Source organism: Bacillus sp. RCC_6_1, from assembly GCF_041360755.1.
Taxonomy (GTDB): Bacteria; Bacillota; Bacilli; order Bacillales; family Bacillaceae_G; genus Bacillus_A; species Bacillus_A cereus.
The window spans coordinates 57,672-173,014 of sequence record NZ_JBFUPV010000009.1 but is presented as its reverse complement, the minus strand read 5'-3'; the positions used below and the strand labels follow the sequence as shown (position 1 = coordinate 173,014).

The following is a 115,343-nucleotide window of genomic DNA, read 5'->3' as shown; positions in this document are numbered from 1 at the left end:
GCTATCTGGTACGGGAGACCGTCCAACATTAGAACCACTTGCTGATTTAGTGTTAGATTCTGTTGGAGAGTTTATTTCTCAATCGGGTGAGTTTTTCTGGGAGAAAGAAAAGTCTAATGTGTAAGGAAAATAAGTCTATAAAGACTCTTAATGAGTCTTTATAGACTTATTTTTTATGCCTGGATACAAAGAATATAGGATAAATGCTAGAAAAGAAAGTTGGCATACATTTTGCAATAAAAAGAGAAAACAATGTAAAGAAAAGGATGGGGTACGCAATGAACACAAAAAAATTTGCTAAAGTAAATGAACAAATTCCAGGACCGAAAGCGGCATCTTTATTAGAACGCCGTCAAAATATAGTACCAAAAGGAGTAAGTAACGGCATCCCAACGTTTGTACAATCTGCAAATGGTGCTCTTGTAACAGATGTTGATGGTAATCAGTACATTGATTTTGCAGGAGCAATCGGGACAATTAACGTAGGGCATTGTCATCCAGCGGTTAAAGAAGCGCTCCATAAACAAGTCGATCAATACATTCATACTGGATTTAATGTCATGATGTATGAGCCATATATTGAATTAGCGGAAAAGCTTGCGGCATTGGCACCAGGAAGTTTCGATAAGCAAGTCCTCTTTTTAAATAGTGGTGCAGAAGCAGTTGAGAACGCGGTGAAGATCGCTCGTAAATATACGAAGAGACCTGGTATTATCGCATTTTCTAAAGGTTTCCACGGGCGTACATTAATGACAATGACGATGACAAGTAAAGTGAAGCCATATAAATTTGGGTTTGGTCCCTTTGCTCCAGAAGTATATAAAGCACCATTTCCATACGAATACCGTCGCCCAGAGGGATTAACGGAAGAGCAGTATGATGATTTTATTATTGAAGAGTTTAAGAACTTCTTCATATCGGAAGTAGCACCAGAAACAATTGCAGCTGTTGTAATGGAACCTGTTCAAGGGGAAGGTGGATTTATCGTCCCAAGTAAGAAATTTGTTCAAGAAGTACGCCGCATTTGTTCAGAGAACGGCATCTTATTTGTAGCGGATGAAATACAAACAGGCTTTAGTCGTACAGGAAAATATTTTGCAATTGATCACTATGATGTCGTTCCAGATTTAATTACAGTGTCTAAATCGTTAGGTGCTGGTGTACCGATAAGTGGTGTCATTGGACGTAAAGAAATTATGAATGAGTCTGCACCAGGTGAACTTGGTGGAACGTATGCAGGAAGTCCACTAGGATGTGCGGCTGCATTAGCTGTTCTCGATGTAATAGAAAATGAGAAATTAAATGATAGAGCGATAGAATTAGGAAAAGTCGTAATGAACCGATTCGAAGAGATGAAAAATAAATATCATTGCATCGGCGATGTGCGTGGGTTAGGTGCAATGTGTGCATTTGAGGTCGTTCAAGATTGTAAGACGAAAGCACCTGACAAAACGTTAACGGCTAATCTATGTGCAGAAGCAAATAAGCGTGGGTTACTGTTATTATCAGCAGGAACATATGGAAATGTTATCCGTGTGTTAATGCCTTTAGTTATTACAGATGAGCAACTTGAAGAAGGATTAACAATAATTGAAGAATCATTGCAAGCTTGTTATGAGCAAACAAACATCGCTCGCGTTTAAAAAATGAAGTATAAATAGCAAACATTCTAGCTGACTCTATATTAAATGCAGAAAATTCACTTTATAATAAAGGTAGTGAAGTGGATCGATGGATTTGAAGTTAGGGGTGGCTAGGATGGTTGCAGAAAAGGAACGAGTGTTAATGGATTTAAAAGATGTATTTGAATATGCGTTTGACGAAATTTTTGTTACAGATGAGCAAGGGATCGTTGTGCGTGTAAATAGTACATGTGAAAGGCACTACCAACTAGCTGCCGAAGAGTTAGTTGGTAAGCATGTAAAAGAACTACAAAAGGATGGAATCTTTTATCCATCAGCGACATTAGAAGTGATTGAAAGAAAGAGGCCAATTGAACTCGTTCAAACTACAAAATCAGGAGAGTATTTACACGTTCGTACAAGGCCTGTTTTTGATGATGAGGGAAATTTAAGAAGAGTGATTAGTTATTCTCGGGACCTTACTGAACTCTATCAATTACGTCAAAAGGTAGAGGAAATGGATAATCAGCTAAAAACATATAAAAAAGAATTAAGAGAAACATATGAGCATGAAGGACTTATTTTTAAAAGTCTAGCTATGCAAAAAATAGTCGATACAATCAAAAAAGTATCTGTAGTGGATAGTACTGTTCTCGTTTTAGGCGAGACTGGAGTTGGGAAAAGTCGATTAGTACGCCATTTACATGAAGTGAGTCACCGTAAGAATGAAAGTTTCTATGAAATTAATTGTGCGGCATTGCCAACTAATTTAATTGAATCAGAGCTTTTTGGATATTCAGGTGGATCTTTTACAGGTGCGAATCGTGAAGGGAAAAAGGGACTATTAGAATCCGCGCATAAAGGAACTCTTTTTTTAGATGAAATCGGTGAAATGCCGCTTGAAATTCAAGCGAAGCTTTTGCAAGTATTGCAAGAAAAAACATTTCGTCCTATAGGCGGAAGAGAATTAAAAAAAGTGGATGTCCGAATTGTGGCGGCAACAAATAGAGATTTAAGTATGATGGTGAAACAAGGAACATTTCGGAAAGATTTATACTATCGTTTGAATGTCATTCCAATTGCAATTCCCCCGCTTAGGGAAAGAACAGAAGATATTTTGCCGCTTATTTATCATTACTTGCAGCAATTTAATAAAAAGTACGGACGTGATGTGAAACTAGCGCCGAGTACGTTACAAATGTTTGTTGGATATCCGTGGGAAGGAAACAATAGAGAAATAGAGAATGTAATTGAGAGAATTGTTATTACTGTCGATGATGTTGTAACGGTAGAGGATTTGCCACTCTCTATGCAAGAGGCTGCAGTTGAACAATCGGGGCAAAGCCTTTATAAAATGCTGGAAGAGGTAGAGAGAAATATTATTCTTAAAGCGTATAAAACGTATGGATCAAGTTATAAAGTAGCTGAGTTTTTGCAAATTAGTCAATCTGCTGCTACTAGGAAAATTAAGAAGTTCATAGAGGAGGAAGAAAACATTGGATAAAAAGGCGACGTTTGTAAATGTAGAGAAAAAGGCGATGTATATAAATGGTGAGTGGATTACATTGCAAGAACAAATCGAAGTAAATAATCCAGCAACGAAGGAAATATTTGCGACGGTACCAAAGGGCGGAGTAACAGAGGCAAAGCAAGCTGTTGATGCGGCCCATGAAGCTTTTAAATCATGGTCTAAGTTAACAGCAGCAGACCGTGCAGTGAAGTTGAAAAAATGGTTCACACTTATTGATGAAAATAAAGAAGAGATTGCAGCAATCATGACGAGAGAACAAGGAAAGCCATTTGCAGAAGCACTTGGTGAAGTGAATTATGCAAATAGCTTTGTTGAATGGTATGCAGAAGAAGGAAAACGCGTATACGGTGAAATGATTCCTGCTTCTCATCCGAATAAACGTATTTTAGTTATGAAGCAACCAGTTGGCGTTATGGCAGCTATTACACCTTGGAACTTCCCAGCTGCTATGATTACGAGAAAGGTAGCCCCAGCGCTTGCAGCAGGCTGTACAGCCGTTGTGAAACCGGCAAGTCAAACGCCGCTAACTGCATTGAAATTAGCGGAATTAGCCCATGAAGCAGATATTCCAAAGGGCGTAATCAATATCGTAACAGGTAGTGCAAAAGCAATTGCTGATACATGGATGGAAGATAGTCGCGTTCGAAAAGTGTCCTTTACAGGGTCAACGGAAATTGGGAAAGAGTTAATGGTTAGTGCGGCGCAAACGATGAAAAAAGTTTCACTTGAGTTAGGTGGTCACGCTCCGTTTATCGTAATGAATGATGCAGATTTAGATAAAGCAGTAGAAGCGGTGATTGGTTCGAAATTCCGTAACGCAGGACAAACGTGTATATGTACAAACCGAGTATTCGTTCAAGAAGAAGTATACGAAGTATTTGTAGAGAAGTTCCAAAAGGCAGTAGGGCAGTTGAAAGTAGGAGACGGTTTCGGTGACGGAACGACTGTTGGGCCACTTATTGATGAGAATGCAGTTTCAAAAGTACAAGAACATATTGAAGATGCTATTCAAAAAGGTGGAACAGTTTTATATGGTGGTCAAAAGGTCGCAGAGTTAGAGGGACATTTCATTCAACCGACTGTAATTGGGTTGGCAAATGATACGATGCTTTGTATGAATGAAGAAACATTTGGGCCAGTGGCACCAGTTGCGAAATTCAAAACAGTTGATGAAGTAATCGAACGTGCAAATAATACACCATACGGTTTAGCTGCGTATATTTTCACGAAAGACATTAGCCAAGCATTCCAAATTAGTGAAGCGTTAGAGTACGGTATTATCGGTCTAAACGACGGTCTTCCATCAGTTGCACAAGCACCATTCGGTGGATTTAAAGAAAGTGGTATCGGCCGTGAAGGAGGCCATTTCGGCATCGAGGAATATTTAGAAATTAAATATATTTCATTGGGACTATAAGTAGTATACTAGAATCTCTATAAGGTAACAGAGAAGGAGATTCTAGTATGGTATATTGGCTATTATTACTTGTTACAATTATTTTTGAAGTAGCTGGAACAATTGCGATGAAACTATCAAATGGTTTAACAAAGCTCGTTCCAAGTGTACTGATTTTCGTGTTTTATGGAATTTGTTTCAGCGTGTTCGCCATCGTTGTGAAAAAGATTCATTTAAGTATTGCTTATGCTATTTGGTCTGGCGTTGGAACATTACTTATTACAATCATTAGTGTGTACTTTTTTAAAGAGCATATTAGTTTATTTCAAGCATTTTGTATTCTTTTTATTGTTTTGGGTGTCATTGGGCTTAAGGTTTCATCGGCATCATGAAAGCTATCTTTTGTAGAAGATAGCTTTTTTCTATTTGTGCAGTTAGCAATTAATACGACAAAATATGACAAGAAAGCGTAAAGTATTTTGTTATGATACATATGAAATATTGTCTTATGTGGGGGAAAGAGTATGTTAAAAAAGGTGAGTCAAATTGTTTTAATTTTTGGCATAGCTTTTAGTTTAAGTGCTTGCACTGAGACTAAAGATAGTAATGAAAGTAAACAAGAAGATGTTCAAGATAAAGTGTATAAAATAGGGGAGACAGTAGACGTAGATGGTTTGCAAGTAACTATCGATTCAGTTAAATTAGGATATCCGGATTATGATGAGGATAAAAAGAAAGAGGAGATTTTGGGGATTATTTTCAAAGTAGAAAATAATAGTAAAAAGGAAATACCTTTTGCATTTTATGAATTTGAGATTACCGATAAGAAAGGTACAAGATTTAAAGAATATAATAACCCTGATAGCTTTATTAGTAAAAAGTTAGCACCAGAAGAAAAAATTCAAGATATCATGCTATTTGACGTAGCGAAAGAAAATACGTATATCGCTACGTATAGACCAGAGTTTACGCGTGAAAATAGAACAATAAAATTTGAATTGAAACCAAATAAATAAAGAAACACATTGGATTATCCAATGTGTTTCTTTATGGTAATAAATTTAAAACGCCCAGTTACCTTTACGGAAGATAGGTTCATGTCTGCCATCAGCAGTAATACCGTCAATATCAAGCTCAGCTGATCCAATCATGAAGTCGTTGTGTGTAATACTAGCGTTTGCGCCGTTTTCAGCAAGTTCTTCTTTAGACATTGTTTTTCCGCCAACTAAGTTAAATGCGTAAGCATTTCCAATCGCAAGGTGGCAAGATGCATTTTCGTCAAATAGTGTATTGTAGAATAAAACATTTGTGTTTGAAATTGGTGAGTCATGAGGTACTAAAGCTACTTCCCCTAAGAAGTGAGAACCTTCATCTGTTTCTACTAAATGTTTTAAAGCTTCTTCACCAGCTTCAGCTTTATAGTCTACGATACGTCCGTTTTCAAATGTTAACGTGAAATTATCGATAATATTACCTGCAAATACTAACGGTTTTGTACTAGAAACTTGGCCATTTACACCTGTTTTAAGTGGCATTGTAAATACTTCTTCAGTTGGAATATTAGCCATAAATGGTACGTTCTTTTCATTTAAGCTACCAGCACCAGCCCATACATGTTTTTCTGGAAGTTCGATTGTTAAATCTGTTCCAGGACCTGTATAGTGAAGAGCTTTATAATGCTTTTCGTTTAGGTAATCCACTTTTGTATGTAATGTTTCATCATGTTCTTTCCATGCTTCTACAGGATTTTCTAAATCAGCACGAGTAGCTTTGAAAATAGCATCCCATAACTTTGCTTCTTGTTCTTCTGGCGCTACGTCAGGGAATACTTTCGCAGCCCATTCTTTCGTAGGAACAGAAATGACACACCAGCTTACTTTATCTGCTTGTACGTAATCACGGTATACTTTCATTGCTTCTCCAGCTACTTTATGAGCTGTTGCGATACGCGATGGTTCTACACCTTTTAATAAATCAGGGTTTTCCGCATAGATAGACATAAATGCAGCGCCTTCTTTTGCTAATTCTTCACGAGCATGTGCTTTCCAAGATGGAAATTCAGCGAAAGCTTCTTCAGGAGCTAGATCGAATTTTAAGCGTGTTAACGTCTCATCATTCCAATCTACATATACGTGTTTTGCACCAGATTTATATGCTTTTTCTGTAACGAGGCGTACAAATTGTACAGCTTCAAGAGGTGCACTAATTGATAAAGTTTGTCCAGGTTGAATATTAACACCAACATTAACTGCAAGAGCAGCATATTTCTCTAACGTTTGTTCAAATGACATATGTATAATCTCCTTTAATTTGAAAGATTTCTTACTATATATAATACAAGAAAATTCTAAAAATATATATAAATATAAAGTAAAAAGAGAGCTCAAAATGTATTGAGCCCTTATATTTACTTAATTGAAGAAGCAAACTGCTCTACAGTCGTTGTATGGTGTATACGAACGCGCTTCATCTTTAACAATTCATCAGGTTCACCCTTCGTAATGAATTGCCCAGGCTTTGTCGTCGTCGCAAATTGATAATACTTCTTCGTTTCTGCAACAACCTTATCATCTACATGACCGAATGGATAAGCAATCGCGATAACAGGCTTACCTGTTATTTTTTCTAGCTTTTCTTTTGAACCTTTTAACTCTTCCTCATAGTTTGTAATTTTCGGTAAGTCTGCATGTGTTGCAGTATGAGATTGCACCGAGAAAATGCCGGAATCAACCATTTCTTTTATTTCAGAAGTAGACAATGCTCCTTCTACATCAACGTTATCAACAATCATATATTCTGTTGCTGCCGGTTTAAAAGTATCATCTTTTAGCTTTTGTAAAATGCGAAATGCATTCATATTATTTTTCATACCGTCATCAAATGTAACGAAAATCGGTTTATTTACTGTATTTATATCGCCCCAGCGTTCAAACGTTAAAAGCGTATAACCATTGTCCTTTAAATGTTTCATTTGTGCTTCAAAGTTAGCTGGTGATACGAATAAATCTTTAATGCCTTGACCATGATAATCATCAATTGCGTGATACATAAGAACAGGAACCTTTTGTTCGAAAGTAATAGTAGATTTCGTAAGCGGGATTGTTTTCCCATCTTCTTTCATTCCTGTTGCTTCAATTTGGAACTCACCGCGTTTTCCTTCAAATTCCTTTATATCAAAAGGAAGTGTGAATTGTTTCTCTTTTTCTTTAGAAGAAAAAGATTTAGCACTTTCCTTGCCATCAGCTGTGCGCCAAATTTTATATTGTACTTCATTTAAAGAATCTTTTATGTCTGTAATATGAATACTTGTGTTTGTAGATTCGTGTGTAACTGAATTATGTGAGATTTTACCTTGTTCTTGCACAGTCTCTTCTTGTTTCTTAATCCCTTGAGCCGTTTTCTCTTTTTTAGGTTCTGGACTTACATTGTTAGTATTACAGCCTGCTAGAATGGCAGACGTACATAAAGCAATTGCTGCGTATTTTCTCATAAAAATCACCTTCTATTGTGTAGTATGTTGCATATTTACATTAAAATCCCCACCGCTATAAGAGTGGTGGGGATATACCCTTGTTCATCATATCATTTGAAGAAAATGAGGGGAATATGATTTTTAGGAGGTTATTAATGTAATAGATTAGTGACTTTGAATAGATGTATTTTTTTGTTTCTTATTAGAATTAATAATAATATAACCGACTACAAAGATAAGAGGAATAATGAAGACATAGATAGGCATTCCCCATACATAATAGCTTTTCAGCGTTAAGACTAGTAAATGTAAGAAATCGAAAATTGCGTGAGCTTTCATAATATCCTCCAATGGTTTTTTTTTTTTTGAAAATTATAACATTTTAAACTTGTTATTTGTATAATTTGGAAAGTTATTTAAGCTAATTTTAAAGTAAGAAGAATACATATTAATATGCAATTTTGCATAAGGATATGTATTTTTATTAAAATATAAAGATTTTATACTATAATGAAAACCGCTATAAAACTAAGTAAGAATAATGTATGGAGTGGAGAATAGAAATGAAATATAAAAAAATAATATATATCTTTTTCATATCGCTATTTATAGTTGGTTGTCAAAGTGAAGTGAGTAAAGCGAATAGCGTGGAAGAGTATATTCCATCGCATCTTATGAATGCGGAAGTGACGGCGGATATTATGACACTTGAATTTCCTTATGAGATAAAAGAGAAATTAGAGAAAATCGGAAATAAAATGAGCGATAGTATTACAAATAATTTAGATTGGTATTTGAAGTATGCCGAAGAAGAAATTATACCGAAAAAAACGTTTCCTTATCATCAAAACTTAGGTATTACAAAAGAAGAATATGATTTTATGATAGATAAAATGGATAATGCAGAATATATAAATACCAAAGACGGAAAACTCTTTTTTAAAAAGAAAGATCATGAAATTCAAATTCTCTCTGATGAAAATTTGAATCTAATTAAAAATATTCGAATTGATACAGAGAAGAATACAATTAAAACTCCTTTGGGAGAATGCGAATATGAAGGTGAAATCAAGGCGTCGGATGAACAAAAAGCTACTGGTCCATGTAGTGGGAAGATGTGGACTTTAAAAAGTAATGGATTGCTTTATCATTTTTCATTAGGAAAGTTAAAAAACATAAACAAATCTATCATTTACATTTCAATAAAGGGTATATATAAAGATAGGATTATCAATACAGAAGAAGCAGTTGAATTTCACTCGGTTTCATAAAGAATCAAAAAAATCACCTTACTCGTTAAAGTAAGGTGATTTTTTATTAAATAAACAATCCAGCGATTGTCGCAGATAAAATAGAAGCAAGTGTTGATGCAAATAGCATTTTCCAACCAAATTTAGAAACAACGCTTCCTTGTTTTTCAGAAAGGGCACGGATTGTACCAACGATTGCACCAATTTGGCTAATACTTGCGAAGCTAATTAAGAATACTGTAACGATTCCAACTGTACGTGGAGCTAATGTTGTAGCTGTGTCTTTTAAATCAAGGATTGCTACAAACTCATTTAAAACAATCTTCGTACCCATAATACCACCAGCTGGGATAATATCTTGAGTTGGAATACCCATTAAGAATGCGAATGGAGAAAGTACGTAACCGAAGATTTGTTGTAAAGTAATGGCATGTCCCATTGCGCCTGAAGCTGCACTAATTACGTAGTTTACAACTTCCATCACACCGATAAAGGCGATCATTAATGCGGCAACGATACCAGCTACTTTTAAACCATCAAGCGCACCGTTAATCATTGCACCGATAAAGCTGTCCCCGAATAGAGTTCTATTAAATTTTTGAATCACTTCATCTTCTTTCTTCGTATCAACTGGTGTTAATAACGAACAAACGATTAAGCTTGAGAATAAATTTAGCGGAAGAGCTGCTAGTACGTATTTTGCATCTAACATCATTACGTATGATGCTGTAACAGAAGCAGAAACGGAGCTCATCGCAGAACAACAAATGATAAACATACGGTTTTTATTGAAATGCTGTAAATCGTTTTTAATAACGATTAACGCTTCACTTGAACCGAAGAATACAGAGTTTACTGCATGGAATGACTCAACGCGTGGTAAACCAGTAATTTTTGAAATTGCACCGCCGACAACGCGAACGATGAATGGTAAAACACCTAAATAACTAAAGATTGAAAGTAGTGCTGAGAAAAATACGATAATTAATAATACGTTTAAGAAAAAGACAAAATCTCTTTGAATTCCATTAAAGAGAAAATCGACACCTGTCGTACCAAGTTTAATTAGTTTGTTGAAAACCTTACTAATGAAAATAATGATTTGTTGACCAATCTTTGTAGCAAACATAAACCAACCGATTAAAATTTGGAAACCAATCATAATTGCAATTGCACGGAAGTTGATTTTACTTTTGTTGTTTGACAAAGCAAAACATAAACCTAACACGGCAAAAATACCGATAATGCTCATTACATATTGCATGTAGTTGCCCCTTTCAGAAGTTCGTATAAAGTTTGTACATAAAACGCTCGTTATATTACTAAAAATAAAGGAATGAGGTTTTATGTCATACGTAAGATGTCTGACCTTTTAGAAAAATAAAAATAAAAAAAGACCCATATGGATTCACTTTCATCTATGAGAGAAAGCTAATCAATATGAGTCCTTTTTTGCGCATAGGCTAATATTCATTAGTTTTCCCCATAGTCCAGCAATTTAAGGTTGCCGGGTAGAAACTCTCGATCCATATTATCAAGTATATATGAGGTAACATCGTCCGTATTAAATTAGTAGTAGCGTAACATTAACAGAGAACTATCGTCAATAGCTTTTTTTCTTCCAATAGAAAAAGACCATATAAGTATGATAAAATGTAACGCAGTGTTATGAAAAAGAGAGGTCGGAAAATGAGTACTAAAATGACGCCACCAGTTGAGAAAAACGAGTTTATAGATGTAGTATTTGAAGATTTAACACATGATGGTGCCGGTGTTGCGAAAGTAAAGGGCTATCCTATTTTCGTTAAAAACGGATTACCAGGTGAAGAAGCGCAAATTAAAATTATTAAAGTGAAGAAAAACTTCGCATTTGGTCGTTTAATGAAGCTTCATACAGAAAGTCCATATCGTAAAGATGCTGAATGTCCAGTATATAATCAGTGCGGCGGTTGTCAGCTTCAGCACTTAACTTATGAAGGACAATTACAAGCGAAAGAAAAACAAGTACGTGACGTTATGCAACGTATCGGAGGACTAGGTGATGTTCCTGTTCATCCTGTACTTGGCATGGAAAATCCGTGGGTATATCGCAATAAAGCACAAGTACCAATCGGAGAACGTGAAGGCGGACTTGTAGCTGGTTTCTATCGCCAAGGAACGCATGACATCATTAATATGGAATCATGCTTAATTCAGGCAGAAGAAAACGATACATTAATTCAAGAAGTAAAACGTATTTGTGAAAAGCACGGTATCACTGCGTACAACGAAGAGCGTAACAAAGGAACACTTCGTCACGTAATGGCTCGTTACGGACAAGTAACAGGGGAAATTATGCTTGTCTTCATTACACGTACAGCAGAATTACCGAACAAAAAAGCAATCATTGAAGAAATTGCAGCGAAATTCCCAGAAGTAAAATCAATCGTTCAAAACGTAAATACGAAGCGTACGAATGTAATCTTCGGAGATAAAACGACAGTACTGTACGGATCAGAATATATTTATGACTTTATCGGTGACATTAAATTTGCGATTTCAGCACGTTCATTCTATCAAGTAAACCCAGAGCAAACGAAAGTGCTTTACGATAAAACGTTAGAATACGCAAAATTAAATGGTAACGAAACAGTAATCGATGCCTATTGTGGAATCGGATCAATCTCGTTATTCCTAGCGCAAAAAGCGAAAAAAGTGTACGGCGTTGAAATCGTCCCAGAAGCAATTGAAGACGCAAACCGAAACGCAGCACTAAACAACATGACAAACGCTGAATTTGGCGTAGGAGAAGCTGAAGTAGTTATTCCAAAATGGTACAAAGAAGGCGTAATCGCCGACACAATGGTCGTAGACCCACCGCGTAAAGGCTGTGACGAAGCATTACTAAATACAATCATCGACATGAAGCCAAACCGCGTCGTATACGTATCGTGTAACCCAGCAACATTAGCACGTGATTTAAAAGTACTAGAAGAAGGCGGATATAAAACACAGGAAGTACAACCTGTTGATATGTTCCCGCATACGACGCATGTGGAGTGTGTGGCTTGGCTTAAGTTGGTATAATAGGAAAGCAGTTGATATAGGGGAAATCTATACCATCTGCTTTTTGGTTTACAAAAATACCATTCATAAGCGATTTTAGTTAAAATAAATATTGCTGATTTTCACAAATTATAAATTTAGATTTTGAAATTGTATTCATAGTGAGAGGATTTGAATTTGAAATGATAGATAATTTTTGGCGTGAATTACCACGACCATTTTTCGTACTTGCACCAATGGAAGATGTGACAGACGTTGTTTTCCGTCACGTAGTAAGTGAAGCTGGTCGTCCAGACGTATTCTTCACAGAGTTTACAAACTCGGATAGCTATTGTCATCCAGAAGGTATGAAAAGTGTACGTGGCCGTTTAATTTTTACAGAAGACGAACAGCCGATGGTAGCACATATTTGGGGAGACAATCCCGAATACTTCCGTCAAATGAGTATCGGTATGGCAGAACTAGGATTTAAAGGCATCGATATTAATATGGGTTGCCCAGTACCGAATGTAGCATCAAGAGGGAAAGGTAGTGGCCTTATTCTACGTCCAGACGTTGCAGCAGAACTTATTCAAGCAGCAAAAGCGGGCGGACTACCTGTCAGCGTAAAAACAAGACTTGGCTTTAAAGAGTTAAGCGAGTGGGAAGATTGGTTAACGCACATTTTCAAACAAGATATTGCAAACCTTTCTATTCATTTACGCACAAGAGAAGAAATGAGCCAAGTAGATGCGCATTGGGAACTAATTCCGGAAATCAAAAAATTACGTGACCGCATTGCACCAAATACGTTAATAACAATCAATGGAGACATCCTTGATCGTAAAATGGGGCTGGAACTTGCTGAAAAATACGGCATTGATGGCGTAATGATTGGACGAGGCATCTTCAAAAACCCATTTGCTTTTGAAAAAGAGCCAAGAGAACATAGCAGTAAAGAACATCTAGATCTTTTAAGACTACAACTTGATTTACAAGATCAATATGCAGAAGTACTGCCACGCTCAATCACAGGGCTTCACCGCTTCTTCAAAATTTATGTGAAGGGCTTCCCAGGAGCTGCGGAATTGAGAAATCAATTGATGAGTACGAAGTCGACGGATGAGGTGCGTGCTTTGTTGGATAAGTTTGAGGATAGTGTTGGTGAGGCTCAGGATAGTGAGACGGTTTAACTTTTAAGCACTTAAATCATTTCATATGTAGTGCATGACATGAGTGAGTTGAAAATAAGTGCAGAGCTGGAAAAGAACAGTGTATTTGAGAAATCAAAACACTGTTTTTTTCTTTTAGTTAATGTTAAGAGAGAAATCTTTTTATAGGCATATAAAAAACATGTAAGAGCTCTGTAGATACAATGATAGAGAAAAGTTCGGGTAAGACTATAAAACATATCTTTAAAATGTTAAAGTATTAATTTAGTGGACAATAACTAAAAGGCTAGATTAAACATGATAATTTAAAGCAGGTTATAGCATAAACTTTAACCGCTGAATAAATAATCAACATTTCAGGAGGAAACCCAATGGCAATGAGCAACAACGATATATTAAAAAGAGTACGATACGCTTTAGATATAAAAGATATAGATATGGTAGAAATCTTTAAACTTGGCGGGATGGAAGTAACGAAAGAAGACGTAGTTGATATGCTTACAAAAATAAAGAGAGCTCCTCAGCACGAAGCTGAAAATGATGAGGTAGCTGAAGATGAGTACGTAAAAACATGCGATATGATGATGTTAGAGGCATTTTTAAATGGATTTATTACTTTAAAAAGAGGAAAGCAAGATCCGAAACCAGGGCAGCCTGCACCTGTACAGAGCAAGGAGAGTGCCAATAACCTTCTTCTAAAGAAAATGAAAATCGCACTATCTTTAACGAGTGAGGATGTACTTGATATATTAGATAGCGTGGGCGTTACGGTAACAAAAGGAGAGTTAGGCGCTCTATTAAGAAAAAAAGGTCATAAAAATTACAAAGAGTGCGGCGATAGATACGCAAGGAATTTCATTAAGGGATTAGGTGTAAAGTATAGAGGATAATGAGTTCGTTAAAGCAGTAAATGATATAATAGGTAGAGTAGGACGTTCGTATCCTACTCTTTTTTATTTGTAAAAATACTATGCTAGGTGATGAAATGGTACATACATATTTAGGTGAGACAATTAATTTTCATATAACTTATAAGAAGAAAAAGTCCGTGCGTCTTTTTGTAGATTCGTATGGAAATGTAGAAATACAGGCTCCGAAAGGGACACCTGTTGAATACTTAGTCCAGTTGCTAGAAGAGAAGTGGGGTTGGATTCAGACAACACGTAAAGAAATGCAGGAGCGAGCGCATGGACCACAGGAAAAGGATTATGATCAAGGAGAAGGCTTTTTGTATTTAGGGAATACGTATCCGATACAGATTTCCCAAGATGCAAGCATTGAGCAAGACAACGCAGTATTTAAAGGGGATAAGTTACATATTTATGTGAAAGAGCTTAAGGATGAGAAAATACAACAAGCTTTAAAACGATTTTACTATAAGCAGTGTAAATCTTTAGTAGAGAAGAGTATTAAAGCGCATCAAAGTAATTTCAAAACAAAACCACGTTCTATTCGTATTACAGATAGTAGTCGTACTTGGGGTACTTGCGATTCGAATTTACAACTAACATTCAATTGGAAGCTAGCAATGGCACCACAGCGAGTAATTGACTATGTAGTTGTTCATGAAATGTGTCATATGGTTCATTTAAATCATGATCGATCGTTTTGGCGTCTTGTCGGGAAAATCATGCCCGATTATAAGGAAATGGAGAACTGGTTAGCTTTATCTAGTTGGAAGATGACGGTTTAATGTTGCGCTTTGTATAGGTTGCAATTATTGTCAATCTTTGTCGGTAAGTCGATATATTTCGAAAATCGCTGATATATTTGAAGTTGCGCCGATATATTTCGAAAATCGCTGATATATTTGGAGTTGCGCCGATATATTTCGAAAACCGCCGATATATTTGGAGTTGCAATCGATATGTTCAATGAAGAGAAAGTAAAAGGAGATGTCACAGCAGACATCTCCTCTTTTCGAGTATATAGATTATCGCCCAAACTTCACAACAAAATCTTCATCAACTTTCCCCATCTCATACCCACGATACCCCTCCGAAAGCAAAGCCTGCTGTCCACTAGCATCACTCATTAGAATACTTTGAACATCCGTCCAATCTCTTTTCTTGTCTTCACGCAATTCCTTCACAAAAACATACCGCAGACTACCACCATACTTTTCCTTCAGCGCAGCAATCTCCATCCCTTGCGCAAACTTATCCTTCAAACTCGGAATGTTAAAAGGAGCAACGGTGCAGCATACGTAATCATATTTGCTGTCTTCTTTTTGCAATTCTTCCATAATGACTTTCGCTAATATTTTTTGCATCCCATTTCCTCGGCAGTTCGGATGAACGTTTGAGATTTCTTGATAGATGACGCGGTGCAGTTCACTTTCTGATAGACCAATATCAAGCCCTAAATGTTCATCGTCGATAGGAGGGACGAGTAGAGCGCGAAATGCGATGAGTTTGTTTTCGATAAAAGCACCGATCATCATGCCGTTTCCTTTTAGAATGTATTGAAATTCTTCTTGTGAGAGTGGTTGTAAACGACTTTTATCTTCTAGTGCTTCAACTACGATGTTTTGTAGTGATAAAATTTGTTCGATGTGCTCTAGTGATAGTAATGTAACGTGAAATGGATTGTTATTTTGTTTTAATGTTCCTTTGTATAGAACTGTCATGCGTTAGTCCTCCTTTAGCGTACAATGTCCTGAAAGACGGTGAGTTCTTGTAGTGCATCTTCGTTTATTTCAATGCCGAGTCCAGGCTTTTCGTTTAAGCGAATGAATGGTACGTCGTAATGTAAGTTTCCGATGTCTTTTGTGAATTTTAATGGCCCTGTTAGCTCTACGCTCGTAATGATTTTCTTTGAGAAAGCGACATGGAATCCTGCGGAAGAGGCAACAGATGATTCGACCATTGATCCCACTTGGCATTCAATGCCTGCCATTTCTGCTTGATGAGCGAGCTTTACAGCTGGATATATGCCGCCGCATTTCATTAGTTTTATATTTACTTTATCAGCAGCTTCTAATTTAATAATTTGGCGCATTTCACGAGAACTTTTTAATCCTTCATCAATCATAAGCGGGAGGTTTGTTTTAGAACGAATATGAGCCATGGCATCAATATCGTCCGCGATAACAGGTTGTTCAATCCAGTCAATGTTTAAATGTCCTAATGAACGCAGTGCTGTTAATGTGTTCGCGCTATTTTTCCAGCCTTGGTTTACATCAACGCGAATCGCGATGTCATTTCCTACACGTTCACGTACAGCTTCAATACGTTTCACATCTTCTTTTACATTCGTACCAACTTTCATTTTGAAAGATTGGTAACCTTTTTGAATCATAGAAGCAGCTTCTTCAGCCATGTCTTCTGGATTGGCAATACTTAAAACGTGAGTGATAGGGAATTCTTCATGGTAGCGCCCGCCAATTAATTGATATACAGGTTGATTTAGTTTTTTGCCCATTATATCAAAACAAGCAATATCAATTGCGGCTTTCGCTGTTGGAACACCGTAAATTGTATTGTCCATCATGTCGTGTATTTTTTCGATATTCATTGGATTTTTCCCGATTAGAGCAGGGGTTAGCGTATGTTTTAAAGTATGGAAAGTACTTTCCCATGATTCACCTGTGACGTGATCATCAGCAACGCCTTCACCGTAACCGATAATACCTTCATCTGTTTCCATTTTGACGATAATAGAGGGCATATCAGAATAAGAGCCATAACTAATAACAAACGGATTGCGAAGCGGTAAACGAATTGCGTAAAGATGAATAGCTGTAATTTTCATTGAATAGAAACCCCTTCCTGTTTACAATAGTTTTGTACATTTGATATAGTTGACGTTAAATAGTCGTTAATTAATGATAAGGAGTTAGAGAAAATGATGATAAAAATTGCAGTTGTCGGTTCAAAGGAGTTTATGGAGAACCTTTTTCCTATTGCTCAAAAATTAGAAGGAATAGAAATTGATCCATATATTTACCTTCATCCGGCGGAATCTTCTGAATTATTAAAGTGTCTAAAGCCTTGTGATGTCATCTTTTTCTCAGGTGCTTTACCTTATTATATGGCAAAAGAAATAAGAGAACAATTACGAATTCCAAGTACATACTTACAGCAAGACGAGACAACTGTCGCATCTTCAATTCTTTCTATCATGTATCATCAAAGTATTCAACCACATAACATTTCCATCGATTTAGTAGACCGCTCGTTTATTACAAATGTGTTCCATGATATTGGTATAAAAGAAAGCCCGCAAGTGTTGGATTATGAAAATATGCTGTGGAGTAAAGATGAAATAAATAGAGTTATCGATTTTCATGTAGCTAAATATCAATCTGGAGAGGCTCATTTAGCTTTAACTAGTATTCACGCTGTTTACGATGAGCTTCAAAAAATAGGTGTTCCTTCAGAGCGTATGATTGATCCAACACAGTCCATTATACATGGGCTAAAAGATGCAAAAATAAAAGCTGAGTTAGCAAAAAGCTATTCAGCTACTGTTGGTACTTGTATTATTTCTTCCCTAGAATTACGGACGAATTTGCTTGAAAAACTAGATGTCATTTCAAAAGAACTACGTGGTTCATTTAAACAAGTGGATGAAATGACATGCATTCTGTATACAACTCGTGGTGATATCGAATCGATTATTAAAACAAATGCGATAGATAACTTGTTTGCGAGCGTAGAAGGAACGATAGCTATTGGATTTGGTTATGGGAAAACCGTGAAAGAGGCGGAGCAAAATGCAAAAATTGCTCAAAGTTTTGCAAAGAATAATCCAATAGATCGTTGTTTTTATATACTAACAAGTGATAAAGATTTGTTTGGTCCGTTCCCGAAAGAACAGAGAGTACAAAGTTTGAAAAATGATAATCCGGAACTAATGAAAATAGCGAAGGAAACGAAGCTTAGTCCGGCCAACTTGTCAAAAATCATTCAATTTAGTCAATCGCATCCGTCATTGAAGTTTACAGCAGCTGATCTTTCTGAGTACTTACAAGTGACTCGAAGATCGACAGAAAGGTTGTTAAAGAAATTAGTTGATTACGGGTATGCTCATATTTGCGGCGAGGAAATGCCCTATCAACAAGGGCGACCTCGCGCACTATATGAACTGAATTTACCGCTATTTTTAAGCTTCTAGTTGAGCTTTTTGTTTCTTTAGTAGTTCTGCTTTTTCAATGTCTGATAGTTTTACAATTGTGAAGCCTGTTATACCATAAATGATTGAGATAATAGGTACGATGAAATTCAAAATAGCATAAGGGGCATATTCAAATGCACCTACGCCAAGTGTAGCGAGAATAAATACACCGCACGTATTCCAAGGAACGAAGACAGAAGTTAATGTTCCGCCATCTTCTAATGCTCTGGATAAGTTTTTTGAATGTAGTCCTTTTTCTGTGTATGCATTTGCGTACATTCTTGAAGGGACAACAATTGAAATATATTGTTCAGAGCAAGTAAGGTTTGTTGCAAAACAAGATGCGATAGTAGAAGCGATAAGCCCTTTTGCTGATTTCGCTAACTTTAAAATTTGATTTACAATTGAGCGAAGAATACCTGTATGTTCTAATACTCCTCCGAAAGTCATAGCGACAATTGTCATAGAGACTGTATTCATCATCGAATCTAAGCCACCGCGGTTAAATAGTTCGTCTACTAGCTTGTTTCCAGTGTCTATAACAAATCCAGCTTGGAGTGCACCGACAGATGCTGAGACAGAACCACCTTGAATAAAGACTTGTGATAAAAATCCTAAAATAATACCGACGAGAATCGCTGGTATAGCAGGAACTTTTTTTGCGACCAATACCATAACGACTACGGGTATAATGAGTAGGAAAGGTGAGATAACAAAGTTTTGTTGCAATACTTGTAACGTTTGATCGATGCTCTTCGCATCAATATTGTTAGCGCCGAAGCTTCTTCCTAAGAGCGCGTAAACGATAAGAGTAATAATTAAACCTGGAACTGTAGTAAATAACATATGACGAATGTGTGCGAATAAATCTGTATTTGTTAATCCTGCGGCTAGGTTAGTTGTATCTGAAAGCGGTGACATTTTATCGCCAAAATAAGAGCCTGAAATAATGGCACCAGCAACCATTGGAGCTGGGATTCCCATACTTAGGCCAATTCCCATTCCAGCAACACCAATTGTCCCCATTGTAGACCAAGAGCTACCAATTGCTAATGCAACGATAGAACAAATGACGGTAATGGAAACTAAAAATAGTGATGGAGTTAAAAGTTTTAAACCGTAATAAATCATCGTTGCGACGATTCCACCGCCAATCCAAGCACCAATTGTTAAGCCAACAAGAATAATAATGACGATAGCAGGTAATGCAAGACGAATCCCTTTATACATTGCTTCTTCAAGATCATTCCATTTGTAACCGTAACGCCAAGCGACAATAGAAGCAACGGTTGTACCGATAATAAGTGGAACGTGAGGGGTTTGTTTTAATACAACAATTGTAACCATCATAACTGCAACGGTAATGATAATAGGGATAATCGCTATTCCAAAAGGTATTTCTTTTTTCATAAAGTTCCTCCTTGTTACGTATGTTTGTTTGTATTTTTAGAATTGTCGTAAAATAGACGTTTATTAGGTTATGATAACTAAAAGTTTATGTAAGCGTCAACATAAAAAACAGAAAATAAGGAATGTTCTAGTTGTTTGTTTAGTTTGTAATATAAGTGCAGAGTAAGGTTTTTAAGTATTTAAAAATAAACAATTGACTTTTTTCTTAAAATTCAATATGTTCATAAAAACATCTGTTTTTCATAAGTATAATTAACCCGAATCGTTTGTAATGTGGGAAGGAGACTGGAACGTTGAAAACATTAGAACTACAAGAGCGCTTAACGGAGATTTTTCAGCATTTACACGAAAACCCTGAAGTAAGTTGGAAAGAATATGAAACGACAGCGTATATTACTGACTTTTTAAAAGAAGAAGGAATTTCATATAGAACATTTGATGATTGTCCAGGTGTAATTGCTGAGATTGGAGGCGGGAATCCAGTTATTGCGATTCGTGCTGATATGGATGCACTTTGGCAAGAAGTAAATGGAGAATTTAAAGCGAACCATTCATGTGGCCATGATGCTCATATGACCATTGTAATGGGACTTATTTTACAATTGAAAAATATGAGATGGAAAAGTGGTATGGTTAGATTTATTTTTCAGCCGGCAGAAGAGAAGGGGAATGGTGCTTTGAAGATGGTGGAGAAAGGTGCTGTAGATGATGCTGATTTCTTATTTGGCATCCATCTAAGACCAATTGAAGAACTATCTTTGAAACAAGCAGCCCCATCTATTCGCCATGGAGCAGCAGGGTTTTTAGAGGGTATGATTCATGGGGAGGATGCACACGGGGCAAGACCACACCAAGGTGTGAATGCAATTGATGTCATTTCCATGATTAATATCGGTTTGAAAAATATTTGGCTGCCACCGCAAAGTTCTTATTCAGTAAAAATGACGAGATGCCAAGCAGGTGGTGATAATTTAAATATCATTCCAGGAAATGGTCATTTCAGTTTAGATGTAAGAGCTGAGAGTAATATACTATTAGAAGAATTAAAGAAAAAGATTGAGCATGTAATAGAATCAGCTGCATCGATGGGGTCGAAAACTTCATACGAATGGATGGATCTTGCACCAGGAGCAGAGGTTTCCGAAGAAGCAGAGCGCTTTATGCGTAAAGGTATTCTCGAAGTGTATGGGGAAGAGAGATGCACAGGGCCTCTCTATACGACAGGAAGCGATGATTTCCATTACTATACAGTGAAAAGACCACATTTAAAAGCTGTCATGCTTGGACTAGGAGCAGACCTACAACCTGGATTACACCATCCGTATATGAGGTTTGATCATAGTTGTATTATGGATGGGGTAGAAATATTGAAACAAACTGTATTGAAAGTGTTAGAAGACAGGGGCTAAAGAGCTCCTGTTTTTTTGTCGTGAATTGTCGGTAAATCGATATATTGAGAAAATCGTTGATATATTTGAAGTTATGATAGATATATTGAGAAAATCGTTGATATATTTGAAGTTACGATAGATATATTAAGAAAATCGTTAATATAATTTCACGTACCTATTAATTTGATGAAAAATGAGCCTCCAGTACATGGTGTATAATAATAAGTACCATTTTTTAATAGGAGAAAACGAATGAACGAACAATATTACGATGCAGTTTTACATATAAAAACAGTCGGTGAGCAAAAAGGGTTTAACAAATCTATGCATTATCACCGTTATGAACCGACGCCGTATAGCGGATTAGATGAGTTACTGAATCAATATGAAATAAAAAGTAGTGACCGAATTGTAGACTTTGGGTGCGGAAAAGGGCGATTAAACTTTTATATGCATCATAAATGTGGGGCTTCAGCAGTTGGAATTGAAATGAATGAAGAGTTTTATAAAGAAGCGATTGATAATCAAGATCGTTATGCACGAAAGGCAAGAAACAGTAAGGAGAAAATTCAATTCCAATGTTGTTTAGCGCAGGAATATAAGATTGATCCACATGATAATAGGTTTTATTTCTTTAATCCGTTTTCTGTGCAAGTGTTTATGAATGTAGTAAATAACATTTTGCTTTCAGTAGAAAATACGGGGAGAGAAGTGGATATTATTTTATATTATCCTTCTGAGGACTATATTTTCTTCTTAGAAAATCAGACTGCGTTTGAGCTGAAGAAAGAAGTTAGATTGCCAGGTGCTTATGAGAAGAATGGGAATGAGAGGTTTTTAGTTTATACATTAGGGTAATAAAAAAACAGGTGCCAAGGCACCTGTTTTTTATTAGTTACGGATTAAGTAATCAAATGCACCTAAAGCTGCGTTTGCACCTGAACCCATAGAGATGATGATTTGTTTGTACGGATTATTTGTACAGTCACCTGCAGCAAACACTCCTGGTACGTTTGTAGCGCCGTGCTTGTCTGTTACGATTTCACCGCGAACGCGTTCAACTGTTTCGCCTAACCAGTCTGTGTTTGGCACAAGACCGATTTGTACGAATACACCTTGTAATTCAACGTGATGAACTTCTTCAGTTTCACGATCGATGTAAGAAATACCGTTTACTTTATCAGTACCAGTGATTTCTTTCGTTTGAACGTTTTTCAGAACAGTTACGTTTGGTAAGCTGTTAAGACGCTCTTGTAATACAGCATCAGCTTTTAATTCTGGCATGAATTCAAGAACAGTTACGTGCTTAACGATACCTGCTAAGTCGATAGCTGCTTCAATACCAGAGTTACCTCCGCCGATAACTGCTACGTCTTTTCCAGTGAATAATGGACCGTCACAGTGTGGGCAATATGCTACACCTTTATTTTTGAACTCAGCTTCACCTGGTACGCCAACATTACGCCAGCGAGCACCTGTAGAAACGATTACGCTCTTACTTTTCAGAATAGCGCCGTTTTCAAGTTCCACTTCAATAAGTTCTTTTTTCTCTAAACGTTTCGCACGTTGTAGATTCATTACATCGATGTCGTATTCTTTTACGTGTTCTTCAAGGCTTGCTACTAGCTTAGGACCTTCAGTCTTTTTTACGCTGATGAAGTTCTCAATGCCCATAGTATCCATTACTTGACCACCGAAGCGCTCAGCAACGATACCAGTGCGGATGCCTTTACGTGCTGCGTAAATTGCTGCACTTGCACCAGCAGGGCCGCCACCAACAACAAGAACATCGTATGGATCTTTATCAGAAAGCTCTGATGCATCTGGACCGTTACCCATTTTAGCTAAAATTTCTTCAAGTGTCATACGACCGCTTCCGAAAGATTCGCCGTTTAGGTAAACAGTTGGTACTGCCATGATGTCTTTGCTTTCTACTTCCTCTTTGAATGCAGCGCCATCAATCATAGTATGTGTAATACCAGGGTTAAGAACGCTCATTACGTTAAGAGCTTGTACAACATCAGGACAGTTATGACAACTTAGGCTGATATAAGATTCAAAATGATATTCGCCTTGAATGTTTTTAATTTGATCGATTAATTTTTGTTCAACTTTTGGAGCGCGTCCACTTACTTGTAGTAAAGCTAACACTAATGATGTAAATTCGTGTCCTAATGGAATACCAGCGAATACGACACCAGTGTCTTCACCAGGGCGGTTTACGCTAAAGCTTGGTGTTCTCTCTAATTCAACTTTTTCTACTGTAATCTTAGATGACATAGTAGCTAATTCGTCTACTAGAGCTAACATATCTTTAGATACGTTATCGTCTCCTGCGCTTACCTTAAGTAAAATATCGTTCTCCATTAATTGAAGGTATTGGGATAGTTGTGTTTTTATATCTGCATCTAGTATCATTTTGATCGAACTCCTTAGATTTTGCCTACAAGGTCAAGGCTTGGTTTAAGTGTTGCAGAACCCTCTTGCCATTTAGCTGGGCAAACTTCACCTGGGTTGTTACGTACGTATTGAGCAGCTTTAATTTTGTTAACAAGAATGCTTGCGTCACGGCCGATACCGTCAGCATTGATTTCCATAGATTGGATAACGCCGTCTGGATCGATGATGAATGTACCACGAGCAGCAAGACCTTCTTCTTCCATTAAAACGTTGAAGTTTGTAGTGATTGTGCGAGTTGGGTCACCAATCATGATGTACTCGATTTTGCCGATAGTTTCTGAGCTATCATGCCATGCTTTGTGAGTGAAGTGAGTGTCTGTAGATACAGAGTATACTTCAACGCCTAAGTCTTTTAGAGTTGCGTATTGGTTTTGTAAGTCTTCAAGTTCAGTTGGGCAAACGAATGTGAAGTCAGCTGGGTAGAAACAAACTACACTCCATTTTCCTTTTAAACTTTCGTCAGTAACTTGGATAAATTCTCCATTATGGTAAGCATTAGCTTTAAACGGTTTTACTTCTGTGCCGATTAATAACATATTAAAATTCCTCCTAAATGTTGGTTTTGAGCATCAAAAAATAGTGTGCTCATAAAATATATTTTTTAATTAACTATAATAATTCTAATTCGATATTAATTATCATATAGAAGTGGTTATTTTGTCAAGAGAATAAACCAACTTTATACCGATTTAATTAATATTTATTCTCAATTAAGGCTAACAGGGAATGGAAAGGTAACTTTAAGTTTATAAATTTTCAATGATTGTTTGAAAGAGTAGTGTGTATGTTAGAGATATGGTGTAAGTGTAAATTCTTAGGAAGGAAATATTTCTTAGAAGTTATGTATTTGAAAAGGAACTGCTTATTTCTATTTTACAAAGAATTGTGCGATAAATAAAATAAAATGAATCGAAATCTTTTTGAACAATTTTTGTCATCTCAAATATATAATTAGGAAGTATATTACGCTGATAGTTAGAAATATTGACTCAAAGTGCTAACGAGATATAATAAAACCTAGATATACCTTTCAAAAAGAAGAATACATATTTATAGGATGAAAAAATTCAACCTATTATTTTTTATAGCTTTTAGAAAACGCTTACAATTGGTGTGGAGGGGAAACCATGTCTAAGTTCACAAAGTATTTTTTAATGGAAGCTAAAGATGTGATTGCATATGTGAAAGAGAAATTATCTAAGTTTGAACATGCAAAGGGGCTAAAGTGTAAAGAAATAGGTGATGGCAATTTAAATTATGTGTTCCGCGTTTGGGATGAAAAAGAGAACATCTCTGTCATCGTAAAGCAAGCTGGGGATACAGCTCGCATTTCAGATGAGTTTAAGTTGTCGACGAATCGTATTCGCATAGAATCAGATGTTTTGCAGTTAGAGGATGAGTTAGCACCTGGACTTGTTCCTAAGGTGTATTTATTTGATAGTGTGATGAACTGTTGCGTAATGGAAGATTTATCGGATCACACAATATTACGTACAGCACTTATAAATCATCAAATATTTCCGCAGCTTGCTGACGACTTAACTACTTTTATGGTAAATACACTTTTATTAACATCTGATGTTGTAATGAATCATAAAGAGAAGAAGGAACTTGTGAAGAATTATATAAATCCTGAATTATGTGAGATTACAGAGGACCTCGTATATTCAGAACCATTTACAAATCATAATAAGCGTAATGAGTTATTTCCTTTAAATGAGGGATGGATTAGGGAGCATATTTATAGTGATAAAGAGCTTCGTATGGAAGTAGCGAAACGTAAATTTTCTTTTATGACGAATGCACAGGCATTGCTTCATGGTGATTTACATACTGGTTCTGTTTTTGTAAGAGATGATTCTACAAAGGTTATTGATCCTGAGTTTGCTTTTTATGGACCTATGGGATATGACGTTGGGAATGTAATGGCGAATTTAATGTTTGCTTGGGTGAATGCAGATGCAACGATGCCACCTGGAGCTGAGAAAGATACGTATATGGATTGGTTACAAACTACGATGGTAGAGGTAATTGATTTATTTAAGAAGAAGTTTTTAGATGCTTGGGATATTCATGTGACCGAGATTATGGCGAAGGAAGAAGGCTTTAACGAAGTATATTTACAATCTGTATTAGAGGATACAGCTGCAGTGACAGGTCTTGAATTAATCCGCCGTATTGTTGGATTAGCGAAAGTAAAAGATATTACTTGTATTGAGAATGAGGAAGCACGTGCTAGAGCGGAGCGAATTTGTCTTAAAGTAGCGAAGAGTTTTATTTTACGAGCGAATCAATATAGAACAGGTACAAGTTTTGTAGAAACGTTAAAAGAACAGTCAATGCACTACGCGGAGTAAGGGGAGAATATGATGGAAGAGCAATTAATACCAATTCAGTGGAAAGATGATGCTTTAGTTTTGTTAGATCAAACGTTATTACCGAATGAAATTGTCTATGAATCATTTAAAACAGCTGAAAGTGTGTGGGATGCCATTCAAGTAATGAAAGTACGAGGTGCACCAGCGATTGGTGTTTCAGCAGCTTATGGAGTGTATTTAGGGGTAAAGGAATTTGCTGAAAGTACGGAAGAAGGATTTATGGATGAAGTAAGAAAGGTATGTACATACTTGGCGACATCAAGACCGACTGCAGTAAATTTATTTTGGGCACTTGAAAGAATGGAAAGTGTAGCGGCAGATAATATTCATTTATCAATCTTACAGTTGAAAGATAGATTACTAGAAGAGGCAAAAGAAATTCATAGAGAAGATGAAGAAATTAACCGTCAAATTGGAGAACATGCATTAACATTATTCCGTGATGGAATGGGAGTATTAACACATTGTAATGCTGGTGCGTTAGCGACGACTAAGTATGGTACTGCGACGGCTCCAATGTACTTAGCAAAAGAAAAAGGATGGGACTTAAAAATCTTTTCGGATGAAACACGTCCAAGATTACAAGGGTCAACGTTAACGGCATTAGAACTACAGCGAGCGGGAATTGATGTTACTGTCATTACGGATAATATGGCGGCTATGGTCATGTCACAAGGGAAGATTGACGCTGTAATTGTTGGATGCGACCGTGTGGCAGCGAACGGTGATATAGCAAATAAAATTGGAACATTAGGCGTATCTATTTTAGCGAAATACTACAACATTCCGTTTTATGTAGCAGCGCCAACGCCGACAATCGACTTGAAAACACCGACAGGAAAAGAAATTCCCATCGAGGAAAGAGATGCTTCTGAAGTGATTAATCGCTTCGGACAATATTCTGCTCCGAAAGAAAGTAAAGTATATAATCCAGCATTTGATGTTACTCCACATGAAAATGTAACAGCGATTATTACAGAAAAAGGGATTGTAAAGGCACCGTTTACGGAGAATTTAAAAAAGCTATTTCAATAAATAGATAAATATAAAAGTCAGTCATCATAAGCTTCATACTTAGGGGGATGTATATGTTATTACAAAAAGAAAGAGAAGAAATTGTAGCGTATGGAAAGAAAATGATTTCTAGTGGTTTAACAAAGGGGACGGGTGGTAATATTAGTATCTTTAATCGTGAACAAGGTCTTGTTGCGATTAGCCCAAGTGGTTTAGAGTATTATGAAACAAAGCCTGAAGATGTAGTTATATTAAACTTAGATGGTGAAGTAGTAGAAGGAGAGAGAAAACCATCAAGTGAATTAGATATGCACCTTATTTACTATAGGAAGCGTGAAGATATAAATGCGCTTGTGCATACACATTCTCCTTACGCGAAGACGATTGCGTCATTAGGATGGGAGCTTCCGGCTGTGTCATATTTAATTGCTTTTGCAGGTCCGAATGTCCGCTGTGCGCCGTATGAAACATTTGGTACGAAGCAATTAGCAGAGGCTGCTTTTGAAGGCATGATTGATCGTCGTGCTGTGCTACTTGCAAATCACGGTTTAATTGCTGGTGCAAATAATATAAAAATGGCATTTACTGTTGCAGAAGAGATTGAGTTTTGTGCGCAAATTTATTATCAAACGAAAAGCATTGGGGAACCAAAGCTATTGCCAGAAGATGAGATGGAGAATTTGGCGAAGAAGTTTGAAGGGTATGGGCAGCAGTAGAATGAAATAAAAACACCCTCAAGAAAAAATCTTGAGGGTGTTTCTTACGCCTTTTTAAGCAATAAATACATAAAGTAAGGAGCACCAATTAAAGCAACGACAATACCAGCTGGAATACCGTTAGGATCGACGATATTACGTCCGATTGTGTCTGCTAATAACAATAGCCATCCGCCGATTAAAAGGGCGATAGGCATGAAAATTTGATGTCTTGGACCTACTAAAGATTTTGCAATATGAGGAGCCATTAGTCCGATAAAGCTAATTCCTCCTGTTACGGAAACAGCTGCAGCTGCAAGTGCAACAGCTGCAACTAATAAGTACCTACGTTCTTTTTCAATTTCAATTCCAACACCGATTGCGACTGGTTCGTTTAATGCTAAAATGTTTAATCGATTTGCTTTATAGAAAACAAACGGAATTAATACGATTAGCCATGGGAGCATTGCTAAAACGAATATCCAGTCATCTCCCCAAATATTTCCGGCAATCCATTTTGAAATAAAGTCTACTTTCATACGATCCGCGGATGAAATAAGGACAATCATCGTTCCAGATAGTGCAAATGCAAAACCGATACCGGTTAATGTTAATCGGATTGGTTGAAGTCCAGTTGATTTACTATATGAAAATACGTAAATTAGAACAGCTGTCAGAAATGCTCCGATAAATCCAACTACAGGTAGTAAGTAGAGAAATGAACCTACATCTATTGGAAAGTATAAAAAGAAAATAGCAACAGCAACACCGGCCCCAGAGTTAATACCAAGAATACCAGGTTCAGCTAAATCATTTCGAGTAATTCCTTGAAGAATAGCTCCTGATAAAGCGAGAGCCATACCAGCTAATAATGTAATGACAATTCTAGGTAGCCTTAAAGAGTATAAAACAAACTCCTCTTTAAAAGTCCCTTGCCCCATTAATGTTGGGAGTAGTCGATCATAAGATAAAGATGCTGAACCAAGTCCCATTCCAACTACAATGGTTGTGATGATTACTATAAGTAAAGTGAGTATAATGAGACGCTGTTTTCTTAAAATAGATTGCATCATGAGAATGTTTTTCCTCCTTTACGTACAATGAATAGGAAGAATGGTAACCCTACAATCGCGACAATTGCTGCAACTGGTGTTTCGTATGGAGCGTTAATAGTACGTCCGACTGTATCTGCAAGTAGCATAAAGGAAGCTCCAGCAATTGCTGACATCGGTATAACAAATCGGTAATCTGGACCGACAATTGGGCGTACCATGTGAGGTACCATTAAGCCGATAAATGCCATATTTCCAACAAGCGCTACAGATGCACCTGCAAGTAAGATAATAATGATAAATAAAATAGTTTTAATAACAATAATTTTTTGACCTAGTCCAATAGCCACTTCCTCACTGAAACTAAGAACTGTCAATTTTTTTGCTAGTAAGATAGCGATAAAGATACTAATTGAAATGACTGGAATAATAATTTTTAATTGGTTCCAAGTTGTTCCAATTACGCCACCAGCAGTCCAAAGTGATACATCTTGTGAAATTTTAAAGTAAATGCCAATTCCTTCTGAAATTGCGAGTAGAAATGCTGAAACTGCAGCACCCGCTAATACAATTCGAAGAGGAGAAAGGCCGCCTTTTTTCACCATACCAATTCCAAATACCATAATTGCGCCAATTGCAGCACCGATAAAGCAAGCTAATGTTAAGTAAAGATAGCTGATGGAAGGGTTGAAAGCAAGTGTCAGTGCAAGCGCAGCATTTGCTCCACCAGATAGCCCTAATAATCCAGGATCCGCAAGTGGATTTCGTGTTAATCCTTGCATAATTGCTCCAGAAACGGCTAATCCAGCTCCTACAAAAATAGCAGCAACTTCACGTGGTAAACGTATTTCTCGAATAATAGATATTTTGTCTCCTTTAGCGGAGGAAGTGAGTGCTGACCATACATCTTTTATCGAAGTATCGGCAGCACCTAATACCATTGCAACCATAAAAATAAGAAAGAATGCAATTAAGCTTAAAATTAGTTTGTATGTAAAAGCTATAGAACGTGGATTGTCATGATCTTTTGTCATTCGTTTCACATCTTTTCTGTTCATAGAATAAAGGAAGAGGAATTCTTAAATTAAGAATTCCTCATGTTTGTATTATTTACCAAGAAAGCTCTTCTTGAAGAAGTCTAGTTGGAAATCTAATGTAAGTGGATCATTGAAATAGAATTCCATCATGTTTGCTTCATATACGCGATTATTTTTTACTGCTGGGATGTTTTTATATGATTCTGTCTCTTGGAATGAGTTATCAGTATCTTTATTTTTACTTACAATTAAGTAATCACCAGCAAATTCAGGTAATACCTCAGTAGATAATGCGTAGTAACCTTCTTTTAATGCTTTTTCTTTTACTTTTTCAGGCATTTTTAATTTCATTTCTTGGTACAGAATTTCTGTTCCACGGCCCCAGTTCTCGCCGTATACATAAAGCTGTTTGTTGAAGTTTTCTACAACAGAAACTGTAGCATCTTCACCGATTTTTGCTTTAATTTCTTTACCAGCTTCTTGTGCACGTTTCTTGAAGTCATCAACCCAAGTTTTTGCTTCTTTTTCTTTGTTTAATAACTTACCGATTTCTAAATGCTGTGTTAAGTAATCAACTTTTCCGTAAGTGTATGTTACAGTAGGCGCGATTTTCTTTAACTTATCGACATTTTTAATATTTGATAAACCGATGATTAAATCTGGATTTAGTTCAGCGATTTTTTCAACATTTTCATCTGATACTTCAGCAACATCTTTAAGTTTGCTATCAAAACGTGGGTTTTGTTTAGACCATGAATCTACCCCAACAAGATTTACACCTAATGACATTACGTTACCAGCGAATGATGATAATACAACAACGCGTTTTGGATTTGCAGGAACTTCTACTTTACCATTTTCAGATTGGTATGTAATTGTTTCTGATTTGCTACCTTTTGCATCGTCCTTTTTGTCTGTAGAGCTATTGCTACAAGCGCTCATAACAAGAACGAAAAGGACTGTTAGTGAAATAAATAACTTTTTCATCGTCTTTCTCCTTTAACATAGATGATATGTGTATACAATAATTTGTTTAACTGTAATCTTTTTGAAATAGTAGTGGTAATGCAAAATAATTTATTAAAAATCTTGAATATGAGATTTTATAATATAGTAATAACCATATTAATGAAAGAAGATGTAATCTCAAATTTGCTAATTATTAACAAAATGATAATGATTATCACTATTGATTCTTTAAATAATATAATTTTATATAGGTGTATTGTCAATAGTAATTTTGATTGTAAATTTTGCGGAAACAGGTTATATTTTATTGAGAATGATAATCAATGATTAGTAGCTGAGGAGTGAGCACGAATGAATCGAGAAGAATTGTTTGATGTAACCGTGATAGGCGGAGGACCTGCAGGGCTTTATTCAGCTTTTTATAGTGGACTCAGAGAAATGAAAACGAAAATAATAGAATTTCAACCACATTTAGGTGGAAAAATACATGTGTATCCGGAAAAAATGATTTGGGATGTAGGAGGACTATTACCAGTTACAGGTGATAAGTTAATTGAACAACTTGTACAGCAAGGGTTAACATTTAAGCCAGAAGTTGTATTAGATACAAAAGTGGAATCAATTATTCGTAATCAAGATGGTACTTTTACATTAAAAACAAGTACTGGGGAAGAACACTTTTCAAAAACAGTTATCGTCGCAACAGGAAGTGGTATATTGAAACCGCAAAAGTTATCTATTGAGGGTGCTGAGCGATTTGAAGTATCAAATTTAAATTATACAGTTAAATCTTTAAAGCGTTTTAAAGGTAAAACAGTTATTATTTCCGGTGGAGGCAATTCTGCTGTTGATTGGGCAAATGAATTAGAACCAATTGCGAAAAAAGTGTATGTAACCTATAGAAAAGAAGAATTATCTGGTCATGAAGCACAAGTAAAACAACTTATGAACAGCTCAGCGGAGTGTTTCTTTAATACATCGATTACAAAATTAATTGCTGGTGATAATCATGAAGTGATCGAATATGTAGAATTAACAAATCATGAAACAGGTGAGGTTTCTCATTTTCCTATTGATGAAGTTATTATTAATCATGGATATGAACGCGACATTACATTATTAGAAAATAGTGAGTTAGACGTTGCAATTATAGATAATTATTATATTGCAGGTAATGCAAATAGTGAGTCTTCAGTAGATGGATTATATGCTGCTGGAGATATTTTAAAGCACGAAGGGAAACTACACTTAATTGCAGGTGCATTCCAAGATGCTGGAAATGCTGTGAATAAAGCAAAACAATTTATCCAACCAGATGCAAGTGAGTATGGAATGGTTTCTTCTCATAATGAAGTATTTAAGAAGAGAAATCGCGAACTGATTAAGCAGATGATGAAATAATAAGGAACAAGTATACCCCCACGTATTTCTCTATTCCAATGGATGAGAGATGTACGTGGGGGTTTTCCTGTTTACTATATTTTCTATCATTATAATGACACCGGTTTCATCAGTTCATATGATATGAACATTTTATTGGTAAAGCATCCTAGAAAACAATTTAGCTATGTTTTGCTTACGCAGAACATGGCTAAATTACGCTGTCCCTTTAGCGCGTTCATTAGGAAATGGCATATTTAGTATAGAAGCAATATACTGTTTTCCATGCATTCGAGCTAATGATTCTAATATTTGGCGAACACGTTTTGTAAGATGACCTTGTTTTTTGATGGCTTCACAATATGCGTCATAGAAGGCATATTTAGCCCAAAGGAAATCATCTTGTTGGAATAAGAAATGATTTTTGTACCATTCACCAATTGTATGATAACAATTGTTTTCATGTATTGCTGTGCTTTGAGAAAGAAAACGATCAGATAAAGATACATTTAAATGAGAAATTGTGTTTTCTGTTTCAACTTGTAGTGTTTTTTCTAACATTGTAATGATGTGACGAGTAGCCATATGTTAACTCTCCTTTGTGTAAATGGGTAATACCATTCTATATTTAAAAAATTCTTACTATATAATACTATACAATATATGGAATGCATCTACCTGCTTTTTGAACTGCATTTACAAAATCTTTTTTATTTGTTTACAAAAATAAAGTAAAGTAAGATACAGTATAGATGAAAAAATAATAAAGGAATGAACGCATTGTATATAACAGTAGAAGAGACTGCGGAGTATTTGAATTTACCAAAATCGTATATTGAAGAGTTAATTCAGCAAAAGAAAATTCGTGCGCTATTCGATGGAGAGCAATATTTAGTAAATAAAGAACAATTTAATACACATTTAGAACAAATGGAGAAATATAAGCAATTAGTGGAAGAAATATTGAACGAACCAATTCCAGAAGATATGGATGTTAAAGACGAAGATTAAACTATGGAAAATCCCTTATGAAGATATGCAGAAATGTATATTCATAAGGGATTTTTTGTTTGAAGATATCAAAAACATAAGGAGTTCTTAGCCTTTCTTCAAATTTTGATAGGTAGTAGTCTACCATGTTAAAAGCATATTTTTTTCTAGCTAGGACAAACATAGAGAACGTAACCTGTACAGATACATATACTATCAGTGCAAAAGCTTATAAATTAATGGAAGGGGTTTTCTCGTGAGTTTATTTCATTGTGATTTTCTGAAAGACTTAATTGGATCTTTTGTGAGAGTAAACAGGGGTGGTCCAGAATCTCAAAAAGGGACAATAGTCGCTGTATGTTCGGATTACTTTGTATTAAAGAATGAAAAAGGAGAGCTCTATTACTATCAGATTCGTCATCTGAAAAGTATTACAAAAAATGCGAAAGATTGTAAAGCAGATGATTGCAGATGGTTGGAATGTGAATGTGAAGATGACTTTGAAAAGTTACTTCAAAGCTTCAAATATTGCTGGGTGAAAATTAATCGTGGTGGCCCAGAGAAAGTTGAAGGTATTTTACAAGATGTTTCTTGTGAATTTGTGACACTAATTGTAAAAGAAGAAGTTATATTAGTTGCAGTATCTCATATTAAGAGTGTAACAGTACCTTGTAGAGAGAGCGAAGAAAGCGAAAGTGAAAGCGAAAGTGAAAGTAATAATTCAGGTCGAGCTCGCGCACAAAGACAGTCAAGAAGAGGAAGATAATAAGAAAGGAGGATATAAATTTGGAAAGTATATTATGCTGTGAACAAATTAAAGGCTTAGTCGGTGAGACTGTAAAAGTAAATCTTCGTGGACCAGAGAGTCGAGTGGGGGTACTTGTATCGTTAGGAAGAGATTACCTTACATTACAACTTCCTCTTGGTGAATTAGTATATTACCAATTGAAACATGTGAAAAGTCTAGTTAAGAAAGTGAAAGAAAGTAAATGTGGCGATGGCTATGTTTCATGTTTCTGCTCTGATGATGATACTTTTGTCGATGTATTACGTGACTTGAAGTATAAGTGGGTAAAGATTAATCGTGGCGGCCCAGAGTGTGTAGAAGGCTTATTAAGTGAAGTGCATGAAGAATGTATTACGCTAGTAAACGGTGATGAAGTTATTTATATCATTAATTATCATATTAAGAGTGTGAGTCAAGTAGTGAAATGTAAAAAGAATGAAGATGAATAATGTTTAATAAATAAGAGGGGCATTATGAGGGAAAGAGAAGAACAATTTCTTATTTCGATAGTATGAAAAGGAATTACTTACTATTAAGACAGAACATTGCCCTGATTATTTTTTTGAAATGGAAGATAGTAAAGCTGAAATTCATAGGAAGGAGGATATAGATGAATGAGTTAAACAAAAGTATTGGGGAAAATATATATGTTAAATTAATCGGTGAAAAAAGGTTTAAAGGTATATTAATAGACGTAGGAAATGACATTATTGTTCTTTACAATGGACAAGACTATGTATATATATCTTTATATCATGTACAATACTATAAATTTTTAAGAGCACATGACGAAGACATACTAAAACCAGATGTTGATTCTGTAATTAAGAGGGAATCCCCTTCAATTTCTTTGAGAAAAGTATTAAGTACTTCTAAAGGGATTTTTACAGAAGTTTATGTAGCAGGAAATGCTCCAATACATGGTTATGTTACAAGTGTGATGAACGACTATATTGTTTTTTATAGTCCGGTTTATAAAACGGTATATATATCTTTAAAGCATTTAAAATGGTTAATTCCGTATAAAGAAAACCAAGTACCGTATGCCCTCAATAAAAATGAACTCCCCGTAAATCCGTTAAATATTACATTAGCTAGAACATTTGAAGAACAGCTTATTAAAATGACTGGGAGAATTATGGTGTTTGATTTAGGTGAGGAGTCCAATAAAATTGGAAAAATGGCGAAAATTGATGAAGGTCATATTGAGATATCAAAAGCACGTGATGCAAAAATGTATGTGAATATTCAACATGTAAAATCCGTCCATTGTCCGTAGATTAGTTGGAAGGGCTGACTTTTTCTTTTATATGCAGAAGAAAAGGTCGAGCCTATTTGTTTTAGTTTAATTTGAAGATGAGGGGAAAAATGAATTGAATATAAACATAGTATAGTGTGATTTTTTAAAAGGTAACTTTGCACTAACTTATAAAAATTGTGTACGAGCTATCTTTTTATGTATTCAATTTATTTTTTGAGGAGGAGCTGCTCAACTAATTTATTAAAGGGGTTTTGTTTGTGGAGCAGTTTCCGAATTCGTTATCAATTACATTGCTTGGTAGTGCTGGTGGAGCAGCAAAAGCAGTTTTAGCAATTTTAAATCAAGCGATAGCAAATGAAAAAGATCCAATTTATGAAGTATTAAAGAATGCTAAATTTCATTTGGTGGATATAAAACAAAAAGATAGGAATTATTACGATGAGTTGTTTTCGAATTTGAAAGATCAATTATATTTATATGAGATAAACCTTCAAAATGTAGTGGAATTTAAACAACATTTAAAAGAAAAAAGTACGAGTGTTGTGATTGATGTTTCAGGGGCAGATACAGTTAGAGTATTAAGCTGCTGTAATGAATTAGGAATTTGTTATATTAATTCAGCCTTGGAAAATGAAGCAGTAGATCAGGACGACAGCTTAATCGGCTTTCAGCTTACGGAAAGATATACAAGGTTTGAGAAGGAGAAAGAGAAATTTACAAATACAAAAGCGATTATAGGTTCAGGTATGAATCCAGGTGTTGTTCAATGGATGGTTGTTGAGCTTATGAAGGAACGACCAAATGAAAGGCCAAGAGCATGTTATATTGTAGAACATGACACGTCGTTTTTGCATGATACAGCACTTATAAAGCCACATACACTTTATGCTTCATGGGCAGTAGAGCGATTTTTAGATGAAGCAATCTGGAGTTATCCGATGTATATGAGTCATCATCGGCCTCTTTACTTTTATGAAGATGTATATGCTTCAGAGTATAAAGTGAAGTTAGGAGAAAAAGAATTCTATGGTTGTTTAATGCCACATGAGGAAGTATTAATTTTAGGGAAAAACTTCAATATGGAAGTTGGTTTTCTTTACCGAATTAATGAGTATACAACAAATATAATTAGACAGAACTTAGATCAAGTAGAAGATTTATGGAACTGGAATCGTAAAGTGTTTAATCCAGCGGAAGAAGAGGTTGCTGGAGAGGACTTGGTCGGTGTGTTACTCGTTTATGAAAATAGTGAGACATATATGTATAATGTAATGAATAGTAGCCAAGTTTTTCGTAAATATAAAACGAATGCAACGTATTTTCAGGTAGGGTGCGGAATTTATGCGGGCTTGTCTAGTTTACTTTTAGATCAATTTGAACAAGGTGCTTATTACGTCGAGGAGTTGTTATTAAATACAGAAAGTAAGTACGGTGAGTATTTAAATTTATATATGAAGGATTTTGTAATAGGGCATAATAATTTTACTGATGGATTGTTACATGATAGGGTAAGGTGGATATAAGTTGTTACTAAAAGGAAGGAGAGATCTCCTTCCTTTTAGTATTATAAGGTTAAATATTGCCCTGAAAGCAATTTCATACTTATACTTTAAGGAGATAACAATGAAAGTTTTTTGTATCGATCAAGGGGAGTTTTTATATGAACAAATACAAGAGCTTGATTTATGAAGAAAGAAGAGCCTTAAAGGTATTTATATTATTATTTTATATTATATTCTTTTTATATGACGCTATATATTATTTTGTATATCCTGCTATGAATATTAGTGGAACAGCGGTAGGGTGGCCAGAAGGTAGTCTTGGGATAGGTGTGCCTATATTTGTAATAGCATTATTTCCTATTTCTATATATCTTCAAAAAAGAGGGTATGTATATTCTGTAAAATATTTATTTTTATTTGGATACATGTTTATCAATCTTGTTAATAATTTAATGATTTATTTGCGAACGGATAGACCTTTTGAACATGGTAGTATGGTAGAAATGTTGTTAATTTTATTTGCCCCAGTTTTCGTGAATAGAAAATACTTTTATTTAGTTTCCTTTAGTGTAATTGGAAAGTACGTATTTTTCACATTGCTATTACAAGATTTAAAAGTGATAATTCCACTTGTTTTATGTGTATTTTATTTCATTATTTCACATTCTTTATTAAAACGATTTCAATCTTATGTAAGAACAGTGGTTGAAATGATGAACAATATGAAAGAGACGGAAAATTTAGCTGTGATTGGGACTATGTCTACAACAATTGCCCATGAAATTCGAAATCCACTAACAGCGTTAAAAGGGTTTACGCAAATGCAAAAAGAAAGAAATCCAACTGATACGATGAGCTACGACATTATGCTACAAGAAATTGAAAGGGTTAATGGATTTGTTAGTGAATTGATGTTGTTAGGGAAACCAAAGCCAACAAATTATGAAAGGTGTAATATACGAGACACCCTTCTATATGTTGTGCATCTAATGGAAAGTTATGCAACGCAATATAGAGTTAAATGTAATTTACAAGTAGATGGAAATTTACCGGCTATAAACGGTGATGATAAGCAATTAAAACAAGTGCTATTAAATATCATTAAAAATGGAATAGAATCAATGCCAGAGGGTGGAGAAATTCATATCTGTGCATATCAAAAAACGCAAGGACATTTGTGTATTTCTGTTGAAGACCAAGGATGTGGTATAGAGAATGAGAAGTTAGAAAAAATCGGTAAGGCGTTTTACACAACAAAGGAGAATGGTACAGGACTTGGATTAATGATTACATATAAAATTATTAAGGAACATCAAGGGAGTATCACGATCCAAAGTAGTCTAGGAGTAGGAACGAAAGTAGAAATTTTTCTGCCGACCGTTTAATGTATTTGAGAAAAGATTTTTCAGAAAAGTGTTCTTGTTGTGTAAATATAAACATTTTATAAAATGTTTCAAGAAGGGTTTTTTTTATAAAATACTTCGTTTATAATGGAGGAAAATATCGACATGAGATTGATTGCTCATGTAACGGTTCAGTAGTGTTATGAAAAGATAAGAAGGGGTGCACGCGCATCCTTTTTTCTATGCAGATATTATGAAAGAGGTGGTATGATGGAATTAACATTAAATTCGACTGTATGTTTACACACGATTCAATTTCGAAAAGAGCAAAAGAATTATACTGTAAAAGACACAATTACAGGAGAAAAATATGAAATGCCGCCACTTTGGATTGATGCATTGGCAATGATGCGTGACGGTTTTTTATTGGGGGAAATTGAGGAGAAATTAAAAGAAGAGTATCCATCCGAAGAAGTGAATATGTTAGCATTCACGAAGCAACTGTTAGAACTAGAACTTGTTGAAATGGTAGATGGGGAAGAAATAGCTTGTACAAAGAAGAAAGAGAAGGATTATTTAGCTTGGTTACGTCCTCATGTTGAGCAATTCTTTCTTAATTTAAATAAAAAAAATAGAAGCAAAGGTCAATGATGATCTTTGCTTTTTTGTATAGTTTGTTTAAAAAATTACAGCAAATGCTCTTGCAAAAGCACCGTCGCTATCTTTAATTTTTAAAGGTGCTGCTGAGAAGAAGAAACGTTTCGTGTGAATGGCATCTAAGTTTGTTAAGTTTTCGATTAAATAAATATTATTCCCAAGTAGTATGTGATGAATTGGTGATGTTTCTGTCGTTACCTCATCAGGAGAAATAAAATCTAAACCGACAGATTTTACTTTTAATTGTACTAGTTCCTCGGCTAATTCTTCAGAAAGATAAAAAGCTTCTTTCTCATACGCCTCCGTGTTCCATTTAGTAGATAGATTGGAATGGAAAATAACAATATCTCCTTCTTTTATATCAGCATCGTGCAGTACTTCTTTAGGTAGTTTTCGTTCTTGTACATGAGTTACATCAATAAGAACAGCTTCACCTACAAATTGATCCAGCGGTAATTGATCGATGGTCGTTGCGCCTGAAATAAAATGCGCAGGAGCATCACAATGCGTGCCAACATGAACGACAGAATGAAAATCTGTAACTTGATAGCCTGATTCTTCAACACTTGTAACAGCTTCTAGTTGTATTTTAGGTGTTCCAGGAAATTGAGACATATTATTTTCAAATGTTTGTGATAAATCAATTACTTTCATTTTACATACCTCCAATATATGTTTTTCAAATAATAAAAAGCTCATCCTTCAGTATCAAGAAAGATGAGCTTTACATGCTAGTTGAGTTTTATCTTCCAAAATGCAATGCATTTTGCAGGAATTAGCACCTATTCAGTTCGTATAAACTGAGGTTGCTGGGCTTCAAAGGGCCAGTCCCTCTGCCTCTCTTGATAAAGAAGTATTCACTTTCAAAATCTTAATTTTCTGATAGTTAAATTGTAATTCATTTCCTTTTTGTGTGCAATACAAAATAGGTATTCACCCAAATAAAGCCGCTCGCATATTGTAGCTTATGTAAATAGAATGCTGCGAAGGAGTGAGTGCAGTGACAGGAAATGTATTGAATTATTATGCTGGTGGTAATACAGCTAGGGGATTTCACAATTTATACGAAGAGAATTTAAAAGGATTAGACAGATTATTTATCTTAAAGGGTGGTCCAGGAACGGGAAAATCTTCTTTAATAAAGGCAATAGGTCGTGAATGGGTTGGAAAAGGATATGATATTGAATTTTTACATTGTTCTTCTGACAATAAATCGGTTGATGGTGTAATTATCCCACAATTAAAAGTAGGAATTGTTGATGGGACATCACCGCATGTTATTGAGCCAAAAATGCCAGGAGTTGTTGAAGAGTATATAAATTTAGGAATTGCTTGGGACTCAGATAAACTAAGAAAGCAGAAGTTAGAAATTGAAAGATTTGTTTCAGAAGCAAGCAAAGCTTTTCAGTCTGCTTACGCACGTTTTAAAGAGGCATTGGTTATACATGATGAGTGGGAGAAGATATATATTGATAATATAGATTTTAATAAAGCAAATGAACTAACCGATCAGCTAATCCAGAAATTATTTGCAGATAAAAGCGGGAGACAATCGCTTGTCAAACATCGTTTTTTAGGAGCTGCAACACCGAAAGGAGCAGTTGACTTTGTTCCTAATTTAACAGAAGGGTTACCACATCGTTATTTTATAAAAGGCCGCCCAGGCTCTGGAAAATCAACGATGCTCAAAAAGTTAGCTGAGGCAGCTGAAGAAAAAGGATTTGAAGTTGAAGTATATCATTGCGGATTTGACCCGAATAGTCTTGATATGGTTATCGTAAGAGAATTAGGCTTTGCAATTTTTGATAGCACCGCACCGCATGAATATTTTCCAAGTCGCGAAGGTGATGAAATTATTGATATGTATGCCCTTATTGTTACGCCAGGGACGGATGAGAAATATGCGAAGGAAATTCGTGATGTTTCCATTCAGTATAAAGCAAAAATGAATGAGGCAATGTCTTTCTTAGCGAAAGCAAAATCGGTTCGTGATAAATTAGAACGAATTTATATTGCTGCTATGGATTTTTCAATAGTAGATGCATATAAAGAGGAGATTCAAAAAGAGTTTGAACGAATTGCTGCTACTGTAATCGAAAAGCAACAATAGAAGTTTTATTAGGCTGTCAGTAATTTCTGACAGTTTTTTTAGTATGTAGTAAAATTAATAGTGTATTGTCGAATTTCCAAGGAAATAATCAAAAAATGGAGATGTTATGAAATGAGAGAGAAAATCGAGTTGGAGTTAGAAAGAATTGAAAAAGAGAATGATGTAAAAATTTTATTTGCGGTGGAATCAGGGAGTCGTGCTTGGGGATTTCCATCGAAAGATAGCGATTATGATGTTAGGTTTGTTTATATACATCCGGTAGAATGGTATTTATCAATTCATGACAAACGTGATGTAATTGAATATCCAATTAGTGATGATTTAGATATAAGTGGTTGGGATATTAAAAAGGCGTTGCAACTATTCGCGAAGTCGAACCCAGCTTTACTTGAGTGGATTCGATCACCAATTTTTTATTCGAAAAACTCTAATTTTCCAGAACTACTTCAACAGATGAGTGAGAAGAATTTTGATCCAAAAGCAACGATATATCATTATTTACATATGGCGTCGAAAAATTATCGTGAATTTTTGCAAGGTGAGAATGTAAAGCTGAAAAAGTACTTTTATGTATTACGTCCTATTTTAGCTTGTAAGTGGCTAGAAGAGAAAGCAACTTTACCACCTGTAGAATTTGATCGATTGATTACAGAATTACCATTAGAACGTAGTGTGTTAGATGAGATTGAAAAGTTGTTAATAAAGAAAAAAGCAGGTACTGAATTAGATGTTGGATTGAAAATTAAGGTGCTAAATCAATTTTTAGAAGAACAAATTCATTACTATGGGCAATATGTAAAAGGAATTGAAAAGGGATCAGGGATCGATATTGAAATTTTAAATACACTATTTCGAGACATGCTGTTTGGAGCATATGAAAAAGAGCACAAGTAAGTTTGTGCTCTTTTTATTTTGTAGGAATGAAGAAAACAGATATAGCTGCGATAAGACCTGCAAAGGAGAATAAGTAAAAATTCCATGCTAAGTCATATTGCATTGTCATAATAATACCGATGAGAATAGGGCCAGCAATTGCACCAACTCGGCCAAGTCCCAGTCCCCAGCCTAAGGAGGTAGCTCGGATATGTGATGGGAAGTATTGTGTTACATATGCATTTAATATTTGAGTAATACCGACCGATCCAATACCAGCAAGGCCAATTAAAAGATAAATGATTGTAACAGATGGCTTAATTGTTAATAGTCCGATACATATGGCTGCCATAAGATAAGAGATGCTAATAACAATTTTTGCGCCTATACGATCAGCAATTGCTCCAGCGAATAACGCACCAACAGCTGCGGTAATATTTAGCATAAGTAGAAAAGACAGACTAGATCCAAGAGGATATCCCGCCTGGCGCATCATCTGTGGTAACCAAGTATTTAAACCGTATATTAAAAACATTCCCATTATATAAGTGATCCAAAAAAGTAGTGTTGCTTTTATGTATTCTTTTGAGAATAAAGTAAAAAATCCATTTTTCTTTTGTATAGTAGATGGAGCTTGATGAGTTTTATTTTTTACATGAAATTCAATTTGAAAACGATTAAGAATTTGGTTCACTTCTTCTTGGCGATTACGTGATAATAAAAATTGAATGGACTCAGGTAAATAGCGAATAATGAAAGGAATGAGGAGTAGTGGAATCATTCCGATACCAAACATAATTCTCCATCCGAAATCTTCTAACATAAACATAGACAAAATAGCACCTAATACGATACCTAAAGGATAGCCAGTAAACATAAGAGCATAAATAAAAGATTGCCTTTTTTTTGGTGAATATTCAACAGTAAGTGCTGAAGCCGTTGGGATAACACCGCCTAATCCGATTCCTCCTATAAATCGAGATAATCCAAATAACTCAGGAGAAGAAGCGATAGCCGCTAAACCCATTGTGATAGAAAAAAGTGCTAAACAGCATATAAGCGTCCATTTACGCCCAATTAGATCTGTAATCGTTCCAACTAGAATAGCCCCAATAAACATCCCAAATAAAGCATAGCTTGCAATTGTACCAGCGTGCGCTGGTGATAGCGCCCAGCTTTTGTCTTCTAGGAGCTTTGGTAGAACGGCACCGTAAATACCTAAATCATATCCATCAGCTAAAATGGCTAGCCAACAAATAAAAACAACAAGTTTTGTAATAGAGCTTGAAAAGATAGTTTCTGTAGATTCTAGATGAGGTGGAGCTGAAGGTTGCATAATATTCACCCCTTTTAATTTGTAGATGAATATATTATTTTATTTAATGTTAATATTTTCCTTCCTGTGTCGAAATTTATCTGAACAGGTTTTATAACAAATAAAGAAGTTCAACCGTAATTCTGTTGAACTTCTTTATTTGTTTACTCATTATCAACGCGTTTTAACGGTTGATCTGCTGGGCCTTCAAGAACGTCTCCCTCAATTGAAAAACGAGAACCATGGCAAGGACAATCCCAAGTACAATCACCATTATTCCATTCAACTTCACAGCCGAGATGTGTACAAGTTGTATCGACGATATGTAATTTTCCTTCTTTGTCCTTATAAGCACCTGCTCGTTTACCGTTAACATGTACGACAGATCCTTCACCAACTTCGAGATCTTCTGGCTTACGTAATGCGGTTTCAATCTTTCCTTCAATTAAATGTTTCGCAACATCAATGTTCTGGGAGAGGAACGTTTTTATATCTGGATTTGCATGGAAGCGTGATGGTGCATACAGTTCTTTATAGGGACTGTGGACTTTTAGGATGGAGTCCTTCAGTAGGTGAGCGGCAGCAGTTCCAGTTGTCATGCCCCATTTGCGATATCCAGTTGCAACAAAGATATTTGGATTTCTTTCGTTAATATGTCCGATATAAGGAAGCTTATCTAGAGTGATTAAATCTTGTGCTGACCATCTATAAGGAACCTCGTCTATTCCAAAAGTTGCTTCAGCAAAAGAATAAAGTGCTTCATAATGAAGCATCGTATTTATTCCTTGTCCTGTTTTATGACTCTCTCCGCCAATCAAAATTAATTTTTCTCCATTGTTTGTTATATAGCGTAAGGAGCGCTTTGGATCATCAATACTTAAATACATGCCACCTGGATAATCCATTTTTGCTTTTATTGCAAGAGCGTAGGAGCGTTCTGCGTACATTCGCGTAAAGAAAAAGCTATTTGCATCATAAAAAGGAAAATGTGAACAAGAGACGACATATTCACAAGTGATATGATGGCCCTCTTTTGTAATTATTTGTGGATGATCTCCCTTTTCCACATCCATAGCTGTTGTTTGTTCGTAGAGCTTCCCGCCCATCTCCACAAACTTTTCTAAAAGTGTTTTTAAATAAAGAAGGGGATGGAATTGTGCTTGATTTTTCATTATAAGCGCAGATTGTACTGGAATAGGAATCGATAGAGATTGAACATAGTCACAAGGTATATTTAATTTTTGATAAGCTTCATATTCTTTCGATAAATTTCTTAATCCGTTATCGGTAGTTGTATATAAATATGAATCTTCATTTGAGAAATTACAGTCGATTTTATATGTTTGAACAGTTTCATTTATGAATTGTAGAGCCTGATTATTTGATTCATAGTAAAGCCCGGCCTTTTCTACACCGAAATGGTTTATTAATTCATCATAAATAAGATCATGTTGTGCTGTTACTTTCGCTGTTGTATGCCCAGTCGTTCCGTTTAAAATACGACCAGAATCAATTAAAACAACATCGATGCCTTCTTTTGCAAGTAAATAGGCAGTAGTAATACCTGTAATACCAGCACCGATAATAGCAACTTTTGTCTTTATATTTTCGGATAAACGAGGGAAAGTAGGAAACTGAGTAGATTCAATCCAATAAGATAGCGGCAGTTGTGGAAATGTATCACTTGTCATTGCGGAAACCTCCTGATTTTAGAACAATTTTCCTTTTAATATTTCCATAATATATGAAATTCATGTGTGTTGTTTTAGAAGTAGTCTATTTTTATTAAAAGAGGTTATAAATTATTTTAATATAATTAATTAGATGGGGCATTATGAAGTGGTAGGATTTATATAAAACTAAATTCAAGTGATTCTGTTTGTTGATTATATAGGGAGTTATTGAATGAGATAGAGTCTATGGCGTTTAAGAAAATGTCTATATATAGTGGGTAAATCCTTATGGAATCTATACATTTTCTTTAGTGAAATAAAGTATGATTATAAAAATATAACCACCTTTTATTACTAGGTCATAAAAGGTGTTGACAATATAGAAATTCTATTGTTATGATTCATCATGTGGAAAGGTTGATAGAGAGTAAAAAGAGAAATGTTTTTCATTGATAATAAAAGCGAAAAATAAGTGACGATAGAGTGAGTATATTTTCCTTATAATAGATGCTTTTTGGATCATCTAGTAAAATCAATCTGGAAGCAAGAATTGATATATGTAAGTTGCGCAAGGCGCGGCATAAGAAAGGAGCAAAAGGATGAAGGAGCTTCATACGTTTGGGTGGTATGCAGCACGTGTATCACCACATTTGCCGAAAAAAGCATTTAAACCAGTGCCTACTCGTTTATTTGGTGGACTGGCTTATTTGCTTGTGGCATTGGCGGGGTTAATATCGATTGGTGTATTTGAATTGAATGTGTGGGCGAATCTAGGAATTGCGATTGTTCTTGGATTATGTTTTGCTTCACTTGGATTTTTAGGGCATGAAATTTTACATGGAACTGTTGTAAGAAAGGCATGGCTTCGTGACTTCTTAGGCGCGATTGCATTTATGCCATTATCAACAGGGCCAAAGCTTTGGAGAAAGTGGCATAATGCAACGCATCATGTTCATACACAGCATGAAGAGAATGATCCGGATGCATGGCCGACACTTGAGAAACTTAAGAAGAGTAAGTTTTTGAGTTGGGTATATCGTATGCCTTTACATGTACGTTCATTCTTTAGTTTTCTGTCACTAACAATTCAATTTACATTGCATTCGACTCGAATGTTCTTTCATTTTATAAAAGAGTTCAAGTCATCCAATCAAAAATCTGTATGGCTTCAACTTCTTTTGCCTTGGACAGTTTGGATTAGTTTATTGTTTATTATGGGACCTGGAAAATGGTTATTTGCATATGTCATTCCGTTGTTAATTGCTAACTTTATTGTAATGGCATATATCGCAACAAATCACCGCTTAAATCCAATTGTTCCAGTAAATGATCCGTTAGCAAACTGTTTGTCAGTAACAGTGCCGCGCTGGGTAGACGTTTTACATTTCAATTTCTCATATCATACAGAACATCATCTGTTTCCTGCTATGAGTTCTAAATACTATCCGTTAGTAAAAGAGAAGATTAAAGAAATGTGGCCGGAACGCTATCATGAGATGCCGATGACAAAAGCTTTGGCAGCGCTATGGAATACACCACGTGTGTATTATCAAGGAAGTGAATTAGTGGATCCGCATAGAGAGCATTTCTATGGTTCTTTAGGAAATGGACTAGATCCTCATAATATTTCATATCGTGAGGAACATATAGAGGAAGAAAAGAGTATTAAAAAAGTAAATCAGTAAAAATTAATATATTTTTGCAATGAAAAAGCAAGCCATCTCAGGCTTGCTTTTTCTTATAAAGAAACTTCCTTTTTGTTCTTTTTATGGAATTGGACGGAGTTAGTTTCTTTTCGTTGTAGTCGTTTTTCTAAGAGATTAACAAAATAAGTAAATAGAAGAACAAGTACGAGATAGTATACACCAACGATTATGTAAGTATCTAATTGTTGGAAGTTACCTGCTGCAATTGATAAACCTGATCCCCATAACTCGGACAGTCCTACGTAAGCGACAAGTGAAGAGTCTTTTAATCCGATAATAAATTGGTTTCCTAGAGGAGGAAGAGACAGACGAAATGCTTGTGGTAATATAATCCGGCGCATAGCTAAAGGGTAAGGCATACCTAAGGAGCGAGCGGCTTCCAATTGTCCCCGGTCGACGGATTGAATGGATCCTCGGAAAATTTCCGTAATATATGCACCGTTATGAATTGCTAAAGCGATTGCTCCTGCCCAAAAAGGGGAGAAAACAATGACAGATGTAATGCCAAAATAGAGAATTGCGATTTGAACGATTAAAGGTGTACCACGAATAATAGCAATATAGATATGAGCAATGCTATTTAAAACTTTGTTATTCGAGATCCGAAAGAAAGCAAATAATAATCCAATTAATGAACCGAGTACTAGGGAGGTTAATGTTAATTGTAATGTGACAATAGTAGCTTTTAAGAGTGTGGGATAGGTAGAGATAAAAATTTCAAACATGCGTTTCACCTCATATTGTATAGATTTTAGTAGAGAATGAAATGCCCCACATAAAATGAACATTTAATCAGTGGGGCACTGTTTATGAATCTTTTGAATGGCTAACTTACTTCGTTTTTTCCTCTTCACCGAGAATATTACGCCCGAACCATTTTTTACTGATCTTTTCATACGTACCATCTTTAATGATTTCATCTAACGCTTTATTTACTTTCTCAACCATTTCTTTATCATCTTTGCGAATAGCAATTCCCATTTCATCAAGATTTAATGGTTTTCCGGCTTCTTTTATATTTGATTTTCCTTCTTTTATCATACGTAGACCAACCATTTGATCCGTAATTACTGCGTCAACACGCCCAGGCTCTAAATCCATAAGAGCAGTAATATCGCTGTCATATTCAGTGATTTGATCTGTATATTTTGCAACCAGATTTTTAAAGGTACTAGCTTTTACAACACCAATTTTCTTACCTTTTAAATCTTCTGGAGAAGAGATAGCGTTATTCTTTTTAGCTACAAAAATTTGGGCGCCAGAGCGATAGTACGGATTTGAGAAACTAACAGCTTTTAAGCGCTCCTCTGTAATTGCCATACTACCCAGTATTACATCATATTTCTTCGCTTGAAGACCTTGAATCAGCGTTTCCCATGGGTTTGTAACTGGCGTAGCCTTCATGTTCATCTTTTTAGCAAGAGCTTCACCGATTTCTACATCAAAACCGACAAGTTTGCCGTCATTTTCTTTATAGTTAAAAGGTTTGTATAATCCACTCATCGCATAGCGAAATTCTTTTTCACCATTTGTTGAAGTAGTAGAGCTTTCTTTGCTACAAGCTCCTAGTATGAAAGATGTACATAGTGTAATGCTAGCAACAATGGTTAATAGTTTTCTTTTCATAAAACCCCTCCTATATATTGATCATACGGATGGTTTTTTAGTATGTTATTGAAATATTTTATTTGGATGATTAGTTGTGCACCGTATGAATGTATTCTTTTTCGTTCGAAACAAAAGTTACATTATAAAACGTTGCGTAAAAATTGTTTTGCCCGTTCATGTGATGGAGCTGAAAAGAATTGTGCTGGCGGAGCATCTTCTACAATCTTTCCATCATCCATAAAGATGACGCGATCAGCTACATCTCTTGCGAAATTCATTTCATGAGTAACAATAACCATTGTCATCCCTTCTTCAGCAAGTTCTTTCATAACTTGCAATACTTCTCCAACAAGTTCAGGGTCTAAAGCTGAGGTAGGCTCATCAAATAGCATAATCTTAGGGCTCATTGCAAGAGCTCGTGCAATGGCAATGCGCTGTTTTTGACCACCTGAAAGAAGATGAGGAGTTACATCTGCTTTATCTTGAAGGCCGACTTTTTGGAGAAGTTGAGTTCCAATATCCTTTGCATTTGCTTTCTCTAATTTTTTTACGTGAATAGGTGCTTCTATGATGTTTTCTAGTGAGGTCATATGAGGAAAGAGGTTAAAGTGCTGAAAAACCATGCCGACATTTTCACGGACTTTATTTAAATTTGAATGCTTTGGATCAATTCGCTCACCTTGTAAGTGAATTTCGCCTTCATCGTACATTTCTAAAAAGTTAAGACAGCGAAGTAATGTACTTTTACCAGAACCACTGGCACCAATTAAAACAACAACTTCTTTTTCTTTTACTTCTAAATCAATTCCTTTTAACACATCAAGTGAACCGAATGATTTTACTAGATTTCGAACTTGAATCATACAAAACCCCCAGTTAAAAATATATTTTACAAATGTTGCCCCTTATTTCTGTTATTAGTCATAAATTGTCAGAATCCTTTATTTTTTTCGTGCAATTTGATATTCAAAGAAATAATTTTTTTAAAATCTCTATATCCTTCTATAATGAAAATATGGATAATAATATATAGGTAGTATTTATATTGCTTATAAAAAGGGGGAAAGGGAAGATGGAAAAAGAAAGGAAAACATTTTCTTTTGGATTACGTACACAACTTATGCTATTCACTACAGTTTTAGCTTTCATTACATATTCAACAAGTATCTTTTTTATTTACGTGATATACGATTATTTTCAAAGTTATGTAAGTCAAACTGTATATAATATTATCGTTATGTTATTAGGGGTAGTATGGTCTGGAATTTTAGCATATGGAGCAGCCGTATTTTTAATTAAACCGCTTCGCAAGTTAGAGGAAGCGGCAAGAAAAGCAGCTGAGGGTGATATTCGTGAAGATGTTCCATTACCGAAGACAGATGATGAAATTAAATCTTTAAGTGTTGCATTTAATATGATGTTAGGAAACTTAAGGGGCATGGTAAAAAATATTGATACAACATTTTCGTATACAAATAATCAAGTACAGCAGATTAGAAAACAAACAGGCGAAGCAACGAGACAAGCGCAAGGTGTATCTGAGACACTTGCAGAAATTTCTTCAGGCGCTGAGCAATCAGCGGCATCAATTCAAGCAATTGTTTCTGCTGTTGATACAACGACTTCTATTGCAAGTGAAGTAGAAGAAAAAGCGAAGCAGTCTGATACATTGTCTTCAGAAATGGTTGAAGCTTTAGGGCATAGTACTCGTGTCTTTACGTCTTTAATTCAAGGTATTCAAACATTGGCAAAAGAAAATGAAGATTCAATGCAAAATGTACAGAAGTTAGAAGAACGAATGAAACAAGTAGAACATATTGTGTCTGTTGTGAGTGCGATTGCTAGCCAAACGAATTTATTAGCACTAAATGCTTCTATTGAGGCAGCTCGCGCAGGAGAGCATGGAAGAGGCTTTGCGGTTGTTGCGGAAGAAGTACGGAAACTTGCTGATGAAAGTGATCATTCTGCAAGAAACATATCGCAGTTATTACGGAATATGCAAGATGAAGTACAACAAGTTGCAATGAAAATGACAGAACAAGTGAAAATAGCTAAAGAAGAGGCGAAACGTGGGGAAGCTACGGAATTAATTTTAAAAGAAATGTCATCAAGTGTTATGGAAGTAGCCGATGCAACTCAGCAAATTAGTAGTTATATGAATGAACAAGTGAGCCACATTCATCAAACAGGAGCACAAACAAAAGCTGTAGCAGCAATTGCTGAAGAAACGTCAGCTGGTTCGCAAGAAGTGGCGCGTGTGACGCTACAACAGTCTAAAAATATGATAGTAATCGATCAATTATTAAAGGATTTAGAGAAACAAGCAACTGATTTGAAACAAACAATTGAACGATTTTCAATGTAAAAGGAAGAACAGAATGCTGTTCTTCTCTTTTTTATTTAGCTTGATTTAATATTTACAGTTAAACTATGAACGTTTCCGCAACATTCTTTTCTGTCCCTTTCGGATGAAAATTATAGCGAGCTATAATATTAAAAGGGGTGTCTTTTATGAAAAAAGAAAAAAGACAACGGTTAATTAAACAATTTGTAAAGGAGTATGAAATAGATAAGCAAGAAAGATTAGTAGAATTGTTAGCAAAAAAAGATGTATTAGTAACACAAGCTACGGTTTCTCGCGATATTCGTGAGTTAAACTTAACGAAGGTACCTTCTCAAGAAGGATTAATGATATATAAAGTTTTCTCAGAAGAGCATGTACAAACTGATATAAAGTTAAAGAAAAAATTACGAGAAGTTGTTGTGAAAATTGATTGTGTAGATCAATTAATGGTTATTAAAACATTACCTGGTAATGCACATGTTATTGGTGTTTTATTTGATGAGTTAGATTGGAAAGAAAAAATAGGATGTATATGTGGAAATGATACATGCCTTATAATTTCACAGTCGAAATCAGATAGGGAGATTATAGAAGAAAGATTAAATTTAATTATTTAGATGCAAAAATCCTGTTTTTAATAAAATTAAAAACAGGATTTTTGTTTAAATACGGAAGTTAAATATTCAACATATATGCGTAATATATGTATTTTTTATTGAGAAAGCGAGATAGTTTGTTATAAAAATACATATTCGTATGATTTTAAAAAAATAACTTGTTTAATATTTCACAATGATAATGTGGATACTTTCACAAAGATGAAAGTGCAGAGCATTTATTATGTACTTGTAAGACATCAAACATATTTAAAAGGAGGTACAACAAATGAAACATCCGATACATGTTACTTCAGAAATTGGGGAATTACAAACGGTTTTATTAAAACGACCGGGTAAAGAAGTGGAAAACTTGACGCCAGATTATTTGCAGCAATTATTATTTGACGATATTCCATACTTACCAATTATTCAAAAAGAGCATGATTATTTTGCACAAACGTTACGCAATCGGGGTGTTGAAGTTCTTTATTTAGAAAAACTAGCCGCTGAGGCGTTAGTAGATAAAAAACTTCGAGAAGAATTTGTTGATCGTATTTTAAAAGAAGGACAGGCCGACGTAAATGTTGCACATCAAACTTTAAAAGAATATTTACTTTCCTTTTCAAATGAAGAATTAATTCAAAAAATTATGGGCGGTGTACGGAAAAACGAAATTGAAACAAGTAAGAAGACACATTTATATGAATTAATGGAAGATCACTATCCGTTTTACTTAGATCCAATGCCTAATTTATATTTTACTCGTGATCCAGCAGCTAGCGTGGGCGATGGCTTAACGATAAATAAGATGAGAGAACCAGCGCGTAGACGTGAATCATTATTCATGGAGTACATCATTAAATATCATCCAAGATTTGCAAAACATAATGTACCAATCTGGTTAGATCGTGATTATAAATTTCCAATTGAAGGTGGCGACGAGCTAATTTTAAATGAAGAAACAATTGCGATTGGAGTATCTGCTCGTACTTCAGCTAAAGCAATTGAACGTTTAGCTAAAAATCTCTTTAGCCGACAAAATAAAATTAAGAAAGTGTTAGCAATAGAAATTCCAAAATGTCGAGCATTTATGCATTTAGATACAGTATTTACAATGGTTGATTATGACAAGTTTACAATTCACCCAGCCATTCAAGGGCCAAAAGGGAATATGAATATTTATATTTTAGAAAAAGGATCAGATGAGGAAACTCTTAAAATTACACATCGTACTTCTTTAATGGAAGCATTAAAAGAGGTATTAGGCTTAAGTGAATTAGTTCTTATTCCATGTGGAGGAGGAGATGTAATTGCTTCTGCTCGTGAACAATGGAATGATGGCTCGAACACATTAGCAATCGCGCCAGGTGTAGTTGTTACATATGATCGCAACTATGTATCTAATACGTTATTACGGGAACACGGTATAGAAGTGATTGAGGTGCTAAGTTCGGAATTATCTCGTGGTCGTGGGGGTCCACGTTGCATGAGTATGCCAATTGTTCGTAAAGATATTTAGTATAAATAACGGAGAAAGTAGGGATGAATTATGTTAATGACTAGACCAAATTTAAAAGGAAGAAGCTTTCTAGCAGAAAAAGATTTTACACAAGAAGAATTATTATATTTTCTAGATTTGGCAGCAGAATTAAAAGAGAAAAAGAAAAATGGTATTCCGCATCATTATTTAGAAGGTAAAAATGTAGCGCTCTTATTTGAAAAAACTTCTACTCGTACACGTTGTGCATTTACAGTAGCATGTACAGATTTAGGAGCAAATCCTGAATATTTAGGGAAAGGTGATATTCAACTTGGGAAAAAAGAATCTGTAGAGGATACAGCAAAAGTGTTAGGGCGTATGTTTGACGGAATTGAGTTTCGTGGATTTAATCATGAAACCGTAGAATCTTTAGCACAAAATTCTGGTGTGCCGGTTTGGAATGGATTAACAGATATGTGGCATCCAACACAAACACTAGCAGATTTATTAACAATTAGAGAACATATAGGGAAATTGAAAAATGTGAAGCTCGTTTACGTTGGCGATGGACGAAATAATGTTGCTAATAGCTTACTAGTTGGTGGAGCAATCGTTGGAATGGATGTACGTATTTGTACACCGGAATCTTTATGGCCTGCACAAGAAGTAATTGATTTAGCAAAAAAATATAATGAACAGGTAATGATAACAAGCAATGTGGAAGAAGCTGTTGCGAATGCGGATGTAATTTATACAGATGTATGGGTGTCTATGGGGGAAGAAGAAAAATTTGCTGAACGTGTCGAGTTATTGAAACCTTATCAAGTAAATATGAAAATGATTAAAGCAACAGGGAATGAAAACGTGATTTTCTTACATTGTTTACCTGCATTTCATGATGTTGAAACGATGTATGGCGAAGAAGTTTATGAGAAATATGGGTTGAAAGAAATGGAGGTAACTGACGAAGTATTCCGCAGTAAACATTCAAAAGTATTTGATCAAGCTGAAAATAGAATGCATACAATTAAAGCGGTTATGGCAGCTACTTTAGGAAATATGGAGTAAAGAAGAAAGGGAGTCTTCCTTTCTTCTTTCTCCTCCTTTAGACACGATCATTCACTATTGCTTTTGTATTGTTATTGCAATTTAAGAGAGGTGAGTGGAATGGGTGAAGATAAGAAATTAGGGTTGTTTACACTAACGGCTCTTGTAGTTGGGTCTATGATTGGCGGTGGAGCCTTTAATTTAGCGAGTGATATGGCAAAAGGTGCTGGTGCTGGAGCCATTATTATTGGCTGGGTTATAACAGGAATTGGGATGATTGCACTTGGATTATCTTTTCAAAATCTAACTGTAAAACGGCCAGATTTAGATGGTGGTATTTTTAGCTATGCAAAAGCAGGGTTTGGTAATTTTATGGGGTTTAATAGTGCGTGGGGATACTGGCTATCTGCTTGGCTTGGAAATGTAGCTTACGGTACATTATTGTTTTCTTCATTAGGATATTTCTTCCCGATCTTTGAAGGCGGTCAAAATGTAGAATCCATTATTGGTGCAAGCGTATTATTATGGTGTGTTCACATGTTAATTTTACGTGGAGTTCAATCAGCAGCCCTTGTGAATTTAGTAACTACAATCGCAAAATTAGTACCTGTATTTGTATTTATTGTCATAGGAATCTTCGCGTTTCATATTGATACGTTCTTAGATGGATTTTGGGGGCAAGCTGGTTCTTTTTCATGGGGAGCAGTTGGCAGCCAAGTTAAAAGTACAATGCTTGTAACTTTATGGGTATTTATTGGGGTAGAAGGGGCTGTTGTTTTATCCAGTCGAGCAAAAAATAGAAGTGATGTAGGGAAAGCAACCGTTATTGGCTTAATTGGTACACTCATCATTTACATTTTAATCACATTATTGTCTCTTGGACTTATGCAGCAAGCAGATATTGCAGGTTTGAAAAATCCGGCTATGGCTTATTTATTTGAAAGTGTTGTTGGAAAATGGGGTGCTATCTTTATTAATTTAGGTTTGGTCATCTCTGTATTAGGTGCTTGGTTAGGTTGGACTTTGCTCGCTTCTGAAATTCCATATTTAGCGGCTAAAGATGGAGTATTTCCAAAATGGTTCGCAAAAGAAAATAAAAATAAGGCTCCAGTAAATTCATTATGGATAACAAATGGTTTAATACAAATGTTCTTGTTAACATTCGTCGTTTCTGATCAGGCGTATAACTTTGCATTCTCTTTAGCATCTTCAGCTATTTTAATCCCATATGCTTTTTCAGCGTTTTATCAACTGAAGCATAGCTTAAAGTCTGAAGAAGCAGATCGAAATAAAAATATAATAATTGGCTTGATAGCAAGTATTTATGGCGTGTGGCTAGTTTATGCAGCTGGTTTAGAGTATTTATTATTAACAATGACTTTATATGCGCCAGGTATTTTTATTTTTTACAATGTTCAAAAGCAAAAGAGTTCGAAGCAAATATTTACTCGAGTGGAATTAGCATCATCCGTAGCAATTGGTGCTTTAGCATTCTTTGCGATTTATGGATTAATTACAGGCAGTATTACTTTATAAAGCGCTGTGAAAGCGAAATCAACTGGAGGGCTGGAATATGGCACGAAGAAAAATTGTAGTTGCACTAGGGGGAAATGCGATACAGTCTGGAGAAGCTACTGCGGGAGCGCAGCAAGAAGCGTTGGAAAAAACGGCAGAACAACTTGTGAAAATAATGGAAAATGATGTGGATATAGTAATTGCGCATGGAAATGGCCCACAAGTGGGGAATATTTTATTACAGCAAAAAGCTGCAGAAACGGAAAAGACACCTGCAATGCCATTAGATACTTGTGGGGCAATGAGCCAAGGAATGATTGGATATTGGATGGAAAATGCGATTGAAAAGGCATTGAAAAAACGGAATATAAAAAAAGACGTAGCAACGGTTATAACACGCGTTGTTGTGGATAAAAAAGATGAGGCATTTAAAAATCCAACTAAACCAATCGGTCCTTTTTATACAGAAGAAGAGGCCAGAAGATTAATGGATGAAACAAAAGCAGTGTTTAAAGAAGATGCTGGTAGAGGATGGAGACGTGTTGTTCCATCACCGAAGCCTGTAAGTATTCATGAACATAAAGTGATTAATTCTTTGGTCGAAGATGGAAATATAGTGATAGCTGTTGGTGGAGGTGGAATTCCAGTAATTGATTCCGAAGAAGGGCTAAAAGGAACTGAAGCGGTTATCGATAAAGATTTCGCTGCACAGAAATTAGCAGAATTAGTAGATGCCGATACGCTCGTTATTTTAACTGCAGTTGATCATGTGTATGTAAATTATAATCAACCGAATCAAAAAAAATTAGAGCATGTCACAGTGAATCAATTAGAAGAATATATTGAAGAACAACAATTCGCTGCGGGAAGCATGCTTCCGAAAATTGAAGCTGCTATTAATTTTGTTAATACAAATCCAAAAAGAAAAACAATTATTACGTCTTTAGAAAAAGTATATGAAGCACTAGAAGAAAAAGCTGGTACTATTATTTCAAAACAGAATGTATGCATGTATGTTTAAATTCTTATGTACGCTACTTAGTAGTAAAAAAGAATGGAGTTAGTAACTTCATTCTTTTTATTTATTAATATTTTTTGTACTCATTGTTCATAAAGTTTTCATGATGAAATCTGAATATGTAAGTTAATTATGATAAAATTCAAATTGAATACGCTTTCTTGATTTTTTCGCTCCAACATACAGCAAGAGAGAGGGAATTTTATGAATAGACGGAACGTAGTGAAAGACTTAAAGCAGTTCGAATTATTTGCTCATTTAACAGAAAAAAAATTGAAAGGCTTAACAGAGTTTGTTTATTGGCGAACTTATAAAAAAGGTCAATTTTTATTTTTAGAAGGGGATTCAAGAGAAAGAATTTACTTCATGTTAGATGGTTTTGTAAAGTTAGAGCGGGTTAATCAAAATGGGAACTTATTATACGATGACTATGTGAAGCGATATTCTATTTTTCCTTATGGTGGTATGTTTACAGACAGAGGATATAACTATACAGCAGAAGCAATGACGGATGTGGAGGTATATTATATTCCAACGGTAATCTTTGAAGATATGGTAAAGTCCAGCAGAACGCAATTGATGTACGTTGTTCAGCAATTATCATCTATATTAAAATTGAACGAAAATCGAGTGCAAAATATTACAATTCCTAATGCACAAGATCGTGTTATCCAAACTTTAAATTATTTAATGCAGGATTTAGGAGAACAGAGTGGAGAAAAGATTGTAATTTCATGTCCACTTACAACAATTGAAATATCCAAAATATCTGGAACATCTCGAGAGACAGTTAGCAGCGTATTAAAACAATTAAAAAATGATAGCATTGTTACAATTTTAGATAAAAAAATTACAATACATGATCCAACATATTTTGAAGAAATCTCTATGTGAAAATTGTATATTGATTTTTTAATTCATAGTGTATATTAATAAGGTTCTTTATATATTTATAAGGAACTTTTTTACGTTATCCTCTATAAAAAGATTGTATAGTATGGTAATAATAGCTAAAATCGATAATAAAATACAAAGTGAAGGGGAGAAAGAATGATTCGTATTGAGTATGATCGATTAGTAGCTATTTGTTACAGTATAGGGGTTTTGTTATTATTAAAAATTCCAAATGATAATGAATTAATTGGGGAAAAACTATTCAATGTCTATAAGGTTCCGATACATACGTATGTTTATATGGATTATAAAGTCTCAAATATATTGATTGTTTCTTTCATACTACATGTAATTGCATTTATATTATTTTTAAAATGGCTAGGAAAAAAGGAGTCTAGTACATTTAGAAAAACGAATAAGATAAAAGTAGTAGGCATTAGTATTTTGATTGTAATGATGCCGTTTATTTTAAATACAATCCTCCAGACATTGAATAAAACATGGTACTACGCAGGAAAAACAGGGGTAGAAGCAATAGAATATAAAAAAGAAGATAGCCAGTGTAGAATGGAGAAAAATGGAGAGAATATCCAACCGAAGTGCATTGTTACTTTAAAAAATTATCGTAATCATTCACAAGCATTAAAAGTTGTTTTATATGATAATGCAAACGAGAATTCAAAAAGCTATCCAGTACCGAAACCAGTCTATTTACAAAAACATGAGACAAAGCAATTCGAATTTCAAGTTCCTGTTTCTTATAATAGAGGTATTGAAAAAGATAAAGTACCAAATATTAAATTACATTCATTGCATGAAAATGATACGAAATACAATTAATCTGTAAGTAAAAGTTTATGAGTAGGAGCAAGAATTTGAAACGATATAGAAAATCAACTTGAATCATCCAACATACTGCGAGGTAACGGTATATTGGATGATTTTTTTATGTTATCCCTTTTTTCATGTATGAAAAGGAGGAATACTTTGTTGGAAATGAAAAACATCACAAGGATCATACATGGTTTTTACTTTACGTAATCTGCGAAAGTTAGAGCCATAATAACTAGTTTGCCAATTTTTAATGTCGATATCGGGCCAGTTCACATAGTCACCTAGTGTATAAGGATCTAAGCTTTCTCGTAAAACTTTAACCCAGCGTATATTTCGATTTTCTTCATCATCGCATTTCCAAGAGGTAATGTATTCTTGAGCAATAATTGCTTTACGATGAAAATAAGCCGTTTTATTCGGCGAAATATTTTCAACAGCACCTATGAGCGATTGATGCCAAATACTAGCATCTTTATTTGGTGCATGAGAAAGAAAGTATTGCATGATTTGAATTCCTTTAAGGGGAATAGGTTTATAGACATAGGAACCAGAGCGCTTGAAATTTTCAGGGATGTTACCGCCATTAAAAAATTCAACAGCCTTTATATAAGGAACTTCTTCTATAAAGAGAGAGGGGCTACCAGTTTCAAGAAGAGGTGAAGAATGAGATTTACCTTTGTGAGAAATAAATAAAGCATAAGAATAAAGAATCTACATAGAGTTCAATGAAAACAGTTGCAAACTGTTCATATTTTGTTATGATAGTGTTACGAAAACGTTTGCATAAAATTCTGATGGGATGCAAAAGGAGAGAATGACTATGAATAAGACATGGTGGAAAGAAGCGGTTGCTTATCAAATTTATCCACGAAGCTTTATGGATTCAAATGGTGATGGTATTGGAGATTTACAAGGTATTATTGCAAAACTGGATTATTTAAAAGATTTAGGTATAGATGTAATTTGGATTTGTCCAATGTATAAATCGCCTAATGATGATAATGGTTATGATATTAGTGATTATCAAGATATTATGGATGAGTTTGGTACAATGGCAGACTTTGATGCTTTACTAGATGAAGTTCATAAGCGTGATATGAAGCTAATTATTGATTTAGTTATTAATCATACGAGTGATGAACATCCATGGTTTATTGAATCACGTTCATCTAAAGATAATCCGAAGCGTGATTGGTATATTTGGCATGATGGTAAAGATGGTGCGGAGCCAAACAACTGGGAAAGTATTTTTAATGGTTCGGCATGGGAATATGATGAAGAAACAGAACAATATTATTTACATCTATTCTCACGTAAACAACCAGATTTGAACTGGGAGAATAAAGAAGTTCGCGAAGTACTATATGATACGGTCAATTGGTGGCTTGATAAAGGTATTGATGGTTTCCGCGTTGATGCGATCAGTCATATTAAAAAAGAAGAAGGCCTTAAGGATATGCCAAATCCAAAAGAGTTAAAATATGTGCCATCTTTTGATAAACATATGAATGTGAAAGGTATTCAACCTTTATTAGAAGAGCTAAAAGAAAATACATTCTCTAAGTACGATATTATGACTGTTGGTGAAGCAAATGGCGTTAAGATTGAAGATGCTGAGCTATGGGTTGGAGAAGAGCAAGGTAAGTTCAATATGGTATTCCAATTTGAACATTTAAGTTTATGGGATGCAGAGAAGAAGAAAGACCTTGATATTGTAGGATTGAAAAAAGTATTAACGAAATGGCAAAAAGGATTAGAAAATAAAGGATGGAACGCTTTATATATTGAGAATCACGATAAACCACGTATCGTTTCAACATGGGGAGATGATAAACAATATTGGCGTGAAAGTGCAACAGCTCTAGGGGCGATGTATTTCTTTATGCACGGTACACCGTTTATTTATCAAGGCCAAGAAATTGGTATGACAAATGTTCAGTTACCAAATATTGAAGATTACGATGATGTAGCAATTAAAAATTTATATCGCGAGAAAATTGCAGAGGGCGTACCACATCAAGATATGATGGAGATTATATGGGCTTCTTGCCGCGATAATTCACGTACACCTATGCAGTGGAATGATGAGATGAATGCTGGTTTCACAACAAGTACACCTTGGTTTAGCATGAATCCAAATTACAAAGAAATTAATGTTGAAAAGCAAAAAAATGAAGAAAAGTCTATTTTCAATTTCTATAAGAAAATGATTGCCCTGAAAAAAGAGCACGATGTACTGAACTATGGTACGTACGATTTACTTTTAGAAGACGATCCACAAATTTATGCATATACACGTACGTTACAGGATGAAAAAGTCATTGTAATTAGTAATATCTCAAAAGAGGAAGCTGTGTATAATGAGGGTTCATTTGCACTAGAACGCAAACGTTTGCTTTTAAATAACTATGAAGTTGCGGAACATGAAGAAGTAACAACAATTGCTTTAAAACCTTATGAAACAAGGGTTTATCGCATTTCATAATAAAAAAGGATGCTCTTTGAGCATCTTTTTTTATGAAAAAAAATAAATTTCTATTGCAAAGTGAAAACGCTTTTATTAAAATAGATTTATGAAAACGGTTGCGTAAAGATAAAAATAAAGTAACATAAGGAATCGTTTTCATAAAGGGAACAGAAATTATAATTTAAATCATTATGTTGTTATAAATAAAGGGGAGGAAGAACAGATGAAAATTACGTCTTTTGATTTTTGGCAAAAGTTCGGGAAAGCTTTATTAGTTGTTGTAGCTGTAATGCCAGCAGCTGGTTTAATGATTTCCATCGGTAAGTTAATTGGTATGTCTGCTGGGGATGTTAACGCAGTTCATACAATCGCTCGCGTAATGGAAGACATCGGTTGGGCAATCATTACAAATCTACACATCTTATTCGCAGTAGCAATTGGGGGATCTTGGGCGAAAGATCGCGCGGGTGGTGCATTTGCAGCGCTATTAGCATTCGTCTTAACAAACCGAATTACAGGAGCTATATTTGGCGTAAACGCTGAAATGTTAGCGGATTCAAAAGCGAAAGTTTCTTCAGTAATAGCGGGAGATTTAATTGTAAAAGATTACTTTACTTCTGTACTTGGTGCACCTGCATTAAACATGGGAGTGTTCGTAGGGATCATCACAGGTTTCTTAGGAGCTACTTTATATAACAAATATTATAACTATAATAAACTGCCACAGGCATTAGCATTCTTTAATGGAAAACGATTTGTACCATTCGTTGTAATTCTTTGGTCTACAGTTACTGCGATTGTATTATCACTTCTATGGCCATTCATCCAAAGTGGGTTAAATGAATTTGGTCGCTGGATTGCAGCTTCAAAAGATAGCGCACCAGTTGTTGCACCGTTTGTATATGGAACGTTAGAGCGTTTATTATTACCATTTGGTTTACACCATATGTTAACGATTCCGATGAACTATACAGAGCTAGGCGGAACATATACGATGTTAACTGGTTCAAAAGTTGGACAAGTTGTAGCAGGACAAGATCCATTATGGCTTGCATGGATTACAGATTTAAATAATTTACTAGCAAATGGAGATACGAAGGCATATAACGATTTATTAAATAACGTTGTACCAGCTCGTTTCAAAGCTGGACAAGTTATCGGCTCAACAGCAGCGTTAATGGGGATTGCATTTGCGATGTTCCGTAACGTGGATAAAGAAAAGCGTGCAAAATATAAACCAATGTTTTTATCAGCAGCATTAGCAGTATTCTTAACAGGTGTAACAGAACCAATTGAATTCATGTTCATGTTTATTGCTCCAGTATTATATGTTGTATATGCTATTACAACAGGACTTGCATTCGCGCTAGCTGATTTAATTAACTTACGTGTTCATGCATTTGGATTTATTGAGTTAATTACTCGTACACCAATGATGGTTAACGCAGGTTTAACAAGAGACTTAATCAACTTTGTTATTGTTTCATTAGTGTTCTTCGGTCTTAACTTTACACTATTCAATTTCTTAATTAAAAAATTCAATTTACCAACACCAGGGCGTGCAGGTAACTATATTGATAATGAAGATGAGGCATCAGAAGGAACAGGAAATGTACAAGACGGTTCATTAGCAACAAAAGTTATCGATTTATTAGGTGGAAAAGAAAATATTGCTGACGTAGATGCTTGTATGACACGCTTACGTGTAACAGTAAAAGATTTAGATGTTGTTGCACCAGAAGCACAGTGGAAACAAAATGGTGCTTTAGGGCTTATTGTAAAAGATAAAGGTGTACAAGCGGTATATGGTCCGAAAGCTGACGTATTAAAGTCAGACATTCAAGATATGTTAGGTGCGTAATAATATGAAATTGCTAACTTTAAACTGTCATTCTTGGCAAGAAGAGAATCAAATAGAAAAGATACAATACCTTGCTAAAGTAATTCAAGAAGAAGAGTACGATGTCATCGCATTGCAAGAAGTAAGTCAGTCCATACAAGCTGAAAATGTATGCGGTAACAAGAAAGAAGATAATTTTGGACTTTTACTATTAGAAGAGTTAAAAGCGCTACATGTAAAAGATTACAATATTACTTGGGATTTCTCTCATATTGGTTATGACGTGTATGAAGAAGGATTAGCGATTATAACGAAGCATAATATTATAAAAGAAGATACGTTCTTTATTTCAGAAAACGAGGATACAACATATTGGAAAACGCGTAAAATTGTAAGTGCAACAATTGCTTATAATGGTAAGGATATAACGTTTTACTCTTGCCATCTCGGTTGGTGGAATGATGAAGAAGAGTTATTCGAAGGTCAAGTCGATCGTTTGATGGAGCGTGTAGATAGCAATAAGCTCGCCTTCTTAATGGGGGATTTTAATAACAATGCTCGGTTGGAAGGCGAAGGTTATGAGTATATGATGCAAAAAGGGTTGTATGACACATATGAATTAGCAATAGAGAAGGATGAAGGAACGACTGTCCAAGGTGAGATTGCTGGTTGGGATGAAAATAAACATAATTTGCGAATCGATCTAATATTGTGTAACCAAAGTAAAAAAGTTCATTCTTCAAAAGTTATTTTTAATGGTACAAACAGAAATGTAATTTCAGATCATTTCGGTGTAGAGGTTCAATTGGATATATAATAGAAGAAATCCTCACAGAGAATAAAAGCTGTGAGGATTTTTTTTAGGAATACAAGTATTTCCAAGAGAAAATACTTGTATTTTTTATGACATTTCATATATATTTGTTATTATTGAATGTAAAACCGATTTGGTCATTTTGTATTCATACTTTGACTCACTTCGTTATATAATGAAGTAAGTGAAAGTTAATGGGAAAAAATAGTACGTTTTTGGTTAATACACGATGTAGAAAGTGATATAATTGCAAAATGCATGTATCATTTTCTAAAGAAGGAAAAATATATAATTAGGTGATAACTTCTATGAAACAAATTTGGCGTATTTATAAGACAGATTTACGGAATGTAGCCAAACATTGGGCTGCAATTGTTATTGTTTTAGGATTAATGATTTTACCATCATTATATGCATGGTTTAACATTAAAGCTTCTTGGGATCCGTATGGAAATACAAAAGAGGTTCCTATTGCAGTTTCTAACCAAGATGCAGGTTCTAACTTAAGAGGGAAAGATATTAATATCGGGAAAGAGATTGTAGACTCCCTTAAGAAAAACAAAAATCTTGGCTGGAAATTTGTAGATGAAAAACAAGCAATTTACGGAGTTGAGCGTGGGGATTATTATGCAAGTATTACGATTCCAAAAGACTTCTCTGAAAAAATCGCAACTGTTCTGGATGAAAATCCGAAAAAACCAGAACTGGATTACTATGTGAATGAAAAAGTAAACGCGATCGCACCGAAGATTACAGCAAAAGGTGCATCAGGTATTACAGAAGAAATTAGTAAAAACTTTGTTAAAACAGCAAACGGTGAGATTTTTAAAATTTTCAATGACCTTGGAATCGATTTAGAAACAAACTTACCAAGTATCGAAAAAGTAAAAGATCTTGTCTTTAAGCTAGAAGCGCAGTTCCCAGAAATGAATACACTCATGGATAAGGCGTTAGATGATGCAACTCGAGCAGAAGATGTTGTGAAAGTAGCGCAAAAAGAGTTGCCGGTTGTAGAGAGTGTTATGAATGATGGGCAAGAAGCGTTAGGGAATTTAGATAAATTCTTTGCGAGAAATGATGAAACATTGAATCGCGCTCCGGGAACTATTAAAAATAATTTAACAGTAATGCAGCAGGGATTGGATGCTGCAGCGAAAATTACGGATTACTTAAAAAATCCGGCATTTGACTTTAATCTGACATTGCCAGATCCAGCTAAATTACCAGTCTTACCTAATATAACTATTCCACAAATACCAGAGATTCCAGCATTACCACAAGTGAATGGTGAAGGGTATAAAAATATTGCTAAAAATATTGATCAAACTGTAAACACTGTTTTTAATTCTACTCGTGTTGGAACGGCATATGTAAAGAGTGTTATGGATGGCCTTCAAAATAAAGGCGTGGATCCAGCTATAGCACAGAAAAATGTGCAGGATGCTTCAAAGCTCCTCCAAGAGCGTATCGATAGTGTTTCATATTTGATTGATTTCTTTACAGCTTTCAAGGAATCAGCTTCCACGGAATTCGGTAAACAGTTCTTTGGAAACAGAGTGGAAAGTTTAACGGTGCTTAAAAATTCTATGGTGGATGCTAACAATAGGGTTAAGCATGTAGGAGATTTAATTAGTTCCGGACAAGAAGTTAAACAAGATGTGCGAGATGCTGTAAATCAAAAATTAGATGCAGTAAATAATTTAGTAAATCAAGCTGAAAAGGATTATAATGCAACGTTTGTAGCTGATTTTGAAAAAGCAGTAAGTACAGCTGAGCAACTGAAAAGTAAGGCTGAAAATGCGCAAGAAAATGCACAGCAGCTTAGAGGCAATTTAAATCAAGATATAAATAAGGCTAATGAGATATTAAACAATGGTAGAGAGAAATATGATAAAGCTGTAAATGATTACAGTAGATTAAAAACGGAGCTTGAAAAAGCAAGAGAAGACTTAAGTAACAAAGGTGTTAACGGATTAGATTCTACAAAAGTAGCCTTAAATGATTTGAATGGGCAGTTCAAAGCAAGTTGGAATTTAGTTAATGACATGATTCCAGTTCTGGAAAGTACAAATAAAGTGTTAGCTGATGTGAATAGTGATAAAAACCTTAATGGTACAATTTCTAAGTTAAATAAAGCAAAAGATGGTTTGCAAAAAGGAATGGATTTAACTGATAAAGGAATTGACGCTATTAATAAAGGTCAAAAACCAGCAGCTGATGTTATTGAAAGTATTAATCAAGTGTCTAAAAGTGTTTCGGGCCAAATTGGTGACATTTTAGCTAAATATGACTCAGAAATCACTCCAAATTTCAATGCAGCAATTGCTCGCACAAAAGAGATGTCTAAAAATACATCTCAAATTTTAAAAGAGGCAGACAAAAAGCTTCCAGATGTTAAAAAATTACTAGAAGATTCATCAAAAGGTTTAGTAGATGGTAAAAAGAAATTAGCAGACATTAAAGCTGAAATGCCAGCTACTGAGAAAAAGATTAAAGAATTAGCAGATAAAATTCGTGATTTTGAATCTGAAGAGGATTTAAAAGACATTATACGCTTATTGAAAAATGATGTTGAAAAGCAAAGTGATTACTTTGCGAATCCAGTAAATTTAAAAGAAAATAAATTATTTGCGATGCCGAACTACGGTTCAGCGATGTCACCATTCTATACAGTGCTTGCATTATGGGTAGGCGCATTATTAATGGTTTCATTATTAACGGTAGAAGTACACGAAGAGGGCGCGAATTATAAGAGCCATGAAATTTACTTCGGACGTTTATTAACATTCTTAACGATAGGTCTTTCACAAGCGTTTATCGTATCGATGGGAGATATATTCTTACTCGGTACGTACGTAGTCGATAAGTTCTGGTTTGTGTTATTTAGTTTATTTATTGGTGGAGTCTTCGTTTGTATCGTATACTCACTCGTTTCTATTTTCGGAAACGTTGGGAAATCGATGGCGATTATTTTACTTGTACTACAAGTAGCAGGATCGGGCGGAACATTCCCAATCCAAATGACACCAGCGTTCTTCCAAGCGATTTATCCGTTCTTACCATTCACATACGCAATTAGCGCAATTCGTGAAACAGTTGGTGGAATGCTTTGGGATATCGTAACGCGAGATTTACTTGTGTTAAGTGCTTTCGTAGTAGTTATGATTGTTGCTGCGTTATTACTGAAAACACCAATTAACAAATCAAGTGAAAAATTTGTTGAGAATGCAAAAGGAAGTAAAATCATTCACTAAAATAAAAGGTTCCTACCGATAGAGGTAGGAACCTTTTTGTTTAATCAAATTTTAATTTTTTTAATGCTTCCGCGAATGGGTTATTTAATGGTTCTTCTTCTTTTTTCTGTTGTTTCATATATTTTTGAACGTCGCGTTTATCGGCTTTGTTTCCAGATTCTTTTTTACGTCGCTCTTGGAATGTTGATAATTTCTCGCGATAGCCACATTTACATGCGAAAATTTGGCCTGCACCCTCACCACGTAATTCTAGTTTCTTTTTACATTGCGGACAGCGAGCATTTGTTGTACGAGATACATTTTTACGATGACCACATTCACGGTCTTGGCATACGAGCATTTTCCCCTTTTTTCCATTTACTTCTAGCATTGGTTTACCGCAATCTGGACAAGACTTCGTTGAAATGTTGTCATGTTTATATTTCTTATCACTCGATTTAATTTCAGCAACAATTTCTTTCGTATAGTTCTTCATTTCCGAAATGAATACTTCTTTCTTTAATTTTCCTTTTGCAATTGCTTCAAGTTTTTGTTCCCACTCACCAGTTAGTGTAGGTGATTTTAATTCTTCTGGTACTAAATCAAGTAATTGACGACCTTTTGATGTAATGTGAATATCTTTACCACGTTTTTCAATTAAGAAAGAATTGAAAAGTTTGTCGATAATATCTGCACGTGTCGCTACAGTACCTAATCCACCAGTCGATTTTAACGTATCAGCAAGTTGTTTATTTTGCGTATCCATATATTTTGTAGGATTCTCCATTGCTGAAAGTAAAGTTGCTTCATTAAAGCGTGCAGGTGCTTTCGTTTGACCTGATGTTTGCATAAGTAACTTTACAGTTAATGTATCGCCCTTTTCAATGTGAGGTAGAATCTGCTCTTTTACGTCATCAGTTACATCATCGTCTTCAAATCGATTTTCGTATACTTCCTTCCAACCAGCATGTAAAATCGTTTTTCCGCGTGCAATGAATGTTTCATTGCCGACCTTTGTGCGTAACGTTAGTTGTTCGTATTCGAATGCTGGGAATAAAACAGCTAAGAAACGTTTTACAACTAAATCATAAATTTTGCGTTCTTTATCTGTGAATGCTGCGAAGTTAACGTATCCTTCTGTTGGAATAATCGCATGATGATCGCTTACTTTACTATCATCAACAAATGATTTGTTAGGTTTGATAGGCTTTTGTAATACTTTATGTGCGAAGGGACGGTATTCTCCAACACCACATGCTTTTAGACGTTCTGGAAGTGTTCCAACGATATCAGATGAAATGTAGCGTGAATCTGTACGAGGGTACGTTAGTACTTTATGCTGTTCATACAATTTTTGCATAATATTTAATGTTTCTTTAGCAGAGTAACCGAACTTTTTATTTGCATCACGTTGTAATTCAGTTAAATCGTAAAGACCAGGAGAGAATGACTTCTTCTGTTTCTTATCAATTTCCACAACAGCAGCATTTTGTTTATCTAAACTTTTTACAATACCATCGATTTTTTCTTTATTAAAACTACGGCTATTGCCATTTGCATCTTGCCAAGTAAGTTTGAGCTTCTCCATTGTTTGAGCTTCGATGCCGTAGTAAGTTTGAGCTTTGAAGTTCTTTATTTCATCCTCACGACTAGCAATCATAGCAACAGTAGGGGTTTGTACACGGCCGCAATTTAACTGGGCATTAAAGCGAGTCGTTAAAGCACGAGTTGCATTAAGACCGATATACCAGTCAGCTTCTGAACGTGCAACTGCTGAAGCATATAAATTGTCATATGCCTTACCTGGTTTTAAATTTGCAAAACCATCTTTAATTGCTTTATCGGTTACAGAAGAAATCCATAAACGTTTGATTGGTTTATTTAGCTTAACTTTATCGATAATCCAGCGTGCGACTAATTCCCCTTCACGTCCAGCGTCTGTTGCTACAATAATTTCATTTACATCTTTTCGAAGTAGCTGACTTTTTACAGCATTAAATTGTTTACCAGTTTGTTTAATAACCGTTAATTTCAAACGCTCAGGTAGCATCGGTAAATCTTCTAAATTCCACTTTTTATATTTCACATCATAACTTTCTGGATCTGCTAATGTAACGAGATGACCTAAAGCCCAAGTTACAATATATTTACTACCCTCAAGATAGCCGTTTCCTTTTTTATCACACTTCAGTACACGAGCAATATCTCGTGCAACGGAAGGTTTTTCAGCGATTACAACGCTTTTTGACATATTAAAAACATCCTTTCAAATTTCCATAAGTTAAATATAGCATACATCTTCTTGAGATTCAGTTTCGCTCCATATTTGATCGGTTTTTAGTGGGATGAACAAAACACTCACTGATTAAAGTTTCACTTGATTATGTTTATTGTTATATAGGTTGCTTCTATATTAAATAGAAAAGTAAAGAACTTGTTATTTTAGTAGAATAAGAGTAGACTTTGAAGTAGATGAATAATAAGCACATGGGAGTTTGTGGATGCAAACTGAGAGTATGACTAGTCCGTCATTGACCATTTGAACCTGTTGGATAATGCCAGCGTAGGGAGAGTGTAAAAGCACATGTTCAGGCACTTTGCGTACGCGCAAAGTGTCTTTTTGTGTATCTCCCATCATTATAGTTAGGAGATGAAAAGGATGAATATGAAAGAAATTAGTAAAGTAGTGGATTTGGTGAGAGAATCTAATCCGCTCGTTCATAATATTACAAATGTTGTTGTAACAAATTTTACTGCTAACGGTTTGTTGGCACTTGGAGCATCGCCTGTAATGGCGTATGCAAAAGAAGAAGTAGCAGAAATGGCTAGCATTGCTGGAGCGTTAGTATTAAATATGGGGACACTTCGTCCTGAAGAAGTAGAAGCGATGTTACTCGCGGGTAAATCAGCAAATGCGAACAATGTGCCAGTACTATTTGACCCAGTTGGTGCAGGAGCAACTTCGTATCGAACAGAAGTTGCGAGACATATTCCAGCCGAAATAGATTTAGCAATTATCCGCGGAAATGCGGCTGAAATAGCAAATGTTATTAATGAGAAATGGGAAATTAAAGGGGTAGACGCTGGTACTGGAAATGGCAATGTTGTAAGTATTGCAAGGCAGGCAGCAGATGAACTAAATACAGTTGCGGTCATTACTGGAAAAGAAGATGTTGTTACAGATGGAGAGAGAACTATTGTTATTCGAAATGGTCACCCTATTTTAACGAAAGTTACGGGAACAGGTTGTTTACTAACTTCTGTAATAGGAGCATTTGTAGCAGTGGAAAAAGATTATGTAAAAGCAGCAGTAGCCGCATTAACGTTTTATGGTGTAGCTTCGGAACTGGCAGCTGCTAAGGCGGTAGAAAAAGGGCCTGGTAGTTTCCAAATTGAATTTTTAAATCAATTAGCGAATACAACTTCAGGTGATATTGAGAAGTATGGGAAGATTGTGGAGTTAGAGTAAGAGGGAGTGAAAGAAATGGCACGCATTGAAATAGATAAAATGTCTAAGCTATTGCAAGTGTATTTTATTATGGGAAGTAATAACTGCACGAGGGATCCTTTAGCTGCATTGAAAGAAGCGTTAGATGGTGGAGTGACACTTTTTCAGTTTCGCGAGAAGGGGGAAGGTTCTTTAATCGGAGAAGATAGAGTGCGCTTTGCAAAAGAATTGCAGACGCTTTGTAAGGAATATAGTGTTCCTTTCATTGTAAATGATGATGTAGAATTAGCCATTGAATTAGATGCAGATGGTGTTCATGTTGGACAAGATGATGAAGGAATTACATCTGTTCGTGAAAAAATGGGAGATAAAATTATCGGCGTATCTGCTCATACAATTGAAGAAGCACGCTTTGCAATCGAAAATGGAGCAGATTATTTAGGCGTTGGACCTATTTTCCCAACGAGTACGAAAAAAGATACGAAAGCGGTTCAAGGAACGAAAGGGTTAGCTTATTTTAGAGAACAAGGAATTACAGTGCCAATCGTTGGTATTGGTGGGATTACAATTGAAAATACAGCGGCAGTTATAGAAGCGGGTGCGGACGGTGTTTCAGTTATTTCAGCAATTAGTTTAGCGGAATCTGCGTATGAAAGTACGAGAAAATTAGTTGAAGAAGTAAAGAGAAGTTTGTAGGGAAGGAAGTGTAGTATTTTAAGTGCTACATGAAGAAATAGACTGCCCAAAATTTAAACAAATATTTGATTAAAAAAGCACAAACCTTTTTAAATAAAGGTTTGTGCTTTTTCTTTAAAACATAATTGAAATTAAGAGCATTCCAATTCCGATAGAAGTAAATGTTGCAATTAGGCCCGGAATCATAAAACTATGATTTAATACGTATTTACCGATACCTGTTGTACCAGTACGGTCAAAGTTAATGGCAGCAACGATTGTTCCATAGTTTGGAATGAAAAAATATCCATTTACTGCAGGGAACATCGCAATCAGTAGCGCTGGTGGAATACCAAGAGATAGTCCAAGTGGCATTAAGGCACGAACTGTTGCTGCTTGGCTGTACAGTAAAATAGATAGAATGAATAGTGCGATAGCAAATAGCCAAGGTGCACTTGTTACTAAATGCTGAATCGATCCTTGAATCATATTTAAGTTTCCATTAAAGAAAGTATCTCCCATCCAAGCGATACCGAAAATAGCAACAACTGCTGTTGCTCCTGCTTTAAAGACGTTACCAGATACAATGCTTTCTACATTTGGTTTACAGAAAATAATAATAAGAGCCGCGATAGTTAACATAACCATCTCAATTGTGTTCGGCATGGAAAGACGGGCTAACTTCCCATCAACTATCCATCCTGGACGAAGTGCTTCAAATGAACCAAGAAGTACAACAAGGAAGGTTCCTACAAGGAAAAGGATAACTGATAATTTTGCGCCCTTTACACCTACAAATTCTTTTTTCTCTTCAAGCTTAGGAATTAATCCTTCTTTTAATCGTTTTAAGTATTCAGGGTCTTCATTTAATTCTTTTCCCATCTTACTAGCAACAAATGCAGCTATCATACAAGCGATGAAAGTAGAAGGGATACTTACTTTTAAAATATCTAATAAGGTGATTTTATAGTCAGCTAACATTGCTAAAAGTGCAACTGTTGCAGCTGATATAGGACTAGCTGTAATTGCTTGTTGGGAAGCAATTACGGCAATTGACATTGGTCGTTCTGGTCTAATTCCGGATTCGCGAGAGACTTCTGCAATAACAGGAAGTACAGAATAAGCAACGTGACCAGTACCTGCACATAGTGTGAATAAATAAGTAACAATTGGAGCAAAAAAAGTAATACGCTTTGGATTTTTTCGTAATGCCTTTTCAGCTAGATGAACAAGGTAGTCCATTCCTCCAGCGGCTTGCAAAGCACCAGCAGCTGTAATTACTGCCAAAATCATAAGCATTACATCGATAGGAGGCGCCGTTGGTTGTAAGTGGAAGACAAAAACGAGTATTGCCATACCAACTCCACCCATTACTCCTAAACCAACTCCGCCTAGGCGTGCACCAATAAAAATACAGAGTAACAAGGTAAGAAATTGTAGCCAAAACATGATAAACTACCTCCGAAATTCATTAGTTAAGATATATTCGAATAGTTTAATTTGAATGAAAATTAAATAAATACCCGAAGAAATCCTTGTTATTTATACATTTTTTATTATATAACATAAAAAAAGTAACATTCACGTACTTTTTGAAATTATTTTGAAAAAGCAATGCGTTAAAAATTTGTATTTATATCTCTAAATAAGTAGACATTTTGATTTATATGTTGTAATCTTTGAAAGAGAATAAATTAATTCTCATAGAACTCCCATATCGTTCAACTCGTTCAGCGAGAAAGGCAAACTGATGGAAACATGAGGACGCAAAACTACAGGAGCTAAGGTCGAAAGGCTACGCTAGCCAGTTACCGGACGGATAGGGTTGGTCTTTGCCAATGCTTTTACATTGGCTTTTTTTTATTCTCGAACATATTGAGAAACATTTTCAAACAAAATATTCATATATTTTGTTTTTTTGTTTATGTTGATTAAGGAAGGTGGATATTAATGAAAAAATATTGGCATAAGTTATCGTTCCTTCAAAAGAACGTCTTATTAACCGTACTAGTTATTTTGACGCTTGTTGGAAGTATGGGTGCGTTAAGTTTCAACATGTTTCAAAATAGTATGATGTCTTTATTTGAAAGGCAGTCTATTGAAACAGGAGAAATAGTATTAAAAAAATTGGATTTAGAGTTAGTTAGAGACATGGCGAAAGATCCTACAGCCGAAAAAGTGAAAAAAGAAAAGTTAACAGAGAAATTAGATGAAGTTTCAAAAGAATTGAAAAGTGTTGGACAAACGTATGTTACAGGAGCAAAGCCGAATGAAAAGCGAGAATTACAACTCGTTGGTTTGACTACAGAGTTAACAAATGCATTCCCTATAAAGACGGGAGATTATTATGAACAACCCGCTCATTGGATGAAGGCATACGATAAAGTGATTGATACGAAAAAGGCACAAATGACAGAAGTATATGAAGATGAAATAGGTTCGTGGGTGACAATATTAGAACCAATTACGGATGGAGAAAACAATATTGTTGCAATTATTGCGGCTGACTTAGATGCTTCCATTGTTCCTATTACAAAAGAGAAGTTTATGATACAGGGTTTACTCTTTATCATTATTTCATTAGCAATTGCGACTATTACTCAATTCTTTATCGTGCGTCACTCGTTAGCTCCATTAAAAGATTTACGAGAAGGGTTACGTAAAATTGGTGAAGGTGACTTAAGTGTTAAATTAAAAGAAAGACCAGATGATATTGGAATTATTAATGTTTATTTCAATAACACGATTGAAAAATTTAAAGGGATTATAGATAAAGTAAGGCAAACTGCTGAGCAAGTTTCTTCTTCTTCACAAGAATTGTCGGCGAGTACAGAGGAAAACAGCATGGCAGTTCAAGAGATTGCAAGTTCTATTGAAGGTTTAAGAGTAGGGGCACAGTCTCAAAAAACTTCAGTACAACAATGTTTAGGAATTGTACATGGAATGGAAGATAAGGTAGAAGAAATAACTGGGGCTGCAAAACAAGTTGCGGTTGCTTCTGAAGGTATGGAACAACATTCAATTGAAGGTAATGAAGTGATTGGACAAATTATTAATCAAATGAGTTTAATCCAAAATGCAGTACAAGATTTATCTTCCATCATTTATTCGTTAGAAACAAGGTCAAAAGAAATTAGTGATATCGTAACTGTAATTACAGGTATTTCAAATCAAACAAATTTATTAGCTTTAAATGCTTCTATTGAGGCTTCACGTGCTGGAGCAGCTGGAAGAGGGTTTGCAGTTGTTGCTGATGAAGTACGAAAATTAGCAGAACAAACGGAAGCGTCTGCAAAAGATATAGCGAAATTAATTGGTGAAACACAAGCTGAGACAGAAGATGCTGTAGTTTCCATGCAAAAAGGTTCAAAAGAAGTAGAAACTGGAATTTCGCTTGTTCAAAGTAGTGGAGATTTCTTTGAAAAAATCTCAAAATCAGCGCAATCTGTTACAGATCAAGTAAAAGCTGTTTCCGGTAATTCGAGTGACATTTTACAAAATAGCCAGAATATTGTTCAAGTCGTAAATGAATTATCACATATTGCAAATACTTATGCCAACAGCAGTAGTAATGTTGAAGAAAGCATGAAAGAGCAAGAAATATCAGTACAAGATATTGCAGAATTAGCGACTTCTTTAAGTTGGCTTTCTCAGGAATTACAAGAGCTTATTGGTGAGTTTAAAAGCGAATAAGGAGAAAGTTCAATTCTAATCAAGGGGGTATCTCCGCTACTGATTATGAATTGAACGAATCTGCCCTTTAATAAGGGATGAAAAAGGTGTGAATTTTCACACCTTTATTATATTTAAGAGAGGAATTTACATAAATATGAAATTAGCAATTTCTTATAATGAGATGGTAAAAGAATTTTTAGGAAAAGTAGAAGGAAGTATTAAAATACCTAAAGATGTGCAAGGAACAGAACTTAGGATAAAAAGGAAAACGGAACTGTTTTCAAATTTGACTCACATTGTAGATTTAATAGGAGCGACTGCAACGTGGTTATATCATATTTCTAAAGAAAAACATATTGTCGTGCTTTATCATGTAAGAGGAAATTTATTTCCAATTACTATTGAAGTTTCTAATTTTCTCTCCTATGAAAGTTTAAATTTACAAATTGAAGAGCAACTGGAGCAAATTAAAGAAATGAATGAGGAAGAAATAGAAGAGTTTCAAAACGGTAATACATTATATGAAATGTCACCTATTATTATTGGTGAAACATATTATGAGCTAAAAGACACGAATACATTACAATTTGTATTTAGTAAAAATATGCAAAGTGTAGAAATAATATTTAATAGTGTTAATTGGAAAGAGACAACGATTACTCGTTATGCACAACAAATACAAGGTGTTTTAGTTGATATATCACAAAATACTAATAAGTATATAAAACATTTTAATATTATTACAGAGGCCGAGATGGCACTTTATAGTCAAGTGAATGATACGACAGCAGTATATCCTGAGAAAAGTATCGTCGATATGTTCTATAATACTGTTACTCAATTTCCAAATCGTATAGCTTTATCTTCAAGGGAAGGTACTTTAACTTATGAGGAGCTAAATAAAAAAAGTAATCAAATAGCTCATATGTTAATTAAAAACGGCGTCCAATTAGGAGACTATGTTGGAATATTTATGAAACGTAGCATAGACACAGTAGTAAGTATGGTAGCTATATTAAAAGCTGGTGCAGCGTATGTTCCGATTGATCCAGATTATCCGGAAAGTAGAATACAGTACATTATTCAAGATAGCCAAGCGAAAGTTATATTGATGAAAGAGACGCCTATAACATGTGATGGGGTTCAAACAGTTTCATTGTATGATAGTGAAACTTATGAAGATATAGATGTAAAGTTGTCTATTCATTGTGATGATGTAGCTTATATGATTTATACATCGGGTTCAACAGGGAATCCAAAGGGAACGATGTTAGCACATAGAGGCGTTGTTAATCTGTACACTTGGATGAAAAAGCAATATGAATTGACAGAAGAGGATGTATTTGCTCAATTTCCTTCCTTTAGTTTCGATGCTTCTGTATGGGAGTCATTTGCTTCTTTATTCTGCGGAGGAAACTTGTATGTACTATTAGAGGAAGAGCGATTGTCTGTAGAGGCATTTGCAAATGCAATCTATAAAGTGAAAGCAACTTCAATCTTGGCATTAGCAACAATTTTTGTTCGACAAGTAGCAACTTATTTAGCAGAAGAAGATATATATAAGCTAGCTTCCCTAAAAAGAATTGCGATTGGTGGTGAAATGTTACCTGTAGAGGTTATTAAATTGTGGAGAGAAAGAATAGGTACAAATGTTGAAATTTATAATGTATACGGACCGACAGAATGTACTGTAGTGACGACAACCTATAAAATACCTAGTCAGTTAAATGAGGATGTTGCGAGTATTCCCATTGGTAAACCATGTGCTAATTATCAAGTTATGATTTTGGATGAGAATATGAATCTTTGTCCAATTGGTGTACCTGGTGAATTATATATAGATTCAGTGGGATTAGCAAAAGGGTATTTTAATAAGCCTAATAAAACAATTGAAGCTTTTATTCCGAACCCTTTTAATCCTATAGTTAATATATATAAAACAGGTGATATCGTTAAGTTGCTAGAGGATGGAAATATAGAGTTTTTACATCGGAAAGATGATCAAGTAAAAATTAGAGGACATCGTATTGAACTAGGAGAAATCCAAAGTAAAATTTCTCAAAATCATAATATAAAAGAAAATGCTGTTTTTGCTAAGAAGAGTAAGGAAGGTAGCCAATATTTAATCGCGTTCTATACAACTTTAAATAAAAAAGAAATACCAGAATTAGTTTATCAGTTACAAGAGCAATTACCAGATTATATGGTGCCATCTAAACTAATTTATATTAATGAATTACCACTTACACCTAATAAAAAGATTGATGTTAAGAAGTTAGCTCAGTTAGAAGAAAAGTATGAACCGGTTCGGCTACAAGAATATGTTGCACCTTCTAATAAAGCAGAAAAACAAATAGCGAACGCCTGGGCGGAAGTATTAGGAATTTCAAAAGTTGGAGTGCATGATGATTTCTTTACAATTGGTGGACATTCATTAAAAGTATTACGAGTCTTAACATTGTTAAAAGAAGATTTCTCACATTTAACAATTCAAGATTTCTTTAAAGAAAGAACGATATATGGATTAGCTCGAATTGAGCGAGAAGTAAAAGTAGAGAAAGAAGAAGTATTTCGTGAATATAAAGTGATTCACGAGCCAGATACTATCACGTATGCAAACGTTTTGGAAGAAACCCAGATTTCAAATGTCTTTTTAACAGGAGCTACTGGTTATTTAGGATCACACATATTATATGAATTGTTGAGAGATACATCTGCTACTATTTATTGTTTAGTAAGACCAACCAAAGATGTGCAGCAAAGAATTATAGATACATTAACAGGCTACTTTAATGATATATGTGAAGAATGGTTACAGCGTATACAGGCCGTAGCTGGTGATCTGGGAGAAGAGTATCTTGGGATGAGCGAAGAAGAATTTATGTTCATCAGTTCTAAGATGGATACGATAATTCATTGCGGTGCAGATGTAAGGCATTTTGGAGATGTAAAACAATTTGAAAATATAAATGTCCAAGGAACTAGCCGTATGCTAGCATTAGCGGAGAAAGGTGCTACATTCCATTTTATTTCTACAATTGGTATCCCGTTAGAATTAGCGGTAGATCAATGGGATACATACATGAAAACTGGTGATTTTAATTACAGTGTAGACTTAGAGAATGTATATTCAAATAGTAAACTACAAGCGGAAAACATTGTTCGTGAAGCAATGAAAAATGGTTTGCGCGGAAATATTTATCGTGCAGGTAATTTAGCATGTCATTCAGAAACAGGTTCGTTCCAACAAAATATTGAAGGAAACGCATTTTATCGTCTTATTAAAACAATGCTATTAATTGGGAAAGCACCAAATGTGAAGTGGAAAGTTGATTTCACACCAATTGATTTTGCTAGTAAATCAATTGTATCGTATTTACAAGATGCGCAAATTGTAGGAGAGACGTTACATATTTGTCATCCACATCAAATTGAGTTTGAACAATTTATACAGCTAATTGGAGAGTGTGGATACAATCTTGAAATGGTTCCACTTTCAGAATATGTAAATACCGGACTTGCATTAGCGAAGGGAAATGAAGTAATAGCAGAGTTAATTGCTTCTCAAGTTGCAGGAGATGGAGCACAGCAATCTGAAATTGTAATGGGTACACGTAGAACGAATGAATGGATTAAGAAAAAAGAATTGATAGTACCAGCAATTAATAAAGAATTTATACAGCAGTTATTAGCTCATGGTGAAAAAGTTGGTTATTTTCCAAAAATAATGAAATGATTATGCATGCTTTTGTTTGTTCAATAAAATAAATCATGCTACAATGAAAACGAATTAAGGACCGGGGAGCCAATTGGCTGAGAGGATGTAAGTAAACATCGACCCTCAACCTGATCTGGATAATGCCAGCGTAGGGAGTTACTTAAAGTGATGTAGCATATGTTATTCTGTAATAACTTGCATACAAGGCTTTCCTACGCAGTAGGAAAGCCTTTTCTTATTTTTGAAATTTAATTTTATAAGGGGGATTTTATTATGTCACAACAAGTTACAATGTCATTTTCAGTAGTACCACAAGCGAAAACGAAAGATGTATATTCTGTTGTCGATAAAGCAATTGAAGTTGTGCAACAATCGGGAGTTCGTTATGAAGTAGGGGCAATGGAAACAACTTTGGAAGGAGAATTAGATGTACTTCTTGATGTCGTTAAACGTGCGCAACAAGCTTGCGTCGATGCTGGAGCAGAAGAAGTGATTACTTCTATTAAAATCCATTATCGTCCAAGCACTGGTGTAACGATAGATGAAAAGGTTTGGAAGTACCGTGATGAATATGCAAAACCAGAAGCAATCTAAACTTATTACAACTATTTGGCTTATCCTTCTCATTGCGATATGGGAAGGATCTGTTTCATTATTTAAAATCGAACCGTGGATTTTACCAAAGCCTTCTGCCATTGTTCAAGAATTAATTGGGATGAAAGATTTACTATTACCAAATACGATGCAAACACTGCAGGAAGTTATAATTGGACTATTCTTTGCAATTTTATTGGGGACGAGCATCGCAATTATTATGGATGTTATACCGTTATTTCGTATTTTAATAAATCCATTGCTCGTTATTTCGCAAACAATTCCAATTGTTGTACTTGCACCGCTATTTATTATTTGGTTTGGATATGGGATGTTGCCGAAAGTAATGGTCGTAATACTCGTTTGTTTCTTCCCAATTGCGCTTAGTATTTTAGAAGGTTTTCAAACAGTAGATAAAAATATGCTGAAACTGTTACAAACAATGAAGGCGACGAAATGGCAAGTTTACCAGAAGGTAAAATTTCCAGCAGTGCTCCCATACTTTTTCTCAGGTTTAAAAATTGCAGTTACATATAGCGTAATGGGGGCAATTATCGGAGAATGGCTCGGTGCAAGTGAAGGATTAGGCGTTATGCTTACGAGGGCTACAAAATCCTTTTTGACTGCCCGAGTATTTGGTGTTGCAGCAATCATCGTTATGGTGACATTATGCCTGTATTTTATCGTAGAGTTTATGGCAAGAATAACAGCACCATGGATATATAGAAAGGACGGCAGAAAATGAAAAAAGGTTTGAAAGTTATGTTAGCTGCCTTAGTAGCGGTAGGTGTGGCTGGATGTAATCCGGCGAAGAAAGAAGAAAGTGCAAGTAAAGATCAAAAAGTAAAAGTAGTATTAGATTGGTTTCCAAATACGAATCATACTGGCTTGTATGTAGCGAAAACGAAAGATTATTACAAAAAGCAAGGATTAGATGTAGAAATTATTCAACCAGGTGACAATGTAACAGCAGAGCAAATGATAGCATCAGGAAAAGCAGACTTCGCAATAAGTGCACAAGAAAATGTAACGTTAGCTCGTGTAGAAGGAATTCCTGTTGTATCTGTAGGAGCGATTATTCAGCATAACACTTCAGCGTTTGCATCGCTTAAGAAAGACAATATGACGTCACCGAAAGATTTTGAAGGTAAACGTTACGGCGGCTGGGGAGGACCAGCAGAAGAAGCGACATTAAAGACGATTATGGATAAACATCAAGCTGATTTTAATAAAGTTGAAAAAATCATCTTAGGACAAACAGATTTCTTTAAATCAATTGGCCGTGATGCAGATTTCGAATGGATTTATTACGGTTGGGATGGTATTGAAGCGAAGCGTCAAGGAAAAGAGTTAAATACGATTATGGTGAAGGACTTAGATCCAGCGCTTGATTTCTATAGTCCTGTTATTATTACGAGTGAAAAACATACGAAGCAAGATAAAGACTTTGTGAAAAAGTTTATGAGTGCAACGACAGAAGGTTATAATTTTGCAATTAAGGAACCGAAAGAGGCTGCTGATATTTTAATTAAAGCTGTTCCAGATGTGAATAAAGATTTAGTTCAAGAAAGCCAAAAATGGTTAAGTACGAAGTATCAAGATGATGCTAAAGCATGGGGAGTACAGAAGGAAGAAATTTGGACGAATTACATGAATTTCTTATATGACAACAAAGTTATTAAAAAGAAAATCGATGTAAAAGATGCTTTTACAAATGAATTCCTTCCAAGTGAAAAATGAGCGGATTACAAATAAAAAATATAGTGAAATCTTTCGACGGAAAGAATGTATTAGAGAATATTAGTGCCTCTATACAAGAGGGAGAGTTTGTTTCCTTTGTAGGACCGAGTGGTTGCGGGAAAAGCACATTATTAAACATGATTGCAAATGTTGAAAAACCAACAAGCGGGAACGTAACGTATAACGATAAGCAAGTACAAGAGCAAGATGTTGTTAGTTATATGCCACAACAAGATTTATTACTACCGTGGCGATCAGCTTTGCAAAATATCGTTCTTCCGTTAGAAATTGAAGGAAAGCCGAAAAAACAAAGGCTGACAGAAGGAATGGAAGCATTAAAGCAGTTCGAACTAGATGAATATGCAAACCATTATCCAGATGAATTGTCTGGTGGTATGCGTCAAAGAATTAGTTTTCTGCGCACATATTTATGTGAAAAGCCAATTATGCTGCTTGATGAGCCTTTTGGTAAATTAGATGCATTTACAAAAATGGAAGTACATAGCTGGCTTTTAAACTCTTGGCATCAAGAGAAGCAAACAATCGTTATGGTTACACATGACTTAGATGAGGCAATCTTGCTTTCAGATCGCGTATTTATTTTATCTCAAAGACCAGCGTCAATAGTTGGCGAGGTACAAGTGAAATTACCTAGGCCGAGAACGATGGATATGTTAACATCACTCGAATTAAAAAAGGATAAAGAAGAGATTTTAAGTGTGTTAGCTCCTTATATGAAAAAATAGAAAAAGCTGATGTTTTAATTTTAGACGAACGGACTAATCATTTGGATGTAGAAACTAAGATGGCTTTACAGGAAGCGTTACAACAATACAAAGGAACGGTTTTAATTGTCTCACATGAACCTTCTTTCTATGAATCGTAGATAACAAAATTATGAAATATAGAAGAATGGAATACTCAACAATATGAATAAAGAAAAGGCATTAGCTTTTATGAGCTAATGCCTTTTCTTTGTGATTAACATGATTTTCGAGAACTCTTACATGAGAATTGTATGAAGAAGCACTCTTATGGTGCGCTTATAAGCGTGCTTTTTCTTTTGTTATATTTATAATACGAAAGCCTTTCCCTAACAGGTGACTATCTTTCTTTATATATATAGATAGTTCAAAATGGAATAAAAATAATTCCTTTATGTAAAGGATAATATGGATATTATAGGAAGACAATAGAAATTAAAGGAAATTCATGTAAAATTCAAATGAACTTCATATAAACTTCATATTAGAAATTAAATATAATTATAATAGGTTATTGTGATATTTTTGATTTTTCATAAAATTAAAAGTTTGAATTTAGGAGGTATTGCTCAAACCTAAATTCAAACTTTATTGAAGTAATTAATGGATATTACGTCTAGTTTTCGCTAATGACGGCATTTAAAAGTTCGGCAGGATTACCTGTTCCTGCACCGCCAATTGTAATAGATCCACCAGGAGGAATTTCACCATTCCATCCTGCGTTCGTAATTACATAATGATTATTTGTTTTACTACTAATTTTAGAATCCCAAACTTGTGTTAAATTGCCGCTATAATCAAATTCTAATTTCCAATTTTTAATAGGAGTCGTTCCATTATTTTTGATTATAATCGAGAAGTTATAACCGCTGCCCCAATTCGAAGTGACTGAAAATGTAGCAGTACCATTTCCATCAGGAGGTGTCGTATTAGCTTCATCCGTTTTGACAGTAAGAGCGGTAGGTTGTGATTTATTTCCAGCAGCATCTTTGGCAATTACCGAAAATTTGTATTCCGTATTAGGTTTTAAGTTTTTAATTGTAATGCTATTTGTTGTTGTACTCCATTTCTCTTCTCCAGCAGTAATTTCATATTCCGTAACTCCTACGTTATCAGTAGATACAGTCCAGTTTAATTGAACTGAGTTTGAATTTTTATTCGTAACTACAATGTTTTTAACATTCGTTGGTGGCTCAGTATCTTTTTGACTAATAGGTCCACCAAGTAATTCTTTTACTAGCGTATCAAGTAATTTTGGACCACTGCAACTATATTTTGGACTTGTACGGCAATCTCCGCTTAGTTCCCAAAACATTGCTCCACTTAAACCTTTCGTCTTTATATAGTCTGTTTTGTATTTCATAGATTCATTGTCATCGTAGCTAATAAATGTGCCTGTAGTTGCATTATATAAGTAAGGTACTTTAGCTGTGTCATTCCAGTAGCGTACAAAACCATTTTTATTAACGTAATTGGCTGCTAAATCACCGTAATCATACACACCTGTGTCACCGGTAGAGTAATCATCCCAAGTACCTTTAGAAGCAAGTTTCCCATCACTACCTGGTTTGCAAGGTTGATATTGTCCGTTATTTTCTTTGCCACAACTTTTCCAGCCACGTCCGTAAAAGGGTACGCCTAATACTAGTTTATCGACTGGAACACCTTCATTTGTATAAACATTTATAGCACCATCTACGTAAAAATTCGTATTTGCTGCTGGGTCATTTGGATCCTTATATAGAGCTGCATTATGATTAGAAGTAGCTTCCCATCCGCCGTGGAAATCATATGTCATAATATTAATCCAATCGAGTATTTGAGAAATTTTCTTTAGTTCTGTATGATCAGCGTAGCGTTGACTTGCACCTGAAGCGATTGTTAGTAAATATTGTTTGCCATCTTCAGCACCTGCTTTATTCAAAGCATTTCGGACGTCTTGAAGAAGGAGAGTGAAATTTTGTTTATCTTCAGGACGATAACTACCACCAGGAATCGTTTCAACGCCCGGATATTCCCAGTCTAAATCTACGCCATCAAACCCATATGCGCGAAGAAAAGCTACTGTAGATTCAGCAAATACTTTTCTTGTTTTTTCATCAGCGGCCATATCAGAAAAGCGGTTAGACCAAGTCCAGCCACCAACGGAAATAATTGTTTTTAAGTGAGGATATTTAGCTTTTAATCGTTTTAGTTCCCCGAAATTTCCGCAACGGGCATATTTATCGCAATCTTCCCAAGTTGTCCCTGAGCCAGGATACGATTTGGTAACATCAGCCCATGGTTCACCGAGTACAAGAGTACCATTAGGAACCTCTTTATTTTGCAATGGTACACCAGATTCTTTACAGTTCCACGTTTGTTTATTTGGATTATCAGGATGAGTAGAAGGGTTTCCATGTTTTCCATTCCAACAAATATCCGCGAAAGCATAGTTAAGGTGAGTAAGTTTTGATGCATCAATGTCAGCAACTTGATAATTACGTCCGTAAACGCCCCACGAAGGAAAGTACCCAACAATTTTTTGACTTTGCTTTGGTGAATCTGCTAATGCGAGATTTGGAGTAATAAAATTTGTGAGAAAAAGAGGTAAGAAAAGTAGTAGGGATAGTAATAGCAGTGTGAATTTTTGAGACCTCATAGCCATTTCTCCTTTCAAAATAAAAGATATATTTAAAGGCATACGCCAATAAATCAAAATGAATCTAGACGTGTGAAACGTCTAGATAAAATGATCAGACATCACGAAGTCTATACAAGGGAGCTGGGGGTGATTAAATCGTAACAAATGTAAGATTTAGTGTAAACGCTTTATTAAGTTAAAAAAGACTTTCTCAATACAAAAAGGCTTGAATACAAACTATATATGAAAACGAAAGATTGGTATGGGAGGAAAAAGCTTATTATAAATAAATTTGAGAAAAAATTGTATGGAGCCAATTATTAAAGACGTAGAAAGATAAGGAAATATCATGTAAAATAATAGTAAAAATATGTAAAGGAGGGAATGGTGTGGATGTGTTTTTGAACATTGCTGAAGAAAAAATTCGACAAGCAATACGGAATGGTGATCTTGATTATCTTCCGGGAAAAGGAAAACCACTACAATTAGAAGATCTTTCAATGGTACCTCCAGAACTTAGAATGAGTTATAAAATTTTAAAAAATGCGGGAATGATTCCACCAGAAATGGAACTACAAAAAGATATATTAAAAATAGAGGATCTAATTGCTTGCTGTTATGATGAAGAAGAGAGAAAGAGATTACGAGAAGAGTTAACAGCAAAAACGCTTCGTTTTCAGCAGGTAATGGAAAAGAGAAAGATTAAAGATAGTTCAGCTTTTCGTATGTATCAAGACAAAGTATTTCGTAAATTACGCTAAGAGGGATAAGATGACTACATTTAAAACGATAGAAGAATTAGCGACCTATATTGAAGAACAACAATTGGTACTTCTGTTTATTAAAACGGAAAATTGTGGTGTTTGTGATGTTATGCTAAGAAAAGTAAATTGCGTATTAGAGAATTATGATTACGTAGAGAAAATAGAGATATTACTACAAGACATGCAGGAGATTGCGGGGCGATATGGAGTATTTACAGGGCCAACAATTTTATTATTTCATAATGGAAAAGAAATTCTTCGTGAATCACGCTTCATTTCACTTGAAAATTTAGAGAGAACCATTCAATTATTCGAGGAATAAGGGAGGCTTTTAAATGGAATTTATTATTGTCATACTATTATTTGTTGTAGTTGGAACAATCGTAACAGCAGTTCGATCGAACAAAAAGAAGGTAAATCTTACAAAACAAAATAACATTCATAATTCATCTAACAGCTCATCACCATTATTTTTCTTTGCTGGATCTGATAATGATAGCTCGCATGATGGCGGCTCACATGATTGTGGAGGATCTTTTGGGGGAGATAGCGGAGGAAGCTGTGGTGGCGGTGGTGATTGATAAAAATGCGCCTTATATAGGCGTATTTCTTTTTAAACAAACGTTTGATTAGTCGGCTTACATATGCATAAACACAGTTAAACAAACGTTTGTTTAATATTTTTAACATACTAAGGGGAATGGAAATGAAAAGGGAACCGAAAGTGAAAAATAAGGGGAAAGTAGTGTTATTTTTATTAGCTGCAGGAGGCGTATTTCTTGTTAAATTAGCATTTAAATTTGGAACCATACATATGATTCGAACTTGGTTTGAAAGTACGTTTTCTTAAATAAGGAATATAGCCTCTTGCGATAGAGGTTTTTGATTTGTTATTATTAGACTGAACGGTCGGTTTAAAGAGGTGTGAATATGAGAAGAAGCGCAGAAGAGATAAAGAAAGAAATTGCATATAAAGCAGAAAGTCTATTTTCACAGAAGGGCTACGCAGCTACATCTATGGAAGAGATTTGTGAAATTACAGAGCGAAGTAAAGGAAGTATTTATTATCACTTTAAAAGTAAAGAAGAATTATTTTTATTTGTAGTGAAACAGCATACGTATGATTGGATTGAAAAATGGAATGAAAAAGAGAAGTTGTATAGCACTAGTACTGAAAAACTATATGGTCTCGCGGAATATCATGTAGAGGACATACAGCAACCAATTTCAAATGCAATAGAGGAATTCTCTATGAGCCAAGTTGTAAGTAAAGAGATTCTGGATGAACTGTTAGCTTTAACTAGAGAATCATATGTTATGTTTGAGAAATTAATTGAAGTAGGTATACAGTCTGGAGAGTTCCGTGAAGATAATACTCGTGATCTTATGTATATTGTAAACGGATTATTATCAGGACTTGGAGTGCTTTACTACGAATTAGATTATAAAGAGCTGAAACGTATTTATAAAAAGGCAATAGATGTATTGTTAAAAGGAATGGCAGCTGAATAATAGGTCAGTTGCTTTTCTTACAAAATAAATTAGACCGAACGGTCGGTTTATGAAAGGGGAATGAAAATGAACGCTTTATTTAAAAACCGAGCATTTATGCTCGTTATGGCGTCTGATATTTTACAACAATTTGCAATTTGGATCAGAAATATGGCTCTTTTGTATTTTATAATGGAGCGAACGAATAATGATCCAGTTTCTGTTTCGTTGTTATCAGTTATGGAATATGCACCTATTTTTATTTTCTCGTTTATCGGTGGTGCGCTAGCTGATCGCTGGAATCCGAAAAGAACAATGGTCGCTGGAGATGTATTAAGTGTACTGTCTATTATAGGAATTGTCTTGTTGTTAAAGCTGGATTATTGGCAGGCTATATTTTTTGCAACACTCATTTCCGCGATTGTAGGTCAGTTTTCTCAGCCCTCATCTTCGCGTATATTTAAGCGCTATGTAAAAGAAGGAGAGGTAGCAAATGCGATTGCATTTAACCAAACATTACAGTCATTATTTCTGATTTTTGGACCAGTGGTGGGATCGCTTGTGTATACACAACTTGGTTTATTTACATCACTATATAGCTTAATCATTTTATTTTTGTTATCTGCTATCGCCCTTTCATTCTTACCAAAATGGGTTGAAAAAGAGCAGGTGGCGAGAGACTCATTAAAAAATGATATAAAAGAAGGTTGGAAGTATGTTCTTCATACGAAAAATTTACGTATGATTACGATCACTTTTACAATTATGGGTTTAGCTGTTGGATTAACGAATCCATTAGAAGTATTCCTTGTAATTGAACGTTTAGGTATGGAAAAAGAAGCTGTTCAATATTTAGCGGCAGCTGACGGAATAGGTATGTTACTCGGTGGTATTGTTGCTGCAGTTTTCGCTTCAAAAGTGAATCCGAAAAAGATGTTTGTATTCGGTATGGGTATATTAGCCCTTTCATTTTTAGTAGAAGGGCTATCTACATCATTTTGGATTACTAGTTTCATGAGATTTGGAACAGGTATTTGTTTAGCTTGTGTTAATATTGTTGTCGGTACGCTTATGATTCAACTTGTACCAGAAAATATGGTTGGAAGAGTAAATGGAACGATTTTACCACTGTTTATGGGGGCAATGCTAATTGGAACTTCATTAGCTGGAGGATTAAAGGAACTAACTTCACTAGTTACTGTGTTTTGTATAGCGATGGCACTTATTTTATTAGCGATAGGGCCAGTTGTACGTATGCAAATAAAGAAAGAAGATATCGCTAACAAAGAGGCACTAACAAATTCATTAGCTTCAAAATAACTATTGTAAGGGAGCAATATTGCTCCTTTTTTCTTTGAGGAACTTTTGACAACTATATGAGCCAATTATATACTGATGTTGTAAAAACGATTTTACAGGTTAGGAGCAATGGTGTGAAAAATCAAATCTATGAATTACGCACTGAAAATAATATTTCACAAGGCGCATTAGCTGATAAATGTAAGGTTTCTAGACAAACGATAAATGCAATTGAGAATAATAAATATGATCCAAGCTTAGCGTTAGCGTTCCGTTTAGCTGAAGTATTAGGAACAACTGTTGATAAATTATTTTTGTACAAGCAGTAGAGTCGTTCATTATAAGGCGCACCTTTAAAAATAAAAAAGATCCTCTTCTTATGAGAAGAGGATCTTTTCTTATAGCGTTTTAGTCTTTGGACTAGGTGGTGTAACGGATGTATTATTTTCTGGAACTCTAGTTAGTAAGAATCCTCCGATAATAAATAGAACAATAATACTAAGAACACCAGCGTTTGTTTTTCCTGTTAATTGCGTTGTAACACCGACTAATACCGGACCCATAATTGCGGCAAACTTCCCAAATATATTATAAAATCCGAAGAATTCATTAGCAGATTCTTTTGGTACTAGTTTTGCAAAGTATGAACGACTTAGTGCTTGAATACCACCTTGAGATGTAGCAACTAACATTGCTAAAATCCAAAAATCAAGTGTCGTTTTTAAAAAATAAGCATATGTGCAAATAATGATATAAATAATGATACCGACATATAGCATTTTTTTGCCAGTAAATGTTTCAGATAATTTTCCGTATAGTAAAGCAAATGGACAAGCGACAATTTGTGTTACAAATAATATGATTAATAGATTCGTTGCACTAATACCGAGATCGGTTCCGTAAGCGGTAGACATAGTAATAATTGTATCGACTCCGTCAATATAGAAAAAGTAAGCGATTAGAAACATAAATACAGTTTTATATTCTTTAATATTTTTAAAAGTATCAGCAAGACGTTTGAAGCTCATTCTAATAGGTCTTGGATGACGCTCAATATAGTGTGTTTGCTCTACGTTTTTTAGCATTGGAATTGTAAATAACCCCCACCAAAGAGCTGTTATTGCAAAGGAAATTTGACTAGCAATGCCGACCGATAAGGGAATAGTTCCTTTTTGAGAAAGAATAATAAGAGCGATACAACCGATAAAAGGAATTGTACTCCCGATATAACCTAATGCAAATCCTCTTGTAGAAATTCGGTCCATTCTATCTTCAGAAGTGACGTCTACTAAAAATGCATCATAGAAAATGTTTGCTCCAGCAAAGCCGATTAAGGCGAGCATATAGCACCCTAGCAATAAGTACCACTGAGAGGTTGGAACGACTGCTAACATACTTGTAAATACGATACCGAGTCCAAAGAAGAATGTGAAAAAACGTTTTTTAAATCCTTTATAATCAGCAACTGTGCCAAGAATAGGAGCAAGTATAGAAATTAAAAGTGTTGCGAATGAGTTTGCATATCCCCAATATGCTGTTGAAGTTGCCCCAGATAGTCCAGCTTCTTTTGCAGCTGCTTTAAAGTAAATTGGAAATAATGCAGTTGTAATGACGAGCGAGTATACAGAGTTCGCCCAATCGTATAATATCCAGCTTTTTTCTTGTCTGGACATTTTTTTCATATAATGTTCCCCCTTAAATTTGTTTTACTAACAGTGTACAAAAATAAAAATTATAAAAAGAGAAACAGTGATGAATTTTACATAACTTTTACATATATACACAGTTCTTTACAATTGGAGTAAATCCTCTACAATTGCTCCGTCTGTTTCACCTAAGTGTAAACCGAGTAGTCTAGCGATAGTTGGACCTTCATCAATAAGTCTCATATACGGGACGGTAAAGCCACTTTTTATTCCTTTCCCAGCAGCGATAAAAATTGTTTCATAGTTAGGTTTTGTTGGAGAGTATCCATGCGTACCAAATGTATATTTTTTACTAGGCGTAACATCTTTTTCAGTAATTTCTTTTATAAAATCTCCTGTATAGTTTTCAGTGAAATAATACCCTTCTCGTGCTTCTAACATGAATAAACAATTACCGTCTGCACCGCAGTCTTTGGCAGCTTCATCATGAAGTATAAATTCAATTCCGTTTTGTTTATTTTGAAGTAGTTCTTCAAGGAGTAGTTGTACCTCCCGGATTGTATCCATATCATTTTTGTCCTTTACATATACATAGGCAGAGCCGTCGCAACTTTGGCAATAGGCTTTCCAGTCTACTAATTTTCCTTTTTTATTAAGAGATATAAGTCCTCTTTGATGGAATAGCACATTTAATTGGATGGATTTGTTTTCACTTAAAGCGCTATGATCACCAAGGGCAATAATTGTACTTTCTTCGTATAGGTTACTTTCTTTTAGTGCTTGAATAATTTTCCCTAGACGTTTGTCGTGTCTCTGGATAGCAGCTGTTGTTTCGTTAGATTCAAAGCCGTGATAGTGTCTTTGTGTGTCTAGATCGGTGAAATGTACGAACATGACATTAGGCTTTTTCGTCTGGATTGTATGCACAGCAGAGGCGAGGACGAAATCATCCAGCTCTGGTTGTGATAAACCATTTCTTATATGGCCGAAACGACGATTTAAATCTAATTGGTATAGTGGGCTACCGCTAAATAAGGAAACTAACACTTGATTTTGCCAAGGTCTATTGGGGAAAATTTCTGGTAAATTGTAATCGATGTTCGCTCTTCCAGTAACAGGCCATAGAAGGGCAGCTGTCGTTAAATTTGCTTTGCGCGCTTCATCATACAATGTTGTTCCTTTTATTGATTTTCGGTACCAATGCCAATCAGGTGATTCACGCCCTGGTTGAAGTAACGTATTGCTAACAACACCGTGCTTGTTAGGGTAATTACCAGTTACGATTGTTGAGTGGCTTGGATATGTTACAGAAGGATAAATTGGTTCTACTTTTTCGACAACCGTGCCCTTTTTTATTAGAGATTGGAAATGAGGTAGTTTTTGTAGTATAGGAAAATCTAAAGCTGATAAACAGTCGAATGATAAAATGATGACGTGGTTTGTTAATGCTTTATCCATAAAGTTCCCTCCTGATTATATAAAACCTATTATTATATATTACTATTAACACCTAGTAATAAATATATATTTTTAGGTGAAAGTTTATTATTTATTTTCAGAAAAATTAAACATATAATTAAGTATAAGGGAATCTATGGAGGGAGGGAACACTATGGATTGGTTAGATGGATTTGGTATTTTTTACATCATTGGCGGAATCACGATTATCCTTGTATTTGCTATTTCATATTTACTAAAGAAACGGTTTCCAGACAAACAGTTTGATATTATATTTGCACTTAGTTTAATACTTCTTTGCTTAGCGTCCTTTCCCGTTACAATGATGGTTATTGGTGGGTGGGAAGGAATGGGATATGGATTTATTGGTTTCTTTGTCCTACTTGGTACACTTATCGGTATGATTGCACATCAACTTGTGAAAATTACGCGGAAAAGCTACGTATAAAACTGCAAAAAATGAAAAGGATATATAAAAATAAGAAAATTAGCTATTGTTTTAAAAAAGAATTTGTATTATGATAATCAACAAATTTATTTCGTTATAACGATGAAAAAGGACTAGTACATGTTCAACCTTTTTAGCAGAGAGAGAATCCGTCAGGCTGAAAGATTCTTAAAAAGGCAATATGGAACCTGCCTTTGAGTTCTGCATATGCAGCGGGAATTTCCCGTTATCAAAAAGAGAGCATGCGCAATTTTTGTGCATGAATCAGGGTGGTAACGCCGGCAAAGCTCGGTCCCTATTTAGGGACGCGGGCTTTTTTGTATTTTCTAGAAGGAGGAAGACTGACTATGGCAAAAGAACAAGTGCAAGCCATTACGAAGATGGAAGAGGACTTTGCGCAGTGGTATACCGATATTGTAAAAAAAGCCGAACTTGTTGATTATTCAAGTGTAAAAGGGTGCATGATTTTACGTCCGTATGGTTATGCCTTATGGGAGAATATGCAGAAGGTGATGGATGAGAAGTTAAAAGGAACTGGCCATGAAAATGTATATATGCCAATGTTTATCCCAGAGAGTTTATTGCAAAAAGAGAAGGATCATGTTGAAGGATTTGCTCCTGAAGTAGCATGGGTTACGCATGGTGGAGATGAAAAGTTAGCGGAAAGACTTTGTGTACGTCCTACATCTGAAACTTTGTTCTGTGAGCACTTTTCAAAAATTGTGCAATCCTATAATGATTTGCCAAAGTTATATAATCAGTGGTGTTCAGTAGTTCGTTGGGAGAAGACAACTAGGCCATTCCTTCGTACGACTGAATTTTTATGGCAAGAGGGTCATACAATCCATGAAACGGCAGAAGAATCGCAGACTGAAACATTAAATATTTTAAACTTATATGCTTCTTTTTGTGAGGATTATTTAGCGATACCAGTTATTAAAGGGCAAAAAACAGAAAAGGAGAAGTTTGCTGGAGCAAAGGCAACTTATACAATTGAAAGTTTAATGCATGATGGAAAAGCGCTTCAAACAGGAACCTCTCATAACTTTGGAACGAATTTCTCTGAAGCATTTGATATTAAGTTTTTAGATCGTAACGGTAAGTGGCAATATGTGCACCAAACATCTTGGGGTGTATCAACAAGAATGATAGGCGGGCTAATAATGGTTCATAGTGATAATAATGGACTGGTAATGCCACCAAAAGTCGCTCCAGTGCAAGTTGTTATTGTACCGATTGCTCAGCATAAAGAAGGAGTTTTAGCAAAAGCAACAGAGTTACAAGGACATATTCAAAAGGTTGCACGAGTAAAAATAGATGCTAGTAATAAAACACCAGGCTGGAAATTTAATGAGTATGAAATGAAGGGGATTCCAATTCGATTAGAAGTTGGCCCTAAAGATATTGAAAAGAATCAAGTTGTACTTGTAAGAAGAGACACGAAGGAAAAAGAGTTTGTACCAATGGATCAATTAGAAGAACGTATTCCAGCATTACTTGAAGAAATTCATATTGCTTTATTTGATAAAGCAAAAGCATTTCGCGATGAGAATACGTATGTTGCGACAAATTTCGAAGAGATGAAAAAAATAGCTGACGAAAAGCAAGGCTTTATTAAGGCAATGTGGTGCGGGGAATTAGCTTGTGAAGAAAAACTAAAAGAAGAAGTTGGAGTATCTTCACGTTGTATGCCTTTTGAGCAAGAGCATTTAGCTGAAGAATGCATTTGTTGTGGTAAAGAAGCTAAACAAATGGTGTATTGGGGAAAAGCGTATTAATACTTTTTCTGATAGGTGATAAAAAGGACTTTGGGCTGCATAATAAAATGCAATCCAAAGTCCTTTTTAGTTTTATAAAGTATTTCATGTATTCTTTAGATGGAAGTATGTTGCTCTTATTTTACGTTTTTACGACGAATAAACAGTAACATACCAATTAGGAATGTTGAAAGACCCATTAAAATAGATATAGGGTAATGCGTTGCGGTATTCGGTAATTTATCACCTTGTTTTTTCGTATTATCTTTTACATTACCCCCTTGAGAACCGTTGCCCTCCTGAGAATTGCTATCGCCTTTAACACGATTGCCACCTTGAGAGCCATTACCGCCGTGTGAGCCACTGCCACCAGAACCGTTACCGCCAGAACCGCTGCCACCAGAGCCGTTGCTACCAGAGCCAGAGCCACCAGAACCGTTATCGCCGGAACCACTGCCACCAGAGTCATTGCCACCAGAACCACTGCCACCGGAACCATTACCGCCGGAACCGTTGCCGCCAGAGCCGCCAGAACCACTGCCGCTAGAACCGTTGCCACCAGAACCGTTACCGCCAGAACCACTGCCACCAGAGTCATTGCCACCAGAACCGTTACCGCCAGAACCACTGCCACCGGAACCATTACCGCCGGAACCGTTGCCGCCATCGCCACCAGAACCACTGCCGCTAGAACCGTTGCCACCAGAACCGTTATCGCCGGAACCATTGCCGCCAGAGCCACTGCCATCAGAACCGTTACCGCCGGAACCATTGCCGCCAGAGCCATCGCCACCAGAACCGTTTTCACCAGAGCCGCTGCCACCGGAACCACTATCGTCCTGAGAACCGTTATTTCCTGGAGGTTTATTATTATCCTTTGAGTTTCCTTCTGCAAAATGATCGCTATTTTGTACAATAGCGTTTGTTAATGGTTGGAAGTTTTCAGTTGCAGCATTACCGATATTTAAACCGCTAAAAAAAGATAGAGAGAGTGTTGATGCTAAAATGAAGATTTTCGTCATGGTTTTCCTCCTAAGAAATGAATGTTCCATCTAAAATACATCCCTTTGTAATATTTCTTAGGAAAAAGAGTTTTATGCAAAAAAAACTATATATAGAAAAAGGTGGTATATTTGTCAAAGCAGAAAAGAGTTAATGTAGATTTCCTACAAATAATAGAGGTGGAGAATTTACATTCATAACGGTAGAGGAAGTGGCAGTAGATGAAAGAGTATATAGCGTTTGATATTGGCGGTACGCAAATTAAGTATGGCATTATTTCAGAAGCAGGGAGAGTATTAAAGCGTAAAACAGTTGCAACAGAAATTCACTTAGGCGGAGAACAAATTATTCAAAAACTCATTCTTTTATCAAAAAAATTAATGAATGAACATACTATTGCCGGAATTGGTATTAGCACTGCGGGAATTGTTGATATTAATAAGGGAATTGTGACGGGAGGCGCGGATCATATTCCAGGATATAGTACTATTCCTATTATTGATAGATTGCAAGAGATATTAAAAGTTCCAGTATCGATTGACAATGATGTGAATTGTGCAGCGTTTGGAGAAAAGTGGAATGGTAGTGTAAGAGAGAAAGAGAACTTTATTATGCTCACCATTGGAACAGGAGTTGGGGGAGCAATTTTTATAGATGGAGAATTGTACCGAGGACATTCATTTAGTGCTGGTGAATGGGGGAATATGCTAATAGAAGGAAAAACATTTGAAGAGGTTGCTTCGATTTCAGGATTAATTCGGCTTGTAAGAAAATATAAAGGCAAAGGCGAGTGGAATGGGAGAACAATTTTTGAGTTGTATGATAAAGGAGATAGAGAAGTTGCTCAAGCAGTTGGGATTTTCTTTAAACATTTGGCAATCGGAATTAGTAATCTTGCTTATATTTTTAATCCAGAAACAATTATTATTGGGGGAGGAATTACCGATAGAGGAAATGAGTTTTTAAAAGAAGTAAAAGAAGAGGTCAGTAAATACTTAAATCAAGAGATTTATAATAATTGTGAGATTGAACTTGCACAAAACGGTAATTGTGCAGGAATGATTGGTGCTATTTACCACTTATTACATCATCATAAGTAAATTATATGAATGTTTTCATATAACTGAGAATTTATCCTTTTTATCAATAGGTAAATAATGCTACAATATAAGAGAAGAATACAATATTTTCCGATATGGAAAATGCTTTGTAGAAAGGGAGAAACTTCATGCCTATTATTTTAGAAAAAGGTCAAAAGATCGATTTAACGAAAGGACAACCAAAAGTAGCAAAACTACAGGTTGGCTTAGGCTGGGATCCAATTGGGCAATCAGGTGGATTTCTGTCTTCATTATTTGGAAGTAAACCAAATATAGATTGTGATGCATCTGTTGTTATGTTAGAAGGAGATCGTTTTTTAAACAAAAATGATTTAGTTTACTTCGGAAACAAACTTTCTACTTGTGGTAGTATTATTCATTCAGGAGATAATTTAACAGGTGAAGGCGAAGGTGACGATGAAACAATCTTTGTAGAATTACATAAAGTCCCAAGTCGTATTAACCGTTTAGTATTCGTTGTAAATATTTATGACTGTGTAAACAGACGTCAAGACTTTGGTATGATTCGTAACGCTTATATTCGTATTCAAAATCCTCATACAGGTGAGGAATTAGCACGTTATAATTTATCAGAAAACTATGCTAGTAAAACAACTTTAATTGCAGGAGAAATGTATCGCTACGAAAATGAGTGGAAGTTTTCAGCAGTTGGAGAAGGCACGCAAGATAAAAACTTAAGTGAGATTGTATCACGTTATCAATAGGATAAACTAAGGAGGAATTTTTAAATGGCATCTATTTCTTTAAAAAAGGGACAAAAGGTAGATTTAACAAAAACAAATCCAGGTTTATCAAAGGTACTTGTAGGGCTTGGCTGGGATACAAATCGTTATGATGGACAAGCTGATTTCGATTTAGATGTTAGTATCTTTTTAGTAGGTGCGAACGGTAAAGTTTCAGGAGCAGAAGATTTCGTTTTCTATAATAATCCCAAAGGTGCGAATGGTGCTGTAGAGCATTTAGGAGATAACCGAACTGGTGAAGGCGAAGGCGATGATGAAGCGATTAAAATCGATTTAAAAAATGTTCCTGCTCACATCGAACGTATTTGTTTCACAATTACAATTTATGATGGAGAAGGCCGCAGCCAAAACTTTGGTCAAGTTTCTAACTCATTCGTACGTATTCTCGATGAAGAAAAGAATGCAGAGTTAATTCGTTACGATTTAGGAGAAGATTTCTCTATTGAAACAGCGGTAGTAGTAGGTGAATTATACCGCCATGCAGGTGATTGGAAGTTCAATGCAATCGGAAGTGGATTCCAAGGTGGGTTAGCGTCTCTATGCAATAACTTTGGTTTAGATGTAGAGTAATAGATTCAATTTATATATCCATTGGTGAAATGCATGTTTACTGATGGGTATATTTTTAAAGATAAAAATATAGAGGTGAATATAAATGGCTATTCAGTTACAAAAAGGACAGAAGATTGATTTAGGTAAGACGAGTCCTGGTTTAACAAAAGCAGTAATTGGTCTTGGATGGGATATTAAATCTTATGATGGCGGAGACGATTTCGATTTAGATGCATCTGCTTTTTTATTAGATGCGAACGGGAAATGTACGAAGGAAACTGATTTTATCTTCTATAATAATTTAAAGTCTCCTTGTGGATCAGTTTTACATACTGGCGATAACAGAACAGGTGAAGGCGAAGGCGACGATGAGCAACTTGTTGTAGATTTGAAAAAGGTTCCAGCAGACGTTCATAAAATTGCTATTACAGTTACAATTTATGATGCGGAAGGCCGTAATCAAAACTTTGGACAAGTAGGAAACGCATTCGTTCGTTTAGCGAATGAAGAGACGAACGAAGAAGTTCTTCGTTTTGATTTAGGGGAAGACTTCTCTATCGAAACAGCAGTTGTCTTTTGTGAATTATACCGTCATAATGGACAGTGGAAGTTTAATGCAGTAGGAAGTGGATTCCAAGGTGGTTTAGGTGCGCTTGTAAGAGCGTATGGCTTGGATGCATAGAAAGGAAACGATATTCGTTTCCTTTTTTTGACCTTTCTATAAATCTAGCAAAGAATAGGGGATAAAGGTAAGATGAGTATTTTGCAAGGAATCCTTGATACGTATGCTCAGTTTTTCGACTTGGACATGTGGATTAAAGTGTTGCAAGATCCAGTATCTTGGGGATTAATTGGTACACTTGTTGTACTTGAAGGGTTGTTATCTGCTGATAACGCACTTGTGTTAGCGGTAATGGTAAAACACCTTCCTGAAGAGAAACGTAAAAAAGCATTATTCTATGGACTTATTGGAGCTTATATATTCCGCTTTATTGCAATTGGAATCGGAATGTTCTTGATTAAATTATGGTGGGTAAAACTTCTTGGTGCACTTTACCTTGCTTGGTTATCAGTAAAATACTTTATTGATAAGCGTAAAGGTGCAGGTGAAGAAGAGGAAGCTCATGGTATGAACCAAAACAGTATTTTCTTCAGAATGTTCGGTGTCTTCTGGGGAACAGTTGCCATGGTCGAATTAATGGATATCGCATTCTCTGTAGATAGTGTACTTGCTGCATTTGGTGTATCTAATGAAGTTTGGATTTTATTATTAGGCGGAATGCTAGGTATTTTAATGATGCGTGGTATTGCCGGTGTATTCTTGAAATTATTAGAGCGTATTCCAGAGCTTGAAACGACAGCATACATTTTAATCTTAATTATTGCATCGAAAATGTTACTGTCTTTAATCGAGATTGAGATTAGTCATACACTATTCTTTATTATTTTAGTTGTAGCATTTGGAGCAACATTTATAATTCACTACATGAAGAATTCTGGACAAGCTAAAGAAGAAGTTGCAGCTACTAAAGAAGATAATAAATAATTGAAATGGGTTTGCTCGTTTTGCGAGCGCCCATTTTTTATAACAAAAAATAGTTTATAATAGAAGAAGGACTTAGAAAAAACGTAACTGTTTTTGGAGGTGAACTGTTGTGTTTTCACGTTTTACACTTCAACCATATGCATTAAAAGATGAATCAGATTTAAAGCAATTTGAAACGCTTTTAGAAAAACGTCCACAATATGAACTGACAGAGAATGAGATGAAATTTAGTTATATAGCATGTCGAATCCTTGGCGTTCCTAATGATGTAGATGAATATTTTAATGAACTGTTTGATTATAGTGAAGCGAAAGGAATCGAAGTTTTACACGAACAAAATTTAAACAAAGTGATTGATTCGGAAAAGCTTCGTCATATTCAAGAAGTGTTCGGATTACATCAAGAAGCACCAAATGGTCTGACAGTAAATAGGTTAGTTGCACACTTATCTGGGAAACAACTTTTACCGAAAGTAGACAATCCTGATTTACAGCATTACATACATACGACGTTTATTTCACTATTGAAATTATATGAGAAACAACATAATCAGTCGTTAAAGACAGAAGGCTTCCGTCGTTTCTTAATCGACATAATTAAACTAAGCGAAAATTATGTAGCGAAGTGGTTTTCTACGATTAATTATAAGAAACAGATGCCGCGTATCGTTTGGTATGGTGATGCACAGGAAAGCCGTATATATTTCTTATACTTTCTTATTATGCTCGGTTGTGATGTGCTTTATTATCACCCAGAAGGAAAAGATGGATTTGAGAATGTTGATGAAGAGGGAAGGACCTTTATTGTGTCTCATCCAGGCCGTATTTCTCTTGAACCATTTCCAGATCGCCGCCGCGAGCGTGTGGCAACAGTAGCGTATCAAGCTTCAAAAGAAATTGAGCAAGTACTTCACCACGATAATTCACTGCTGTACAAGCCGTGGCAATTCCGTTCCTATACGCCTGTAGCTCGTACACTAAAAACAACATATGATGAGCTCTTTTTAATTACGAAAGAAAAGGCGTTTGTACGCCCGACATTCTTTGTTGAAAATAAACATATTTATATCCCTTCTTTATTTGCGAAAATATCAGGCGTTTCAAAGAATGATAAAGAGTATTTTCAACGATTAAAGGCTGTTACATCATTTGATAACAGTATACTAGTTAATACATTCCCATTTACGAAAGAGCAAAAAGCAAACTTCCAATATCATTATCGAGATGCATTAGACCGAGCTGGGAAATTACATCCGGATCTAATTATGAATAGCCATTGGTGGCCGCATAAGCGTTTACCGGAAGGTTTACAACATGGGATTGCAGAAGCGATTATCCATACGTGTGAAAGTGAAATGTGCAAACCAATTGCGAAAGAGACAAAACAAGATGTAGCGCTATATGTTTTCGCGCAACTTTCTCAAATACCACCGAATATTTTAGAACAGCTTGAGAAATTTGATTATTCACAAGATGTGCCGAAAATTGTTATATTTAATAATGAGAAGAGTGGAGAGTTAACTCGTTCTGATGCTGTTTTATTACTATTTTTAAATCAAATTGGAGTAGATGTATTCCATTTCAATCCAACGGGAAGAAACGATATTGAACCGTATATTGAAGCGGGGGCATTTGATTCCCATTGGCTTGAAGAGGTTAATTTCGATCTTGAGTTTCATGGTTCATCAGCCTATAAAAATTTATCACAAACAATAAAAGGACTATTTCGTCCATTTTTATAAGGAAAGGGAGAATACCATATGAATAACCCAGTCGTACTAGATCCGAAAACAGAATTAAATGAGCAAACAGCACAAGATGTTCGCTTGCAACTTAGACAAGATGCGGATGTACAACGTATTTATAATGCGGTAGATATTAAAGATCAATTAGAATTAATTGAACTTGGAAAAGAACCTTCTATGGAAATTTCACGTTTTGCTGATCAAATTTTACATACAATGTCATTATCAAAGATAGAAGATTCTGGTGAATTATTAAAACAGCTTGGTAAAATTATGGACAGATTTGATAGCAAAGACTTTGCGGAAGAGAAAAGTGGTTTCTTCTCACGTATGTTCAAAAAAGCGGATAAAATGATTGAACAAATCTTTAGCAAGTATCAAACGATGGGCCGTGAAATTGATAAAGTGTATGTGGAAATTACGAAGTACCAAGATGAGATGAAAAAATCAATTGGTACGTTAGATGGCTTGTATGAGCAAAACTTAAAATATTATTTAGACTTAGAGAAGTACGTAGTAGCAGGAGAAATGTTATTAGAGCGTTTAAATACAGAGTTAGTTCCGATGTATGAAGAGCGTGTGCGTAATAATGATCAATTAGCAGGTATTGAATTAGAGTCGCTTAAAAACTCGGTTGAAATTTTAGAGCAACGTATTGATGATTTAGAAAAAGCGCGTATGGTTGCGCTACTTACAGCACCACAAATTCGTATGATTCAACGTGGTAATAATAAATTAATTGGTAAAATTAATACAGCATTTATTACAACGATTCCTATCTTTAAAAATGGTATCATTCAAGCGGTAAATGCGAAGCGTCAAAAGCTTGTTGCAGATTCTATGGCTGAACTGGATCGCCGTACAAATGAATTACTTAAGAAAAATGCACAGAATATCGCAACGCAAAGTGTAGAAGTAGCGAGATTATCAGGTTCTTCTAGTATTAAGATGGAAACACTTGAGGAAACTTGGAACATTATTTCAAGAGGTATGCAAGAAACACAACAAATTGAAGAACAAAACAAACGTGAGCGTGAAGAAAGCCGCAAACGTATGGCTACATTAACAGAGAATATCAAAAAAGAATTACAAGGATAAAGTGAAACTTTAATCAGTGGGGTTTTGTTCATCCCCACCGATTATTAGCCTTCACCAATTGGACATTTATGGGCAGTTAATCTACCACCTAACTTCTTTGCTCAAACTGAATTTTGAGGTGGGAGTTTTACTGCACGGAAAATAGTAGGGTAAATGAAAAGGCAATGAGGACTATTCCTCATTGCCTTTTAGTTTCTCTTCACTAATTTAATAATCTCATTCACAATAAGTGGAATGATACTTAATAAGAGAACAAATCCCCAATCTCGCATCGTTAATGCATGTACACCGAATATATTTGCAAGGGGCGGGATGGAAATGATACAAACTTGCATAAGAACACCGATAAGAAGGGAGAAGACTAAATATTTATTTGTAAAGATCCCAATGGAAAAAATTGATTTCGTTCTTGAACGCAAGTTAAATGAATGAACGAGCTGAGAAAAACTAAGAACGACAAATGCCATCGTTTGAGCGTGTAATAGAGCATCCTCATCAATTTGCTCTGGGAAAAGAGGGAATAAATGTGTATCTCCAGTATAGAACTTTGCTCCGGCGATAAAGGCTATTAGCGTCAAAAGCCCAATGACAATCCCATTGAAAATAAGGAAAGGAACGCTACCACTAAATAAGCTTTCTTTCGCATGTCGTGGTTTTTCCTTCATCACATCAGGATCTTCAGGATCAACCCCAAGTGATAATGCAGGCAGGGTATCTGTAATTAAATTTACCCACAAAATGTGAATAGGTCGTAGTGGTGTTGCCCAGCCGAGTAAAATGGCTAAAAATAAAGTGATAATTTCTCCGAAGTTACAAGAGAGTAGGAAGAGAATTGATTTTTTTATGTTACGATAAATATTTCTACCTTCTTCAACGGCTTTCACAATAGATGAGAAATTATCATCTGTTAACACGACATCTGCTGCCCCTTTTGCAACGTCTGTTCCTGTAATGCCCATCGCTACGCCAACATCAGCTTGCTTTAAAGATGGTGCATCATTGACACCATCACCAGTCATAGAAACGATATTTCCTTTCGCGCGTAATGCCTTTACAATTTTCACTTTATGCTCTGGAGAGACTCTAGCGAATACATTTAAATGATTAATTTTGCTAGCTAGTTCTGTATCAGAAATGTTATCTAATTCAGTTCCAATCATAATTTCCGATATTTCTTCAGCAATGCCAAGTTCTTTGGCAATTGCAAAGGCGGTATCTTTATGGTCACCGGTAATCATAACTGTGCGAATACCGGCTTTTTTACATTCTTTAATTGAATCTTTCACTTCAGTTCGTGGTGGATCAATCATACCGACAAGACCAATAAAGATAAGATTTTCTTCAAGATGATTTATATCCATATCGTTTGAATTGTATTGTTTAAATGCGAATGAAAGTACTCTTAAAGCTTCTTGAGACATTGCTCCGGCAGCTTCTAATATTTGATTTTTATCAGAATCAGTTAAAATCTCGATTTTGCCGTTTTTAAAAATATGGGTACATCGAGGTAAGAGCTTATCGATAGCGCCTTTCGTCATGCTATAGTAGCTTTCATCGTATGTATGCACGGTTGACATCATTTTACGATCTGAATCGAAAGGTACTTCGTTAACACGTTCATGTATTTTTTCTAAATAATCTTTTTGCATGTTAAAAGTGGTTCCAGCAACGAGAAGTGCAATTTCAGTCGGGTCTCCCGTTTGTGATTCGTTATTATAAGACGCATCATTACATAGCACCATATTTTCTAACAATAGACGTTGCGCATCATTATTTACATTTAAACTTTCTAAGCGATCGTATGTGTTATCACTATAAAAGTGAGTAACGGTCATTTTATTTTGCGTTAACGTACCTGTTTTATCTGAACAAATAATTGTGACAGAACCGAGGGCTTCAACAGCTGGTAGTTTGCGAATGATAACGTTTTGTTTAATCATACGTTGCACACCAATTGCAAGAACGATGGAAACGATAGCTGGCAAGCCTTCTGGAATAGCTGCAACGGCTAAACTAATAGCAGTCATAAACATTTCTAACGTATCCCGGCCTTGTAAAAAACCGATGAGGAACATAATGATACAAATAGCTACAGCGACAAAGCCTAAATATTTTCCGACTTGTGCTAAGCTTTTTTGAAGTGGTGTCATATCATCGTCTGCTTCATGTAAAAGGGTAGCAATCTTACCAATTTGTGAGTTCATTCCAGTTTCAACAGCAACACCGACGCCTCTTCCGTATGTTACAAGAGTAGACATAAAGGCCATGTTTTTTTGATCGCCGAGTGGTACTTGTTCATCACTTTGCATGGAAGGGTGGTAGATTGCATCTTTATCAACAGGGACAGATTCACCAGTTAGAGCAGATTCTTCAACTTTTAAATTTGCGGTTTCAATAAGGCGTAAATCGCATGGGATATATCGTCCGGCGTCGAGCATAACGATATCACCTGGAACGACGTGCTCAGATGGAATTTCTTTTAGTTCACCATGTCTCTTGACGATGGCTTTAGGTGTTGCCATCTTTTTTAGTGCCTCTAAAGCTTGTTCTGCTTTAGATTCTTGGACAACACCGATAACAGCATTTAAAACTACAACAAGCGCGATAATACTGGCATCCGCCCATTCACCTACAAAGGCAGAAATAAGGGCAGCAATAATAAGGACATATACGAGGACGTCATTAATTTGGGCGAAAATACGCTGCCATAAAGTGCGTTTTTGTTTTGTAGCTAATTCATTAGAACCGTATTGCTTTAAACGTTCACTTACAATTTCATCTGTTAAACCGTGTTGTTCGTTTGTTTCTAGGTCAATTAATGTTTGATCTTTCGTCTTACTGTACCAATTGCTCATAAGTAAGCACCTCCAGTAAAAACAGTTAGCAATGGTAGTGTTGCTATTATTTGTGAGTAGTATGTATGGAGAAAAATCTAAGGTGAGGTTCTACTTCTATTGTACAATATTTTACAGTTGGTTGAGGGAAAGAGAAGAGTTGTCATGAATTTGTTGGAAATAAAAAAGAGCCTCATATAAGAGAGGCTTTTTTACTTTTTAATTAATGTACCTAATTCTTCTGTAATAGCTTGCATTTCACTAATGCTGAATGTTTCACGTTTCATAACATGATTATAAATGTCACGTAAATCTTCGTACATTTCTTCGTTAAAACTAGCAGCTCTCATCGCTCCAGCATTAACCATACGTAATTTTTCTTTAATAGCTTCGACCATATATTCAACGTTTTCTTCTGACTTTACGGATAAATCCACCGAAGTGTCCCCCTTTAAAATAACATAAGGCTATCTTAACATTTTTTATCATTTTCGTTAATGAATCTTTTCAATCCCATTAAATTAGTAGGGATTTCCTTTATATTTAATAATTGGTTGTTTATACTATAAGTATATATAAAGAAATGCACCAAGAAATGCACCAAGAAGGGAAGAAACAAAAGTATGGTTCAAGTATTGTTTGTTTGTCTTGGGAACATTTGCCGTTCTCCGATGGCAGAAGCGATTTTTCGAAATCTTGTCGTAAAAGAGGGACTTGAAGAGAAAATTGTCATTGATTCTGCAGGAACTGGAGATTGGCATGTTGGCCATCCGCCACATAAAGGAACACAAAAAATTTTAAAAGAAAATGCAGTCACTTTTGAAGGAATTAAAGCAAGGCAAGTAGAAAAAGAAGACTTAACAAAGTTTGATTATATTATTGCCATGGACAACAAGAATATAGCAGATTTAAAAAGTTTAGGTAAAACTGGAGGCTATATTGGTAGGCTGTCCGACTTTGTTCCAGACGGTGGCTGGACAGACGTTCCTGACCCTTACTATACAGGGAATTTCCAAGAAGTATATGACCTTGTAACAGAAGGGTGTGCAAAGCTATTAGCTTTCATTCGAAATGAACAAGGAATATGAGGAAGCTTAGAAAGAAATACTTTCTAACATAAGAAATGAAAGGGTGAAGGAATATGGCAAAGAAAAATAATATTGCTCGAAACATTGCGATTGGTGTAGCGGCAGGTGTAGCTGTATCCATGTTAAAGAAAGAAAACCGTGAAAAAGTAAAAAATACAGCAGAAAAAGCAAAAACAAAGATGATTGAAATTGGTGAAAATGCAAAGATCAAAGAAAAAGTGCAAACTGTTACAGATAAAGGACGCGAACTTGCTGATTTCAATGTGGTAAAAGCGAAAGTAGCAGAAATTAAAAAATTAACGCCATCTGTTGTAGAGACGTTAAAAGAAACGAAAGAAATTTTTAGTAAGAAAAAAGTTGAGCCAGAAGAAAAGCCAGAAACGATTGAAATTCAAGCTGTATCTCCAAAGGTAGATGAGCTGAAAGCAGAAGAAGAGCCAGTAGTTGCTGAAGATGGTGGTATGAAAGAAGCGCGTGAATTATTTATGAAAGACTCAAATGCAGTGGAAAAAAAAACTGAAGCGTACATTGAGTTAAAGCAAGATAAAGAAGAGAAGAAAAGCGTTTAAACATATATGAGAAAAATTTTAGAAAAGGTGAGAAGAAATCGTACTTATTCGTTTGGTAAAGATTTATATGACCGGACGATGCGCGATGATGTAGCGGGCTTGGCAGCACAGCTCGCTTATTTCTTCTTGCTTGCAATTTTTCCTGGGCTCGTTTTCTTAATTACGCTTCTTGGATTTATTCCCATTCAAACAGAGGATGTGCTTAGTTTATTAGAGGTTTATGTACCAGATGATGCAATGAACTTAATTGAGGTAAATGTAGATAAAGTTGTAAACCAGCAAAATGGTGGTTTATTATCATTTGGTTTATTATCCATGTTATGGTTTGCCTCAAATGGTGTTAATGCGGTTATGAATGCTTTTAACCGCGCTTATGACGTGAAGGAAACACGTTCTTTTATTACAACAAGAGCGTTATCAATTGTGTTTACATTAGCTATTATTTTTATGATTGTCTTTGCGTTAATTGTTCCGGTATTCGGACAAGTTATTGGAGCAGCAGTGTTTAAAGCACTCGGTTTATCAGATAGTTTTTCTTTCGTGTGGAGCATTACACGATTAGTAGCGAGTTTCTTCGTGCTATTTGCTTTGTTTAGTTTCTTATATACATTTGCCCCAGATCGAAAGTTAAAAAGAAGAGAAGTTATTTCAGGGGCGTTATTTGCTACTGTAGGATGGATTGTAGTATCGTACTCATTTGCTTATTATGTAGATAAGTTTGCGAATTACGCCAATACATATGGTGGTCTCGGTGGTATCATTATTTTAATGTTATGGTTTTACTTAACTGGATGGGTAATTTTACTTGGCGGTGAAATTAATGGTTTACTCCACCATTATAGAACCGGTGACAATAATTCCCGTAATGAATAATGAGCTCTTGTTCCATAATAAAAAGGAACAGGGGGGATATTTCATGAGTAATAATAAAAAGAACCATAATAATAAAAGTAATAATAAACAAAAGAGCAGTTCGCATCCAAAGCATAAAACGAGTAGCAGTGCGAACGGTCATAATAGCTATCATTAAAAAAAACGGGTCCTCTATGAGGGACCCGTTTTATTTGCTGCCTTTTAATAATCGTAAGCCATTCAAAATGACAAGAATCGTACTTCCTTCATGGCCAATAACACCGAATGGAAGAGCTAAAAATTGCAAGAAGTTTGAACAAATTAGCATGGCAATAACGGCTAGCGAAAAGATTACGTTTTGCTTCACAATACGGTTCATTCGTTTTGATAAACGAATTGCTTGGGAAAGACGAGATAGTTCGTTCTTCATCAGTACAACATCCGCAGTTTCTAAAGCTACATCTGTTCCTTCTCCCATTGCGACACCAATGCTAGCAGTAGCTAGTGCAGGTGCATCATTTATACCGTCTCCGACCATTGCTACTGTACCGTATTTTTCTTTTAACTTTTTAATCGTTTCAACTTTTGTTTCTGGTAAACATGATGCGTAATATTCCTTTATATTACTTTCAGAGGCAATTGCTTTTGCCGTTTCTTCATTATCTCCAGTAATCATAATTGCTTCGACACCAATGCTTTGTAATTCACGAATAGCAGCTATTGTTTCTTGGCGAAGCGTATCTTTTAAAGCGATAAGTCCAAGAATGCCTCCCTCATCACTAATATAAACGACAGTTTTACCTTCCTTTTCAAGTGAGGCAGAAATACCATTATGAAATGTTTTTGTTTCTTCACCGATAAAATCAGCTTTACCTATTTTATAAGCGTTGTTTTCGAATATTCCTTTTAGCCCAAAACCAGTTACATCTTCAACCTTTTCAGGTTTTTTTAATGTAATGTCGTACGCATGTTGTGCATATTTAACAATAGATGCAGCCAAAGGATGTGTAGAGTGACTTTCAATGGATGCTGTAATAGAAAGTACTTCTTTTTCTGTCATATTTTCTCGAACATATACATCTGTTACGGTAGGTTTTCCTTCTGTTAATGTTCCTGTTTTATCAAAGGCGATTGCTTTTACTGAAGCGAGGCGTTCTAAATGTATGCCACCTTTAAAGAGAATTCCATTTCTTGCTCCGTTAGAAATTGCAGATAACGTTGCTGGTGTAATGGCAGCAACGAGTGCACAAGGAGATGCGACTACAAGTAAGATCATAGCGCGATAAAACGTTTCATTCCAGCTCCAGTCAAGTAAGAAATGAGGAACGAACATCATAAGCGCAACAACGAGTAGTACACCTTTTACGTATGTTCCTTCAAACTTTTCGATGAATAGTTGTGATGGTGATTTTTCACTTTGTGCACTTTGGACGAGACGGATAATTTTTTGGAATAATGTTTGATCGCTTGGCTTCGTAATTTTAACTTCGATAGCACCACGTAAATTTACAGTACCTGCAAATACTTCATCGCCATGTCTTTTCTCATTTGGAATAGGTTCTCCCGTGATTGCTGCTTCATCAATATTTGTTTCACCGTTATGAATCGTACCGTCAGCGGGAACACGTTCACCTGGTTTAATTAAAATAATGTCGTTAATTTGTAACTCTCCAACAGGAACACGTTCCTCCGTTCCGTTGGAAATGCGTAATGCTTCTTCGGGTTGTAAGTCAAGAAGAGCGGAAATTTCTTTTTGGCTCTTACTTAATGTATAAGATTCCATAGCACCGCTGAGCGCAAAGATAAAGATTAAGATAGCCCCTTCTGCCCAGTAGCCAATAATTGCAGCACCAATAGCTGCAAAGAGCATTAGCATTTCAACATTTAGCTCTTTTTCTTCAATCGTATCTTCAATGCCTTCTTTCGCTTTTGCATATCCACCAACTATATAAGCAAGGATATAGCAAGTAATACCTACATTCATTACATCGTTCTTTGTGAATAACCAGCCAACTAAAATAAAAATACCAGATGCTACTGCAAATACAAGTTCATAATGTTTTTTTAATGTGTCCCATAAAGAGGGATGAGAAATTGTTTCTTTTGACTGTAACGTTTTTACTTCTGAGTTCATTACTACCCGCTCCTTCCGCATTCTTATTGAGAAAAATAATCAAAATCGAAACCCCTATAAAACGACGAAAGCTGCCATCCATAATGGATAGCAGCATTTCTGTTGAATCTGTTTTTAATAGTTCTTATGTTGTAATTATTCTATAGTATATCATATGTTTTTATGAGATGGTACGGTTTTGTTTCAAGTATAAACGGAAAACTTGTGTTTTCGCAACTCCTCTGGTATATATGAATATTGTTCATAAAAAGATCGGAAAGGAAGACAACAAGTGAAGACAGAGAAAATTTTTACCCATCCGATTGGCGTATTTATTGCTGCAATAGTAGCAACTTTTTTATGGGGAAGCGCATTTCCTTTTATTAAATTAAGTTATGTTGAACTTGGAATTCAACCACAAGAAGTTGGAGAGCAAATATTATTTGCCGGTTATCGTTTCTTTTTATCTGGAGTCATGCTCTTATTATTCTTTAAAGTGTTAGGAAAAGATATGAGCTTCAAAAAAGGAACAGGGAAACAGTTAATACAAATTGGTTTATTCCAAACGTTTCTTCAATATATCTGTTTTTACATTGGAATGAGTTATAGTTCAGGAATTGAAGGAGCTATCATTTCAGGAACATCATCATTCTTTCAAATTTTACTCGCCCATTTTTTATATAAAGATGATGCTCTCAATATGAGAAAACTAATTGGGGTATCTATTGGTTTTTGTGGCGTCATTTTAGTAAATGTGCCGAGTGATGGTAGCTTATCATTTCATTTTGGGATCGGAAGCTTATTACTTCTTAGTGCAGCAATGCTGTATTCATATGGAAACATATTAGCAAAAGAAGGTAGTAAAACATTAGATATTGGTTATATGACAGCATACCAAATGATTTTTGGTTCTACAGGATTATTATGTATAGGGGCTTTACAAGTTGGAGTCATGCCATTTACATTTAGTCTACATGCACTACTTATGCTAATTTATTTATCTTTCTTATCTGCAGCTGGTTTTTGCATTTGGAATACAATTATGAAGTATAACAAGGTTGGAAAAGTATCTATGTATATGTTCTTTATACCCGTATTTGGTGTGTTATTATCGAGCATGATTTTAGGTGAAGCAATTCATTCATTTGTGCTACTCGGTTTAGCATGTGTAGCCGCGGGAATCATTGTGGTAAATAGGACACCAGCTAAGCAAAAAATGGAGCAAGAAAAACAAGTAGCATAGAGAGCAGAAAAGCGATTACAATGGAAGAACAGTACTGTTCTTCTTTTTTTATAGAAAAAGGATAATAGACTAAGTGTAACGAAAAAAGATACAAAAAGCATTTATTGAGGAGAAAATATTATGAATCTACTTTACGTGGTGTTAATTGGGCAAATATTTCTTTTTTTTATTGGTGCAATTTATGCAATGGGGCAGACAAAAAGAACGAAAGATAATATGCCGTTACCTTTAGCAATTCGTCTTATTCTTAGTTTTTCTTTAACAGGTAGTGCAATTTGCATATGGTTACAAGATCCATCTGTAGAGTATAGTACGTGGGTTGCACTTGGTATGACTTTATCAACTGTGGGAGATTTGTTTATGGCTGGGCTGATTCCAATTGGTCATCGATTAATTGGAGGGATGGTTACTTTCGCTGTTGCTCATTGTTTTTATGTAAAAGCATTTTTGCAAACAGGAATTTCATGGAATGGTTTTTGGATTGGCTTACTCGTATATGGGCTCTTTCTAATTGTAGGATGGTTCTTCTTTATCCGAAATGATAAACAGGATAAGTTGTTTACGATAGGAGCTCTAATTTACGGATTGTGGGTTGGAGGAATGGCTTGCTTTGCATTCGCCTTATATTATGAAAATACAGGGATATGGTGGATACCAGCGTTTGGTGGCTTACTGTTTGTAATTTCTGATTTCATTATTGGCGTGACAGATATCGGAGGGCGTAAATTGAAGTATGAGCCACTTTGGATTTGGTTTACATATGTAGCTGCTCAAATGTGTATTATATATGTGGGATTATAAAAAGATACTCTCAAAATAGTGGATAGACTATTTTGAGAGTATCTTTTTTGCTTGTTAATTTGATCAGTATTTTTATTTTAAAATTTCTAATATTTTAATTTTATAATTCAGAATTTTGTAGAAAATCATCAGTCGTATTATTTATAATAAAAGTAAAAAGATGATGAGTTGGTGAAATGATGCAAAAGAAAAAACGTTGGCGTGAATTCTTTGGAACTATTGCAATTGCATGTTTATTGGTGTTTTTGGCGAAATTTTTTGTGTTTTTTCCGACGACTGTAAAAGGAGCATCTATGAGGCCAACGTTGCAAGATGGAGATAAGGTGATTGTTAATAAGTTAGCAAAACAATTTGAAAGCTATGGGAGAGAAGATATTATTGTTGTGAAAACAGATAATTTTTATGTCAAAAGAGTGATTGGATTGCCTGGAGATATAATTGAGATGAGAAATGATCAATTATATGTAAATTCTGAAGTGAAAGATGAAGAGTATTTGGATAGTAATAAAAAACAAGCAGAAAAAAAACTTATGAATTTAACAGAGGACTTTGGACCGATTACAGTTCCTAAAAATAAGATTTTTGTTATGGGAGATAATCGCTTAATAAGTAAAGATAGTAGAAATGGTTTAGGTTTTATTGATAGAGAAGATGTGTTAGGAAAGTTAGCAGGCATTTATTATCCGTTTGAACATATGAAAATAATAAAGTAAAAAAAACCAAGCAAATTTTAGTTTGCTTGGTTTTTTTGTTAAACAGTAGGAGATTCGTTTGATACAAAGATATCTTCATGTTTCTTTGTAGTACTTAAAACAAATTTATGTTGTAGTAATTGTAGTTTAAATAACGCCAAAGGATCATGATATGTTTCTGGATTGCTTCTTAGCGTCGCTAATGTTTGCTCGTCTTCCTGTATCTCAAGTTGAGCTGCATCTACATTTTGTTTCAATATATTAAGTGGATCTTTGAAGAACATCATGATATCACGTTCTAATGCACCTTCAAATACTTCAAATTGAAGGAAGAATTGTTTGGAAATTGTGTGAGCAATTTCTGTATAGTCTTCTGTTTCAATATATTGTTTATATTTGTTGGCGAGCATAGATTGGTTTTTTTGCATATTACCAAATAATTTTCCGGCACTTTTTAAGAAAAACTGTGTCGGTGTAAAGCGTAATAAAATATTGATGTTCGTTACTGTAATTCGATTTGTCATTCGTGCAACATCTCGATTCCAATCATCTAATAATTTGAAATCGCAAGGAAGTTTCATACGTTCTTCTTTATATAATTTATTAAACGTTTCACTCATTTCATCTAAATAAGCTTGAGCTTGAATAAATTCATTATGTGCTGTTTCAATCCATTCTTGAATAGACCCAGTAAATTTAGGAAGAAGTACCTGTTGTACATGCTTTTGAACACGTTCATTCATTGCAGCATTTAATTCTTCATGAACTAGTTTGAAATCACTATCTTCTTGAACAAGATCAGAGCAACTCTGTAATAATTCAGGAATTTGAGAATGTATATCTCGTGTAATTTCTTCTTTCGTTAAAAGATAGGATTCGGTAATAGAGCGAATTTTATCTTTTTCAAGAGCAGTAAGGTTATTAATAAATCCAGTAAGTTTCACTGAGATGTGTTTATTCCAGCGTACGGATTTTACTAATGTATTTTCTAATTCCACACGTTCATTTATGAGATAAGCAATTGTCTTTTGTGTAAACCATATTAGCTTTTCTATACGTTCTTTTTCTATATCGCGTTTTGCAAGATTAGAGAGAATAGATTCTGTTACATCTCCAAGTTGCTGGCTACTCTCTTGCGAAGGAGAGTATGGGAAGAATTGTGCATCTGGAAAATGTACTTTAAGTTTACTAATTAGTTTTTCATTAGTAGTCGTATTATTTGTGTGTAATACGAAGTGAATTTGTAAGTTTGGTACTTGTTCACGTAAATAAATTAATGTATCAATTTCTTTACTATGCAATGGTGAAGAAGAATTTAATACGTAAACAAGACTATCTGCTGCTTGTAAGTATTCAAAGTATGCATTGTTTTTATCCAATTGCTCTTGAATGGATGGTGTAAGAAGAAATGTAAACTTATTTTTTCTTAAAAACCTACTTGGTAGCTTAATTTCTATACATTTTTTCTCAAGTTCTGACTGAGCAGATGTAGCCGTTATTTGATGGAATTCATCAAGGTTAGGGATATTTCGTATATCTAACTCGGTAAATTCTGTTATTTCAGTTTGACTAGCGTCTTTAAATAGAATAGGAGTTGTTAAAGTTTCAGTTAAGATGTTCTCTCCCAATATTGAATTAACAAATGATGTTTTATCATGGTCACTAGTTCCAGCTATTAGTAGTGGTGTGACATTTAAATCACATAGTTCATGGACTAGTAGCGTAAATTGATGACTTAAATCTACATCATTTTTCTCAGCCCATACAGCGATTGTTTCGAATAAATGAGAAACTGTTTCCATATTTACATCTGCTTCAGCTGATGTATTAGAAAGTAAGGATCCAGCACTTTTTACGAGTAATGATTCTAAAGTTGTAGGTGAGACTTCATTCCATGCTAACACTGCTGCAGAGACAACTAGAGAATCTTTTGCTTTCGTTAAACTAAACCAATTTGTTAATAAATTTGGTACAAGTCCGTTTAATTCATGCATAAAATGATTTCCGGTAATTAATGCAAAGTATGTTTCTTGATAGCGAGTAGAAATTTCATTCCAATCGTCATTATTGTCTGTTTCAATATGCAAGAATAAATGATTAATACTTTGAATCCAAGGAAGGTATAAGGATTCATGTTGATAGCTATTCCAAAGAGCAATAACAAGCTCTTTAAATTGAGCTTGATCAACAGCATATAGAGCTTTTAAAGACTCATAGAAATATTCAGGCTTAATATTTTTTGTAAATCCTTTGTTTATGTAATTTATTAACGTATCAAACCAGTGTAAAGATTGTGTTCGAATACCTTCTTGAACAGCTAGTTCGATAGCGTTGTTCCAATCTTCTTGTTTTTCATAGAAAGAACGTGCAATTGCAGTAATATTTGGATAATCCGGTTGGAATGCAACAGCTTCACTAATCGTCTTAAAAGCGAGTCCTAAACGATTTTGTTCGATATAAAGAGAAAGAAGTTGTAAGGAAACCTCCATCGTAAGAGTTGTATCTTCCGTTTGAATAGATTGATAAATTTCTTCTGCCTTTGGTAAGAATCCTAGTTCAAAATAAGCATCTGCAATATTTTTTGTCGCCCAAAGTGCAAGAGCATTATTTACTTTTTCCCATTTAAATATAGCTGCTTCAAAATCTTTATTTTGATAATAAAATTCACCTTGAGCAAATCGAATATTAGAAATGTTGGAGAATTCATTTTTAGATTCATTTATATATGCTTCACCGAGTACTTCCGATGCAGGAGTAGAAGTTTCTTCTGTTAAAAATGTTTTATAGTAAACTTTTTGAATAAATTGATTTTCAATGGTCATGTTCGTTCCCCCCTGTATAATTTAGAAAAATGATGTCGTATGTAAAAGGGTGTATGTTCTTTTAATAGGTAGAAGTTGCATTATATAGACCAAACTATGTTTTTGCTAGATATATCATTTTTCTTGAGAGTTAAACCGTTGCGAAAAGTAACTTTCCTTTATTGTAACAAAAAAACACGCATATGAATTTTTATTTTTTATCGGGTTATTTGCGGGCAGTAAGAATCTAATCTCAAAATTGTTGAATGTAAGTAAGTTATGTGGGAGTCGGGATGTCTGTAGAAGCAAGATTGGCATAGGTTAATAATTAGTAGAGGATGAACAAAACTCCCACTGATTAAAGTTTCACTTTATCTCTGTTAAAGGAAAGAATAGAAGTAGAGTTCATTATAAAAACAATGTATAGTGAATATGTATACCATGTTTGCCTTAAAGATAGAAAGGGTACAATGTGGAATAACGATCGTGCATAGGATGTGTCTTCCGAATGGAACAACATATTGGCGAGTTAATCGCGCATTATGGCTATTTTGGAATTGTTATAGCTTTGGCTGGTGGTATTGTCGGATTACCGATACCAGACGAGTTTTTATTGACCTTTGTTGGTTATAATGTTTCAAAAGGAGTTATGTCAGGAACTGCTGCTTTTTTAAGTGGGATGGCTGGTGCGATGTTAGGGATCACGTTAAGCTACATATTAGGTTTAAAACTTGGGCTCCCTGTTTTAAAGAAATATGGGCCGAAAATTAGAATTAAAGAACATCACATTGAAAAAACACATATTTTATTTGAAAAATATGGGCCATTTCTTTTAATGATTGGTTATTTTATACCGGGAGTACGTCATTTAACGGCATATTTTGCTGGGGTATCAAATTTGACACTTTGGCGTTTTTGTTTGTACGCTTACGGTGGTGCGCTCATTTGGATAAGTGTTTTTATTGGGCTTGGCTGGAAGTTAGGCGAGAAGTGGCGCTTCGTTGAGTATAGTTTACATCATTATGGAATATGGATTTTATTAATTTCAGCAGTTGTTACATGTGTTGTATGGTTGTACATAAAGAAAAAGAAAAACCGCTAATAGCGGTTTTTTTAGCTGAAAGCAATAAATAATACACCAGCTGTAATAAAGACTACACCAACACCGGTCATAAAGTTTAACTTTTCACCGAGGATAATCATAGCGAGAATGATAGAAAATACGACGCTTAATTTATCGACAGGAGCTACTTGTGAAACCTTTCCTGTTTTGAGGGCAAGAAAATAAAATAGCCATGACGAAGCACCTGCAATCCCACTTAATGTGATAAATAGCAGTGCTTTTTTATTTAGCAGTACGTCGCCGATATTTTGAAATTTACCTTGTATGATAATAACGCCTATCATAAATAATGCCATAATAATAGATCGAATTGTTGTTGCAACGTTTGCATCGATGCCGTCTAAACCAAACTTTCCAAAAATAGATACAAGGGCAGCAGCAATTGCTGATAATAGTGCAAATAAGAGCCACGAACTCATAGTAAAATTCCTCCAATCTTACAGTATTATACATGAAAATGATTCTCATGTATAAAGTTGAAGCAATTGAGCTTTATAGAAAGCGCGACTTCAACTTAACTTCTTGCTCCACCTGAATTTTAAGGTGGGAGTTTTACTGCCTGTAAATAGTGGGCTAAATAACGAAATAATCCCCACCTTATATTTTTAATAAGGTGGGGATTATTATACTACTCTGCAATTTCCTCATATAAAAAGTACGTTACATTATAAATATGTTCTACTTCATCGTCTGTCATAAACAATAATTCGTCACGCTCAATCCCTTTTTTCTTTTCAATAAACTCAATCATATTTTTGCGTTCTTCTCTCTTCATCAATTTTATTTCTCCCCTCAATCTGTTTTAATACAGTTTATTTAAGTTACTGCTATTATATAACAGAATCTTTGGAAAGTTCCACCTATTTTATTATTTTTTTTAAAAGAACTTTTCGACAAAACAAGCCCACCTAAGGGGGGGCTTGTTTTATTTTATAGTCGTAAAAACTCAGGCTCCGTCGTACCCGCACCATCAATGTAATAAATTGTGTCGGGATTGATTTTGATCAATACGTAATTAGGGTCTTCAGGACCGAGTAACC

General features: G+C 35.2%; 102 protein-coding genes, 3 pseudogenes, 5 riboswitches and 1 other annotated feature (2 of these 111 cut by a window edge). Of the genes and pseudogenes, 72 read left to right on the top strand and 33 right to left on the bottom strand.

Annotated features, from left to right (window positions below):
* From AB6801_RS22410 to AB6801_RS22385, 6 genes are all read left to right on the top strand, one after another.
* Window positions 1-124 carry the final stretch of an HAD family hydrolase gene (locus AB6801_RS22410; protein WP_000416668.1) on the top strand. It extends 620 nt beyond the left edge of the window, so the window shows 124 of its 744 coding nt (coding positions 621-744); its start codon lies beyond the left edge, outside the window; its stop codon occupies window positions 122-124.
* A 154-nt stretch (window positions 125-278) separates the two neighbouring features.
* The gene (gene gabT / locus AB6801_RS22405) at window positions 279-1,643 is read left to right on the top strand and encodes a 4-aminobutyrate--2-oxoglutarate transaminase (RefSeq protein ID WP_002102677.1); all 1,365 of its coding nucleotides are present in this window, start codon (window positions 279-281) and stop codon (window positions 1,641-1,643) included.
* 115 nt (window positions 1,644-1,758) lie between these two features.
* Window positions 1,759-3,126: a sigma-54 interaction domain-containing protein gene (locus tag AB6801_RS22400; protein ID WP_000225151.1), complete on the top strand. Its 1,368-nt coding sequence runs from the start codon at window positions 1,759-1,761 to the stop codon at window positions 3,124-3,126.
* On the top strand, window positions 3,119-4,570 hold the full coding sequence (gabD, locus tag AB6801_RS22395; RefSeq protein ID WP_097999063.1) for an NADP-dependent succinate-semialdehyde dehydrogenase: 1,452 nt from the start codon (window positions 3,119-3,121) through the stop codon (window positions 4,568-4,570). Before AB6801_RS22400 ends, gabD begins: the two co-directional genes overlap by 8 nt.
* Window positions 4,571-4,617: 47 nt before the next feature.
* Complete coding sequence (locus tag AB6801_RS22390) at window positions 4,618-4,941, top strand: DMT family transporter (RefSeq protein WP_000263262.1); 324 nt, start codon at window positions 4,618-4,620, stop codon at window positions 4,939-4,941.
* Window positions 4,942-5,073: 132 nt separating this feature from the next.
* Window positions 5,074-5,565: a DUF4352 domain-containing protein gene (locus AB6801_RS22385; RefSeq protein WP_000915105.1), complete on the top strand. Its 492-nt coding sequence runs from the start codon at window positions 5,074-5,076 to the stop codon at window positions 5,563-5,565.
* Between the two features lie 45 nt (window positions 5,566-5,610).
* Here AB6801_RS22385 and AB6801_RS22380 read toward each other — a convergent pair whose 3' ends face one another.
* The 3 genes from AB6801_RS22380 to AB6801_RS22370 all read right to left on the bottom strand — a co-directional run bounded on the left by AB6801_RS22380 (window position 5,611) and on the right by AB6801_RS22370 (window position 8,360).
* Window positions 5,611-6,840, bottom strand: coding sequence for an aminopeptidase (locus AB6801_RS22380; protein ID WP_000007357.1), 1,230 nt, complete (start codon window positions 6,838-6,840; stop codon window positions 5,611-5,613).
* Window positions 6,841-6,956: 116 nt separating this feature from the next.
* The gene (locus tag AB6801_RS22375; RefSeq protein ID WP_001233709.1) at window positions 6,957-8,039 is read right to left on the bottom strand and encodes a polysaccharide deacetylase family protein; all 1,083 of its coding nucleotides are present in this window, start codon (window positions 8,037-8,039) and stop codon (window positions 6,957-6,959) included.
* A 147-nt stretch (window positions 8,040-8,186) separates the two neighbouring features.
* The gene (locus AB6801_RS22370) at window positions 8,187-8,360 is read right to left on the bottom strand and encodes a hypothetical protein (RefSeq protein WP_000643592.1); all 174 of its coding nucleotides are present in this window, start codon (window positions 8,358-8,360) and stop codon (window positions 8,187-8,189) included.
* 224 nt (window positions 8,361-8,584) lie between these two features.
* On the opposite strand from AB6801_RS22370, the gene AB6801_RS22365 reads away from it, so the two are divergent.
* Window positions 8,585-9,292, top strand: coding sequence for a hypothetical protein (locus AB6801_RS22365; protein WP_097999062.1), 708 nt, complete (start codon window positions 8,585-8,587; stop codon window positions 9,290-9,292).
* A 46-nt stretch (window positions 9,293-9,338) separates the two neighbouring features.
* On the opposite strand, the gene AB6801_RS22360 is transcribed toward AB6801_RS22365, so the two are convergent.
* A complete protein-coding gene (locus AB6801_RS22360; protein WP_097999061.1) occupies window positions 9,339-10,535 on the bottom strand; it encodes a NupC/NupG family nucleoside CNT transporter in 1,197 nt (398 codons plus the stop codon).
* Between the two features lie 202 nt (window positions 10,536-10,737).
* Window positions 10,738-10,839: riboswitch (purine riboswitch) on the bottom strand.
* A 121-nt stretch (window positions 10,840-10,960) separates the two neighbouring features.
* Here AB6801_RS22360 and rlmD point away from each other — a divergent pair.
* The 4 genes from rlmD (at window position 10,961) to AB6801_RS22340 (ending at window position 15,160) form a co-directional block, all read left to right on the top strand.
* Complete coding sequence (rlmD, locus tag AB6801_RS22355) at window positions 10,961-12,337, top strand: 23S rRNA (uracil(1939)-C(5))-methyltransferase RlmD (protein ID WP_065224767.1); 1,377 nt, start codon at window positions 10,961-10,963, stop codon at window positions 12,335-12,337.
* A gap of 161 nt (window positions 12,338-12,498) precedes the next feature.
* On the top strand, window positions 12,499-13,488 hold the full coding sequence (locus tag AB6801_RS22350; protein ID WP_000566706.1) for a tRNA dihydrouridine synthase: 990 nt from the start codon (window positions 12,499-12,501) through the stop codon (window positions 13,486-13,488).
* A 350-nt stretch (window positions 13,489-13,838) separates the two neighbouring features.
* A complete protein-coding gene (locus tag AB6801_RS22345; RefSeq protein ID WP_001251702.1) occupies window positions 13,839-14,357 on the top strand; it encodes a YehS family protein in 519 nt (172 codons plus the stop codon).
* A 95-nt stretch (window positions 14,358-14,452) separates the two neighbouring features.
* Window positions 14,453-15,160, top strand: a complete 708-nt coding sequence (locus AB6801_RS22340; protein WP_000233735.1) for a M48 family metallopeptidase — start codon at window positions 14,453-14,455, stop codon at window positions 15,158-15,160.
* A 240-nt stretch (window positions 15,161-15,400) separates the two neighbouring features.
* Here AB6801_RS22340 and AB6801_RS22335 read toward each other — a convergent pair whose 3' ends face one another.
* Together AB6801_RS22335 and AB6801_RS22330 are read right to left on the bottom strand one after the other, a co-directional pair.
* Entirely contained in the window at window positions 15,401-16,096 is a 696-nt protein-coding gene (locus tag AB6801_RS22335) for an N-acetyltransferase (RefSeq protein ID WP_097999059.1), read from the bottom strand.
* A 14-nt stretch (window positions 16,097-16,110) separates the two neighbouring features.
* On the bottom strand, window positions 16,111-17,220 hold the full coding sequence (locus AB6801_RS22330) for a mandelate racemase/muconate lactonizing enzyme family protein (RefSeq protein WP_097999058.1): 1,110 nt from the start codon (window positions 17,218-17,220) through the stop codon (window positions 16,111-16,113).
* A 93-nt stretch (window positions 17,221-17,313) separates the two neighbouring features.
* On the opposite strand from AB6801_RS22330, the gene AB6801_RS22325 reads away from it, so the two are divergent.
* A complete protein-coding gene (locus AB6801_RS22325) occupies window positions 17,314-18,585 on the top strand; it encodes a transcriptional regulator (protein WP_097999057.1) in 1,272 nt (423 codons plus the stop codon).
* Here AB6801_RS22325 and nhaC read toward each other — a convergent pair.
* Window positions 18,574-19,995, bottom strand: a complete 1,422-nt coding sequence (nhaC, locus tag AB6801_RS22320; RefSeq protein WP_000711520.1) for a Na+/H+ antiporter NhaC — start codon at window positions 19,993-19,995, stop codon at window positions 18,574-18,576. The genes AB6801_RS22325 and nhaC overlap by 12 nt on opposite strands.
* Window positions 19,996-20,288: 293 nt before the next feature.
* On the opposite strand from nhaC, the gene AB6801_RS22315 reads away from it, so the two are divergent.
* Window positions 20,289-21,404, top strand: a complete 1,116-nt coding sequence (locus AB6801_RS22315; protein ID WP_000853511.1) for a M20 peptidase aminoacylase family protein — start codon at window positions 20,289-20,291, stop codon at window positions 21,402-21,404.
* Window positions 21,405-21,638: 234 nt separating this feature from the next.
* Complete coding sequence (locus tag AB6801_RS22310; protein WP_097999056.1) at window positions 21,639-22,244, top strand: SAM-dependent methyltransferase; 606 nt, start codon at window positions 21,639-21,641, stop codon at window positions 22,242-22,244.
* A 33-nt stretch (window positions 22,245-22,277) separates the two neighbouring features.
* On the opposite strand, the gene ahpF is transcribed toward AB6801_RS22310, so the two are convergent.
* Both ahpF and ahpC read right to left on the bottom strand, forming a co-directional pair.
* Entirely contained in the window at window positions 22,278-23,804 is a 1,527-nt protein-coding gene (gene ahpF, locus AB6801_RS22305) for an alkyl hydroperoxide reductase subunit F (RefSeq protein WP_000599501.1), read from the bottom strand.
* A 14-nt stretch (window positions 23,805-23,818) separates the two neighbouring features.
* Window positions 23,819-24,382 carry an alkyl hydroperoxide reductase subunit C gene (gene ahpC / locus AB6801_RS22300; RefSeq protein WP_000924420.1) on the bottom strand — a complete coding sequence of 188 codons (564 nt, stop codon included), beginning with the start codon at window positions 24,380-24,382 and terminating at the stop codon, window positions 23,819-23,821.
* Window positions 24,383-24,973: 591 nt separating this feature from the next.
* On the opposite strand from ahpC, the gene mtnK reads away from it, so the two are divergent.
* Genes mtnK through AB6801_RS22285 form a run of 3 tightly spaced genes read left to right on the top strand, consistent with a single transcriptional unit; the run spans window position 24,974 to window position 27,954 of the window.
* Window positions 24,974-26,203, top strand: a complete 1,230-nt coding sequence (mtnK, locus tag AB6801_RS22295; protein ID WP_000033217.1) for an S-methyl-5-thioribose kinase — start codon at window positions 24,974-24,976, stop codon at window positions 26,201-26,203.
* Window positions 26,204-26,212: 9 nt separating this feature from the next.
* Complete coding sequence (mtnA, locus tag AB6801_RS22290) at window positions 26,213-27,259, top strand: S-methyl-5-thioribose-1-phosphate isomerase (protein ID WP_033690097.1); 1,047 nt, start codon at window positions 26,213-26,215, stop codon at window positions 27,257-27,259.
* A gap of 53 nt (window positions 27,260-27,312) precedes the next feature.
* The gene (locus AB6801_RS22285) at window positions 27,313-27,954 is read left to right on the top strand and encodes an L-fuculose-phosphate aldolase (protein ID WP_000926557.1); all 642 of its coding nucleotides are present in this window, start codon (window positions 27,313-27,315) and stop codon (window positions 27,952-27,954) included.
* A 44-nt stretch (window positions 27,955-27,998) separates the two neighbouring features.
* On the opposite strand, the gene AB6801_RS22280 is transcribed toward AB6801_RS22285, so the two are convergent.
* The 3 genes from AB6801_RS22280 to AB6801_RS22270 are packed head-to-tail and all read right to left on the bottom strand — an operon-like array spanning window position 27,999 to window position 31,009.
* A complete protein-coding gene (locus AB6801_RS22280; protein ID WP_000983759.1) occupies window positions 27,999-29,006 on the bottom strand; it encodes a FecCD family ABC transporter permease in 1,008 nt (335 codons plus the stop codon).
* Entirely contained in the window at window positions 29,003-30,043 is a 1,041-nt protein-coding gene (locus AB6801_RS22275; RefSeq protein ID WP_141530503.1) for a FecCD family ABC transporter permease, read from the bottom strand. Before AB6801_RS22275 ends, AB6801_RS22280 begins: the two co-directional genes overlap by 4 nt.
* A 48-nt stretch (window positions 30,044-30,091) precedes the next feature.
* Window positions 30,092-31,009: an iron-hydroxamate ABC transporter substrate-binding protein gene (locus AB6801_RS22270; protein ID WP_000732594.1), complete on the bottom strand. Its 918-nt coding sequence runs from the start codon at window positions 31,007-31,009 to the stop codon at window positions 30,092-30,094.
* Window positions 31,010-31,342: 333 nt separating this feature from the next.
* Between AB6801_RS22270 and AB6801_RS22265 the strand changes: the two genes are divergently transcribed.
* Complete coding sequence (locus AB6801_RS22265; RefSeq protein WP_097999055.1) at window positions 31,343-32,392, top strand: NAD(P)/FAD-dependent oxidoreductase; 1,050 nt, start codon at window positions 31,343-31,345, stop codon at window positions 32,390-32,392.
* A 195-nt stretch (window positions 32,393-32,587) separates the two neighbouring features.
* On the opposite strand, the gene AB6801_RS22260 is transcribed toward AB6801_RS22265, so the two are convergent.
* A complete protein-coding gene (locus tag AB6801_RS22260) occupies window positions 32,588-32,956 on the bottom strand; it encodes a hypothetical protein (protein WP_000235475.1) in 369 nt (122 codons plus the stop codon).
* 186 nt (window positions 32,957-33,142) lie between these two features.
* On the opposite strand from AB6801_RS22260, the gene AB6801_RS22255 reads away from it, so the two are divergent.
* The 7 genes from AB6801_RS22255 to AB6801_RS22225 all read left to right on the top strand — a co-directional run bounded on the left by AB6801_RS22255 (window position 33,143) and on the right by AB6801_RS22225 (window position 38,905).
* Entirely contained in the window at window positions 33,143-33,382 is a 240-nt protein-coding gene (locus AB6801_RS22255) for a helix-turn-helix domain-containing protein (RefSeq protein ID WP_001998970.1), read from the top strand.
* Between the two features lie 235 nt (window positions 33,383-33,617).
* Window positions 33,618-34,127, top strand: a complete 510-nt coding sequence (locus AB6801_RS22250) for a hypothetical protein (protein WP_000051534.1) — start codon at window positions 33,618-33,620, stop codon at window positions 34,125-34,127.
* 20 nt (window positions 34,128-34,147) lie between these two features.
* Window positions 34,148-34,597, top strand: coding sequence for a hypothetical protein (locus AB6801_RS22245; RefSeq protein WP_000443836.1), 450 nt, complete (start codon window positions 34,148-34,150; stop codon window positions 34,595-34,597).
* A 161-nt stretch (window positions 34,598-34,758) separates the two neighbouring features.
* Window positions 34,759-35,427 carry an LSm family protein gene (locus AB6801_RS22240; RefSeq protein ID WP_370941159.1) on the top strand — a complete coding sequence of 223 codons (669 nt, stop codon included), beginning with the start codon at window positions 34,759-34,761 and terminating at the stop codon, window positions 35,425-35,427.
* Window positions 35,428-35,666: 239 nt separating this feature from the next.
* On the top strand, window positions 35,667-36,932 hold the full coding sequence (locus AB6801_RS22235; RefSeq protein ID WP_000434717.1) for a hypothetical protein: 1,266 nt from the start codon (window positions 35,667-35,669) through the stop codon (window positions 36,930-36,932).
* Window positions 36,933-37,069: 137 nt separating this feature from the next.
* Complete coding sequence (locus AB6801_RS22230; protein ID WP_001046105.1) at window positions 37,070-38,296, top strand: ATP-binding protein; 1,227 nt, start codon at window positions 37,070-37,072, stop codon at window positions 38,294-38,296.
* 228 nt (window positions 38,297-38,524) lie between these two features.
* Window positions 38,525-38,905 carry a hypothetical protein gene (locus tag AB6801_RS22225; RefSeq protein ID WP_000424119.1) on the top strand — a complete coding sequence of 127 codons (381 nt, stop codon included), beginning with the start codon at window positions 38,525-38,527 and terminating at the stop codon, window positions 38,903-38,905.
* Between the two features lie 27 nt (window positions 38,906-38,932).
* Here the strand turns inward: AB6801_RS22225 and AB6801_RS22220 are convergent, their stop codons facing one another.
* The gene (locus tag AB6801_RS22220; RefSeq protein ID WP_000862983.1) at window positions 38,933-39,565 is read right to left on the bottom strand and encodes a cyclase family protein; all 633 of its coding nucleotides are present in this window, start codon (window positions 39,563-39,565) and stop codon (window positions 38,933-38,935) included.
* A gap of 85 nt (window positions 39,566-39,650) precedes the next feature.
* Window positions 39,651-39,763, bottom strand: a riboswitch (SAM riboswitch).
* Window positions 39,764-39,911: 148 nt separating this feature from the next.
* Here AB6801_RS22220 and AB6801_RS22215 point away from each other — a divergent pair.
* Together AB6801_RS22215 and AB6801_RS22210 are read left to right on the top strand one after the other, a co-directional pair.
* Window positions 39,912-41,021: a PRK06851 family protein gene (locus AB6801_RS22215; protein ID WP_000147484.1), complete on the top strand. Its 1,110-nt coding sequence runs from the start codon at window positions 39,912-39,914 to the stop codon at window positions 41,019-41,021.
* A 111-nt stretch (window positions 41,022-41,132) separates the two neighbouring features.
* A complete protein-coding gene (locus tag AB6801_RS22210; RefSeq protein ID WP_001208233.1) occupies window positions 41,133-41,915 on the top strand; it encodes a nucleotidyltransferase domain-containing protein in 783 nt (260 codons plus the stop codon).
* 13 nt (window positions 41,916-41,928) lie between these two features.
* Here AB6801_RS22210 and AB6801_RS22205 read toward each other — a convergent pair whose 3' ends face one another.
* Both AB6801_RS22205 and AB6801_RS22200 read right to left on the bottom strand, forming a co-directional pair.
* Window positions 41,929-43,230, bottom strand: a complete 1,302-nt coding sequence (locus AB6801_RS22205) for an MFS transporter (RefSeq protein WP_048567388.1) — start codon at window positions 43,228-43,230, stop codon at window positions 41,929-41,931.
* Window positions 43,231-43,373: 143 nt separating this feature from the next.
* Window positions 43,374-44,900: an FAD-dependent oxidoreductase gene (locus AB6801_RS22200; protein WP_000199976.1), complete on the bottom strand. Its 1,527-nt coding sequence runs from the start codon at window positions 44,898-44,900 to the stop codon at window positions 43,374-43,376.
* A 581-nt stretch (window positions 44,901-45,481) separates the two neighbouring features.
* On the opposite strand from AB6801_RS22200, the gene desB reads away from it, so the two are divergent.
* Window positions 45,482-46,567 (top strand): Delta(10) desaturase DesB, encoded by a 1,086-nt coding sequence (gene desB / locus AB6801_RS22195; protein WP_000661226.1) that lies wholly within the window; start codon window positions 45,482-45,484, stop codon window positions 46,565-46,567.
* 53 nt (window positions 46,568-46,620) lie between these two features.
* On the opposite strand, the gene AB6801_RS22190 is transcribed toward desB, so the two are convergent.
* The 3 genes from AB6801_RS22190 to AB6801_RS22180 form a co-directional block, all read right to left on the bottom strand.
* Window positions 46,621-47,376 carry an amino acid ABC transporter permease gene (locus tag AB6801_RS22190; RefSeq protein ID WP_002004337.1) on the bottom strand — a complete coding sequence of 252 codons (756 nt, stop codon included), beginning with the start codon at window positions 47,374-47,376 and terminating at the stop codon, window positions 46,621-46,623.
* Window positions 47,377-47,419: 43 nt separating this feature from the next.
* The gene (locus AB6801_RS22185) at window positions 47,420-48,214 is read right to left on the bottom strand and encodes an ABC transporter substrate-binding protein (protein ID WP_000823768.1); all 795 of its coding nucleotides are present in this window, start codon (window positions 48,212-48,214) and stop codon (window positions 47,420-47,422) included.
* A gap of 122 nt (window positions 48,215-48,336) precedes the next feature.
* Window positions 48,337-49,059 (bottom strand): amino acid ABC transporter ATP-binding protein, encoded by a 723-nt coding sequence (locus AB6801_RS22180; RefSeq protein ID WP_000616925.1) that lies wholly within the window; start codon window positions 49,057-49,059, stop codon window positions 48,337-48,339.
* Window positions 49,060-49,268: 209 nt separating this feature from the next.
* Between AB6801_RS22180 and AB6801_RS31280 the strand changes: the two are divergent.
* The 9 genes and pseudogenes from AB6801_RS31280 to AB6801_RS22140 all read left to right on the top strand — a co-directional run.
* Window positions 49,269-49,619: pseudogene (locus tag AB6801_RS31280) on the top strand (HAMP domain-containing protein); the annotation flags it as partial.
* Between the two features lie 369 nt (window positions 49,620-49,988).
* Window positions 49,989-50,561 (top strand): annotated as a pseudogene (locus AB6801_RS31275) (methyl-accepting chemotaxis protein); the annotation flags it as partial.
* A gap of 146 nt (window positions 50,562-50,707) precedes the next feature.
* The gene (argR, locus tag AB6801_RS22170) at window positions 50,708-51,157 is read left to right on the top strand and encodes an arginine repressor (RefSeq protein ID WP_000711827.1); all 450 of its coding nucleotides are present in this window, start codon (window positions 50,708-50,710) and stop codon (window positions 51,155-51,157) included.
* A 268-nt stretch (window positions 51,158-51,425) separates the two neighbouring features.
* On the top strand, window positions 51,426-52,658 hold the full coding sequence (gene arcA / locus AB6801_RS22165; protein ID WP_000682331.1) for an arginine deiminase: 1,233 nt from the start codon (window positions 51,426-51,428) through the stop codon (window positions 52,656-52,658).
* A gap of 30 nt (window positions 52,659-52,688) precedes the next feature.
* The gene (gene argF, locus AB6801_RS22160) at window positions 52,689-53,687 is read left to right on the top strand and encodes an ornithine carbamoyltransferase (protein WP_000930289.1); all 999 of its coding nucleotides are present in this window, start codon (window positions 52,689-52,691) and stop codon (window positions 53,685-53,687) included.
* 99 nt (window positions 53,688-53,786) lie between these two features.
* Window positions 53,787-55,202, top strand: coding sequence for an arginine-ornithine antiporter (gene arcD / locus AB6801_RS22155; protein WP_000503410.1), 1,416 nt, complete (start codon window positions 53,787-53,789; stop codon window positions 55,200-55,202).
* A 37-nt stretch (window positions 55,203-55,239) separates the two neighbouring features.
* Window positions 55,240-56,202, top strand: coding sequence for a carbamate kinase (gene arcC, locus AB6801_RS22150; protein ID WP_000113948.1), 963 nt, complete (start codon window positions 55,240-55,242; stop codon window positions 56,200-56,202).
* A gap of 201 nt (window positions 56,203-56,403) precedes the next feature.
* The gene (locus AB6801_RS22145; RefSeq protein ID WP_001081905.1) at window positions 56,404-57,093 is read left to right on the top strand and encodes a Crp/Fnr family transcriptional regulator; all 690 of its coding nucleotides are present in this window, start codon (window positions 56,404-56,406) and stop codon (window positions 57,091-57,093) included.
* Window positions 57,094-57,249: 156 nt separating this feature from the next.
* A complete protein-coding gene (locus AB6801_RS22140; RefSeq protein ID WP_000619194.1) occupies window positions 57,250-57,933 on the top strand; it encodes a hypothetical protein in 684 nt (227 codons plus the stop codon).
* Window positions 57,934-58,056: 123 nt separating this feature from the next.
* On the opposite strand, the pseudogene AB6801_RS22135 reads toward AB6801_RS22140, so the two are convergent.
* A pseudogene (locus tag AB6801_RS22135) lies at window positions 58,057-58,593 on the bottom strand (BBE domain-containing protein); the annotation flags it as partial.
* Window positions 58,594-58,747: 154 nt separating this feature from the next.
* Between AB6801_RS22135 and AB6801_RS22130 the strand changes: the two are divergent.
* The 4 genes from AB6801_RS22130 (at window position 58,748) to AB6801_RS22115 (ending at window position 66,302) form a co-directional block, all read left to right on the top strand.
* The gene (locus AB6801_RS22130) at window positions 58,748-60,412 is read left to right on the top strand and encodes a glycoside hydrolase family 13 protein (RefSeq protein WP_070758049.1); all 1,665 of its coding nucleotides are present in this window, start codon (window positions 58,748-58,750) and stop codon (window positions 60,410-60,412) included.
* Between the two features lie 205 nt (window positions 60,413-60,617).
* Window positions 60,618-62,255, top strand: a complete 1,638-nt coding sequence (locus AB6801_RS22125; protein ID WP_000705560.1) for a PTS transporter subunit IIBC — start codon at window positions 60,618-60,620, stop codon at window positions 62,253-62,255.
* Window positions 62,256-62,259: 4 nt separating this feature from the next.
* On the top strand, window positions 62,260-63,051 hold the full coding sequence (locus tag AB6801_RS22120) for an endonuclease/exonuclease/phosphatase family protein (protein WP_000771984.1): 792 nt from the start codon (window positions 62,260-62,262) through the stop codon (window positions 63,049-63,051).
* A 305-nt stretch (window positions 63,052-63,356) separates the two neighbouring features.
* Entirely contained in the window at window positions 63,357-66,302 is a 2,946-nt protein-coding gene (locus tag AB6801_RS22115) for a YhgE/Pip domain-containing protein (protein ID WP_048567383.1), read from the top strand.
* Window positions 66,303-66,342: 40 nt separating this feature from the next.
* On the opposite strand, the gene topB is transcribed toward AB6801_RS22115, so the two are convergent.
* Entirely contained in the window at window positions 66,343-68,532 is a 2,190-nt protein-coding gene (gene topB / locus AB6801_RS22110; RefSeq protein ID WP_065704946.1) for a DNA topoisomerase III, read from the bottom strand.
* Between the two features lie 226 nt (window positions 68,533-68,758).
* Window positions 68,759-68,868, top strand: a riboswitch (TPP riboswitch).
* 72 nt (window positions 68,869-68,940) lie between these two features.
* On the opposite strand from topB, the gene thiM reads away from it, so the two are divergent.
* Window positions 68,941-69,750, top strand: coding sequence for a hydroxyethylthiazole kinase (thiM, locus tag AB6801_RS22105; RefSeq protein WP_001056095.1), 810 nt, complete (start codon window positions 68,941-68,943; stop codon window positions 69,748-69,750).
* 15 nt (window positions 69,751-69,765) lie between these two features.
* The gene (gene thiE / locus AB6801_RS22100) at window positions 69,766-70,425 is read left to right on the top strand and encodes a thiamine phosphate synthase (protein ID WP_065704944.1); all 660 of its coding nucleotides are present in this window, start codon (window positions 69,766-69,768) and stop codon (window positions 70,423-70,425) included.
* A gap of 114 nt (window positions 70,426-70,539) precedes the next feature.
* Here the strand turns inward: thiE and AB6801_RS22095 are convergent, their stop codons facing one another.
* Entirely contained in the window at window positions 70,540-71,853 is a 1,314-nt protein-coding gene (locus AB6801_RS22095) for an anaerobic C4-dicarboxylate transporter family protein (protein ID WP_000498691.1), read from the bottom strand.
* Window positions 71,854-72,135: 282 nt separating this feature from the next.
* A riboswitch (cyclic di-GMP riboswitch) is annotated at window positions 72,136-72,220 on the top strand.
* Between the two features lie 134 nt (window positions 72,221-72,354).
* Between AB6801_RS22095 and AB6801_RS22090 the strand changes: the two genes are divergently transcribed.
* From AB6801_RS22090 to AB6801_RS22065, 6 genes are all read left to right on the top strand, one after another.
* Window positions 72,355-74,097 (top strand): methyl-accepting chemotaxis protein, encoded by a 1,743-nt coding sequence (locus AB6801_RS22090; RefSeq protein ID WP_000761075.1) that lies wholly within the window; start codon window positions 72,355-72,357, stop codon window positions 74,095-74,097.
* 136 nt (window positions 74,098-74,233) lie between these two features.
* Window positions 74,234-77,815, top strand: coding sequence for a non-ribosomal peptide synthetase family protein (locus AB6801_RS22085; RefSeq protein WP_097999054.1), 3,582 nt, complete (start codon window positions 74,234-74,236; stop codon window positions 77,813-77,815).
* A gap of 52 nt (window positions 77,816-77,867) precedes the next feature.
* Window positions 77,868-77,969, top strand: a riboswitch (TPP riboswitch).
* A gap of 101 nt (window positions 77,970-78,070) precedes the next feature.
* Complete coding sequence (locus AB6801_RS22080) at window positions 78,071-78,391, top strand: MTH1187 family thiamine-binding protein (RefSeq protein WP_000082906.1); 321 nt, start codon at window positions 78,071-78,073, stop codon at window positions 78,389-78,391.
* Window positions 78,363-79,136 (top strand): ABC transporter permease, encoded by a 774-nt coding sequence (locus AB6801_RS22075; protein WP_001057166.1) that lies wholly within the window; start codon window positions 78,363-78,365, stop codon window positions 79,134-79,136. Before AB6801_RS22080 ends, AB6801_RS22075 begins: the two co-directional genes overlap by 29 nt.
* Window positions 79,133-80,131, top strand: a complete 999-nt coding sequence (locus tag AB6801_RS22070) for an ABC transporter substrate-binding protein (protein WP_000715568.1) — start codon at window positions 79,133-79,135, stop codon at window positions 80,129-80,131. The genes AB6801_RS22075 and AB6801_RS22070 overlap by 4 nt, the downstream gene beginning before the upstream one ends.
* Window positions 80,128-80,877: an ABC transporter ATP-binding protein gene (locus AB6801_RS22065; RefSeq protein ID WP_000016085.1), complete on the top strand. Its 750-nt coding sequence runs from the start codon at window positions 80,128-80,130 to the stop codon at window positions 80,875-80,877. The genes AB6801_RS22070 and AB6801_RS22065 overlap by 4 nt, the downstream gene beginning before the upstream one ends.
* Before the next feature lie 634 nt (window positions 80,878-81,511).
* On the opposite strand, the gene AB6801_RS22060 is transcribed toward AB6801_RS22065, so the two are convergent.
* Window positions 81,512-83,536, bottom strand: a complete 2,025-nt coding sequence (locus AB6801_RS22060; RefSeq protein WP_001257486.1) for a glycosyl hydrolase family 18 protein — start codon at window positions 83,534-83,536, stop codon at window positions 81,512-81,514.
* A 371-nt stretch (window positions 83,537-83,907) separates the two neighbouring features.
* On the opposite strand from AB6801_RS22060, the gene AB6801_RS22055 reads away from it, so the two are divergent.
* The 7 genes from AB6801_RS22055 to AB6801_RS22025 all read left to right on the top strand — a co-directional run bounded on the left by AB6801_RS22055 (window position 83,908) and on the right by AB6801_RS22025 (window position 87,401).
* Complete coding sequence (locus AB6801_RS22055) at window positions 83,908-84,279, top strand: DnaJ family domain-containing protein (protein ID WP_000382380.1); 372 nt, start codon at window positions 83,908-83,910, stop codon at window positions 84,277-84,279.
* Window positions 84,280-84,289: 10 nt separating this feature from the next.
* Complete coding sequence (locus AB6801_RS22050; RefSeq protein ID WP_000206517.1) at window positions 84,290-84,604, top strand: thioredoxin family protein; 315 nt, start codon at window positions 84,290-84,292, stop codon at window positions 84,602-84,604.
* Window positions 84,605-84,617: 13 nt separating this feature from the next.
* Window positions 84,618-84,863 carry a hypothetical protein gene (locus AB6801_RS22045; protein ID WP_000394369.1) on the top strand — a complete coding sequence of 82 codons (246 nt, stop codon included), beginning with the start codon at window positions 84,618-84,620 and terminating at the stop codon, window positions 84,861-84,863.
* Window positions 84,864-84,988: 125 nt separating this feature from the next.
* Window positions 84,989-85,132: a hypothetical protein gene (locus tag AB6801_RS22040; protein WP_000817981.1), complete on the top strand. Its 144-nt coding sequence runs from the start codon at window positions 84,989-84,991 to the stop codon at window positions 85,130-85,132.
* An 80-nt stretch (window positions 85,133-85,212) separates the two neighbouring features.
* A complete protein-coding gene (locus tag AB6801_RS22035; protein ID WP_001254434.1) occupies window positions 85,213-85,794 on the top strand; it encodes a TetR/AcrR family transcriptional regulator in 582 nt (193 codons plus the stop codon).
* A gap of 66 nt (window positions 85,795-85,860) precedes the next feature.
* A complete protein-coding gene (locus AB6801_RS22030; protein ID WP_000992568.1) occupies window positions 85,861-87,093 on the top strand; it encodes an MFS transporter in 1,233 nt (410 codons plus the stop codon).
* 56 nt (window positions 87,094-87,149) lie between these two features.
* Window positions 87,150-87,401 (top strand): helix-turn-helix transcriptional regulator, encoded by a 252-nt coding sequence (locus tag AB6801_RS22025; RefSeq protein WP_002023181.1) that lies wholly within the window; start codon window positions 87,150-87,152, stop codon window positions 87,399-87,401.
* A 69-nt stretch (window positions 87,402-87,470) separates the two neighbouring features.
* Here AB6801_RS22025 and AB6801_RS22020 read toward each other — a convergent pair whose 3' ends face one another.
* Window positions 87,471-88,754, bottom strand: a complete 1,284-nt coding sequence (locus AB6801_RS22020) for an MFS transporter (protein ID WP_000738812.1) — start codon at window positions 88,752-88,754, stop codon at window positions 87,471-87,473.
* Window positions 88,755-88,862: 108 nt separating this feature from the next.
* Entirely contained in the window at window positions 88,863-90,176 is a 1,314-nt protein-coding gene (locus tag AB6801_RS22015) for an alkaline phosphatase family protein (RefSeq protein ID WP_000356419.1), read from the bottom strand.
* 154 nt (window positions 90,177-90,330) lie between these two features.
* Between AB6801_RS22015 and AB6801_RS22010 the strand changes: the two genes are divergently transcribed.
* Both AB6801_RS22010 and proS read left to right on the top strand, forming a co-directional pair.
* Window positions 90,331-90,624, top strand: a complete 294-nt coding sequence (locus tag AB6801_RS22010) for a YesK-like family protein (protein ID WP_000383853.1) — start codon at window positions 90,331-90,333, stop codon at window positions 90,622-90,624.
* A 93-nt stretch (window positions 90,625-90,717) separates the two neighbouring features.
* Window positions 90,718-90,924 (top strand) — a binding site (T-box leader).
* 47 nt (window positions 90,925-90,971) lie between these two features.
* On the top strand, window positions 90,972-92,402 hold the full coding sequence (proS, locus tag AB6801_RS22005; protein WP_065704939.1) for a proline--tRNA ligase: 1,431 nt from the start codon (window positions 90,972-90,974) through the stop codon (window positions 92,400-92,402).
* A 116-nt stretch (window positions 92,403-92,518) separates the two neighbouring features.
* Here the strand turns inward: proS and AB6801_RS22000 are convergent, their stop codons facing one another.
* The gene (locus AB6801_RS22000) at window positions 92,519-93,403 is read right to left on the bottom strand and encodes an LPXTG cell wall anchor domain-containing protein (protein WP_097999053.1); all 885 of its coding nucleotides are present in this window, start codon (window positions 93,401-93,403) and stop codon (window positions 92,519-92,521) included.
* A 201-nt stretch (window positions 93,404-93,604) separates the two neighbouring features.
* On the opposite strand from AB6801_RS22000, the gene AB6801_RS21995 reads away from it, so the two are divergent.
* The 7 genes from AB6801_RS21995 (at window position 93,605) to AB6801_RS21965 (ending at window position 100,187) form a co-directional block, all read left to right on the top strand.
* Window positions 93,605-94,483: an ROK family protein gene (locus AB6801_RS21995; RefSeq protein WP_000666107.1), complete on the top strand. Its 879-nt coding sequence runs from the start codon at window positions 93,605-93,607 to the stop codon at window positions 94,481-94,483.
* 128 nt (window positions 94,484-94,611) lie between these two features.
* The gene (locus AB6801_RS21990; protein WP_001121578.1) at window positions 94,612-95,208 is read left to right on the top strand and encodes a TerD family protein; all 597 of its coding nucleotides are present in this window, start codon (window positions 94,612-94,614) and stop codon (window positions 95,206-95,208) included.
* Window positions 95,209-95,232: 24 nt separating this feature from the next.
* Window positions 95,233-95,817, top strand: a complete 585-nt coding sequence (locus AB6801_RS21985; RefSeq protein WP_000146720.1) for a TerD family protein — start codon at window positions 95,233-95,235, stop codon at window positions 95,815-95,817.
* 85 nt (window positions 95,818-95,902) lie between these two features.
* Entirely contained in the window at window positions 95,903-96,481 is a 579-nt protein-coding gene (locus AB6801_RS21980) for a TerD family protein (RefSeq protein ID WP_001007532.1), read from the top strand.
* A 72-nt stretch (window positions 96,482-96,553) separates the two neighbouring features.
* A complete protein-coding gene (locus AB6801_RS21975) occupies window positions 96,554-97,345 on the top strand; it encodes a TerC family protein (protein WP_000025688.1) in 792 nt (263 codons plus the stop codon).
* A 109-nt stretch (window positions 97,346-97,454) separates the two neighbouring features.
* Window positions 97,455-99,086: a YceG family protein gene (locus tag AB6801_RS21970; protein WP_000492864.1), complete on the top strand. Its 1,632-nt coding sequence runs from the start codon at window positions 97,455-97,457 to the stop codon at window positions 99,084-99,086.
* 18 nt (window positions 99,087-99,104) lie between these two features.
* Window positions 99,105-100,187 carry a toxic anion resistance protein gene (locus AB6801_RS21965; RefSeq protein ID WP_001064409.1) on the top strand — a complete coding sequence of 361 codons (1,083 nt, stop codon included), beginning with the start codon at window positions 99,105-99,107 and terminating at the stop codon, window positions 100,185-100,187.
* A gap of 188 nt (window positions 100,188-100,375) precedes the next feature.
* Here the strand turns inward: AB6801_RS21965 and AB6801_RS21960 are convergent, their stop codons facing one another.
* Together AB6801_RS21960 and AB6801_RS21955 are read right to left on the bottom strand one after the other, a co-directional pair.
* A complete protein-coding gene (locus AB6801_RS21960; protein ID WP_000073690.1) occupies window positions 100,376-103,042 on the bottom strand; it encodes a cation-translocating P-type ATPase in 2,667 nt (888 codons plus the stop codon).
* Between the two features lie 191 nt (window positions 103,043-103,233).
* Window positions 103,234-103,458, bottom strand: a complete 225-nt coding sequence (locus tag AB6801_RS21955; RefSeq protein WP_000366199.1) for a DUF1128 domain-containing protein — start codon at window positions 103,456-103,458, stop codon at window positions 103,234-103,236.
* Window positions 103,459-103,644: 186 nt separating this feature from the next.
* Here AB6801_RS21955 and AB6801_RS21950 point away from each other — a divergent pair, with 186 nt between their 5' ends.
* From AB6801_RS21950 to AB6801_RS21940, 3 genes are read left to right on the top strand one after another with little or no spacing between them, the layout of a single operon-like run.
* The gene (locus AB6801_RS21950; RefSeq protein WP_000250916.1) at window positions 103,645-104,109 is read left to right on the top strand and encodes a low molecular weight protein-tyrosine-phosphatase; all 465 of its coding nucleotides are present in this window, start codon (window positions 103,645-103,647) and stop codon (window positions 104,107-104,109) included.
* Between the two features lie 53 nt (window positions 104,110-104,162).
* Window positions 104,163-104,678: a DUF4075 domain-containing protein gene (locus tag AB6801_RS21945; protein WP_001085388.1), complete on the top strand. Its 516-nt coding sequence runs from the start codon at window positions 104,163-104,165 to the stop codon at window positions 104,676-104,678.
* A 6-nt stretch (window positions 104,679-104,684) separates the two neighbouring features.
* A complete protein-coding gene (locus tag AB6801_RS21940; protein ID WP_001226536.1) occupies window positions 104,685-105,551 on the top strand; it encodes a YihY/virulence factor BrkB family protein in 867 nt (288 codons plus the stop codon).
* Window positions 105,552-105,738: 187 nt separating this feature from the next.
* On the opposite strand, the gene AB6801_RS21935 is transcribed toward AB6801_RS21940, so the two are convergent.
* Window positions 105,739-107,664 (bottom strand): heavy metal translocating P-type ATPase, encoded by a 1,926-nt coding sequence (locus AB6801_RS21935; protein WP_001083773.1) that lies wholly within the window; start codon window positions 107,662-107,664, stop codon window positions 105,739-105,741.
* A gap of 271 nt (window positions 107,665-107,935) precedes the next feature.
* Here AB6801_RS21935 and AB6801_RS21930 point away from each other — a divergent pair, with 271 nt between their 5' ends.
* The 3 genes from AB6801_RS21930 to lepB all read left to right on the top strand — a co-directional run bounded on the left by AB6801_RS21930 (window position 107,936) and on the right by lepB (window position 110,400).
* Window positions 107,936-108,886 carry a DMT family transporter gene (locus tag AB6801_RS21930; protein WP_000845729.1) on the top strand — a complete coding sequence of 317 codons (951 nt, stop codon included), beginning with the start codon at window positions 107,936-107,938 and terminating at the stop codon, window positions 108,884-108,886.
* A gap of 120 nt (window positions 108,887-109,006) precedes the next feature.
* Complete coding sequence (locus AB6801_RS21925; RefSeq protein WP_001051073.1) at window positions 109,007-109,687, top strand: lysoplasmalogenase; 681 nt, start codon at window positions 109,007-109,009, stop codon at window positions 109,685-109,687.
* 176 nt (window positions 109,688-109,863) lie between these two features.
* Window positions 109,864-110,400, top strand: coding sequence for a signal peptidase I (gene lepB, locus AB6801_RS21920; RefSeq protein ID WP_000983302.1), 537 nt, complete (start codon window positions 109,864-109,866; stop codon window positions 110,398-110,400).
* Window positions 110,401-110,438: 38 nt separating this feature from the next.
* Here lepB and AB6801_RS21915 read toward each other — a convergent pair whose 3' ends face one another.
* Window positions 110,439-113,201 (bottom strand): tetratricopeptide repeat protein, encoded by a 2,763-nt coding sequence (locus tag AB6801_RS21915; RefSeq protein WP_097999052.1) that lies wholly within the window; start codon window positions 113,199-113,201, stop codon window positions 110,439-110,441.
* A gap of 487 nt (window positions 113,202-113,688) precedes the next feature.
* Here AB6801_RS21915 and AB6801_RS21910 point away from each other — a divergent pair, with 487 nt between their 5' ends.
* A complete protein-coding gene (locus AB6801_RS21910; protein WP_000434878.1) occupies window positions 113,689-114,282 on the top strand; it encodes a DedA family protein in 594 nt (197 codons plus the stop codon).
* A gap of 11 nt (window positions 114,283-114,293) precedes the next feature.
* Here AB6801_RS21910 and AB6801_RS21905 read toward each other — a convergent pair whose 3' ends face one another.
* The 3 genes from AB6801_RS21905 to AB6801_RS21895 all read right to left on the bottom strand — a co-directional run.
* On the bottom strand, window positions 114,294-114,722 hold the full coding sequence (locus tag AB6801_RS21905) for an EamA family transporter (protein ID WP_000100295.1): 429 nt from the start codon (window positions 114,720-114,722) through the stop codon (window positions 114,294-114,296).
* Window positions 114,723-114,931: 209 nt separating this feature from the next.
* Window positions 114,932-115,078 (bottom strand): BH0509 family protein, encoded by a 147-nt coding sequence (locus AB6801_RS21900; protein ID WP_000817786.1) that lies wholly within the window; start codon window positions 115,076-115,078, stop codon window positions 114,932-114,934.
* A gap of 155 nt (window positions 115,079-115,233) precedes the next feature.
* Window positions 115,234-115,343 carry the 3' end of a pyridoxamine 5'-phosphate oxidase family protein gene (locus tag AB6801_RS21895; RefSeq protein WP_000550220.1) on the bottom strand. It continues 307 nt past the right edge of the window, so 110 of the gene's 417 nt are visible here — the last part of the coding sequence; its start codon lies beyond the right edge, outside the window; it ends in the stop codon at window positions 115,234-115,236.

Excerpts from the sequence above, each read along its gene's own strand:
- gabT (WP_002102677.1), top strand. The coding sequence starts at position 279 with ATGAACACAAAAAAATTTGCTAAAGTAAATGAACAAATTCCAGGACCG.
- AB6801_RS22400 (WP_000225151.1), top strand. The coding sequence starts at position 1,759 with ATGGTTGCAGAAAAGGAACGAGTGTTAATGGATTTAAAAGATGTATTT.
- AB6801_RS22390 (WP_000263262.1), top strand. The coding sequence starts at position 4,618 with ATGGTATATTGGCTATTATTACTTGTTACAATTATTTTTGAAGTAGCT.
- AB6801_RS22385 (WP_000915105.1), top strand. The coding sequence starts at position 5,074 with ATGTTAAAAAAGGTGAGTCAAATTGTTTTAATTTTTGGCATAGCTTTT.
- AB6801_RS22380 (WP_000007357.1), bottom strand. The coding sequence starts at position 6,840 with ATGTCATTTGAACAAACGTTAGAGAAATATGCTGCTCTTGCAGTTAAT.
- AB6801_RS22375 (WP_001233709.1), bottom strand. The coding sequence starts at position 8,039 with ATGAGAAAATACGCAGCAATTGCTTTATGTACGTCTGCCATTCTAGCA.
- AB6801_RS22370 (WP_000643592.1), bottom strand. The coding sequence starts at position 8,360 with ATGAAAGCTCACGCAATTTTCGATTTCTTACATTTACTAGTCTTAACG.
- AB6801_RS22365 (WP_097999062.1), top strand. The coding sequence starts at position 8,585 with ATGAAATATAAAAAAATAATATATATCTTTTTCATATCGCTATTTATA.
- AB6801_RS22360 (WP_097999061.1), bottom strand. The coding sequence starts at position 10,535 with ATGCAATATGTAATGAGCATTATCGGTATTTTTGCCGTGTTAGGTTTA.
- rlmD (WP_065224767.1), top strand. The coding sequence starts at position 10,961 with ATGAGTACTAAAATGACGCCACCAGTTGAGAAAAACGAGTTTATAGAT.
- AB6801_RS22350 (WP_000566706.1), top strand. The coding sequence starts at position 12,499 with ATGATAGATAATTTTTGGCGTGAATTACCACGACCATTTTTCGTACTT.
- AB6801_RS22345 (WP_001251702.1), top strand. The coding sequence starts at position 13,839 with ATGGCAATGAGCAACAACGATATATTAAAAAGAGTACGATACGCTTTA.
- AB6801_RS22340 (WP_000233735.1), top strand. The coding sequence starts at position 14,453 with ATGGTACATACATATTTAGGTGAGACAATTAATTTTCATATAACTTAT.
- AB6801_RS22335 (WP_097999059.1), bottom strand. The coding sequence starts at position 16,096 with ATGACAGTTCTATACAAAGGAACATTAAAACAAAATAACAATCCATTT.
- AB6801_RS22330 (WP_097999058.1), bottom strand. The coding sequence starts at position 17,220 with ATGAAAATTACAGCTATTCATCTTTACGCAATTCGTTTACCGCTTCGC.
- AB6801_RS22325 (WP_097999057.1), top strand. The coding sequence starts at position 17,314 with ATGATGATAAAAATTGCAGTTGTCGGTTCAAAGGAGTTTATGGAGAAC.
- nhaC (WP_000711520.1), bottom strand. The coding sequence starts at position 19,995 with ATGAAAAAAGAAATACCTTTTGGAATAGCGATTATCCCTATTATCATT.
- AB6801_RS22310 (WP_097999056.1), top strand. The coding sequence starts at position 21,639 with ATGAACGAACAATATTACGATGCAGTTTTACATATAAAAACAGTCGGT.
- ahpF (WP_000599501.1), bottom strand. The coding sequence starts at position 23,804 with ATGATACTAGATGCAGATATAAAAACACAACTATCCCAATACCTTCAA.
- ahpC (WP_000924420.1), bottom strand. The coding sequence starts at position 24,382 with ATGTTATTAATCGGCACAGAAGTAAAACCGTTTAAAGCTAATGCTTAC.
- mtnK (WP_000033217.1), top strand. The coding sequence starts at position 24,974 with ATGTCTAAGTTCACAAAGTATTTTTTAATGGAAGCTAAAGATGTGATT.
- mtnA (WP_033690097.1), top strand. The coding sequence starts at position 26,213 with ATGATGGAAGAGCAATTAATACCAATTCAGTGGAAAGATGATGCTTTA.
- AB6801_RS22285 (WP_000926557.1), top strand. The coding sequence starts at position 27,313 with ATGTTATTACAAAAAGAAAGAGAAGAAATTGTAGCGTATGGAAAGAAA.
- AB6801_RS22280 (WP_000983759.1), bottom strand. The coding sequence starts at position 29,006 with ATGATGCAATCTATTTTAAGAAAACAGCGTCTCATTATACTCACTTTA.
- AB6801_RS22275 (WP_141530503.1), bottom strand. The coding sequence starts at position 30,043 with ATGAACAGAAAAGATGTGAAACGAATGACAAAAGATCATGACAATCCA.
- AB6801_RS22270 (WP_000732594.1), bottom strand. The coding sequence starts at position 31,009 with ATGAAAAAGTTATTTATTTCACTAACAGTCCTTTTCGTTCTTGTTATG.
- AB6801_RS22265 (WP_097999055.1), top strand. The coding sequence starts at position 31,343 with ATGAATCGAGAAGAATTGTTTGATGTAACCGTGATAGGCGGAGGACCT.
- AB6801_RS22260 (WP_000235475.1), bottom strand. The coding sequence starts at position 32,956 with ATGGCTACTCGTCACATCATTACAATGTTAGAAAAAACACTACAAGTT.
- AB6801_RS22255 (WP_001998970.1), top strand. The coding sequence starts at position 33,143 with ATGAACGCATTGTATATAACAGTAGAAGAGACTGCGGAGTATTTGAAT.
- AB6801_RS22240 (WP_370941159.1), top strand. The coding sequence starts at position 34,759 with ATGAATGAGTTAAACAAAAGTATTGGGGAAAATATATATGTTAAATTA.
- AB6801_RS22230 (WP_001046105.1), top strand. The coding sequence starts at position 37,070 with ATGAACAAATACAAGAGCTTGATTTATGAAGAAAGAAGAGCCTTAAAG.
- AB6801_RS22225 (WP_000424119.1), top strand. The coding sequence starts at position 38,525 with ATGGAATTAACATTAAATTCGACTGTATGTTTACACACGATTCAATTT.
- AB6801_RS22220 (WP_000862983.1), bottom strand. The coding sequence starts at position 39,565 with ATGAAAGTAATTGATTTATCACAAACATTTGAAAATAATATGTCTCAA.
- AB6801_RS22210 (WP_001208233.1), top strand. The coding sequence starts at position 41,133 with ATGAGAGAGAAAATCGAGTTGGAGTTAGAAAGAATTGAAAAAGAGAAT.
- AB6801_RS22205 (WP_048567388.1), bottom strand. The coding sequence starts at position 43,230 with ATGCAACCTTCAGCTCCACCTCATCTAGAATCTACAGAAACTATCTTT.
- AB6801_RS22200 (WP_000199976.1), bottom strand. The coding sequence starts at position 44,900 with ATGACAAGTGATACATTTCCACAACTGCCGCTATCTTATTGGATTGAA.
- desB (WP_000661226.1), top strand. The coding sequence starts at position 45,482 with ATGAAGGAGCTTCATACGTTTGGGTGGTATGCAGCACGTGTATCACCA.
- AB6801_RS22190 (WP_002004337.1), bottom strand. The coding sequence starts at position 47,376 with ATGTTCATTTTATGTGGGGCATTTCATTCTCTACTAAAATCTATACAA.
- AB6801_RS22185 (WP_000823768.1), bottom strand. The coding sequence starts at position 48,214 with ATGAAAAGAAAACTATTAACCATTGTTGCTAGCATTACACTATGTACA.
- AB6801_RS22180 (WP_000616925.1), bottom strand. The coding sequence starts at position 49,059 with ATGATTCAAGTTCGAAATCTAGTAAAATCATTCGGTTCACTTGATGTG.
- argR (WP_000711827.1), top strand. The coding sequence starts at position 50,708 with ATGAAAAAAGAAAAAAGACAACGGTTAATTAAACAATTTGTAAAGGAG.
- arcA (WP_000682331.1), top strand. The coding sequence starts at position 51,426 with ATGAAACATCCGATACATGTTACTTCAGAAATTGGGGAATTACAAACG.
- argF (WP_000930289.1), top strand. The coding sequence starts at position 52,689 with ATGTTAATGACTAGACCAAATTTAAAAGGAAGAAGCTTTCTAGCAGAA.
- arcD (WP_000503410.1), top strand. The coding sequence starts at position 53,787 with ATGGGTGAAGATAAGAAATTAGGGTTGTTTACACTAACGGCTCTTGTA.
- arcC (WP_000113948.1), top strand. The coding sequence starts at position 55,240 with ATGGCACGAAGAAAAATTGTAGTTGCACTAGGGGGAAATGCGATACAG.
- AB6801_RS22145 (WP_001081905.1), top strand. The coding sequence starts at position 56,404 with ATGAATAGACGGAACGTAGTGAAAGACTTAAAGCAGTTCGAATTATTT.
- AB6801_RS22140 (WP_000619194.1), top strand. The coding sequence starts at position 57,250 with ATGATTCGTATTGAGTATGATCGATTAGTAGCTATTTGTTACAGTATA.
- AB6801_RS22130 (WP_070758049.1), top strand. The coding sequence starts at position 58,748 with ATGAATAAGACATGGTGGAAAGAAGCGGTTGCTTATCAAATTTATCCA.
- AB6801_RS22125 (WP_000705560.1), top strand. The coding sequence starts at position 60,618 with ATGAAAATTACGTCTTTTGATTTTTGGCAAAAGTTCGGGAAAGCTTTA.
- AB6801_RS22120 (WP_000771984.1), top strand. The coding sequence starts at position 62,260 with ATGAAATTGCTAACTTTAAACTGTCATTCTTGGCAAGAAGAGAATCAA.
- AB6801_RS22115 (WP_048567383.1), top strand. The coding sequence starts at position 63,357 with ATGAAACAAATTTGGCGTATTTATAAGACAGATTTACGGAATGTAGCC.
- topB (WP_065704946.1), bottom strand. The coding sequence starts at position 68,532 with ATGTCAAAAAGCGTTGTAATCGCTGAAAAACCTTCCGTTGCACGAGAT.
- thiM (WP_001056095.1), top strand. The coding sequence starts at position 68,941 with ATGAATATGAAAGAAATTAGTAAAGTAGTGGATTTGGTGAGAGAATCT.
- thiE (WP_065704944.1), top strand. The coding sequence starts at position 69,766 with ATGGCACGCATTGAAATAGATAAAATGTCTAAGCTATTGCAAGTGTAT.
- AB6801_RS22095 (WP_000498691.1), bottom strand. The coding sequence starts at position 71,853 with ATGTTTTGGCTACAATTTCTTACCTTGTTACTCTGTATTTTTATTGGT.
- AB6801_RS22090 (WP_000761075.1), top strand. The coding sequence starts at position 72,355 with ATGAAAAAATATTGGCATAAGTTATCGTTCCTTCAAAAGAACGTCTTA.
- AB6801_RS22085 (WP_097999054.1), top strand. The coding sequence starts at position 74,234 with ATGAAATTAGCAATTTCTTATAATGAGATGGTAAAAGAATTTTTAGGA.
- AB6801_RS22080 (WP_000082906.1), top strand. The coding sequence starts at position 78,071 with ATGTCACAACAAGTTACAATGTCATTTTCAGTAGTACCACAAGCGAAA.
- AB6801_RS22075 (WP_001057166.1), top strand. The coding sequence starts at position 78,363 with ATGAATATGCAAAACCAGAAGCAATCTAAACTTATTACAACTATTTGG.
- AB6801_RS22070 (WP_000715568.1), top strand. The coding sequence starts at position 79,133 with ATGAAAAAAGGTTTGAAAGTTATGTTAGCTGCCTTAGTAGCGGTAGGT.
- AB6801_RS22065 (WP_000016085.1), top strand. The coding sequence starts at position 80,128 with ATGAGCGGATTACAAATAAAAAATATAGTGAAATCTTTCGACGGAAAG.
- AB6801_RS22060 (WP_001257486.1), bottom strand. The coding sequence starts at position 83,536 with ATGAGGTCTCAAAAATTCACACTGCTATTACTATCCCTACTACTTTTC.
- AB6801_RS22050 (WP_000206517.1), top strand. The coding sequence starts at position 84,290 with ATGACTACATTTAAAACGATAGAAGAATTAGCGACCTATATTGAAGAA.
- AB6801_RS22045 (WP_000394369.1), top strand. The coding sequence starts at position 84,618 with ATGGAATTTATTATTGTCATACTATTATTTGTTGTAGTTGGAACAATC.
- AB6801_RS22040 (WP_000817981.1), top strand. The coding sequence starts at position 84,989 with ATGAAAAGGGAACCGAAAGTGAAAAATAAGGGGAAAGTAGTGTTATTT.
- AB6801_RS22035 (WP_001254434.1), top strand. The coding sequence starts at position 85,213 with ATGAGAAGAAGCGCAGAAGAGATAAAGAAAGAAATTGCATATAAAGCA.
- AB6801_RS22030 (WP_000992568.1), top strand. The coding sequence starts at position 85,861 with ATGAACGCTTTATTTAAAAACCGAGCATTTATGCTCGTTATGGCGTCT.
- AB6801_RS22025 (WP_002023181.1), top strand. The coding sequence starts at position 87,150 with ATGAGCCAATTATATACTGATGTTGTAAAAACGATTTTACAGGTTAGG.
- AB6801_RS22020 (WP_000738812.1), bottom strand. The coding sequence starts at position 88,754 with ATGAAAAAAATGTCCAGACAAGAAAAAAGCTGGATATTATACGATTGG.
- AB6801_RS22015 (WP_000356419.1), bottom strand. The coding sequence starts at position 90,176 with ATGGATAAAGCATTAACAAACCACGTCATCATTTTATCATTCGACTGT.
- AB6801_RS22010 (WP_000383853.1), top strand. The coding sequence starts at position 90,331 with ATGGATTGGTTAGATGGATTTGGTATTTTTTACATCATTGGCGGAATC.
- proS (WP_065704939.1), top strand. The coding sequence starts at position 90,972 with ATGGCAAAAGAACAAGTGCAAGCCATTACGAAGATGGAAGAGGACTTT.
- AB6801_RS22000 (WP_097999053.1), bottom strand. The coding sequence starts at position 93,403 with ATGACGAAAATCTTCATTTTAGCATCAACACTCTCTCTATCTTTTTTT.
- AB6801_RS21995 (WP_000666107.1), top strand. The coding sequence starts at position 93,605 with ATGAAAGAGTATATAGCGTTTGATATTGGCGGTACGCAAATTAAGTAT.
- AB6801_RS21990 (WP_001121578.1), top strand. The coding sequence starts at position 94,612 with ATGCCTATTATTTTAGAAAAAGGTCAAAAGATCGATTTAACGAAAGGA.
- AB6801_RS21985 (WP_000146720.1), top strand. The coding sequence starts at position 95,233 with ATGGCATCTATTTCTTTAAAAAAGGGACAAAAGGTAGATTTAACAAAA.
- AB6801_RS21980 (WP_001007532.1), top strand. The coding sequence starts at position 95,903 with ATGGCTATTCAGTTACAAAAAGGACAGAAGATTGATTTAGGTAAGACG.
- AB6801_RS21975 (WP_000025688.1), top strand. The coding sequence starts at position 96,554 with ATGAGTATTTTGCAAGGAATCCTTGATACGTATGCTCAGTTTTTCGAC.
- AB6801_RS21965 (WP_001064409.1), top strand. The coding sequence starts at position 99,105 with ATGAATAACCCAGTCGTACTAGATCCGAAAACAGAATTAAATGAGCAA.
- AB6801_RS21960 (WP_000073690.1), bottom strand. The coding sequence starts at position 103,042 with ATGAGCAATTGGTACAGTAAGACGAAAGATCAAACATTAATTGACCTA.
- AB6801_RS21950 (WP_000250916.1), top strand. The coding sequence starts at position 103,645 with ATGGTTCAAGTATTGTTTGTTTGTCTTGGGAACATTTGCCGTTCTCCG.
- AB6801_RS21945 (WP_001085388.1), top strand. The coding sequence starts at position 104,163 with ATGGCAAAGAAAAATAATATTGCTCGAAACATTGCGATTGGTGTAGCG.
- AB6801_RS21940 (WP_001226536.1), top strand. The coding sequence starts at position 104,685 with ATGAGAAAAATTTTAGAAAAGGTGAGAAGAAATCGTACTTATTCGTTT.
- AB6801_RS21935 (WP_001083773.1), bottom strand. The coding sequence starts at position 107,664 with ATGAACTCAGAAGTAAAAACGTTACAGTCAAAAGAAACAATTTCTCAT.
- AB6801_RS21925 (WP_001051073.1), top strand. The coding sequence starts at position 109,007 with ATGAATCTACTTTACGTGGTGTTAATTGGGCAAATATTTCTTTTTTTT.
- lepB (WP_000983302.1), top strand. The coding sequence starts at position 109,864 with ATGATGCAAAAGAAAAAACGTTGGCGTGAATTCTTTGGAACTATTGCA.
- AB6801_RS21915 (WP_097999052.1), bottom strand. The coding sequence starts at position 113,201 with ATGACCATTGAAAATCAATTTATTCAAAAAGTTTACTATAAAACATTT.
- AB6801_RS21910 (WP_000434878.1), top strand. The coding sequence starts at position 113,689 with ATGGAACAACATATTGGCGAGTTAATCGCGCATTATGGCTATTTTGGA.
- AB6801_RS21905 (WP_000100295.1), bottom strand. The coding sequence starts at position 114,722 with ATGAGTTCGTGGCTCTTATTTGCACTATTATCAGCAATTGCTGCTGCC.
- AB6801_RS21900 (WP_000817786.1), bottom strand. The coding sequence starts at position 115,078 with ATGAAGAGAGAAGAACGCAAAAATATGATTGAGTTTATTGAAAAGAAA.